The sequence below is a fragment of the Flavobacterium sp. UBA7680 genome (genome assembly GCF_002482975.1).
Taxonomy (GTDB): domain Bacteria; phylum Bacteroidota; class Bacteroidia; order Flavobacteriales; family Flavobacteriaceae; genus Flavobacterium.
Window position 1 is genome coordinate 418065 of record NZ_DLHA01000019.1, and the last position, 115343, is coordinate 533407.

The window sequence follows — 115343 nt, forward strand, 5'->3', positions numbered from 1 at the left end:
CTTTATCGTGCGAATGATTTTCTTCTGATGAAAACTGGGCTGTTTTATGCATAGCACTATTCACTTCCATATCTGCACAAGGCATATTTGAAAGTGCCATCAAATAAATTGACATTACAATTGCTATCCATTTCATGACTGTAAAAATAATATATTATTCTGTTTGCTATTCAATTTGTCTTCAAAAAACCAGTAACATATTGATTTTTAAGCATTTTTATTAAGAAATAGTGTTTTTTAAAATAAATTTTAGTTAACTTTAACACTAATTAACCCATATTATTACTTATTATTCCCTTCAACACCTTTATTTTATACACCTCTAAAAACAAAAGATAAGCCGAAATTCCCCTAAGAATACATTAGTACATATTTATTTAAGCAGTTTTATTTTAATCAACTAACACTCTAATCAATGAAATGTAAAAAACTAATATCAGCCCTTTTTTTATTATTTAGTGTTTCATTTTTCGGTCAGGTTTATACCGATAAAATCGTAGGAGAAAAAAACCAGGAATTAAAAGACAGTCTTAAAGTAGAAAAATATCCATACGCTCTGCCCATTTGGGGAGAAAAAGTGGCTCAAAAAGGATATAATTTACCGTATTCAGCGGGATTATCTATAAACTACTTTTGGCAGGATTCTGAGATTGTGATAAGCAATTTAGAAGTTGGTTTTAATAACGGCCCGCTTTACAATCTTGATGAAATAGTACACTTCGATAAATCTTCTGTCGAGGCCGGCGCATTGACCATACGACCAGATATTTGGTTACTTCCCTTTTTAAATATTTATGGGATTTTTGGCAAAGCCAATACAACAACAAAAATAAATGCCGGAATCTGGATTCCTGATGCTGACAATAATTGGTCTGAAGTGGCATCGTTTGGAACGTCTGCCAATTTTGACGCTACAACTTTTGGTTTTGGTATGACACCAACCATTGGTATTGGCGGCGGCTGGCTGGCATTAGATATGAATATGGCCTGGACGGATATAAGTGCGCTGGATAAACCTGCGTTTTCTTATGTTTTTGGACCTCGATTGGGTAAAACTTTTAAGCTTAATAAACCAGAACGAAATATTGCAGTTTGGGTTGGAGGTTTCAGGGTTCATATTAATGGCGGTACCAATGGAAATCTTGTTTTATCGGATATTTTCGATTTGAGTACGGCACAGGGAAAAGTAGATAATGGTTTGGCAAAAGTATCTGAAAACCAAACAAAAGTCGATACTTGGTGGGATGGTTTAACTCCTGCACAACAGGCAAGTCCGGCTAATATTGCCAAGCATAATACTGCCAATCGTGCTCTTGAAAGAGCGGGCACGTTTTTAACGACTTTAGACGGGGCTTTGAGTACTGCAGATCAATCTACGATTCAGTATTCGCTGCAAAAAAGACCAAAAGATATGTGGAATTTTATTGTGGGAACGCAGTTTCAATACAATAAGCATATCATGTTTAGACTTGAAGCAGGTTTCCTTGCAAGTCGTACGCAGGCTTTGGCTGGTATTCAATATCGTTTTGGATTATAACCTATTTTTATGAAAAAAAGTTTATTATTACTCGTCACTTTTTTTTGTATGAATCAGGCGGAATCTCAGGTTTTGATTTCTTTGATTTTTGGTGATAAACTAAATTCTCCTTTTTTAGAGTTTGGTTTAGAAGGCGGTATCAATCTTTCAGATATTTCTAATCTTGACAGTTCTGGATTGAATCCCGGTTTTAATCTTGGTTTTTATTTTGATATAAAATCAAAGCAAAATCCGGCCTGGATGATTAATACGGGCGTGATTGTAAAATCACCTATGGGCGCGCGGCAAATTCCTGTTTATTCTTTAGAAGATGAAAATCTGGATAATACTTTTGCGGGCGGAACTGTGGATCGTGAGATTCGATATTTTAATGTGCCTATTTTGATTAAGTATCAGTTTAAAAATCGAATTTATCTTAAAACAGGGCCTCAGTTTGGGCTTTTGGCTTCGGCTTTTGATCAGTTTAAAAATGAGATTAATGATAATGATGTGATTTATAAGAAAAAAATTAGAGATCAAATCAGGGTTATTGATGCGGGAATTGCTTTTGGCACAGGATATCACATGAATGTGGGCAACGGTCTAAATATCACCATTCAATATTATTATGGTTTGGTTCCTGTTATGAAAGGTGACGGACCAAATGTTTATAACAGATCCTTGTATTTTACTGCCGGAATACCTATTGGGAAAGGAAAAGCGGCACAAAAACGTGCCGAAAAAGAAGCGGAACTGAACAAAGTTATTCTTCCGGAAGACGAAGCGCCTAAAAAATAATCAACTGTTTATGGAGTTGAGTAATGCTAATATTTCTTCATTATTTAAAACATAATCTGGTGTTGTAAATAGTATGGCATTATTGGGCATAAATGGCATATCTGCCGATAGTGGATTTTGTACTACAATTTTTCCGCCGGCTTCCTGAATGGCTTGTAATCCTAAGGTTCCATCTGTATTGGAGCCTGAAAATAGAATTCCAACTAGAGAATTTCCGTAGATTTCTGCCGCCGATTCAAAAGAAACGTCGATACTTGGACGGCTGTAATTGATTTTTTCTGAAGTATCTAGTGCCAGCGTATCGTCTTTTTCGAATAATAAATGATAATTAGACGGTGCTATGTATACAAAACCGGGTATTAGAATGGTTTTGTCTTCTATTGGTTTTACGGGAACACTTGATTTTAAAGTGATTAATTCTTCCAGAGTCTGATCGTCTGTGCTTTTGCGATGTACGACAATTACAATCGCATAATTACGAAGTGCATTTAATTCGGGTAAAATTTGCATTAAAGCATTTAAACTCCCTGCCGATCCTCCTATTATGACTAATCTGCAGTTTGATATTATTTTATTTTCCTCCATATTTTCTCTTTTTCAAATTGTTTGTATTTTCCGGGAGAAATAGAATATTTTATTGTTTCTTTTGTGCCTAAGGCCAGAAAACCTAAAACGGCTAAACTTTCATCAAATAAATTAATGACTCTTTTTTGAAGGTCATTATCAAAATAAATTAAAACATTGCGGCACAATATAATATCAAACTCATTAAATGAAGTGTCTGAAACCAAATTGTGTTGTGAATATACCATTTTTTGAGACAGCTCTTCGTTGAATTTTGCAATGCCGTAATTAGCGGTATAATAACTCGAAAAATCTTCCTGTCCGCCTGCATCACGATAGTTTTGTGAATATTCTTTCATCATTCTGAGCGGGAAAATTCCTTTTTTGGCTGTTTCTAAAACCGTGGCATTGATGTCTGTAGCATAAATAAGGGATTTATGCAGTAAACCTGCTTCTTTAAGCATTATGGCCATCGAATAGACTTCTTCGCCTGTAGAACAGCCTGCATGCCATAACCTGATAAAAGGTTTTGTGCCTAATAAGGGTAAAATTTCGTTTCTTAAAATGCCATAAAATGCCGGATCACGAAACATTTCTGTAACATTGACCGTGATTTCGTCGACCATTTTTTTGTAATACTCAGGATCAGAACGAACTTTTGAGAGAAATTCGTGAAAATGGTCAAATCCGCCTAATTGATATACTCGGTATACACGCCTTTTTAAGGATGCTCTGGAATAACTTCCAAAATCAAAGCCGTAGTATTCATAAACTTCGTTGATAAGTGTTTCTAATTCGATATCTTCAATCATAATCTACTTAATTCAAATTTTGCTTAAAACAAGCAATAACTTATCAACATCTACCGGTTTTGAGATGTAGTCATCTGCTCCGGCCTCTAAACATTTTTCTTTGTCTCCTGTCATGGCCTGTGCTGTAACGGCAATTACGAAAGTCGATTTTCTTGACGGAATAGCTTTTATTAACGGAATGGCTTCATAACCGTCCATTTCGGGCATCATCATATCCAGCAAAACACCATCAATCTTTTCATCAGATTTCAATAAATTTATTGCATCTTCGGCACTTGCACAAGACAAACAATCGTATGACTTAACACGTAAGGTATGTGTTAATGCTAAAATGTTTCTAGGATCATCATCAACAATTAAAAGTCGTTTTTTACTCATAAACTTTTATATTTTTTTTGCCACAGATTAAAAGGATTAAAAAGATTTTTATAATCTGTGGCTAAATATTTTTTATTTTTTTGCCACAGATTTCACAGATTAAAGAGATTTTTTTAATCGCAATATTATCTCAATTTTTAATCTGTGAAATCTGTGAAATCTGTGGCATAAACTTTTATCTATTAAACTTTATCATACAGCCAAACTCGTAATAACGATAGTAACTGGTCAACATCTACTGGTTTTGTAATATAATCTGATGCTCCGGCTTTTATGCATTTTTCCCTGTCGCCTGTCATTGCTTTTGCGGTTACGGCAATTACAGGTAAATTTAAGAACTTCGGATTGGCACGTATTTTTTCGGCTGTTTCGTAACCGTCCATATGCGGCATCATCATATCTAATAAAACGACATCTGTATCTGGATTTTCGCTTAGAACTTTAATGGCATCATTTCCGTCAAAAGCCGTTATGATCGTCATTTTAAATACTTCTAATGCTTTTGTAAGCGAATAAATATTACGAACATCATCGTCAACAATCAGCACTTTTTTATCGTGCAGAATGTTATTTAGTAAATTTAGCTTTTTATGTCCATCTTTACTGCCTTTTCCTTCTTTTTTATCTTCAACTAAATGAAGGAAAAGCGAAACCTCATCTAACATTCTTTGATACGAATGAGCCGTTTTTACAATAATAGAATCAGCGTATTTCTTGATTTTTACTTCTTCTTTTAGTGATAAACTTTTTCCTGTAAAAACAATTACCGGAAGTTTCTCTAAGCCCGGATTTTTCTTAATACCATCCAGAATTTGATACGCTTGTTTGTCCGGAATTCCCATATCCAGAATTACGCAGTCAACTTCTGTTTTGCTTAAAGCTTGGATTCCATCAGAAACTTCGCTTTTTATCTCAGAGTTAATATTATATGTTTCTAAGAAATAAGACAATGCTTTGGCATGTTTTGGATTATCTTCAATAATTAAAACCTTTTGCGCTTCTTTATTAATGATGTGCTCGATTCTTAAAAACACATCCGGAATTTTATCAAATGCTACCGGTTTATCTAAAAAGTCTACAGCGCCTTTTAATAAACTTTCCTGTTTCAGTTTATGCGATGACATAATATGAACGGGAATATGTTTGGTTTCGGCATGATTTTTTAATTCTTCCAAAACTTCCCAGCCGCTTTTTACCGGAAGTTCAATATCTAACAATACACCAACAGGTTTATATAATAGCGTAAAGTTTAAGGCATGATCGCCTCTTACGGCTACAATTCCTTTATAACCTTTGTTTCGTGAAAAGGCCAGAAGTGATTTTGCAAAATTGATATCGTCTTCAACTATTAAAATTACCTTATCTCCTTCTATTATTGCGTTTCGATCGTCCTCTATTTCATCTGGAATAGTGGAACTGATATATTTTTTTGCAGGCGTTCCTTCTTCTTTTTCAGGTTCTAATTCTACAAAATCTGTTGGAGGAATTTTGTCGACATTTACTTTATTAAGGGCAGATCCAAAAACCGGCAGACATAACGTAAAGCTGCTTCCTTCATTAACTCTACTGTGAAGGATAATTTCTCCTTTAAGTAATTTTGCCAATTCCCTGCTGATGGATAATCCTAAACCAGTTCCGCCGTATTTGCGTTTGGTTGAACCATCGGCTTGCTGGAAGGCTTCAAAAACAAGCGGCTGTTTTTCTAACGGAATTCCAATTCCGGTATCTTTTACAATAAAGCAGATAATTTTGTCATCGTCTGTATTGATTTTGATTTCGAGTGTAACTTTTCCTTTTTCTGTAAATTTAATAGCATTCGAAATCAGGTTTTTTAGAATTTGTTCTAAACGCATTTTGTCTGTTTTAATGACAATTGGCGCTTCTTTCGAAAGAATTTCAAACTCAATTCCTTTTTCTTTGGCTACAAGATTAAAGAGATTCCAAAGTGTGTCTGTGATTTCTTTAGTCGAAATATCTAAAAATTCTAATTCCATTTTACCGGCTTCGATTTTAGATAAATCCAGAATTTCATCAATTAAGCCTAATAAACTGTTTCCTGAACTCTGAATAACTTTGGCAAACTCAATTTCTTCATTGTTCATGCTTTTGTTATTATTCTCTGATAATAAACGGCTTAAAAGCAAAATTGAATTAAGAGGTGTTCTTAATTCGTGTGACATATTCGCCAAAAACTCTGATTTGTAACGTGTTGTTAATTCTAAAGCTTCTGATTTCTTTTGAATTTCATTGTTTTTTTCTTCCAATAAAACACTTCTTTCCGAAAGTTCTTCATTCGTTTGTTCCAATTCTTCCTGTTGTACACGCAATTCTTCTTCAGAAGCCTGTAGTTTTTCGGTCTGCGCTTCTAATTCGGCATTAATCGCTTCCAGTTCGCTGTGCTGCGTTTGAAGCTCTTCTGACTGCGATTTTGTTTCTTCCAGCAGTTCTAATACTCTTTTTCTGTTTTGAGTTGATTTTAAGGCAATTCCAATGTTATTGGCAACATTTCGTAAAAATTCTAAATGCAGTTCAGAAAAACCATAAATACTCGCTAATTCAACTGCACCTTCAATTTTGTTATCCTGCAGCGGAACTGCCACAATATGCGTAGGTTTTACTTGTCCTAAAGCATAATTTATTTGAATGTCATCTGCAGATAATGTTTTTAATTCTAATATTTTTCCAGATGAAATGGCCTGACCAATTAAACCTTCGCCTTTTCGAATGCGTTCGCGGTTTTTGCTCGGTATATAGCTATATCCTCCAGAAGATACTAATTCGTTTTCTTCAATAATATATAAAACTCCCGCGCTGCTGTTTGTATATTGGCATAAAAACTCAATAACATCTTTAGAGAGTTTTTGCATTGATTTTTCGCCCAGCATGGCGTTATTTAATTCTGCAATTCCCGTTTGAAGCCATTCTTTTTGAGAAAGAAGCTCAAATGAACTTTTAAGAGAAACTCCCATTGTATTCAAAGATTCTCCTACACTTCCGAGTGCATCGGCTTTTGTATCGTCTACACGAATGTCATAGTTTCCTTTTGAAATGTTGGTCGCAATGTTGCTGATTGCTTCAATTCGCTGCGCTGTTTCAATATCTTTTTTCTCCAGTTCTTTTTGTAATGCAGAACGTTCGTTGTAATCTTTTAGAATTCTGATTAAAAAAACAATCGAAATAATAAAAGCGATGAAAAAGGCGACTATAATTAAAATCAAACTATAATTTCCGTAACGTTCAGAATTTGAATTACGCTCTTCCAGCAGTTTTTGTTCTGTGTTTTCTATCTTTTTGATAACCGCTCGAATATCGCTCATCATTATCCTTCCTTCATTTAAGTCGAAGGTTAGTGTTTCCTTGTTTAAACGCTTTTTTACGATTTGATTATTCAGGTATTTAAAGAACCCTGAACGTTTAGAAGCTAAATCGGTTAATAGTTTTTGCTGCGGAGGATTGTCTGCCGTAAGCTCTTCCAGCTTTTCAAAATAAGTATTTGATTTGGCTTCAGATTCATTAAATCGGTCAACAAACTGTTCGTCTCCGGTTAATAAATAACCGCGCATACTCGTTTGGGCTTCCGTAATAATAGCCGAACCTTCGTTTAAGTTGTAAATAACATCCTGAGTATGGTTTACCCAAAAATTACTATTTAACAAACTTTTGATGCTGATAAACGAAGCAACAGAACTAATAGTAAGCACTAATAATGAAACTAATGAACTGATTAGCAGATTTCTTTTAAAGTTACCATTCATGGTTTTCGATTGTATTTATTCGTATTTTAGGGGAAGAACAATAATAAAGCTGGCGCCTTTGCCTACTTCACTTCTTGCCGTGATTAATCCGTTGTGTTTTTCTATGATTTTTTTTGCAATTGCAAGACCAATTCCGGTTCCTTCATAAGTCTGTCGGTCATTTAAACTCTGGAAAATAATGAAAATTCGGTCCAGATAAATTTCATCAAAACCAATTCCGTTGTCTTTTACCACAATTCTACAATACTTTCCTTCCGGCGCGGTTGGACTGTCAAACGATTTATCGGCAATTAATTCGGCCGTAATTTCAATTAATGGAGGTTCATTACCGCCTGAGAATTTAAGGGCATTTCCAATTAAATTCTGAAATACCTGCCTTAACTGACTCGGAATACTGTCTATTGTGGGGAGTTCTGTAGCTTTTACTGTGGCATTTTTTCTTTCGATTAAATAATCAAAATCAGAAAGGACTTCCTGTAAAACCACGTTAAGATCTGTAATTTCTGGTTTTACCTGCGCTGATAATCTGGAATATGCGAGAAGATCTGTAATAAGAGTCTGCATTCTTTCGGCAGATTTTATGGTTCTGTCGACATAATCAATTCCCTTTTCATCTTCTTTTAAATAAAGTTCTTTGATTATTTTAATGAAGATCTGGATTTTCCTTATAGGTTCATTTAAATCATGCGATACAACCCAGGCAAACTGCTGCAATTCGTGGTTTTTCATCTCTAATTCTTCGTTTTTCAAAACCAGTTCTTTGGTTCTTTCTGCGATTTTGATTTCGAGATTGTCCTGCGCTTCTTTTCTAATTTTGATTTCTTTAGAAAGAAGGTCTTTTATACCTTTAAGCTCATTTTGCTGTTCATAGATTTTGATAAAGGTTTTTACCTTTAGTATCAACAAATCAGTATCAACAGGTTTTGTAATGTATTCTACTGCACCACTTTCATAGCCTTTAAAGATATATTTCTTTTCGATGTTTAATGCCGAAAGAAAAATTACAGGAATGTCTTTGGTTCGTTTATTTCCAGAAAGAATTTTTACTACTTCGAAGCCGTCAAGTCCTGGCATCTGAACGTCCATAATAATAAGACAGTAGTTTGTTTTTAAAATTTTCTTCAGGGCTTCTTCACCAGATTCGGCAGTATCTACGTCGATATTGTGGAGTTCTAATGTTTTCTTTAAGGCAATAATATTGGCCTTGATATCATCAACAATTAATACCATGCTGTTATGGGGAATAAAGCGTTACTAGTTAAAAAAAATTGAATCATGGGTTTGAAAAGGTTCTTATTTAAAATATCTGATCCTATTTTAAATATAGTTGGTCAAACTTTCAAATTTAGAAAAAAAAGGAGCATTCACTTTTACATCGGTATTTAATTCGTTACATAATTCCCATGTTTTATTCCGCGCTTAAATTGAATTTATGAAACTCAGCTTATTAAAAGTTCAATTCTTTCAGGAAAACTTAAAATAATCATAGCTTTTTTCTTTCTTTTTAATTTATAGAGGCAATCAAAAAATTGTTACAGCCCCTTTTTCATTGGTCATTCCGCTAACTTTAATAGTCAATTTGTTGATTAAAATTACATGTTATGAAAAAGCCTAAAACCTTCCCGGAGCAAAAACAAGAACTTCCGGGAAACGAACATAAAATGAATCCCGAACCGGAAATTATAAGAGAAAACTACACTGGAAGCGGAAAACTTCTTGGCAAAACTGCTTTTATAACCGGCGGTGACAGCGGAATTGGCAGAAGCGCTGCCGTACATTTTGCGCGAGAAGGCGCCAATATTGCGATTGTTTATTTAAAAGAAGATAAAGATGCCAAGGAAACCAAGGCAATGATTGAAAAAGAAGGTCAGCAATGTCTGCTTATAAGCGGCGATTTGAAGGATGAAAAATTCTGTAAAGAAGCCATTAAAAAGTGCATTACAACTTTTAAAACCATAAATGTTTTGGTGAATAATGCTGCGATTCAATTTCCGCAAAACGAACTGGAAAAGATTACTGCAGCGCAATTGCATAAAACATTTGAAACTAATATTTATCCGTATTTCTATATTACAAAAGCAACGCTTCCGTATTTGAAAGAAGGCGATACGATTATCAATACAAGTTCTGTAACTGCGTATCGCGGCAGCGAACATTTAGTTGATTATTCGAGTACAAAAGGTGCTATTGTAAGTTTTACAAGATCATTGTCGACCATGCTTGCCAAAAGAAAAATCAGGGTAAACGGCGTTGCGCCAGGCCCAATATGGACACCTTTGATCGTAGCAAGTTTCGACAAGCTTTCTGATTTCGGAAAAGATAATCCGATGGAAAGAGCCGGACAGCCTTCTGAAGTTGGACCTGCATATGTTTTCCTGGCCTGCGAAGACAGCAGTTACATCACCGGCCAGTTTATTCATATTAACGGCGGAGAATTAGTTGGCGGATGATAAGATTGCCCACAGATTTTACGGATTGAACAGGTTTACGCTGGTTATTTGTCATTTCGAGGAACGAGAAATCACACGCGAAAGCCCGCAAAGTAAGGGTCTTCATCATTACTTCGCCAGTACAATAAAAAAGAAATCCGCGTAAACCCGTTTAATCCGCAAAATCCGTGGGCAAAAAACCTCAGAACCTTAGCCTCTCAGCACCTTAGAACCTTAAAAAAAATGAACTACATAGACATCATAGGATTATTTGCGGGAGCTTGCATTACACTCTCCACAATTCCGCAGATTTTAAAGGTTTGGAAAACCAAGAAAGTAAAAGACATTTCGCTTAAAACTTTCAGCATCCTGACTTTCGGAATCGCTGTTTGGATTATTTACGGAATTCTAAAAGAAGATCTTCCCATAATAATTACAAATAGTGTTTCCTTATGCCTGAATCTCCTTATGGTTTATTTTATTATTTATTATGAGAAAGAATAGTTTTTGAGATGCTGTGTTTTTTGCCCACGGGTTTTTACTGATTTAAACGGGTTTGCGCTAGTTTAATTTAAGATGGTTTACGCTGAGTTTTAATCTCGCAAAGTCGCAGAGACGCAAAGTTTTTTAAATTAATAGCGTCCAGCTTTAGCTGGATGGAAAAAATAATTAACGCATAAAGGGCTTTAGCCAAACCGCAATAGTTTGGCTAAAGCCTTTTTCAAGTTCTATTCTAAAACCTCCAGCTGAAACTGGAGGCAATTCAAAAAAATCTTTTTAATCTTTTTAATCTGTGGCAAAAAAACTTAGAACCTTCAAATAAAAAAAACAGCTTCTTTAGGAAAAGCTGTTTTTTTTGTAATAGTAGTAGTTAATATGTGATGCTTGTTAGCTAGCTAATTTTTGATTGTATGGTTTAAGTGAAAAATGATATTTTGCTCTAAAATGTCTTGCTGCGGCAAGTATTTCAGAAAAATTCATGGTTGAAATTCGTTTGATTTCATTAATCGGTTTCATAGCCAGATTAACAACAGGATCAAATGTGCTTAGGTAATTAAAACTGTGCTGCTCTACCTCTATTTCAACAATATTTTTTAGAATACTCTTTCTAAGCAAAGTTCCAACAAGTCCTTTTTGCGGAACTGTTTCGTATTCTTTTATTCTTTTTGAGATTCTTGAATTCTCTTTTCCTATGTAAATATAATTTCCAGAATCGTTTGTAAAATGTTGTTTTACCTGAGTAACCAATTCCGTGTTTTTGTTTTCAATAGTCGGCATTCCAAGTAGTGTAAACTGAATACGTTTGTGGCTTTCAAAATACAAAACACTATTGATAACCGAAGAATTGCTTAAAACAGCCGATTGTTTTTTGCTTAAAACTTTCTTTTCTCCATTTGCACCAAAACTATGGCTTACATTTCCATTTTCGCAATAAACAAAAAAGACAGGCGCAGTTTTAAAAGATTCGATACTTAAACTAACTTCCTCATTAAATTCAAGATCAAAATGCATGAATAAGACTTTATCATCAAATCGGTTTCCTTTAATGGAGCCTTTTGTCCATTTTGATTTAATTTCTAAATTATATTCATTGTTTTCAGCCTTTAGTTCACCGTTAAAACTATCTTTTAAGTCGTTAAAAACGGTATCAAATCCTCCAGTATTTATGTAAAGTTTTTTCATTTGCTTTGGTTTTAAAAAAAGTTGTTTTTATACTTATTTCTGTAATCAAACAACTTATGGTTCTTTCCTCATTTTCTATAAACCAAATTTCGTACTTATTGCAAATCAAATCCTTATACAATTTCAATCAGAAATTTCATAATTTTTATGCAAAGGTTCTAAGTTTCTGAGATTCTAAGTTGCTAAGGTTTATACTGTCAGATTAAAAAACTTAGCATCTTAGAACCTTAGCAACTTAGTATCTTAAAAATAAAAAACAGCTGCTCCAGAATAAATCTGGAACAACTGCTCCTCAGCAAAATAAAAATACTTATCTATTTTATTTTATGTAAGTTCACTTATGTCTGCGTTTTTTGAATAATTTTTCTTTGGGATATCTTTAAAAAATTCGGCTTCTTCTAAATCTGCTGTTGGGCCGTATCCTAATAAATGAGTTCCTTTTTCCTGATCTTTTGTTTCAATAACATATAAAATGGACATATCATCCGGATCGCTCATTCCTTCATAACGATGATGCGCTACAATATAAATTTCATCTGGTTTATAAGCATATTTAGTTTCTGAATCAATCAAACAGCCATTATCAAATAAATAATTCTTTGTATAGCCTTCATCCTGATATTTCTGTATATAGTCGGTTTCGTGTTTTTGTTCTCTTTTCATGATTTCATTAGTTTAAGATTAATTAATAACCTTTGTTAATTCAAATTTCATCATTAAAATCAATGAAAATTAACTCTATTAATTTTAATGTTACCTCATTCAAAAAACACAAAACAAATCAAATTTTATTTTTATAATTTTAGGTTTTCATCTGAAAAACTTTAGAAAACGCTATATTTATTACACAAAATTTATTGTTTCAATCAAAACAAAAACAAATTTTTAATGAACAATACCAACCAAGATTTCCTGGCAAAAGGAGGCGAAATGGGCGCGTTAACCCGTGCCAAAGACTGGAGCAAAACTCCTGTTGGGGCTGTCGACACATGGCCGCAGAGTCTTCGTACTACTTTAGGGATTCTTTTAAACTCAAAATTCCCCATGTTTTTGTTTTGGGGACCAGAACATATTTGTTTTTATAATGATGCTTATCGTCCAAGTCTTGGAAACGATGGAAAGCATCCCGCTATATTAGGTCAAAAAGGTGCTGAATACTGGCCGGAAATCTGGGACTTTATCGGTCCGCTGATTGATCAGGTTTTAACGGAAGGCGAAGCAACATGGCACGAAGACTTATTACTGCCTATTTACCGAAACGGAAAAATGGAAGATGTTTACTGGACTTTCAGTTATAGTCCGGTTACAAATGATGATGGAAAAATTGACGGCGTTTTGGTGATCTGCAATGAAACTACCGATAAGGTAAACATTCGCAAAAATTTAGAAGAAAGCAATAAACGTTACAGAAACAATATCCTGCAGACACCAAATGCGATGTGCATTTTAAGTGGAAAGGATTTTGTGGTAGAAATTGCAAATGAACTTATGCTTGAAATTTGGGAACGGAAAGAGCATGAAGTTCTTAACAAACCTATTTTTAAGTCTCTGCCCGAAGCCGCAGGTCAGGGTTTAGAAGAGATTTTACTGAATGTTTTCCTGACCGGAGAAAGATTTACGGCAAATGAACTTCCCGTAAAACTTACCCGAAATGGTAAAGTCGTTGACACTTTTATCAATGTTGTTTACGAAGCTTTAAAAGAACCTGACGGAACGATTTCTGGAATTGTTGCAATTGCAAATGATGTGACAATTCAGGTTACAGCGCGCAATGCGATTGAAGAAAGTGAAAAACGTTTTAAGAATATTGTGAGACAAGTTCCGCTTGGAATTGCCATTCTTAAAGGCAAAGATTTAATGGTCGAAATGGCTAATGAAACCTACTTGCAAATTGTAGATAAAACGGAAGAACAAACGCTAAATAAATCAGTTTTTGAATATTTGCCGGAAGCTAAAGAAACGGTTCATCCACTTCTTTTACAGGTTTATGAAGATGGAATTCCTTATTTTTCAAACGAATTACTGGTTACTTTAAACCGATATGGAAAACAGGAAGATTGTTATTTCAATTTGGTTTTTCATCCTTTACGAGAAGAAAATGATGTTGTAACAGGCGTGATTGTAGTAGGTTATGAAGTTACAGAATCTGTAAAAGCTAGACATTATCTGGCCGAAAGTGAAAAAGCGTTTCGAAACCTTGTGATGCAGTCGCCCATTGCCATGACTATTTTTAAGGGAAAAGATCATATTATAGAATTGGCCAATACCACGATGCATGATGACATTTGGCAGAAAAACCCAAGCGAAACCATTGGCAAACCTGTTTTAGAGGTATTTCCTGAGCTCTTAGAACAAAAATATCCTCAATTACTTAAAGAAGTATTCTATAACGGAAAAACGATCCGCGAAAACGAATCTGTTGCGTTTATTGATATTAAAGGAAAATTAGAAAAGTTTTATCTGGATTATCAATACACTCCTTTGTATGAGAAAAACGGGGAAATATCATCGATTATGATTACGGTAAACGATGTTTCGGAGAAAGTGGAAGCCAGAAAAAAAGTGGAAGATGCCGAAGAAAGAGCCCGTTTAGCATCTGAAATTGCCGAAATTGTAACCTGGGATTTAAATATTCCAACTCAGGAATTGATTTATTCTGATAATCTGCCGGAGTTGTTTGGTCTTCCAAAAAATATAAAAATTTCCCGTCCGCAGGTTTTATCACGCATTGTTGCCGAAGATTTTGATTTAATTCAAAAGGCTTATGAAATTGCTTTGCAAACTAATATTTACAAATACGAAGCACGAGTTTTAAAGCCCGATGACAGTATTGCCTGGATTCGTGTACACGGCAAGATATTTTTTGATGAATTAAAGAATCCTACCAAAATGCTGGGCACTGTAATGGACATTACAGACGAAAAGAACCGACAGGAAATTTTAATGAAAAGTGAAAAAAAGTTCCGTGTTCTTGCTGATTCTATGCCTCAGTTTGTATGGACAAGCGATGCCATGGGAAATCTGGATTATTTTAATCAGTCGCTTTATGATTTTTGTGGCATCACAAAAGCCGATGTTGATCAAAACGGATGGCTGCAAGTGATACATCCGGATGATCGTGAAGAAAATATCAACATCTGGATGCAGGCTATAAAAACGGGTGAAGAATTTTTGTTTGAACATCGTTTTCGCCGTCATGATGGTATATACCGCTGGCAGTTTAGCCGCGCCATTCCGCAAAGAGATCCTGAAGGAAAAATTCAAATGTGGGTTGGTACAAGTTCTGATATTCAGGATCAAAAGGATTTTACCAATCAGCTTGAAAAGCAGGTTCATGACCGAACGGAAGAACTGGAACTTAAAAACCGTGATTTGATTAATATGAATATCGAACTGCAGTCTTTTGCTTATATCTCCAGTCATGATTTACAGGAACCGCTTCGAAAAATTCAGACTTTTGCGAGTCGTTTATCAGAGTTGGATGATCAGAATATTTCGGCGAAAGCCAAAGCTTATTTAGAGCGAATTGAAGTTTCGGCTAAAAGAATGCAGACATTGATTCAAGATCTTCTCACCTATTCCAGAACCAATTCTGCCGAAAGGATTTTTGTAAAAACCAGTTTAGATGAAATTATTGAAGAAGTAATAATCGATTTTTCGGAACGTATTGAAGAGAAAAACGCTGTAATCGATATTCATCCTTTGGGAGAAGCGACTATTATGCCGTTTCAGTTTCGACAATTACTGCATAATTTAATTGGAAATGCTTTAAAATTCTCCCGCAAAGATATTCCGCCTCGTATTGAAATTAAAGCCCGAAGAGTTCTTGGAAGTAAACTCAATTTTAAGGTTGATTATCCTGAAAAAAATTATTTCTGTCTGCAAATTGCAGATAACGGAATTGGTTTTGATGATGAATACAAAGAACGAATTTTTGAAGTTTTCCAGAGATTAAATACCGAAAGTGAATTCTCCGGAACCGGAATTGGACTGGCCATTGTAAAAAAAATTGTCGAAAACCACAAAGGAATTATAAAAGCAAAAAGCGAAAAAGGCCAGGGTGCTACTTTTAAAATCTTCCTGCCTGAGCTATAAAAAAAACGCCAAACTCATTTTTAGCAATAAGTTTGGCGTTTTATATGTTTTAAATTTAATTACAATTTATACACAAAAGTTTTTCTGTCTGGAACAAATTCTTTCCAGTTTATCGTCAGCGAATGTTCAATCGATTTTATGATATCTTTCATTAAAACCGGCTTTGTAATGAAGTAATTCGCACCCAGATTTAGACATTTATCAATAATACTGGGTTCGTTTGATGTTGAAAAGATGATTACCGGAATATCGCTTTTTTCTTTAGACCCCTTCAGCTCGTTTAAAACGTCAAAACCATTTTTTCCCGGCATATTTAAATCTAAAAAAATGACACTGGGAGTTGGCGGCGGATTATAAACGGCATTTAAAAGCTTTTCTCCACCTGAGTAAGTCTGGAGGTTAATATCTTGCGATAATGACTCTACAGCGTCTGTAAATATACTTAAATCGTCTTCATCATCATCTGTGTAGAATATTGTCCAATCTTTCATATGTTTTTTTGGGTAAATCTGTTCGTTCAAAGATAGCTTAAAATTAGCAAATAAAACAATCTGTTTAGAAATTCTCACAAAAACAGTTAATTGAAATATAATAATTTAAAAATATAATTCTGTAAGCCATTCAATCTCAAAAATCTCAATTTTGTTATACAGCGTTTTAAACGCTTTTAAATCAAAATATTAAATATAAAAATTATAAAGCCATGGGAGATCATAAAGACCTTACAGAAAATTTAGCTGCTGATAAAATCAAAGAATTAGCAGAAAGCATAAAAACGTGCATGTTTTGTACTTACGACAGCTACAGGCTGCAATCACGACCAATGTCGGTTCAAAAAGTAGATGATTTGGGACGTCTTTGGTTTTTATCTGACCGAAACAGTACCCACAATGCAGAGATTACACTGAATCCGCAAGTTGAGTTATTTTTCTCTGAACCACACGATAAATTCCTGACTATTCATGGAACTGCGACAATTTCGTACGACAGAGAAACGATTAAAGAATTATACGACCCAATTGTAAAAGTCTGGATGCCGGGCGGCGAAGATGATCCGAATTTAAGTGTGATTACCGTAACGCCGGAAGATGGTTATTACTGGAACAACAAAAACGGTAAAATTGTGGCTATTGCAAAAATGACCGCAGCTTTTGTGACTGGTAAAGTTATGGATGATGGTATTGAAGGGAATTTGAAGTTGTAGTTTTTTTTAACCGCAAAGTCCGCAAAGGTTTACGCAAGGTTCGCTAAGATTAATTTCTTTGCGTGCTTTGCGTTTTTTCTTTGCGGACTTTGCGGTTAAACTTTTGCAATTAATCCATAATCCTCAATCCTCTTCATCTCCAAAGCATTCAAAATCCCTGCTTCGCTTGCTGTATTATTAAAATATATAAATCCTGATTTTAAATAAGTTGCATTTTTTATTTGAAGTAATTTTTCAAGTGAATAACTCGAATAAAACATATTCGGAATTCCGTGTAAACGAATATAAACAAGCGGAAATTCTTTGAAGATTGTTTGCGGTAATTGCGGATGACTTACGCTGCAAAACGTGATATTATTTTCCATAAAAGCATCCCAAACCTCTTGATTCCACCAGGATTTATGGCGAAATTCAATTACATTTTTGAATTTTAAATCTAAATTCCTGATAATTTGTTCCAGCCTTTCTAAAGTAAAATAATAACTCGGCGGAAACTGAAAAAGGACACAGGCGAGCTTTTCTTTTAAACCATTTTCGCAGACATTATAAAATTCTGAAAGGCGGTTTTCACAGTCTAAAAATTGTTTGATATGAGTAATTTCTTTGGGCGCTTTTACCGAAAAAAGAAAATTTTCAGGAGCTTTATTGTACCAATTATTGAAAACTTTAAGCGTTGGAAACCTATAAAAGCTTCCGTTGAACTCATACGTGTTAAAGTACTGGTAATAAAACTTAAACATATCCTAAGCTGTCACATTGTCAGGGTAGAAAATTCCCTTCCAATACCGATTATTGTAGCTCGAACATCCTATTAAAATTTCATTTTTCATTTGTGAAGCTGTTGGCAGTTATTGCAGTAAAAACTTCGACGGTTTTTCTTCCCTGTCGGTTTTTTTATGATGGGCAAATTGCATCTTTTGCATTCTTTTTGCGAATATGCTAGCCAATGTTTTTTGAGTTCATTTTTCTTTTTCCAATACAAAAATTCAAAACTGTAAATCGAACATTCGGCTATAAGTTCGTCGATTTTTTCGGGTGGGATTTTTCCAACTAAAGATTCCGGATGAATAAAACATCGGTACAAAACTTCATTTTTGATAATATTCCCTACTCCTGAAAATATATTTTGATCTAAAACAGCATCGCAAATCATTTCATTTGGGATTTTATCCAGACTTCGTTTTGCTTTTTTTGGGTCCCAATTTTCATTTAAAACATCTTCGCTCCAATCGTAATATTGACTTATTGGCCCTTCCAGAATCTTTACAGTACAGGTATAAAAGTTGATTTCTCCGCTTGAAAACCCTAAATGCAACCTTGGTGCAGTATCTTTTTTTTCGTTGATTCTGTAGGTTCCAAACATCATTAAATGGATTTTTACGGTAAAATCTTCAAAACAAATCAGGAAATGCTTTCCCCAGGTTTTAAATGATAAAATGGTTTTATTCCTTAAACGCTCTAAATCGACACTGGAGTTTCCATAAACTTCTATCACTCTTTTTCCTGTAAACTGCTGTGCTTCTTCTCTTAAAATCAATATTGACGGACCTTCGGGCATATACTTTAGTTTTAAATTTTTAATGAAAAAAAAGCGCAGTTTTGACAACTGCACTTTTAATATGATATTTTTAAATCCTATTCTGCTTCTGCAGCTTCAAGATTTACAGCATTTACAGCAACTTCTGTAAGCAGTTTATCTGCACCTTTTTCTTCATCAAGCGTTAGCTCTAATAGTGCTGCGGCTTCTTCATAACCCAGCGTTTCAGCAAACTGTCTTAAAGTTCCGTAAGTGGCAATTTCGTAATGTTCGATTTTTTGGCTTGCGGCGATAATACCGGCATCTCGAACCACTCCAATTTCTGTTTCTTCCAGAATTCCTTTTCCTTCTTCGATTAAACCTTCCATAGCATCGCATTTTTTAGCGGTTGCTTTTTTTCCAATTACATCAAAAACCTTTTCTAAACGTGTTACGTGCTCTTCAGTTTCAATTAAATGGTTATTAATAGCATCGATCAATTCTTCAGATGTTGCGTTTTTAGCCATTGTTGGCAGTGCTTTGGTTAAAGCTTTCTCTGCCCAGTAAATATCTTTCAGACTGTCTTCAAATAATTCTGCTAAACCCGCCGCTGCGTTTGATTTTGGTTTTGTAACTCCTCTTTTTACTGTTTCCTTTGTTGTAGTTTCTTTTTTCTGATCTGTAGTTTTCATGGTATAATTTTTTAATGATTAATTATTTGTAAAATTACCGTCTTGATTATCAGCAAGGTTATACGATTCTTCGATTAAATTTCATTCTAAACATCTGTTAATTATACAATTACATTTCGTAATTCTATAAGAAAATCTTTCGGTTTCGGGATTAGATTTGTATATGTAAAATATTTAAAATAAGACATCATGAACACTACAGATAAAAGAAATGGTGCTTTTCCGAAAGATCCGGGAAGTCCATCTTCAGACAGAAATACGGTTATGAATGAGGAACTTTATGATTTAAATACGAAAGAAACTCAAAACAACCTCGCAGAAGACGCAGAACGCGGTTATACGGTTCGAAATGGTCATAACCCTAACAAACCTAATCCCGATGAGAGATCGGGCGTTTACGACGATGATTTGGATGATTTAGATGATGACTTTCATAAAGACAGAGATCTGGAAGACAATAACGACGATATTTATGAGGTTGTTTTAGAAGATAATGACCTTGATGACGAAGATGAAGATGAATATATCGAGGAAGATCTGAATGAAGAAGAACTTGATGAAGTCGAAAACGACGAATTTGATAATCCTGCCGATACTTTTGAAAACGATTTTAATGAAACCGAAGATGATTTAGAAGATATCGACGACGACGACGATAAGGAAGAAGACAGCGAATATGTCGAAGATGATGTTCAGGAAGAAGACGATGATTATACAGAAGAAGATAAAAGAAGATTGTAATTTTTGGAAGATTGAAAAGAAAAAACCGTTAAGGATTATACTTAACGGTTTTTTTATGATTTAGATTTTTATTTCGAATTCAATAATTTCTCTAAATAAGATATTTTTTCTCTTTCAGATTCTAATAAACGCTCATATAAAGTTTTATTTTGTTCTACTGATTCCATTAATTTATCAAGCGGATTAAAATTGCATATATTATAATTCCCAACAGTTCCTTGGCTATTATCATAAAAAGTATTAAAGTAAGTGAAAACCGCTTCCTCAGAGAAATTTTTAATTGCTTCTACGCTCAAGCCCAAAACTTTTGCAATTTCAATCAATTTTTCTTCATCAACTGTTTCACTATTTTCAATTGCAGAAATCGTTTGCTGGCTCGTCCCTAAAGCTTGTGCAAGCGCTTCTTGCTTCATGTCTTTTAATTCACGAAGACGGCTTATTTTTCGCCCTATATGGTTTGATCTTGTTTGTGTGCTCATAATTCAAAGATAATAATTTGAAGTAAAAAAATAAAAAATATGTATGATACAAGATTTTTCAAGTATGATACTGATAAAAATGCCCCGTTTCCAGAATTGTTCAAATTTACATTATGGACAAAAATACAATTTTTCAGACAAATTATTATAAATAAAAAAGCCGTTAAGATCGAAACTTAACGGCTTTTTTATGCGATTTAAAACCTTAATCGCCTATTTTTTCTAAAACTGGAATATCATCCATTTTTTGTAAACGTTCAATTAAACCTGTTTTGGCTTCGGTTAATTCTTGTTCGGCTTTGCCTAATTCTTTGTACCAATCTTCTTTTCCGGTTTTTGAGCTTTCAATTTTACGCATAATCTCGTAAATTTCGCCTTCGGCTTCCATCACCTTTAAGCGTTTATAGTACGTGAGGCTTTCGGTCATGTGTGCCAATGCAATCATCGCAGTTAAAAACGGATGATTGTTGGTTACATTCACATCTTTAATTTTTCCGTGTTCAAGTTCGACTTTTAAGGCAAAAGCAAATTCTTCCATATTAAAATCGGCATGTTTGCTTTTTGGATTCAAATAAGCTTTTATCGCTTCAACATTGTTCATTGTCGAAAGATCAACATCGGTTTGTTTTCCGTCTAATAAATCTTTGTAAACTACATTTGCCACGGCTCTTGCTTCGGCAATTGTTGGGTCATTTGCAGGATTTTCGAAATCACGTGTCGACCAATCCCAGTTTTTAGGATGTACAGGTTTGATGTATTTTTCGCAAAAATCTGTTACATCGTTTTTTAAACTTACCATTTCGTCTTGCCTTTTTATGTACACGTCTTGGTAAGCTCCGCTTTTAGTTCCCATAATTTGATATTTTTAAAAGATAAACGACACATTTACCGAGATATATGTGCCGTTTTTAATTTCGTTCTTATTTTACTGAATCCAAGTATTAAACACTTCTTCTTCCGCTTATCAGCGAAATAATAAACAATACTAAGAATATGAAAAATAAAATTTTTGCTATACTAGCGGCTCCAGCGGCGATACCACCAAAACCAAATATCCCTGCAATAATTGCCAGAATAATAAATATGACTGTCCAACGTAACATAATAATTGATTTTTAGTTAATACTGATTTTGTTTGTTTTTCAAACTTTATGCTTTTGAAAGAGGTGCATTAACTCTTAGATTTTTACTGCAAATTGACTTGATAATTCTCGATCAATTCTGCAAAGGCGCTTTCGCTTTTTGAAAAGTACTTTTTTGTGCTTCGGCTCTTTTTTACTTTATCAAAATACGACTGAATCGATCCATCTTCATAAGTTGTGACCAACAAAGGATGAACGTAATAATTCTTGCAGACATTTCTGGTATTTCCGAGTGCTTCTGCTGTGGCATCATAAGCCAGAACAATATTTTTTTTGATTTCTTTTTCGTCTGATGTAACACCTAATTCCATCAAACTTTCAAAGAATATAATCGAGGCTGCCCAGGTTCTAAAGTCTTTGGCACTAAAATATTCGCCCGAAATATTGTGCAGATATTCATTGACCATGTGACTGTCTAAAACCTTTCTTTCGCCGTTTTTGTCGTAATATTTAAAAACTTCCCAACCCGGAATTTCTTCGCAACGGCTAACAAGTTTGATCAATTGTTTGTTTCTTGTGGTAATCGTATGCTGTTTTCCTTTTTTTCCGATGAATTCAAAACGGAGGGAATTTTTATTGATGTTGATGTGTCTTTTACGTAAAGTCGAAAGTCCGTATGATTTATTGTCTTTGGCGTATTTTTCATTTCCAATTCGGATATGGGTTTCTTCCATTAACCGAATCACCAGGGCAATTACTTTTTCTTTCGACCATTCTTTTTGTTCTAAATCGATATCAACTTGTTTTCGTATAGCGGGAAGCTTTTGTCCGAATTCTGCGATTTTGTAAAACTTGGTTTGATTGCGGATTAAATTCCATTTTGGATGATACCGATATTGTTTTCTGTTTTTAACATCTAAACCCACCGCCTGTAAATGCCCGTTTGATAAATCCGAGATTTTTACATTTACCCACGCCGGTGGTAAAACCAGGCTGTTAAAACGCTTTATTTCACTTTTTTGCTTAATGCAGCGTCCGTTTTTTTTATAAACAAAACCATCATCTCCCTCACATCTTTCAATTGGCAAATTTTGATTGTTTACATAAACTAATTCTAATTTTTCCAGCACTAAATGCGGGGTTTTAATTAGCTGTGTCATTAGTTTTTGGGTTCTGGCGGTATTCATGGTCGTTTTATTTTTTTTTACCTCAGATGTCACAGATTCAAAAGATTTTTCTAACTACTTAATACTCTTTCCGCATAATCTGCGAGAATCTGTGACATCTGAGGCATTTATATCTTAATTTGTTCGCAGTGATTTAATCAGGCTTTTTTTATTCATATAAGAACGTCCTGAAACACCTACTTTTCTTGCTTGTTGATAAAGTTCATCTTTTGTCCATTCTTCATAAGGCTTTGCTCTTCCGCCTTTTTCTCCTGCATCTGGCGTATTGGCAATACGCGCCGACTTCTCTTTACTGTAACCCTTCTTCACTAGAGCTTCGTATTGTGCCTCGTTTTTAATTCTTGGATCTGGCATGACGTAAAAATTTAGATTAGTAATAGTTGTATGGTTATATCAAAGTTCCCAAAAAGAAAGATTTTTTCTGTTATACAATTTTGGTTATTACTTTCATAATTAAGATTGTAGACTTTAGATTATTTTAGATTGCAGATTTTAGATTTTAGATTATGCGTAATCTTGTCATTTCGAGGAACAAGAAATCGCTTGTGTATTTAAAAACAAAAAATCCCATTCATTATCTGAATGGGATTTTTTGTTTTTAATATTCTTCTTAATTATATATCTTTCTCAACTATATATTTTTTCTTATTGCTTTTTGGATCCATGTAAGAAATACCAAAACCTTCTTTATCTGCGTTTAAAGTTAATTTTGAGAGGATTTCTTTTTTAATCTTCTTTCCTTTAATATTGATATCAGTTGTAAAACTTCCTTTAAAGACAATTTCTAAGTTTGTCTTATCAATTTTGTATTCAATATCTGATATTAAAAACTCTGCTTTGAGATCTTTTGAAGAGGTCTTTTTTTGAAAATCAAATACTTTTACATCCATTTCACTAAATAATATAGAAAGTCCTTTATTGTATAAATCGATTCTTCCGTTTCCGCTTTCTTTATCTTCATTTACAAATTCATTGAAAATAACATCAAATGATGGATATTTTTCTTTAACATTTACATTGAATTTTAAAAATACTCCACTATTTAAAAAATCATACTGCAAATCAGATCTCGGGATAACTTGAAAACTATAAAATGCGGCAGATCTCGAAGAAGATGTTTGCAAATCTTTAATAAATAACAATTTACTTGTTACTTTTAATCCATCTCTAAAATAATTGAGTTCTGGACTAAAAAGTGATTCATCAGTATTATTGCCCAAAAACAAATTATCAAAACCTGGGAAATATGCTTGCGCGGAAACACTGATATTTACAAGGAATAATATGGAAACTAGGAGTTTTTTCATTTTGTTCTAAGGTGATTTTTAATAAGATTACAATAACGTTGATTCATTATTGTGCCACTTCTTCATAAGAAATTTGAATTGAATCATCCTTTTTTGCTGCATCCCAATAAACAAATGGTTCTGCTTTTTTAATTCCGGCAAGATCTTTTTCAAAATTATTTTGATACTTAATAATTTCTTTAATGTCTTTAACATCATTTTTCAAAGCAACTTCATCAAATTGAATATTCCCAATATACAAAATCTCTCCTTTGGCTACTTTAAAAGGAATTGAAAAACCATTGATATTACCGTTTCTCTGAAGAACTGCAAAACCACTATTTGTAAAGAGTCGAATATTTGTAATTACATACTCCCCTTCTGGTTTTTCAACTGCAAAAAGATATGTCAATCCGCCATCTAAATCTCCTTTGTGCCTCATTCTTGTAATTTGTGCAGGAATAAAATGTACTTCTTTTGAATATTTCCTAGATAACTTGGGATCAGTCGACTTATAACTTATTAACATAAAATATCCATTGAATTTTGCTTTTTCAGCAGGAAAAGTAAGGGAACCGAAAATTAAGCCATTGTCTGTTTTCCTTGGATTAAAAGTCAAATTTTGTGCCGTTGAAGTTGATACAGCACAACAAAAAATAAAAGTGGATAAGAATAAAATACGAGCTAAAGATGTAATAGATTTAGTTTTCATTTAGTTATTAATTTAAAAATGTTTGTTTTTGATGGTGCCAAAATATAAAATATTTTCATACAAGTATTAATTCATTTTCACTATAAAATGTCTATTCAAAAATTATACAAGCCTTGCATTCACAATCAAAATACTTAAGTAAACGGTAAAAAAATCCCATTCGTTTCAAGAATGGGATTTTAATTAAGTCTTAACTTACTTTTACTCTTTAATTTCCTTTGGATATAAATCTTCTTTACCAAATATCTTCAATTTCATCAAATAAATTCCCTTCAGTTTTATTTTGTTCTTCTTTAATCGAATCCACTAAATAAAGGGTATGCTTCGCTCTTGTTAATGCAACATATTTTAAGTTAATTTCCTGTTTAACTTCCCAAGGTTGTTGATTATCATTTTTTATGGGTAATTTATTAAAATCTAAAATAAAAACTCTTTCGTTCTCCAATCCTTTCGCTTTATGTATTGTTGAAAGTTTTATCGCATCCTTATTATCAGTAACTAAATATTCAATTCGTTTTATCAAATCATTTAAATTAATAACATTTTGTTGAACAGATATTTGTCTTTGCAAAAAATTCAATCTTCTTTCAATATACTTAGTTTCTGAATTAATAAATTCTTCCTTATTTTCTGAGTTTGAAAGTTTTTTTACTTTTTGATTTAAAAAATGCAAATTCCTATCCTTTACCTTCTCAAAAAAATCATAATTATTTTTTAAAATATTGATTTCATTTAATTCTTCATTAGTAAATAAGAATTTTAATTCATTAAACAAATCTTTAACGTCATCTTGATGAATATCGACACGTTTATTATTTTCAATTAATATAAACAATAATATTGTTAAAGGAGCTTTAGTTCTACTTATTATTAAATCACTGTTTTGAACAACATTAATTACTTTTTCGAACTCTATCTTTTCAATTATACCATTTTTATCTTTAAATGGTTTTATATCTCGACGAAAATTCTGAGCAAATTCTATAACATTATTTGGACATCTAAAACAAAATGACAACGTTAGTTTAATATTATTTTTTAGTATCTGACCGAATCTTTCAAATGAATCAATATCTGCACCAGTAAACCCATATATTGATTGGAAAGGGTCTCCAACAGCAATAACTCTTCCTGTTTTTTTCACGTATTTTAGAGCTACTGCTAATTGTGATTTCGATAAGTCTTGGCATTCATCTATAAATAAAATATCATAACTATAATTAGGATAATACTCGAAAACACGAGGTAAATATAACATATCACTTAAATCAATAATATTTAATTTCTTTGCTAATGTGTTTCCTTCTTCAATTATAAGCTGACTTGCTTCAAATAATACATTAACAATTTTATCAATATTTTTTTCTGGAGTTTTTTTTATGTCAATTATATTATAATGGAATAACATTTGTTTAAAGTCATCAAAATTATCTTTAGTTAATGTTAATCTAAATTTATTGACAATATCTAAAAGTTTGTTTTTAAATATTGCAACATGCGTTTTAAGAATATTTTCTTCAAAGCTATTTTTTTTGGGGTTAACATCTACATAATATAACTCTAGATATTTTATGATATTTCTTTCATTATAAGTTGATAAAGATTTATTAATTAAATCATTGTATTTTCTATCTAGAACTTTATAAGGCAATTCTGAATTGGATTTTAGAATATCAAATCCAAGCTGATGTAAATTCTTTACAACGATATTATTCTTTTTCTTGTTTAAAATTCTTTCCTGAATTTCGTCTCGTATACTTTTATTAAATGCACAAAAAAGTAAGGTTTTATCATTTTGAACAAAATCAATACTATTTATAATTGTAGTAGTCTTTCCAGACCCTGCAACCGCATCAATTATACCATGATTTGAATCAAATTTGATAAAATTAAAAATTTTTTCTTGCTCACTTGTTGGTATCATTTTAAGAAGAATTTCGATTAAGCCTCTATTAAAACAATAGAGGGAAAATAAAATTTATGTTGATACACAAGTATACTAAGAATTTAAATTCAAAACAATGCGTATTTATACTCATTTAATTTCTATATCCAAATCATATAACAATCTCTCAGAATCCTATAAGACATTTCTGTAACTTCTGAATAATTTTACATGATAACATATAAACTATAAATCATGAAAAAGATACTATTAGCCAGTAAAGTAATTTTAGGAGCGGGACTTATTATTATATTCCTGAATTCGTGTAAAAATGAAACCAAACAAGAAGATCCAAAAGAAGTTGCAGAAGATGCTAATGAAGCCAAATTTGACTCTATTGACAATGTAGAAGATGATTCTGAATTTTTAGTAGATCAGGCTGAAATTAACCTGGCTGAAATCGAAATAGGAAAATTGGCACAACAAAAAAGCACCAATACCGAAGTGAAAAAATTTGGTAAAATGCTTGTTGATGAGCATACTAAATCGGCATCTGAAGTAAGTGCTTTAGCAAAAGCTAAAAACTTTACTCTGCCAAGTTCACTTACTGAAGAAGGACAAGAAGAATACAACAAACTAAACGAAAAATCAGGTCTTGATTTTGATAAAAAATTCGCCGATATGATGATCGACGGTCACCAAAAAGCAATTGACAAACTTCAAAAAGCAGCTAAAGATGCACACGACGAAGATGTTAAGCTTTGGGCAACGAACAATATCGCAGGATTGACTTCGCATTTAGAACATGCTAAATTGCTGAAACAAAATCTGGACAAAAAGTAAAATAAATTTAATTGGTTATTATTTATTTTTAAGAAGCTAAGGTTCTGAGTTTCTAAGATTCTAAGTGATATGCTTTTGAGCAGCTTAAAATCTAAGAACCCCAAATCTTTGCAAAAAGAACCCCTCAAGAGTTGAATTGCTTGAGGGGTTTGTTTTTTTTTAGATTCTAAGATGCTAAGGTTCTGAGTTACTAAGAAAAAACTTAGTATCTTAGTATCTCAGAACCTTAGTAACTTATTTTAAAGACGCCATATCAATCACAAAACGATATTTGATATCACCTTTTAGTAATCTTTCATAAGCATTGTTAACTTCATTTACACCAATTACCTCAATATCAGCAGTAATATTGTGTTCTGCACAGAAGTCCAGCATTTCCTGAGTTTCAGCAATTCCGCCAATTGCAGAACCTGCGAAACTTCTTCTTCCTAATATAAGACTGAATGACGTTACAGGAAGCGGATCCATTGGAGCACCAACTAAAGTCAATGTTCCGTCTACTTTTAATAAATTTAGATATGAATCGATACTGTGTTCAGCAGAAACGCAGTCTAAGATAAAATTCAGACTTTTTGCATGTTTAGCCATTTGTTCAGGATCTGTTGATAAAACAACCTCATCTGCACCTAGACGTTTTGCATCTTCTGTTTTAGATAAATTAGTTGTAAATACAACAACATGAGCGCCCATAGCTTTTGCTAATTTGATTCCCATGTGGCCTAAACCACCAATTCCAACAATTCCAACTTTTTGACCAGGACCAACATTCCAATGTTTTAATGGAGAATAAGTTGTAATTCCGGCACATAATAAAGGTGCAACTCCGGCAAGGTCTAATTTATCTGAAATGTGCAATACAAAGCTTTCATCAACCACAATACTTTGAGAATAACCTCCAAAAGTCTGGATCCCGCCTAAATGTTTATCTGGAGAATTGAATGTCAAAATACTTCCTTCATCACAATATTGCTCTAAATCGTTTTTGCAGTTGTCACATTCTCTGCATGAATCAACCATACAGCCCACTCCGGCAAATTCTCCAACTTTGAAATTTTTAACATGCTCACCTACTTTTACAATTCGGCCTACGATTTCATGTCCCGGAACAATTGGATAAATAGTTCCGTGCCATTCGTTTCTTGCTGAGTGTAAATCAGAGTGACAGATTCCGCAATACAAAATTTCAATTTCAACATCATGTGCCTGCACTGCACGGCGCTGAATATCTAAGGTTTTTAATGGCGCTTCAGCAGCTTCTGTACCAAAGGCTTTTATGTTTTTTGTTTCCATATAGTTTGTTTTTTTGTTTCAGGTTTTGGTTTGTTTCAAGTTTTTGTTTCAGGTTTCAGGTTTCAAGTTTTAGAAAACTTAGTCCTTTAGCATCTTAGAAACTTAGTGACTCAAAACGAAATACTCTCCATCGGTTACTTTTTCTAACCAGGTTCCGTGGCCTTTATCAATTTCTGTGATAATGGCGACATACGAGAACTTGTCAAATGGAGTTGCTCCATACCAATGTTCTACTCCCGGCAGAATCGTCACTACTTCATCTTTAAGAAGTATACGGACTGCGCTTCCTCTTTCCTGATAATAACCTATTCCTTCTTTTGCAATAATCATGTGCAGACTTGCATTAATATGCCAGTTGCTTCTTGCACAAGGTTCAAAAGTAACTTCCTTAATAACAGTATTTTCAGGATGAATATCACTGCTTTGCTTCTTGTATGAAACGTCGCCCGTCATATATGCACTAGGGACTTTTCCTTCTTCGATAACGGCTGAATAATTTGTTGACATAAATTTAGTTATTTTTTTGAGATTGACTTTATTTAAAACTACTTATATTATTCATTATCAGAATTATAAACTAAATTTAGAAAGCTAGGATCCGCTTTATGAAGTATTTATTTAGTTTGCTGAAAACTGATAACTTATTTAGTATCGTAATTTCAAAGGCAAAATTAGGAAAGGAATGCTTTCCGGAAATAACAATATTCAAACAAAAAATTATGAAATTGAAACAATTTACATTCTTAACGATTTTGGAATCGTTCCTGTAAGTCTTTTAAAATAATTATTAAAATAACTCGGATATTCAAATCCAAGCGAATAACCAATATCTGAAATACTCCAGTCAGTATGCTGTAACAAAGCTTTTGCTTCATTGATAACTCTTTCTGTAATATGCGCCGTTGTTGGTTTTCCCGTAACTTCTTTTACAGAACGATTTAAGTGGTTTACATGTACAGCAAGACTCTGTGCATAATCCTGCGGCGTTTTTAAAGCCAAAGGTTCGTTTTTAGTTTCGATTGGAAATTGTCTTTCTAATAATTCTAAAAATAAAGAGGTAATTCTCGCAGATGCATTTCTATGTTTAAAGAAATTATCTGACGGCTGCATTTTCATCGATTCATGAATAATCAAGTTGACATAACTGCGCATTAAATCGTCTTTAAAAACATAATCAGTTTCATATTCTTCGATCATTTTTTGAAACAATGAATCTATAAATACCTTTTGTTCAGCATTTAAAGAAAAAATTGGCGTTCCTCCTATTTTAAACAAAGGTGATTCGTGAAGTGTTTCTGAACGGTCTTTTGCTCTCAGAAATTCTTCGGTAAAAACACAGGCGTAACCTTCATAACCTTCAGAAACGGTTTCCCAAGAATATGGAATAATCGGATTACCGAAAAACAGAATCGTTCCGTCGGTTTCTATTCCGCGGTCAGCATATTGTATAATACTTTTACTCGTATTGATGCAGATTTTATAAAAATCCCTGCGGCTGTAAACGGGAATTTTACTTAAATCTCCATTTATCTGATATACTTTAAATCCCTTCAGCTTTAAATCTGAAGTAAAATCGCAATTCTGAGTTTCTGTTTGATTATTCATTTTGCAAAGTTATGAAAATCAAATATAAAAATAAAAACAAGTTCCAATATTTCAAATTCCAAATTCCAATTTTCAGGCTTGATTATCTTTATCTGCGTATAAAAATTTCACAAAGGTTTATAACTTCATGCATTGAATTTATTTTTTGAGGTTTGGAATTTGGAATTTGAAATATTGGAACTTGTTTTTATTTTTATCTTTGTTTGCATGAAGGATTTACTGCCCGTTATAGATTATATTTCAAGATATGTTGATTTAACAGATGACGAAAAAAAGCATCTGGCTTCTTTTTTGAAAATTACCAAAGTAAAGAAAAGGCAGTTTATTGTACAGCCGGGTTTTGTATGCAAACACAAAAGTTATGTTGTAAAAGGCGCTTTTAGAGGTTATTTAGTCGATAACGAAGGAAAAGAACACACTTTATCATTTGCTATTGAAGATTGGTGGATTTCTGATTACAGCAGTTTAATTTATCAGGAACCTGCTACTTTGTTTGTGGAAGCACTGGAAGATTCGGTTCTCATTCAGATTGAATATGAAGACGAGCAGAAATTTCTACGCGAGATTCCGAAACTTGAAAAATTCGAGCGTATTATAACACAGCGTTCGCTTGCTTTTCAGCAAAAAAGACTTTTATCCAATTTTACCAAAACTGCCGAAGAACGTTATGACGAATTCATAAGCAAATATGCCGAAATTGCTAAACGTGTTCCACAATATGCTTTGGCTTCTTATCTTGGTTTTAGCACGGAGTATTTAAGCAAAATACGCAATCGGAAAACCTCAAAAAGTTAAACTAGTTTAACCGAATTTCCTAAACCAGTTCATTTTTATTTTTCTTGTTCTGTCCCAGATTTGCATTGTCAATATGGACAAATAATTTCAATTCAATAAAAATGAAAAATACTATTTTAATTACCGCTTTTTCGCTTCTTTTTGCTGCTTGCGACAGCGAAAAAAAGTCGGCTTCAATTCCTGTTTCTCTTCAAAGTAAATATACTGTAACAGATATTGGTCTTTATCCTGAAGGAATTGATTACGATTCTAAAAACGAAAAATTCTTATTTAGCTCTTTGTATAAAGGTGCTGTTTATGCAATGAACCCAAAAGGAGAAACTACCGTTTTTGCTACAAGCAGTAAATTGGTTCTGCCAACAGGAATTTATACGGATGAAACCAGAAACCGATTAATTGTGGCTAACGCCGATTTGGGAATTTCACAAAAAAGTACTTCCACAAGTGCCGGAACGATTGCCACAGTAAGTATTTTCAATCTTACTTCGGGTGCTTTAATTAAAGAAATCGATTTGAAAAATTTCACTCCAAATGCCGGATCGTGCTTAAACGACATTGCAGTAGATACTGACGGAAATATTTATATCACCGATTCATTTTCTCCAAATATTTATAAAATTGATACCAGTTTTACGGCTTCTTTATTTGTTACGAATGCATTATTTCAGCCTGCGCCTAATCAGTTTGGTTTAAACGGAATTGTTTTTCATCCTGATGGTTATTTGCTGGCGGTAAAAACAGATGATTCTAAATTGTTTAAAATCTCGATTTCTAATCCTTCCATTATTACTGAAGTTACAGGAGCAACTTTCAGCGCACCTGATGGAATTGAATTAGACAAAAACAATAATCTAGTTGTGGTTGAAAATGGATTAGCTTTAGGAAAAACTTATACTTTTTCAAGTAATAACAATTGGAAAAGTGCTTCAAAAATAAGCGAAACCAATATTGGTAAAGATGATTTTCCAACAACTGCAGCTTTGGCTTCAGATGGAAATGTTTATGTGATTAGTTCTAAATTGGGAAAATTGTTAGGCGGAGATAAAACGCAGTCTTCGTATGATATTCAGAGGATAAAATAATTTTGATGATGCTGAATAAACCCGACAGGTTTTAAAAACCTGTCGGGTTTGAAATACGTAAACTGAAACTATTTTAAATTCAAACTCCCAGCTCGTAATCCTTTCTCGGAAGCGGACAAAATAACTTCTTTAGCGTTTTCCTCTTTTTGGATTATGATTTGAGCATAGCCGTTAAAAAGTTTTCTTTTCCAAGGTTCTGCTGGTGTTATTACCTGAATAATTCCGGGATCAGTATTCATTACGTCCCAGTCTTTTATTTTTTGAAGTGGAGTTGCGACGATATGAATTGTATTTTTACCTTCTTTCAAAATTGCCGAATCTAGAATATACTTTTGAGAATCTTCGGCACTTGCATTTACTTTATTTCCATTGATAAAAACCACAGTTTCAACTCCAATTTTCTTGTAAAAGAAACTCACAATATTGGAAGACAAATTGTTTTTTAACTCAAATTCACCTTTATAAATATAAGACGGTGCTTGGTTTTTATAATCCCGATCTTTAAAAGCTGTTTTCCAATCGTTTTCGGGATAATTTTGTAATTCCTGAGGCAAATTAGCCGTAACTCCTTTTTGTTCCTGAAAATTCGTTATTTGAACTAATGAAATAGCATCAAGAAACTGATCTTTTTCTAAAGAAGTTGGATCTCCATTTGCTAATCCTAAAATCTTTCCGCCTTTTATAGAAAACGTAATTTCATCATTTGCTGTTGGAACATGAAGATTATTTTTATCTGTAACCTCAACCGTTACAACCATAACTTTTGAATTTGGAACATTTTCTTTATCTACCGAAAGTTTAATATTTTCTGCTTTTCCAGTTGTTTTCTGAATTTCTGAAAGTACTTTTTTCCCGTTTTTGTATCCAATGGCTTCCAGAGTTCCCGGCGCATAATTTACTTTCCATTCTAAATGGCTGTTTTGCTGCATTTTCTTTTTGCCGAGACTTTTCTTGTTTAGAAAAAGTTCTACCTCATCACAATTAGAATGTACCCAGACATCAATTTCTTTGCCTTCCATCCCACTCCAGTTCCAATGTGGCATAATATGCAGAACAGGTTCAGTTCCCCACCATGATTTTAGATAAAATACATTGTCTTTCGGGAAACCGCAAACATCCATCATCCCGAAATACGAAGTTACCGACGGCCAGCCATAAGGCGTTGGTTCTCCGCGATAATCAAAACCTGTCCAAATGAACATTCCGGCTAAATAAGGTCTTTCGGCATAAAACTTCCAGCCTTCTTCAATACTATAAAAACTTGGGCGCGGTTTTTTGTCATAAGCACTTTGATAATGTTTAGCATCGTCTGTAAAATAAATTCCTCGTGTTGCAAAAGTCGAACCTTCTTCCGTTCCCATTCCGGGTTGGCTTTTAAATTGATTTCGGTGTGCATCGATATCGCCGTTTCCAAGATAATTATAGCCCATAATTTCAACAACAGATGAAATCCCGCTTTTAAATCCGCTGCTAATTCCAACCGTTACAGGTCTTGTTGGGTCAATGGTTTTTGCAAAATTTTGCATCACATTCGTAATGCGTTCGCCCACAATATTGCCTTCAATATTCCACTCTTCATTTCCTACCGACCAGCAAAAAATACTTGGATGATTACGGTCGCGTTCCATCATTCGCTTTAAATCATTCAAATGATAATCGTTAATTCCCATTAAACGCGTTTCATCAATTACAAGCATTCCCAACTCGTCACAAGCTTTCAGCAATTCGGGTGTTGGCGGATGATGCGAGCAACGATAAGCATTCGATCCCATTTCTTTTAGTTTTTTAATTCGGAAATATTGAATTTCATCTGGAAGTGCCGTTCCAATTCCCGCATGATCCTGATGATTATTTGTTCCTTTTAATTTTAAAGGTTTTCCGTTAAGGAAAAAACCATTTTCTGGATCAAACTCAATTGTTCGAATTCCAAAAGTGGTTTCATAATTATCAATTGTTTTTCCGTTTTGCTTAATCTGCGTTACTAAGCGATATAAATTTGGCGAATCGATACTCCATAAAAGTGGATGTTCAACATATAATTTTGAATTATGATTTATTGTTTGGTAAAATTCAGGAGCTAATATATTTTCAGAAAAATTGGCAGCTTGTTTATTTTGAGGATCAAAAACAGTCTGAACAACTTCAATCGATCCTTTATAATTTCCTTTATTTTCAATTGTAACATCGGCAATAACATCAGCTCCGTTATTTTTAAATTCAGAAGTAACATAAGTTCCCTTTGCCGTAACATGAACCGGATTTGTTTTCTGTAAATAAACATGTCTGTAAATCCCTGCGCCTTCATAAAACCAGCCTTCTTCCATTGATGCATCGGCACGAACAACGATTGTATTTTCTCCGCCATAATTGACGTACGCCGTTACATCATATTCAAATCCGTTATAACCGCTTTGTTCTGTTCCCAGATAATAGCCGTTAAAAAATACTTTTGAATTTCTAAAAACACCGTCAAATTTTAGACTGATAATTTTGCCATTATCGGTTTCAGGAATGTTAATTTTTTTTCGATACCAGCCAATGCTTTTTTCCGGAAAACCTTTTCCTGCCGTTTTAAATCCGTGGCTGAAACTTCCTTTTTCACTAAACTCTTGTTCAACTGCCCAATCGTGTGGCAAATCTAACTTTCTCCAGGCGCGGTCATCAAAATCTTTTGCCGCCGGGCCATCGCCAAATCCGGTTTTGGTTAAGTATGAAAAATAACCTTCTGCGTGTCCAAAATCCTTTTGTGTATCGTATAAATGACCAAACGAAAAACGCCAGTCTTTATCCATTAAAATCAATTCTCTTTCTGATTTATTTTGGGCGAAAGTCAAACAGGAAAGCAAAAAACTGACAGACAGAAAAATTCTTTTAAAGGAAACAATTTTCATAAAACGTGGTTAGGTAAAGTTAGAACGATAAAATTATAGCATAAAAAGGACTTAATTTAATAGTATTTTATCAAAAGATATGCAATAAACTCTAATTAATCTGTTTGAAAATGGTGATTAAAAAATTTAGAATCATTCTATTGGCTATACTTTTTTAAATGACTTTGATTTGACGTAATTTTATATAAAAATTTAAAAAACAGAGATAATTATGAGTGTTATTAAAGATGAAAAAAAGCTTCTTAGCACCATTAAACGTATCGATGAAAAAATCGATAAGAATAATGATCAAAAGATACTGGCCTTTTTTGAATCTCTTGGATTAACTGAAAGAGAGGATGTTCCCCAAAATTTTCTGGATTGGGATACGATTCTTATTGTCGTACCCGACCGTCACATTTCGCATGAATTAAAATATTATAAGTATTCTATATCAAGACTTTTCTTTGTAACAAATCCGCATGCCGAGCAAATTCATATTTATGATTTTGACCAATGGAAAAGTGTAACTAGAAATAAAACCCAATTCCAGATTAGAGAATTAATGAAAACAAGTTTTGGAGGTGTAAAGAAAACTCCAAATGAGAATGATGATTTTATTAAACTTGCTAAATGAAATGGATTACCCGCGAAAGACCTAAAATTGACAGAATCGCCTGCCCTTGGCTGATCAAAAATTTTGTTGATACTGATGCGGAATTTATTTATGTCCCTTTTACAGAAGTTTTAGAGAAAGCAAAAGAATTAGATGCGATTCCGTTTGATATTCCAGAAGTTGAATTTACGCATTATAATGAAGAATGTACGTTTGATTACATTATAAAAAAATATCAAATTGCTGATCCAGCTGTTTTAATTATGGCAAAAATTGTTCGCGGCGCCGATACCGACCGTCACGATCTTGCTAAAGAAGCCGCCGGACTCTGGGCAATTTCTGCAGGACTTTCGCATAATATTACAAACGATGCCGAATTATTAGAAACGGGTTTAAAACTCTACGATGCATTGTACAGCTGGGCAAAACATTTGTACAAGCAAAATCATCTGCAAAATAGTCCATTCGAAAGTTTACTTCACGAAGTTTACAATAAGTTTTTAATTGAGAAAAAAAGCAGTCAAAAAACGCCTTTATGGGTTAAAGAATTAAAGAATATAATTCAGGATCAAATTGATGCGCAGTTTACTTTTGATTTAAAGAAAATCTCGAATGATTTAGAATTAAATCCATCTTATTTATCAAGGGAGTTTTCTAAATATTTTGAAGATTTAAATTTTGGTGAATATGTTCGAAAGCTACGTATTGAAAAAGCGATAAACTTAATTCAAAATTCAACTTATACTTTAACCGAAATTGCCTACATGACAGGGTTTTCAGACCAAAGTCATTTTACGAGAATATTCAAACTGCAAACGGGTAAAAATCCTTCTTCTTATAGAAAAAATGCCTTGAAAAGTAATTCAGATACAAAAGGTAAATAGCATTCTATTTCTAAATTCACATTGTCGATAGTTTTGTTTCTTAATTAACAAAACTATCATGATTTTATTTAGACACCTTTTTCTAATCGCTTTATTCTCTTTCAGTTTCAATTCATTTTCTCAAACAGTTTATCCAAAAATTACAGGATATTTTGGAATCATGCATCCTATTGCAACTTTTAGCAGCGAACAAACTACTGTAAATTTTAGAGATTATTATGCTGTTGGTTTTCCTACCGGAATCAATATTTGGAAGAGTCAAAAGATAGGTTTTTCTTTTGAAGTTGTTCCCAACATTAGAGTGCAGGGAGACAGTGATAAAGTAACCAATTTATTATTTCATCCCGGTGTTTTAGTGGCGCTTGGAAACGGTTATACTTTTGCCGGAAGGGCAGCTTTTGAAAGCAGCGGCAGATACGGTATAACTCCTGTACTTAATAAAACGGTTATAAAAAGTGATAATTGCAGTTATTTTGTGGCTGTACCGCTGCCTGTTCGTTTTGGTAATGATCATCCAGCCTCTTTTACGGTTGGCTTTCAATTTGGAATTGCTTTTTAAATATCACGAATTCAACTTTTAAGATAGCGAAATACAATAAATTAACTTCCAGAATACATTTTAAATCCTTAAATTTCATCGACTTAAAATAAGGCACATAGATTGTTTAAAGTTTTAAGTCTAATGTACTTTTAACTATTTAAAAAAATCAATTATGGAAACAAAATTTGATATCGTTGTTATTGGTTCTGGTCCCGGCGGTTATGCATCAGCAATTCGTTGTTCACAGCTTGGATATAAAACTGCCCTTGTAGAAAAATATAAAGCTTTGGGTGGTACGTGTACAAATGTGGGCTGCATCCCTACAAAAGCATTACTAGACAGTACAGAACATTATCATACAGCAGAAACCAAATTTGCAACACACGGAATCCTAACCGGAAAATTGAGTTTAGATTTCAAACAATTAATCAAAAGAAAAGGCGAAGTTGTAGAACAGAATATTGCCGGACTTAATTTTTTAATGAAGAAAAACAAAATCGAGGTTTTTGAAGGAATTGGTTCTTTTGTGAATAATTCTGAAATCAATGTAAAACACAACGATGGCAATTCAACTAAAATTACTTCGACTTATTTCATTATTGCAACAGGTTCAAAACCAGCTACAATTCCCGGAGTTGAAATCGATAAAGAACGAATTATAACTTCAACAGAAGCACTTTCATTACCAGAAAAACCAAAAAGCATTGTCATTATTGGCGGAGGCGTAATTGGTGTAGAAATGGCTTCTATTTATGCCAGAATTGGCGTTGAGATTACGATAATAGAATATTTCGACAGCCTGATCCCTACAATGGATAAAGATCTTGGAAAAGAACTTAAAAAGATTTTTACCAAACAGAATATCAAGATTTTATTAAGTCATAAAGTACAATCGGCTAAAAATAACGGCAAGAATGCAACGGTTAGTTTTTTGGATGCTTCCAATAATCCACAGGAAATTACTGCCGATTATTGTTTAGTTGCCGTTGGAAGAAAACCGTATACAGAAGGTTTAGGTTTGGAAAACACCAATATCGAAGTCGACTCAAAAGGCCGAATCGTTACAAACGAAAAACTGCAAACCAAATCCGAAAATATTTATGCGATTGGCGATGTTGTTGCCGGAGCAATGCTCGCACATAAAGCCGAAGAAGAAGGAATTTTTGTTGCCGAAACTATAAACGGTCAAAAGCCGCATATCAATTACAAATTAATTCCGGGTGTTGTTTATACTTGGCCAGAAGTGGCTTCCGTTGGTTATACCGAAGAAGAACTGAAGGAAAAAGGTATCGAATATCGTGTTGGAAAATTTCCATTCTCAGCCAGCGCACGAGCGAGAGCTGCAATGGAAAAAGATGGTTTTTCTAAAATTCTGTCTGATCCAAAATACGGTGAACTTTTAGGAATGCACGTCATTGGCCCACGAGCCGCAGATTTAATTGCTCAAGGTGTCATTGGAATGGAATATGAAGTTACAGACGAAGATATGTTCAGAATTTCATACGCTCACCCAACCTATTCTGAAACTTTAAAAGAAGCGTATATGATTGCTTCCGGGCAGGGAGCTATTAATATTTAAGTTTTTGTTTCAGGTTTTTCTTGTTTCAGGTTTCAAGTTTTTACAGCCTTAATCTTTGTCAAAGTTTGGAACTTTGACAAAGATCTGTATTCTATTTTTTTATCTCATTTAATTTCAAAAATCCTGATAAACTTTTGTTCTAGTTTTTTCCTCTTTCTTTCTTCTTTCCATCTTGAATAGAAAATGATAATAAGAAGAAACAAACTCACAATTGTAGTAGCTCGCCTAAGACCTCTTCCAAAGAAAAGAAAAAATACATTAATGAATATTAGAAAAACTACTGGAGAGAATTTCGTCCAAAGTAACTGAAATTTGCTGTTTTCTTCAACGACGTAATTCACATTAACCCTATTATTAATATTCTTGTAATTTCCTCTGACAATAAAAATTGTGGGAGATGTCGCTGAATTTATTGTTAACCGAAAACTTTTGTCATCAAAAAGTCCATAAAAAGGTTTTGCTCCTCCAAATAAAGGAAATAGTCTAAAGTGACTTAAGTTCACTTTTAAAGAACCTATTTCGATATTATTTTGCAATCTTGTACGGAAATCTGATAAGGAAAGATTTGATTCCATTTAAACTAAAAATTGAAATTAAATTCTTTTGATAAGTTCCTTTACTCTTCCGAAGACAAATTTTGCTTTTTCATCAAACACAATCATTGTAAAATCGCTGCTTCCTTCTCTAAAATTGCCTTCTTTTTTAGTATCTGAATATATTTTTTCAAAGAATTCATTGCGCTTTTTTAACCACTCTTGCTGTTCTTTTTTTAGTTTAGATTGTTCTCTAGAACTTATATTGGTTTTCAATTTTTTATAAACAACATTTAGCAGACTGTCCGATTTATTGTAATAGTCAATCGCGCAACCTTGCATGTCATCGCCTTTATCTAAACAACTTTGATAAGATGATTTTATTTTATAAACCGTTTCAAGTGTTTGTGAATTACAATGTAATGAAACCAGGATGAACAATACTAAAATTGATTTTTGCATTATAATCTAATTTAAATTTTACTACTTCCTATATATGTTTAATCGCGGAGTAAAGCATGGAGCTTGAGATCTGAAACAAAGAAGGTTATTTTTATAACTTCTTTATTAATTGAAAAAATGCTGAATTAAATCAATTATTTTATTTGTAAAAAAACAACAAACTACTAACAATAATAATTTTACCATTCCTTTTAAATCTCTTATAAACTCAACGGGATTATTTTTATAATCTTTATAGTAAGCAAATATAAATGGGGTTAAAAAAACGATAAGAATTAATGCAAGTACAATGTAATCTTTCATCTTTTACAAATTATTTATTACTGAGCTGTCAACAAACTATTAACCATATCTTCTAAAGCTTTTCCGTGAATATTTTTTGCTATGATAATTCCATTTTTATCAATTAAAAAATTCAATGGAACAGACTGCAGCATATAATCTCCAATAACAGGAGATTTCCAGTATTTTAAATCACTTACTTGTATCCAAGGCAGTTTTCCTTTTGCAATTGCTCCTAACCATAATGGCTTTTTAGTATCCATTGAAACGCTGTAAATTGAAAATTTATCAGGATAAGTATTGTATAATTTTAATAAAGTCGGTTGTTCTTTAATGCATGGTCCACACCAAGATGCCCAAAAGTCAACCAATGTCAGCGAACCTCTTAAAGACGAAAGTACTACATTGTTTCCTTTTCTATCTGGAAGATCAATTTCTGGCGCTATATCGCCAATATCAGTACCTACAACCTGTGCTTTTGAACTGGTTATTACACAACATAAGAATCCTAAAATAAGTAGAGTTTTTTTCATAATTGATTAAGTTTATTTGTTTTGGGGAACGTTTTTTAATCTCGCAAAGGTGCAGAGGTGCAAAGTTTTTTAAAGTCTTTTCTATGAATTGCCTCCAGCTTTAGCTAGAGGTTTATAAAAATTAGCTTGAAAGGCTTTAGCCAAAAATATAAAGTTTGGCTAAAGCCCTTTTCTTACCTTTCTTACTATCTCCAGCTAAAGCTGGAGGCAATTGAAAAAAAACTTTGCGACTCTGCGTCTTTGCGAGATTAATACGTTAGCAAATATAATTTTTCTTTCCTAAATTCTTCATCATTTCGTCTCCTCCATCATAAAATTTTCCTAAAAAATTTTCTTTAAATAGATATATCGGGAAAAGTCGATATATTTGCATCATGGAAAATATAGAACTTTTTAAGGCACTCTCTAACAAGTCCAGATTACAAATGCTGGAATGGCTTAAGGAACCCGAAATAAACTTTCCCAGTCAGCTGGAACATGGCGGATTTGAACACGGCGTTTGCGTGGGACAAATTCAGGCCAAAGCCGGTTTGACACAATCTACAGTATCAGAATACCTGTCTATTTTGCAGCGCGCGGGTTTCATCGAAGCCAAACGTGTTGGACAATGGACTTACTATAAACGCAACGAAGGTGCCTTTGAAGCACTCAGTAAATTAATTCAATCTAATTTGTAAATTACTTATGAGTACAAACAACCTGTTTTCGCCGTTTAACTTAAAATCGTTAAACCTTAAAAACCGAATCGTAATGGCGCCAATGACGCGCTCTTTTTCTCCAAACGGAGTTCCAACTGATGATGTGGCTGCTTACTACCAAAAAAGAGCTGAAGGCGAAGTTGGTTTAATATTATCTGAAGGAACTGTTATTAACAGACCTTCATCATCAAATGATGCTAATGTGCCACATTTTCACGGTGAAGCTTCTTTAAACGGATGGAAAAAAGTTATTGATGAAGTTCATGCTGCAGGCGGAAAAATGGGCCCGCAGATCTGGCATATGGGAATTATGGATAACCACCATTCAGGATGGGTTCCGCCAGTTCCTTTTGAAGGTCCTTCTGGATTAAACCGTCCTGATTTTAGAAATGGTGTCACTATGACCGAAAAAGATATCGAAGATACAATTCTTGCTTTTGGTCAAGCTGCGGCTGATGCTAAAAGATTAGGTTTTGATACTGTTGAAATTCACGGTGCGCACGGTTATTTAATTGACCAGTTCTTTAGAGCCGAAACGAATTTACGTGAAGACATTTACGGTGGAAAAACTTTACCGGAACGTAATCGTTTTGCAATTGAAGTGATTAAAGAAGTTAGAAAACAAGTTGGTAACGATTTTGCCGTGATTATGCGTTTTTCTCAATTTAAACCTTCTGATTACAATTATAAACTGGCTAAAAATCCGCAGGAATTAGAAGCTTGGCTTACGCCTCTTGTTGATGCCGGAGTTGATATTATACACGCTTCGCAACGTCGTTTCTGGGAACCAGAGTTTGAAGGTTCTGATTTGAACTTTGCTGGCTGGGCTAAAAAAGTTACAGGAGCTTCAACTATTACAGTTGGTTCTGTTGGCCTTTCGGGAGATTTCTTTGGTGCTTTTGCTGGTGAAAGTTCTCAGCCAACTTCTTTAGAAGAATTAAACAGACGTTTCGACAGAGGCGATTTTGATTTGGTTGCTGTTGGAAGACCTTTATTATCTGATCCAAATTGGACTGCTAAAATTAAAGCCGGAAAAACAGATCAATTAAAAGGTTTTAGCAAAGAAGCTTTAGGAGCATTAGTGTTAGAATAAATCTTAAAGATAGCCCACTGGTTTAACGAATTTTACTGATTGACGCTGGTGTTAATTGTTTTAATCTTTAAATCTGTGACAAAAAATAATACAACAGGGATGAGACTATTAAGTTTCATCCCTGTTTTTTTCACGAAATGTATATCCGTAGAGACGCACAGCAGTGCGTCTACGCAACGTTATGTAATCAAATATAATTACAAAATAGAAAGGGATGAAACTATAAAATTTATTCCTTTTTATTTTTATAGATCATCATCGTTATCAGAATTAAAATAATCGTTTGGATTAAACGGAATATCATCATCCGGATCTTTATCATGCGCATTTACACCCGGTGGATTAAATAGTCCCCAGCTGTCTTTTATGTAATTCCAAACATCAAAACTCGCAACCCAATCAATAAATAGCAAACGAAATTCTTCAATGGTATTTCTTAATAAAGAAATATAATCCAGATCTTTTATCCCTTCTTCATATCGTAAACTCCCAGCCTGAACATATAATTCTCGAGCAGCTTTTCTAATAATCGCTGCATTTTCCATACGAAGATCATATAAATCTCCTCCTTCTGCTCCTGCAATTTTTACTGGAATAAGCATAGCATTTTCTAACATAAAACGAACTACTGTTTCCTGTAAATATTCATTATCCGCAGGAACAATATAGACTAATCCTTGTGTTAATTTAAAAATTTGTTCTGCCTTTTGGTATATTGGCATTTTCTCGGTTTCATCTGGCTCAAACATTTCTCAGGTAATTTTTATATACTTTAAACAGATACTTTTATATTTACAAATATATTACAATAAAATCTTACAATATAATTTTATAACATCTGTATATAATACAAGATAAAATCATTTTAATCCTTTTAATCTGTGGCAAAAAAAAAGACGCATTGCTATGCGTCTCTACATAAAAATAAAGGGATGAAAACATGAAATTTCATCCCTTTTTTGAATATCTATAACTAACAAAATTAGAAATTCAAGATTTTATATACGTTGCGTAGATGCACTGCAGTGCATCTCTACCTTGTACATTTTACGCTATTTTACGTTTTTGAAACTTATTCTGAAGCCAGTTACGAACTGGTTCATCGTATAATTTTAAGCATACAAAAGCTAAAACAATACTTGCTACCAAAAGTGCAATTCCAGGGATGAATCCGTCTTCAAGGGAAACTTTATTATCGACAACCCAAGCCGTATACCAATAAATTAACGGGTAATGTGTAATATAAATTGGATATGAAATATCGCCTAAAAGCTTGCATATTTTTGCCGAGAAAGCACTTTTAATTTGTCCGCCTGCCCCTATTGCAACAATGATCGGGAAGATTAAAATGATAACGAAAGATTCGTATAAACCATTCATCCATAACGTATTTTCGTCTCCAAATCTTGGCAATGCCAAAACAATTGTGATCAAAATACTGCAAACCCAAAATGCGCCTTTTATGTGGATTAATTTTCCTAAACGGGAAAGTAAAATTCCGGCAAAAAACGGATACAATAATCTGGTGAAACCAACATTCATTTGCTCCAGATTTAATGACCAGCCGCCAATCACGTCTCCTTTTGGACCAAAAACAGTATAGTTAATTAACAGTCCGGCAAATATCAGTACGAAAACTGACAGTACTTTATTCGAAAATCTGCGAAAAATTAGGGCGTACAAGATGTTTGCGATGTATTCGAAAAAAAGTGACCATGCCGGACCATCTAAAGGATGCATTTCACCCCAGCCTCTAATTTCCATTGAAGGCGGAATTGGCAAAAGAGTGAAACCAATAAACATTGTTAAAATTAATTTCCACACCGGCATTCCTGCAATTTGTGGAAACAATATATCTGAGGCCTGAAAATAATAGAATATAGCCCCAATGATCATTCCCATAATCACCATAGGCTGTAAGCGAATTAATCGGCGTTTGTAGAATTCCCATTGCGTCATTTTCCCCCAGCGATCGTCATACGCATAAGCGACAACAAATCCTGATAAAAGAAAAAAGAAATCAACGGCCAAATAACCGTGATTGATAATTTGTATAAAACGATTTCCGCCGCTAAAGGTTTCAAAAATGTGAAAAATAACAACTAAAATAGCCGCAACTCCACGCAAACCATCCAGAATCTCATAATGTTTTTTTGGTGTAATATCATTCATAATAATGGTTAATTATTAATTGTTAATGGTTAATGGTTAGCAGTGAATTCATAATTTATAATTCACAATTAACAATTATTATTGATGGTTTTTCAGCCACTCTAATCTTCTTTGATCCGCTAAATGTTTTACAGAGAAGTTTTCGAATTTAGCTTCAAAACCTTTTCCGTCTGGTGAAGCAGCCATTAATCCAACCATTACAGGCGTATTGTCTTGCAAAGGTGCATTTCTGGTCATGATATAATTTTTATCATCAAAAGAATAAAATACCTCGACAGCATCTAATCTTCTAACCGCTTTAATCCAGATAAACGGCGGTGCTTTTTCAAGAGTGGTTACGCTCCAGTCGCTTTTATCATGTGTTACAACGGTGCTGATATTGAATTTTCCATCAACAAATTCTACTCCGGTTTTAATGTAGTTTTTTTCGTCAACGCGAATCATTAATCCCATTTGGTCAAAACGGGCAATGTAATTTCCGGTGATTTTTACTTTCGCTTCAAATTCACCGCCGTAAGTTGCGTAGTAAAAAGGCGCATCATCAACCGTGAATCCGTAGTGTGAAATTCTCCAGTAATCGCTGTTTGCCGTTACGTTCATGATTAAAGCATTGTTTTTAATTTCCCATTTTTCAGGTTCATTAAACCATTGCATTTTCTCCAGGCTTTGCGCCGAAAGATTTTGGAATAAAATAAAAGCTGTGGCAAATAGTAGTATTTGTTTCATTTTATGATTTTATAAGATTAAAAAACGTCTTACTTCTAACTAAAAATATAAAGCAAAGCTGCAACTTTTTACAACTGCAGCTTTACAACCAACCAATTTAGAAATAATGAAATTATTGAAGTGAGAAGCCCACTTTAGATTTTATATCAGTTGAAGATGCTCCTACGATTGCTTCAAAAGCTCCCGGTTCAGCAACCCAGTCGTGTTTTTTATCGTCGAAGAAGCTTAAAGCTGTTTTATCGATAGTAAACGTAACTGTTTTTTCTTCTCCCGCTTTTAGCGAAACTTTCTCAAATCCTTTTAATTCTTTAATCGGACGAGGTAATGAAGATTTTAAATCGCTGATATAAAGCTGTATTACTTCAGATCCTTCTCTGCTTCCTGTATTTTTTACTGTAACAGAAAACGTAATTTTATCGCTGCTTGAAATTTGTTTTTTATCAGCTGTTACTTTTCCGTATGCAAAAGTCGTGTAGCTTAATCCGTGTCCGAAAGAGAATAATGGCTTTATTTTTTGTTTGTCTGCCCAACGGTATCCAACAAAAATTCCTTCGTTGTATTTTACTTCATCTTTACCTGGAAATTCTCCTAAAGCGTGTGCTCCGTTATCCGCTAATTTTACTGGGAAAGTGAAAGATAATTTTCCAGAAGGGTTAACATCTCCAACTAAAACCGAAGCCAAAGCATTTCCAGCTTCAGTTCCTAAAAACCATCCCTGAACAATTCCCGGAACTTCTTTTACCCACGGCATTGCAACTGCATTTCCAGAAATATTTATGTAAACAATATTCTTATTTACTTTCGCTAATTCACTGATTAATTTATCTTGTCCATAAGAAAGTTCTAATCCTTTACGATCATGACCTTCATCATCCTGATTTGGGGCTTTATTCAAACCTCCAATAAACAATACAATATCAGCATCTTTAGCCACTTTTAAAGCCTCAGCAGTTAATTCAGCTGGAGAACGTTTTTCTTCTAAACTTACTTTTGCAACAACTCCGTTATAATTACTTGTTGGATCTCCTACGTAACCACGAGCATAAACGATTTCAGCCTGATTACCAATTCTTTTCTTTAAACCTTCAAGAGGTGTAATTTCGTAACGTGCTTTTAGAGAAGAACTTCCTCCTCCTACAGTCATCATTTTAATAGCATTTTCACCAATTACAGCAATCTTTTTAGTTTTAGAAAGATCGATTGGTAAAATGTTGTTATTGTTTTGTAATAAAACAATTCCTTCCTGAGCAATTTTTAAACCTGCTTTAGCATGTTCTTCTGTTCCAAAAGATCCAAAAGGGCGATTTCTATCCATTGTAGTTAAGAAAGCCAAACGTAAAACACGACGTACTTTTTCGTCTAATTCTTTCGTTCCAATTTCCCCTTTTCTGATCATTTCAGAATATGGTTTTGCTAAGTAATAGTTATCATAAGCATTACTTGTTCCCCAAGAAAGTCCGTTTGTCCAAGAACCAAATTCCATGTCCAAACCATTATGAATCGCTTGTTTCGTATCGTTTACACCACCCCAGTCAGAAACTACAACACCTTTGAAACCCCATTCTCCGCGAAGAATATCGTTTAATAAATATTCGTTGTGGCAGCATTGCTGTCCTTTATATTTGTTATAAGACCCCATAATTGCCCATACTTCACCATCTTGCACAGCCGCTTTAAAAGCCGGAAGATAAATTTCGTACAACGCACGGTCATCCACCACTACGTTTACAGAGTTACGGTTTGTTTCCTGATTGTTTAAGGCAAAGTGTTTTACGCAGGCAGCAACTCCATTAGACTGAACTCCTTTAATATAAGGAACCACCATTTTTGAAGTTAAGAAGGGATCTTCTCCCATATATTCGAAGTTACGGCCGTTTAACGGGCTTCTGTAAATGTTAACTCCAGGTCCTAATAGTACGTTTTTGTTTCGGTAACGTGCTTCTTCACCAATTGATTTTCCGTATAAAGAAGCTAATTCTTTATTCCAGGTTGAAGAAAGTGCGGTTAAAGCCGGAAATGCAATACAAGAATCATTTGTCCAACCTGCCTGATCCCATTCGTCCCATTTTACTTCAGTACGAATTCCGTGCGGTCCGTCGGTCATCCAGTTTTCCGGAATTCCAAGGCGTTTTACACCAGGTGAACTAAATTTTGACTGCGCATGGATTATGGCAATTTTCTCTTCGGTTGTCATTCTTGAAAGCGCATCTTCTACACGCTCGCTAATTGGCTTTTTATCATCAAGATAAACCGGAACCTTATTTTGTGCATTCAATCCGAATGAACTCAACAAAACTAAAACAAGGATTGTTTTAACGTTTTTAAACATAACTAGTAATTTATTTAAGCATTCAATTTTTGGTATAGATACAAGTGGTCAATTGTACCTTTTAATAATATTGTAAAGCTAAAACGTTATAGTTCGTTTTGAATTTTTAAACGAAAAAAAGTAGTGAATTAAAAAATTAAAATATTGATTATCAATTTTTTAACAAAAAATAAGACGCAAAAAAAGTAGTGATTTTAAAATAAATCTTTACATTTTCAATGTAATTAAACCTATTTTCATGACCATTTCTTCAAAATCATTTCTCGAAACTGCCGCTTTATTTCGGGCTCTTGTTCGATAATTGTAAATTGTACTTAAAGAGTAACGAAGAAAGGCCGCAATTTTTACACTGTCGTTAATTCCTAAACGAATCAAAGCAAAAATTCGAAGCTCGGTATTCAGCAATTCTCCTTGTTTTAAAACAATTTGTTCTTCTTTAATTAAAAGCGTATTAAAGTCTTTTACAAAAGTAGGATATAGATTCAGGAAAATGATATCGAAGTTTTTATACAATTCTTCTAATTCTGTATCAACCAAAGTCGTTGACTTTAGCATTTTGTAGATTTCGTCGAATTGTTTTGCCGTTGCCTTTTTATTTAAAATGATGCGGTAATTCTCCAGTTTATTAATGTAAGTCGAGCAAAGGCTGAAAAAATGCGCAATATATTCTTCCTTGATATGATTCGATTCAGATAATTGTGCGTTACGTTCCTGCAGCTGATTATTGGTTTCGGTAATATCCTGATTTAATTCGGCTAATTTTTGACTGGTTTCATAGAGTTCTCCTCTAATTCTCGAAACCTTTTTCATTTGTTTATAAACGTAAATAACCGCAATAATTAAAAATACAGAAAGCAAACTGATACAGATTAAATAAAGTTGTAATTCTGTTTTTCGTTTGGCTTCTTTTTCTAAATAAACGGTATTAATAATCGAATATACTTCAGACATTAAAAGCGTTCGAAACTGTACATTACAATAAAGCGCGTCTTCAATTGCCGATTGTGTGAGTTTATACGCCATATCGACATCTTCAATTTCATAAAAAACCAAAGCTAATTCCTGCAGCGAAGCATTGTCTTTATTGGCATTTTTAATATCGGCAGTTGCAGAAAGTGCATAATATTTTTTTCGCAATTCCAACTGATGTGTATGCTCATAAATGTTCCCAAGCAAATACGTAATCATGGCATATTGCGGATCATCTTCGCTGGTATTTTTAAGCAGATTCATTAATTGCTTTTGGGCACTAACAAGCTTTTTGTGATATACATCGTGCTGAATTTTATTGATTTGATAGTTGATAGATTTTGGATCTAAAACCATCAATAATGAATCACGGTATTTTTGAATTTGCTGCAAATATTCTTTGCTATAACTGTTTGCCGCGTAATGCTCAAAAAATTCGCGATACGAAACAAAATAGTTGGGAAGCAGGGATTTTGACAATTTACTTTTGTCAATACTTTTTAAAATGGCTTCAGATTCTCGGTATTTTCCTGAAGAGGAATAAAGTGTAACTAATTGCAGATTGGCTAAATCTGCCAAATCTTTATCATGAAGATGATCGGCAATTTTTAAATTCTTTTTTACGTATAAAATAGCCGAATCTGAATTGAATTTCTGGTATTCTGTATATAAGGTTTTATTGTAATTGTATTCTTGTTCTTTCGTTAAATCATCCGATTTAATTTTCTTGAAGTTAAGAATTCGTTCTTCTTTTAACCGAACATAATGTTCTTTATTTTTTAGCGCCAGATTTAATTTTGCGATAATGTCATCTGTACTTTCCGAAGCCAAAACCGGAAAGCTCATCAAGATGATAAAAAGTAACAAAAGTGGATTTTTCAAACTGAGTAAAAAATAAATATAACGTACAAATATAATAAAGTGTGAACAGAAAAATGAATTATTTATATATCTCGCAAAATAACCTAAAACTAATAATGTTTTTATAATTTTGATTGTATTGAATTTCTAACTTAAACTACTATCAAATGCCAAATTTTATTATCGAATGTTCTGAAAATGTATTAAGATTAAAATCTGCAGATGACATCATGCAGGAAGTTTTTAATTCAGCTTTATCAACAGATCTTTTTACCGCACCAGAAATTAAAGTTCGCATAAATCCTTTCTCACATTATAATAATGGCAATACTTTGAGTGATTTTATTCATGTTTTTGGTTATATAATGGAAGGCCGAAATGAGGAACAAAAAAACAATTTATCAAAAGCAATCGTAACGAAATTAAATACTATTTTGCCTGAAGTGAAGTCGATTTCTATGAATATAGACGATTTTCAAAAGGCTGGTTATTTTAATAGTAAAATGATTTGATTTATTCTTTTTGATATAAATAAATTTATTACATTATTAAATTGATATTACAAAAAATCAATTACACATAATCTTGTCATTCTGAGGAACGAAGAATCTTCGTTAGTAATTCCGCAAACAAAATCGACAATCTTTGTCGAGTCACTTACGAAGATTCTTCGTTCCTCAGAATGACAAACCTTGTGTTAAAAAATCAAACTTTGTCAAAGTTTAAAACTTAGACAAAGTTCCTCTAAAAACTTAAAAACCTTATATCACTTATATGGTTTAAAAAATATTTAAAAACTACACCACAATAGGCGCTGCCAAACAACTCTCCGGAATATCAAAAGCGTTTACCAACGCAACAGCATCCGGGCGAATATCCCAGCAAAGCTGATTGACTATTTTACGGACTGCTTTTGTTTTCACCGCTTCCATATATCCATCTTCAAGATACCACGCTTTGTTTTTTTCTATCTGCGAAAGCGCATATAATTGATATAATTTTGTCAATATTTGTTTTGAGTTTTGATCTTCAATTGCTTTGATTGCTTCCTGAAATTGTTCTAAAACAATACGTTCCAAATAAGCCTGAGCAACATCTATCATTTGATGCTGCACAACATTAAAAGCATCATAAGCTTCTAATCCGCCGTCGACTAATTTCTTGATACGTCTTGCTGCCGAAGCGAGAATTGTTTTTTCTCTATGCACAAAAGCCTGCAGATGAAATTCGCCGTCAAGTAAATGTTCGTCGTCTGATCTTCTTGTTGCGATTGGATTTTTTTCAGTTATCGCTGTTTTGGCATTTTCGTACACATAATTGATGATTCCTAAAGAACCCATTTCTCCGAAAGATTTTCTGAATTCAGACAAACGGTTTTTAGCAACCAATTGCATTAAAACGGTATTATCACCTTCAAAAGTGGTGTAAATTTCAGTGTCATTTTTTAAAGCGTCAATTCTGTTTTCAGATAAATAACCTTTTCCACCGCACGCTTCACGACATTCCTGTAAAATATCTCTTGTACTCCAGGTTGAATAGGATTTCATTCCGGCTGCAAGTGCTTCGATTTCCTGCATTTCGCTTTCTGTTCTGTTCAAAAATCTGTTTGTTAGATATTGAAGTGCAAAATGAACAGCATACGTTTTAGCCAAATGCGGTAACAATCTGCGTTGGTGCATTCTGTAATTTAAAATCGGAACTTCTGACCCGCCTTCTGGGCCAAATTGTCGGCGTTGGTCGCTGTAGCGAATGGCAATGGTCAATCCAGATTTGGCTGCAGCCAAAGCCGAACGCGGAATTCCGATTCTTCCTCCAACTAAAGTTCCTAACATGGTAAAAAACCTTCTGTTATCACTCGGAATCGGACTTTCAAATTCGCCTTTATCATTTACAGAAGCAAAACGATCGAGCATATCTTCTTTCGGAATCACGACATTATCAAAACTAATTGTTCCGTTGTCTACTCCATTTAATCCCATTTTATGTCCGCAGTCACCAATTGTAACGCCTTTTAGAGTATTTCCGTTTGTATCTCTTAACGGAACTACAAAAGCGTTTACGCCATAATCGTTATCGTCTATAATTAGTTTAGCAAAAACAGTTGCCATTTGTCCATGAACTGCTGCATTCCCAATATATTCTTTTTGAGCATTTTTATTTGGCGTATGAATTGTAAAAGTCTGATCGCTATGATTATATGTTGCTGTAGTTTCTAAACCTTTTACGTTTGATCCGTGATGTGTTTCGGTCATGGCAAAACATCCCGGAAGCTTTAGTGAACCAATATCTTTTAGATATTTTGCATAATGTTTCTCGGTTCCAAGAGACTGTACGCTCATTCCCCAAAGTCCAAACTGAACGCCAAATTTTATCACCAAACTTAAATCGTGATAACTCAGCGTTTCCATAATCGCAAAATAATCTTCTACGTTTCCTCCTCCGCCGTATTCCTTCGGATAGGCCATATTTCCTAGGTTTTCATCAGCTAAAATTTTACACCAGTTGTAAACCGTTTGGCGGAAAACATTAATATCTGTCGAAGTTTCGTAAGCAAATTCAGGTCTTGAAATAATTGATTTTACTTTTTTTATGATGTGAGCTTCTTTTCCGTCCAGAAATTCGGTTATTTTTTGGATGTCAAAATTGCTTGTTGTTTGTGAATTTGCGGTAAAAGAATCGGCTTTTGTTTTGAAGTTTTGAAGTGCTTCTTCGCCTAAAATTCCAAGATCATTTTCGAGTTTTATAAAATCTGATTCTAAGGATGAAATATCCAAATCTTTATCAGAAAGTGCAACAGCAATATCAAAAATAGATTTGATAGAAGTTTTATCCTGAATGCTTTTTTCAATATCTGATTTCCATTTTGAAAGTTCATTTCGCGAAGGCGGATTTGAAATATCAACTTTAGACAGAAGATATTCCTGTTCTTCGGCAGAAAGGGCTTTTTGAGATTTTATAAATTCTTTTAATGTGGCAAATTCCTTCTGAGTCAAAAGATCATCAGACCACACTAAATAAAACAATGGAGTAAAAGCTTGAAGTTTTGCTGGTTTCATATAATAGAGATTCGGTTTTTATTTTTTTTTGCCACAGATTATACAGATTAAGAGGATTTTCTTTTGCCACGAATTACACGAATTTTCACGAATTTATTTTTTTTATACTGATTCTTTAAATCAAATTGAATTCGTGAAAATTCGTGTAATTCGTGGCCAACTTTCTACGCAAAGAAAATAATCCTTTTAATCTGTATAATCTGTGGCCTATATTTCATTTTACTGCATAAAAAAACAGGAATGAAAAATACTTATTCCTGTTTTAAAACCCTGTTAAGATTCTCGTAATTTTACATTTTTTAAACCAATAAAAAAGAAGAGTTATTTTACTGAGAATCTTTAGACGACAGGATATATTTCTGTTTTATGGCAAAAATATGATGTGAATTAAAAACTAACACTGCAGTAAAAATAATGCCGTATGCTATAATTTGTACAATCCCAAATGGTTCTTTATAGAAAAACATGGCCAGTAAAAAAGCAATCATTGGATTGATGTTTAAAAGCATACCAACGGTTGAAGAGTTTATTCCTGAAAGTGCATATAAATTAAGGAACAACGGGAAAATGGTAAATAAAATGGCAATAGTTTCGATACAGAAATAAAACCTAAATTCTGTTGGGATTGGTCCGCTGTAAGCTGGAAAAAAAGGCACTAAAAATAAAGCAGCCAAAGTAATATGAAACGTAAGGACTATAAATTTATCAAAACCTTTATTGACGCGCTGACTTACTAAATATGCCGCATAGGTAAAACCTATTATGATGCTGAAAAACATATCCATAATATTGGCATAAGACAAAAGAAGACAGCCTGAAATACTTAATCCAACTGCAATCCATTGTGTTTTACTTAGTTTTTCATGCAAAATAAAATAAGCCAGTAATGTGGTTAAAATTGGGCACACCAAATACGCCAAAGATGTGGCTTTTACGCTGACATGATTCATAACATAAATGAATGTGAACCAATTGGCCATTAGAAAAACGCTTCCTCCAATATTCAATAAAGCCGATTTTCTCTTTTCTGCTTTTGGCATTGCTTTAAAAGTTGCTATCGCTTCTTTGACTTTTTTTCGTCTAAATGTAACAGAAATCAGGAGCATTAAAATGCTGCAGCTGAAAACACGGTAGAATAAAATATCTAATGAAGGGTAATCATGTATTGGCTTTAAAACCAAACTGAAAAATCCCCAGATTACAAAACAGGTAATGGCAGCAATATAATATCTTGTTGTTTTCACGGTGGTTTCTTTTTTTATTTTTTTGATTAAACAAATTTCTGAAAAATAATACAGCAATACAGATACAGTTTTTGTAAATTGCAGCATAACAGTTTATTTTTATGAAAAGTTCCAATTACTTGTATTTACAGTTTGCCGATGTTATTGAGAAACAAATAAAAACCGGCCTTTTAAATGTTGGAGACAAACTGCCTTCGATTAGAGAAGTCTGTTCTGAAACGGGCTACAGCATGAGCACAGTCAGCAAAGCGTATTACGAAGTCGAAAGCCGTTCGCTGATTGAATCGCGCCCGCAGTCTGGTTATTATGTAACCAATATTTCGACCAGAACTATTCCTGCACCTTCGCCAAGCAGTCCTATATTAAAATGTCAAAACATTGACAGAGAGGATTTAATTGATCAGGTTTACGGTAATATGACCGATAAAAATATTACGATGCTGTCTTTGGGTTTTCCATCAAATGAACTTCTTCCTATTGCAAAATTAAATAAAGGAATGGTTCAGGCGATGCGACAACTGCCTAATAGCGGGACCAGTTATGAAGAAGTACAAGGGAATCTTAATTTAAGAAAAGAAATTGCAAGATGGTCTTTTAGCTGGGGAGGTTCTTTAACAGAAAGAGATATTATTACAACTCCCGGATGTACAAGTGCGATATCGCATTGTTTGATGACTTTGACTAAGCCGGGAGATACTATTATTACAGAAAGTCCTGCTTATTTTGGAATTCTGCAATTGGCTAAATCTTTGGGTTTATATATTATGGAATTACCAACCAATATGACAACGGGAATAGAATTAGAGGCTTTGAAAAAAGCGCTTTCTTCTAAAAAAGTTACGCTTTGTTTACTGATGAGTAATTTTAGTAATCCATCAGGAAGTATGATGCCTGCTGAACATAAAAAAGAGGTTGTAAAATTGATGGAGTTTTACAATATTCCGCTTATTGAAGATGATATTCACGGCGATTTGTATTTTGGTTCCAGTCGTCCAACCAATTGTAAAACGTATGACGAAAGTGGCATTGTACTTTGCTGCAGTTCGGTTTCTAAAACTCTGGCGCCGGGTTATCGTGCAGGCTGGGTTTCTCCGGGGAAATTTAAAAAAGAAATTCTCAGAAATAAAATTTATCATACGCTCTCCTCTCCTACTATTACACATGAAGTTGTGGGCGATTTTTTGAAAAACGGACGTTATGAAAATCATCTTCGTAAAATTCGTCAGATCTTAAATCATAATTGCAATAATTATATCAATACCGTTTTAGAATCTTTTCCGCCGGGAACAAAAGTTAGCCAGCCTCAAGGCGGTTTTTTTCTCTGGATTGAATTGGATAAAAAAATTGATACGGCTGCTTTATATCAGGAAGCTATGAAACAAAAAATCAGTTTTGCGCCCGGAAGGATTTTTTCTTTTCAGGATCAATTTTCGAATTGTATGCGTTTGAGTTTTGGACTTCCGTGGAGTAATGAATTGAGGGAATCTATTCGAACTTTAGGGAGATTGGCTACGAAATAGTTGTAAAGTCATTGCGAATAGTTTGTCATTTCGAGGGACGAGAAATCGCACTCGTAAATCGACAAAGATTGGCGAATATTTGTGTGGAGTTTCTAGTGCGATTTCTCCTTTCAGTCGAAATGACAAAACTGTGTGCTTTTAAAAATAAAAAAACTCAAATTGCGCTCCAGTGGTTGAAACCACTGGCTATGTTTAAGATGTTTGTGTTTATATTTTTTGTCGATTTGTTAGTGAGATTGCTTCGTTCCTCGCAATGACAAAAACTCAGAACCTTAGCAACTTAGAATCTTAGCAACTCCAAAAAAAAAGCTGGACAGCGCTAACCAATACACTGTCCAGCCAACAATTAAAAGAAGACCAAAATTAAAATCTTATAACACGAAATAAGCGTCTTTTTCGACATTCTTAGGTTCGTCGTCTAAATGAAATTCTTTCAGAATATCAAATTCGCTTTGATATTCGTTCAGCATTTGTTTTATATTTTTTTCGATTGTGTTTGCAATTGTGGTAACCGGCGTATCGGTTGGTCTGTTTTCAAACGGATCTTGCAAGTGAATTGCCATTCTTTCGATCAAAAAGAAAGCGGCCGCAATTGCAGTAATCAACGGAATCGCAAACCAACTCAATACACTTGTCAGCCCAAAAGGCAGTAACAAAATAAATAAACACAAGGTTAATCTAATGTACATACTGTAGGTTGTTGGAAAAATCGTGTTCTTGATTCTCTCGCATTTACCCATTTCATCGCATAATCGCGATAATGTATTATCGATTTCAACTTGTTGGTACATGTTGATTTTCTTCTCGTTTTTAGCATTTTTAAGATCACGTGCATGAAGCATTAAAATTGCGTTAGGAACGTTTTGATGGTTCTTGATGTATCTAATTTCATCTTCACTCATTAACCCTTTTAAGGGTTTTACAGCATCTTTATTTCGAAGTGCCTGACCTAAACTGTAACACCATGCAATCTGTCTTTTGGCAAAATTTTCTTTGAATTCGCTTGCTTCTACAGAAAAATCAGGATCCTTATAAAATGTCAAAACCTGACGGATTAAGGTTCTCGAATCGTTTACAACAGCTCCCCAAACAATTCGCGCTTCCCACCAGCGATCGTAAGCCTGATTCGATTTAAAGGCTAATAATAAAGAGATTATGGTTCCAATCATGGTTGGAATCGCAATTGGAATATCTACAGGAAGGGTGACAAAATAGTGATGAAAAATTTCGAACAATACGGTATAAGCAATCACTAAAGCCATTTCTACTTTAATTTTCCCGAGAACGTACTTCATTGGTATTCTTTTCTTTAATAACATATTTTCGGTTTTAATTAAATTAATATTTGTTTAGAAGAAATCGGGTTTTAAACAGTTTCTTCATATAATGAAAGTACTGGAAGCCCCAGTTTTTCATTAATGTTTTGTTTTTTTACTTTTTTAAATTTGATTTTTTCGCCTTTTCGGGTTTCTACCAAAAGGTCAATTTCATATTTTGAAATAGCTTCGGTTAAATAAGGCGCCGCTGCTTCGTAATTGTCATCAACTCTTGAAGTCTGGCTTACAATTTCATAAGAGAAATTTTCATTTAAAAAGTGCTGTACATCTTTTACATGAACATTTGCTGCGCTGTTTTCTATATAAAGCGCTTTTGTAAAATCTTCTTTAAAATCGTTTCCTAAATGCAGAATCGGGCATTTTTGATTTGCCGCCAATTGTACCAAATATTGATGAATGCGTTTTGTTTCCTGCTTATAAGAGTGTGTTAAAACGACTAATTTTACAGCAAAATGCTCGATGATTCCTCTAAAAATTGGAGACGAAAGTCCGTATTGATTGTGAATTTTAATTTTGCAGTTTTTAGTATGATCAATCATATATCTGCAGGTTTCGAGAACTTCTTCCTGACTTTTAGTAAGTCCGGTTCTCATTTCACGTAAAAAATTAGAAGATGAAAAAGCATCTGGAGTATCAGCAACCATCATTAAAACAATTTCACAGTCTGATTCTTTTGCCTGACTAATAGCTGATTTTACAGCAGAAATTGTATCATCTTTTAAAGTAGTAGGTATTAGGAAATTTTTCATATGTATAATCTTTTAGTTTATACATACAAAATAAGGGGCTGAAAATTAGAAGGGTATTAATCTTAAATTAGAATTTTCTAAGATTCAACATTAGATTTTTTAATGTTAGCCTTTTTAGGATTTATCTTTTTAAAGGTGATTGTTACGATTGTTCCTTTATTTTGCTCTGACTGCACTTGTATTTCGCCATCGTGCATACGAATGATTTTTGATGCCAGCGGCAATCCTAAACCGTAACCAATATATTTAGCCGCAATTTTTCCTCTAAAAAAAGGTTCATACAAATGCGGAATATCTTCTGGCGGAATACCAATTCCGATATCGTTAATCGAAATTTTAATCGCATCCTGATTCGCAGAAAGCGTTACAAATACTTCATTATTATCGGAATACTTTACACCATTTGTAATAATGTTATTGATCGCCAGTTCTAAAAGCGGTTTATTACACGGAATTAAAAGCAGATTAGAATCTTTTGGTGCAAAATTCATTTTAATGCTGACACGGTTATCAGGATAAATTTTATCTAAATCTGATTTTACGTCTAACAACAATTCATCAATTCGGGCAATATCTAAAACTTGTTTGTTTCCGTCGTAACCCGTTTGTGTCAATTTTAATAAACTTTCGGTTAGGTTTCCTAATCTCGAAGCCTGACTGTAAATATTTTGTAATGATTCGACATATTCTCCAACTTCACGTTCTTTCAACAGCATAATTTCCGACTCTGCAATTATGGTTGTAATTGGCGTTTTTAATTCGTGTGAAGCATTATTAATAAAGTTGGCCTGAATTTCAAATGACGTTTCAAGTCTATCTAACATATCGTTAAACGTTTCGGTCAAATCTGAAATTTCATCCGAGTTTTTCACTTCCGGAAGTCGGTTATGCAAATTTGAGGCACTAATTCGGTTTACTTCTTTGGTAATTCTTGCAACGGGATTAATGACTCTTTTTGCCAAAAAACGACCTAAAAAGAAAGCCAGAAGTATAAAACCTATGCCTCCAAAAAGTAATATTTTTATAATATATATTGACGTTGTTTTTCCGCGTCGGTCGCGCGCGCCAACAATTACAATGTATTTTTGATGGCTTTCGGTAAAAACCTGTCCAAGATAATATTTGCTGTTAACTTCAAAATAGTCTTTTCCTGTTGACAGAATATTAGAATAAAACTTATTTGGAAGATTTAGATTTGTGTTGTAATCAAAACTATTGGCACTGTTGATTTTAAGAACATATTCTTCTTCTTCAATAAGTTCTTCCAGTCCGTTTTTCTTTAAATTACTATAATATTTGCTTTTTTCAGGATCGTGCTGAAAGTGAATTGATGCTACAATTTTGGCACGGTCTTCTAACCTTTTCAAAAAATGGTAACGGTTATTTTCTCTAAATAAAACAAATACTATTATACTCAATAGCAATGTACTAAAGGTAGAAAGTGCTACATAAGTAAAAGTAATTTTTTTTCTGATATCCATTCTATGGCTTTATAACATAACCTAAACCTTTCATGGTATGAATAAGTTTGGTTTTAAAAGGTTTATCTACTTTTTTTCTTAAATACGTAATATATACATCGACAACATTGGTATTCATATCAAAATTAATATCCCAAACGTTATCTAAAATCTGATCGCGGGAAACAATTCTTCCGGAATTTTTCCCCAAATAATACAGTAATTTAAACTCTTTTGCCGTTAAAATTATCGATTCTCCTTCTCTTTTAACCGTTTTTGCACGTCCGTTTATTTCTAAATCGCCAATCGTAATTACGTCGATTTTATCCGTTTCCTGATGCGCTCTTCGGTGTAAAGCATTTACTCTTGCATCAAGTTCTCCAAATTTAAAAGGCTTAACCAAATAATCATCGGCACCAGAATTAAGTCCGGTAACAATGTTTTCTGAAGTTCCCAGCGCTGTTAAAAGTAAAATGGGAACAAAATTTTTGCTGGCACGGAGTCTGCGGCAAATCTCGATTCCGTTAATATCCGGTAACATAACGTCTAAAACGACAACATCAAAGTTATAATTGTGAATCATTTCAAGGGCAGTTTTGCCATCCATAGCCACACTTACTTCGTTGTTATTTTCGGCAAATCCTTTCCGTAAAATCGATAAAAGATTTGGTTCGTCTTCGACTATTAGTAACTTCATATTAATTTGTATATACAACAAAAATAAGGATTGAGTTCAAAAATATTATTCATAATAGTTGTAAATTATGATTTAATTATGAACAACGACTTTAAAAAGCACAAAAAAAGCACCCGCTTTTACGAATGCTTTCTTATTCTTTTTAAATAAAATTTGGAAATTCTTTTCTAATTTTTAAAATTAAAACTCAATACTGCTCCAAGCCCAAATTGGAATGTCGAAACATAATCCTGAACCGCAACCGGGCCATAATAAGTCCAATAATAACTGTCTCCGACAGCTGCTGACATTGACTGTAAATAAGCATTAATATTTACAGAAACGGTTGAAGCTGTTTTAATCTTTACTCCTCCTTTTACATCCCAGGCAAAATAAGTTCCGCTTCCGCCTTGAGGTGTTTCTAAAATACTAACTCCTGCTCCTGCTCCTAAATAAGGCAAAAGATTTGTTCCTGTATCAAAATAATGAGTAAAATCTGCGAGAATAAAATTGAAGGCACCTTTATCGTTTCCAGCGTTAATCTGGTCTCCTATCGGATCATAAAAAGGTATTTTCACATCTGATCTTAAATACTTTAACTCAACTGAGTTATTTGTTGAAAAGAAATATTCAAATCCTGCTCCATATTGAAATCCATCTTCAATTGTTGCAGAAAAACCGTCGTAATCCAGCTCATCTGAAAAATTATAACCGCCATACAAATTAAGCGAAAAAGACCTTGCATCCTGAGCCTGCATTCCTATCGCCGACAGGAATACTGCTAATAATAAACTGTACTGTTTCATAAATTATGTGTTTGAAAGTTAAATGGTTAGCCAAATTTAATATTTTTTATTGTAATTTCTTACATTTTAAAACATAAAATTCACCATATCAAACACTTAACAAAATTAAACATTAAAAAGTTTCTCCTGCATTTAGATAAAAACCTTTAGAATTATTTCCCCACGCATTATCGACAATCAAGTTGGTGCGTGTTTTTTTATCGATTAATATTCTAAGGCCAATACCAATCGTGGGCTGAATAGCATGAAAAAGTGAAACATCATTGTCTTTATTGCTAGCGGTTACAAAATTGGTAAAAGCTACACCGCTAAGCATTTGGTTACATGTAATAGGAAACCTGAATTCTGTTGAAAGATACACAAGTCCGTTTCCTCTAAATAATCCCTGTGTGTAGCCTTCTCCGCTTCTGCTGCGCTGATCCCAGCCAATTGCGGGCAGATTTAAATACGGAACATCACCTCTTGTTACAAACTGTCCGTAAGCCCAGATTCCGAGAATGTAACGCGTATTTTTCTGCGAAAGCGGAATAAAATTTCGATATTCGGCATACAAAACATTACTATATTTTTGATTATCAAAAAATACGGGATTAAAACGATAATTGATATTCGCAAACCAGCCTCTGGAAGAATTCACCTGATTGTCTCTCGAATCGTAAACCATATTAAAACTTACTCCGGTTAGAAAATATTCTAAATTATCAAAACCGTGTTCCTGATTATAATTATAATGATACGTTAGATTTCCGTTTTCAACATCTAATTCTTTGTCTTTTATATTGGTGTACCAATCGATATTGATTCCTGCGCCTACATAAAAATTCTTTCTTACTTCGAAAGAAGCGGTTTGATGAAATTTGAAATAATTATAATCCATTTCCTGTGCCAAAGAATCAATGCTAAAACCAGGTTCCTGATCCCGGTGCGGCGGAATTATATCTGTTCCGAGTCCGTAGTTGGGTTGTGAAAATATGTAAAGCCTGTAATCGCCGCTTAAAAAGATTCGGTTGTTTTTTAGCAGAATATTGTTTTTGACATTAATCAGCCATTGCTTTTTTACGGTATATGTTATGCCCAGATTTGCAACTGAATATTTATCTGATTCTTGTTTTCCTTTGAAAGTATACTGTGCAACGGCACCAAAAAAGAATCCCGTTGCGGGCTGTGAACCAATTGCCGGAATTACGAGGAAAAAATTGTTTTTTGTGGGTTTTACAACTAAAGTAGAATCGGGTTTTTTAAAGATTTCTAAAATAGTTTTGGGAGGACATACTTCTTTGTTTTGAGAATCTGTTTCGGTTTGAGCGATTAGAAATAACGGAAATAGAAAAAGCAGCACTGCGATTTTAATTTTATGCTGAAAACTTATTTTTCTTAAGAATTTCATTCGGCAAAAATTTTAATTTCTATTTAAAAAATCAAACCTCTTGTAAATATAACTCTTATTTTCAACATTTTACAGATCAAAACAGTAGGAAATACCTTTTTCAATAAAATCTTATTCTACAATTTTTTAAACTTTTACAATCAAAACTACTTTACGGTTGAAATTAATTTTGCAAAATGTTTTAAGAGACATAAAACTTTCATTTAAAAACATTTGCAAACAAAATAAATACCATAATGAAAAATACTTTTGAATTTAAACTTCCCCATTTTCCAACTGATCATTTTGAATTTGAAAATAATATCTTCTCAGGAAAATCAACCTTAAAACAAAATGGAGTTATTGTAGAACAAAGTAACGAAAGAGGAAAACCATTTTTAATAAAAAGAGTTAATGATGAAATTGTAGAAGCTTTTCCTAAAATGAACATTCCAGATATTTCTGCTCAAGTTTTAAGCATAGACGGAAAAAGATGTGTTATGGCTGCCCAATTAAAATGGTATGAATATGTAATTGGTGCGCTCTCTTTTCTTTCCTTTTTTAGCGTAGGTGCAATTGGCATTATTGTGGGAAGCACCGCAACAATTATTAATTATAATTTTTTCAGAGAAAATACTTCCCCAAAACTTAAATATCTTAAAGTTTTTGGAGTAAACGTAATTTGTCTGGCTTTATATTTAATAGCAATAAGCTTGAAAATGAATCAATAAATAATTAAGAAATTTTTAAAAAAAGCCGTCAGTAAATTGACGGCTTGTTATTATATTTTTTATAGCAATTTTACTTTGTGATAAATTTTGGATGGATTAAATTTTCTAAAGAATAGATTTCATCCCACTTTTCCTGTGTAATCAGCTTTCTTTCTAAAACCGCAATTTGATGTACGCTTTTGTTTGTTTTTAAAGCTTCACCCGCAATACTCGCACTTTCTTCGTAACCAATAATTGGGTTTAACTGCGTCACAATTCCTATGCTGTTCATGACCATATTATAACAATGATCCACATTTGCCGTGATTCCGTTAATACATTTATCTATTAAAGTTTGAATCGCATTTGAAAGATAATCTAAAGACGTAAACATCGCAAAAGCAATTACAGGTTCCATAACATTCAATTGTAATTGTCCAGCTTCTGCCGCCATTGTAACGGTTAAATCCTGACCAATTACATAAAAACAAGTTTGGTTTACGACTTCTGGAATTACCGGATTTACTTTGCCCGGCATAATGGATGAACCTGGCTGACGTGCCGGTAAATTGATTTCGTTTAAACCTGTTCTTGGCCCTGAACTCAACAATCGTAAATCGTTACAGATTTTAGATATTTTAACTGCCGAACGTTTTAAAGTTCCCATAATCTGCACATACGCTCCGGTATCGACCGTTGCTTCGATTAAATCTGGCGAAAGCGTTAACGGAATTCCAACTTCTTTAGCTAAATAAGCGACACAAATTTCAGGATAACCTTCCGGGGCGTTTACTTTAGTTCCAATGGCTGTCGCGCCCATATTGATTTCCAGCAATAATTCCTGAGCGTTTTTTAAGCGTTGAATATCTTCGCCAATTGTGGTTGCGTAAGCTTTAAATTCTTGTCCTAAAGTCATAGGAACAGCATCTTGCAATTGTGTTCTTCCCATTTTTAGAACTTCTTTAAACTCCTCTCCTTTTTTGGCAAAAGCAACTTCTAAGCCTGCAAGTGTTTTAATAAAACTATCCATTTTTAAATACAACGCAATTCTAAATGCCGATGGATAAGCATCGTTTGTAGATTGTGAACAGTTTACATGATTATTTGGGTGAAGAAAGTTGTATTCGCCTTTTTTGTGTCCCAAATATTCAAGTCCAATATTTGCAATTACTTCATTAGCATTCATGTTTACAGATGTTCCTGCGCCGCCCTGAATTAAATCGCTTACAAATTCGTCATTAAATTTTCCGGCAATAACCTGATCACTTCCGTAGCAAATGGCTTCAGCAATTTTTGGATCGATTGCTTTGCAGTCTTTATTCGCAAGAGCTGCGGCTTTTTTCACATAACCTAAAGCTTTAATAAACAAAGGTTCTTTTGAAATGGGAATTCCGGTAATATTGAAGTTTTCTACCGCTCTAAAAGTTTGGATTCCGTAGTACAGATGATTCGGAATTTCTAATTCTCCTAAAAAATCATGCTCCTTTCTTGTTGGTTCCATATAATTAGAATTGATGTTTTTTTAACTTAAAAAATTAGCGTAAAGCTACATCAAATTCTAAATTTTGTTCACAACTTTTACTTAATATTTTGGCTTAAATTAGTACCTTTTCAGCCTCAAAAATTTAAAAATAAACTTGAAAAAAGAAAGCGAATATTTTCTTGATATAGAATATAATACGATTATTTATGCCAAAGACGATCTTAATTTTAAAGATTTCGAATGCTGCGTTTTTAATAATTGTAATTTTTCTGCCTGCACTTTTTTAGCGGTTACTTTTATCGACTGCATTTTTAATAACTGCATTTTTACCGAAGCAAAGATTAATTATGTGGCTTTTAGAACTGTTACTTTTAATGGCTGTGAAATTAAAGAGGTAAATTTTGCCATGTGCGATAAACTGATTTTTGAGGTTCGTTTTAATGACTGCATTCTGGACTTTTCTAAGTTTTATACTTTAAAAATAAAAGGGACTCCATTTACCAATTGCAGCTTAATTGCGGTAGATTTTATGGCCGCAGATCTCACAGGTGTTCTCTTTGATAATTGCGATTTATACCGCTCAGAATTCGACAAAGCCATCGCCAATAAAACCGATTTTAAAACGAGTTATAATTATACAATTGATCCTTCTAAAACTAAACTTAAAAAGGCTGTTTTTTCTTTGAAAGAGCTGAAAGGGTTATTGTTTAAACATGATGTGATTGTGAGTTAAATTAAATTTTATAAAAACATAACAATTAAAACAAATACTCTAACATATGAGTTCAATTACCAAATACCTGTTTATTAATTTAGTGTTGTTTACTTTTGCTGTAAATGCTCAAAATAATCAAAAAAAATACAGCGGTCTTTTGCCTGAAGTAAACAATCGATACGCAAAGTATGGAGGTAAAAACTTAAAAGATTCCGTAAAAGCGGTGTATTTAAAATTTAATGGAAATACGAAAATTTTATCTGATAATACGTTCTCAAATTATTTTTTCGATCATGATTTTCAATTATATAAATACATAAGTATTGACGAGTATGGCAGCATTAAAGCGATACAAAAAGGCTTCAGCGAAAATAATTATATATCGAATATCGATTATAAAGCAACTATTGATTATAAATATGATCCAAAAGACAGAGCAAAAAAAAGCAAATATAAAACGGATTTAAAACCATATTATCCAGTAGCAAGCGCAAATTTATTTTTAAAGTCAGATCAAGAGTTTGTTTTAAAAGGCGATTTTTGGGGAAATGTTGATGATAGTTATGAAGCAGAAGTATTTGTATACAAATATGATAATCTGGGAAAAATAACAACAGAAAAAAGATATATCGTATCTATATTAGATAAAAGTTTTAAAGGTACACTACCAGATGACAGCAGAGATTTATATGCTGTTAAAACATTTAGTTATAACACAAAAGGACAAGTAATTAATCAAAAAATAGCAAAAGGTTCGTTTACATTTCAAAAAAAATATGCTGATATGGGAACCGAGATTGATTTTTATGATGATTTAGAATTACAGTATCAATACGATTTACAAGGGCGAATAGTGCAAATTATCATGTATGGCAACAAAAAAATACTCGCTCAGGAAGATTATATTTATAATGCTACAAAAGACTATGTAGAAAAAGTCAAATATTATGTTACTGGAAAAGGTGAATATTTCAATGGTACAAAAAACCTAATAAAAACTTTTAATGAACACGGTGACGTTATCGAAAAAGAATTTCTTCCTGTTTTTCGTGTTGAAAATTCAATAGCAAAACATTTTTTTTACTCTTATGATTATGATAGTCATAACAATTGGATAAAATGCAATCTATTTCTTGAAGGCAAAAAAGAAGGAAAACCAACGCTTGTTGCCGAGAGAAAAATTGAATATTACAACTAAATTCATTTAAAATAAATTAAAGCTAGCACAATGATATTTTCTTAATATCTTTTAATAAATAATTTAAATATATTTCACGGTTTTAACTTCATTTAATATATTTTTGCCACGACTAAACCACATTTAACAGTAAAAATGGCAGAACTAGAAGTAATTAAACATACCAAAAAAATGCACGAAATAGCAACAGACAAAAAACATACTCTTGTAGAAAAAATAAAAGAGATTGGTTTAGAAATTTTTATTATTGTTTTTGCGGTTTCTTTATCTATCTGGCTTCACGGATGGAGCGAACACAGACACGAACAAGAACAGGTTAAAAAGTTTTTACTTGGATTAAAATCTGATATTCAAAGTGATGTTGATGACAGCAAAACGATCATTAAACAATATCAAGACTTTGGAAAAGTATACACTTCACTTAGTAATTTAGATAAAAACAAACCTTACGATCAGGAAGTTTTAAAAAAGCAACTGGCATATATTAATACAAATGTTTATTTAAGACCTAAAATTTACCGATTTAATGGTTTTGTTTCCTCTGGCCGAATTGGAAATATTGAAAATGATTCTCTTTCTTTAAATATCCTGAAATTTTATCAGGAAACGCTTTCTGAAGTTAATTCATCTGAATCTGGATGGCTTTCAAATCAAAAAAAATTACAAACTTATTTAGATGAAAACCTGGTTGATCCTGAAAGTACAGCGGATAATTTTAGAGTTTTAACAACTCCTAAAGGTAAAAAGCTGGCAAAAAATCTTGTTCCGTGGAATCAGATTTACGAACGATATAATAATTTGATTAAATCTGGAGAAGTTATTATTAAACAGATTGATGAAGAAAGAGTATGATTTGAAATAAAATTATAATAATTGAATAAAAAAATGCCAGTTTTCGACTGGCATTTTTTTATTTTATCTACAGTTTGTCATTTCGACGAAGGAGAAATCGCACTAGAAATTCCGCACAGATAATCTCCAATCTTTGTCGATTTACGAGTGCGATTTCTCCTTTCAGTCGAAATGACAAAATGCTGAAAATTACTTTGATATCTGTTTCCCCATCACATAATCCTCCATTAAATAACCATTCCCTATTTCAATATCAACTGTTTCCTTGATTTCAAAACCTAGTTTTTTATAGAAATTTAATGCCGTATTAAAACGGTTCACATTTAATAAAAGAGCTTTCGAATTGCTTTCTAAGGCTAATTTTTCAATCGATTCAAAAACTATTTTCCCGTAACCTTTTCCTTGTGTTTCTGGCAGAAGATAAATTTTATGAATTTTGGTTATAGCTTCATTTTTATAATTATGCTCAATTCCGATAAATCCAATTGTAGATTGGGAATCAGAAATTAGATAAAATAATTGTTCTTTATTCTCGATTTGCTTTGATAAAGCCTCCTCAGAATAAAATAAACCTAACATATAATCTAATTGCGTTTGAGATAAAATTTCGCCGTAAGTAATTGGCCAAGTAATATTTGTGATTTCCTGAATTATTTTAATATCACTTAAACCTGCTTCTGAAATGGTAATCATATTATATTCTAAAAGTATTTTTAATTTGTAAAAACCTGATTTTCTTGTTCGCTTACGCGGATGAAAGTTGTTCGTTTCGTAAGTTCTTTCAATTTTGACGCACCAACATACGTACAAGTGCTTCGTAATCCGCCTAAAATGTCTAAAACTGTAGCAATAACATTTCCTTTAAACGGAACTTTTACTGTTTTTCCTTCGCTTGCTCTGTATTCTGCAACGCCTCCAACATGTTTTTCCATTGCCGTTGCTGAACTCATTCCGTAGAATTGTTTGAATTTTTCGCCGTTTATTTCGATCAGTTCTCCTCCGCTTTCAGTATGTCCTGCAAGCATTCCGCCTAACATTACAAAATCAGAACCTGCTCCAAAAGCTTTTGCAACGTCACCCGGAGTTGAACAGCCGCCATCACTTATAATATGACCGCCTAAACCGTGCGCTGCGTCGGCACATTCGATAATGGCAGAAAGCTGCGGATAACCTACGCCTGTTTTTACACGTGTTGTGCAGACAGAACCCGGTCCAATTCCGACTTTTACGATATCGGCACCAGCTAAAAGTAATTCTTCGACCATTTCGCCCGTTACGACGTTTCCGGCAATAATTACTTTATCTGGATATTGTTTTCGGGTTTGTTTTAAAAACTGAACAAAGTGTTCTGAATAGCCGTTGGCAACATCAATACAAATAAATCGCAACAACGGATTTGCTGTAATAACTTTACCGATTTTATCAAAATCTTCTTTTCCGGTTCCGGTACTTATAGCGATATAATCATAGAAATCAGGCGTTACATTTTTCAAAAAGTTATTCCATTCTTCTAAAGTGTAATGTTTGTGAATGGCGGTAAAAAGTTTTTCTTTTGCCAAAACCTGAGCCATTTCAAAAGTACCGACGGTATCCATATTGGCCGCCATTATCGGGATTCCTGTCCAATCTGAAGTGCTGTGTAAAAACTTAAAATTTCGTTCTAATGAAACTTCAGATCTACTTTTGAGCGTTGATCTTTTTGGGCGAATCATTACGTCTTTAAATCCTAATTTCAGATCGGTTTCTATTCTCATGGCTTTGAATTTTGGGTTACTTTCAAAGATAAAGATTTTAGAGTTTAGATTGTTGATTTTAGATTGCTAAACTTTGCGCTTAATTGGCACACGGATGATACGGATTCGCTTTCGCGAAAGCGCGGATTTTACACGGATTTTTTTATTTTTGTTATGTTTTGTTTCAAGTTTCACGTTTGTCACGTTGAGCGAAGTCGAAACGCGCTCCAATGAGAAACCTGAAACTTGAAACAAAACTAAAACTATCCGTGAATAGTCTCGTTTTTCCCGTAATTTTTAATAATCGATTCTTCAAACTCCAGCCATTCTCTCCAGCGTTTTTCGACGTCGATTCCGGTTCCGTATTTTCTTGCGTAGGTGATGAATGTGGTGTAATGTCCGGCTTCGCTTTCCATTAATTCTCTGTAAAAAACAGCTAATTCTTCATCTTGAATATTTTCAGATAAGACTTTGAAACGTTCGCAGCTTCTGGCTTCGATCATGGCAGAAAATAATAATCTTTCTACAAGACCAGAAACACGGCTTCCGTCTCCGCTTTTTTTCATGTATTGGTACAGTTCGTTTACGTATTCGTCTTTACGTTCACGACCTAGTTTTAATCCTCTTTTAATAATGATATTGTGAACTTGTTCAAAATGATCGATTTCTTCTTTGGCTAAAGCCAATAAATCTTTTACCAAATCTTGATGCTCAGAGTTATTGGTAATAATTGTAATCGCGTTTGTTGCTGCTTTTTGCTCGCACCAAGCGTGATCTGTTAAGATTTCTTCTATGTTTTTCTCAACGATATTTACCCATCTTGGGTCGGTTGGCAATTGTAATCTTAATACGCCCATTGTCTTTTTGTTTTTTTTTGTTTGCTTCGCCAATTCGGCTAAAGCCTCGTGTCAGGTTTCATGTTTCAGGTTCTTTTAGGAACGAAAAAAGTTTAAAGTCTTAAACTGTCTTTTGAACAGCATAAAACTTTAAACTTGAAACTTTAAACTTGAAACTATTTCTTAATATGCAAAAATTGGTCTTTCGCTCATTAATTCGTTTACTTGTTCAGCAACTTCTTCGATAACGTCCTCATTTGTATGATCAGTAAGAACTTTATCGATTAAAGCTACGATAGTTTCCATATCTTTTTCAACTAAACCACGAGTTGTGATTGCAGCTGTTCCAACACGAATTCCTGATGTGATAAATGGTGATTTATCGTCAAATGGAACCATGTTTTTGTTTACTGTAATTTCAGCTTTTACTAATGCGTTTTCAGCTTCTTTTCCAGAAATATTTTTATTTCTTAAGTCGATAAGCATCATGTGGTTATCAGTTCCGCCAGAGATAATATTGTAACCTCTTTTTACGAAAGCATCAGCCATTGCGTTTGCATTTTTTTGTAATTGCATTGCATATGTAAAGAATTCATCTTTTAATGCTTCACCAAAAGCTACAGCTTTAGCAGCGATAATGTGCATTAAAGGTCCACCTTGGTTTCCTGGGAAAACAGCTAAGTCTAATAATGAAGACATCATTCTGATTTCTCCTTTTGGAGTTTTTAATCCTTGTGGGTTTTCGAAATCTTTCCCCATTAAAATCAAACCTCCACGAGGTCCGCGTAATGTTTTGTGAGTCGTTGTAGAAACGATATGACAATGTGGAATTGGATCGTTTAATAATCCTTTTGCAATAAGACCTGCAGGATGAGAAATATCAGCAAATAAGATTGCTCCTACGCTGTCTGCAATTTTTCTGAAACGCTCAAAATCCATATCGCGAGAATAAGCCGAAGCACCTGCGATGATTAATTTTGGCTGTTCTTTAGTTGCAATTTCCTGAATTTTATCATAATCTAAACGACCAGTTTCAGCATCTACACCGTAAAAAACCGGACGGTATAAACGTCCTGAAAAGTTTACAGGAGAACCGTGCGTTAAGTGTCCACCGTGAGATAAATCGAAACCTAAAATAGTATCTCCAGGATTTAAACATGCGTGGTAAACAGCAGTATTTGCCTGAGAACCTGAGTGAGGTTGTACGTTTGCGTATTCAGCACCAAATAATTCTTTAGCTCTGTCAATAGCAATTTGCTCGATAACGTCAACTACTTCGCAACCGCCGTAGTATCTTTTGCCAGGATACCCCTCAGCATATTTGTTAGTTAAAACAGACCCTGCTGCTTCCATTACCTGATCACTTACAAAATTTTCTGAAGCAATTAGTTCTAATCCGTGAATTTGTCTATCTTTTTCTTCTAGAATAAGATCAAAAATTTGTTCGTCGCGTTGCATTTCTTCGTTTTTCGTTAATTTCCTGCAAAAATACAAAAAAACGTTTGTGATACTGTTAGATTATGATATATTTGACATGTAATTTTTCAACAAATAATTAACATCTAACATGCCAATAACCGCCAACGATACTAAAAGAAAATCATGGTTAGAAGTACCAGAAAATAGCGACTTCCCTATTCAAAATATCCCTTTCGGTGTATTTCTTACCAAAGAAAATGTCGTTACTGTAGGAACTAGAATTGGCGATTACGCTATAGATTTAGGGGCTTTACAACAATTAAACTATTTTGAAGGAATAGATTTAACCGATGATATGTTTATGCAGGACACGCTTAATGATTTTATTTCTGATGGAAAAAAAACATGGCGTTTGGTTCGAAATCGTATCGCTGATATTTTCGACGAAACCAATCCTCAGCTAAGAGATTCAACAAAAGACCGCGATATTGTTATTTTTAATATCGACGATGTCGAGATGCAATTGCCTGTTTTAATTGGTGATTATACTGATTTCTATTCAAGTAAAGAACACGCTACAAACGTAGGTAAAATGTTCCGCGACCCAGAGAATGCGTTACTTCCAAACTGGTTACATATTCCGGTTGGATATCACGGAAGAAGTTCTACAATTGTTCCGTCTGGAATTCCGGTTCACAGACCAATGGGACAAACGATGCCTGCTGGTGGAGACTATCCTGTTTTTGGACCGTCTCGTTTAGTAGATTTTGAACTTGAAACTGCATTTATTACTACTGATGTGAATATTATGGGGGAAAATATCCCAACGTATGAAGCAGAAGATTATATTTTCGGGATGGTTTTATTGAATGACTGGAGCGCACGCGATATCCAAAAATGGGAATATGTGCCTCTTGGACCATTCTTAGCAAAAAACTTTGCAACGTCAATTTCTCCGTGGATTGTAACTATGGATGCTTTGGAACCTTTTAGAACTAAAGGCCCTAAACAAGATCCGTCACCGCTTCCGTATTTACAAACAAAAGGAAAAAAAGCTTTTGATATTCATTTAGAAGTTTCAATTAAACCTGAAGAGGCTGAAGAAACTGTAGTTTCAAAATCTAATTTTAAATACTTATACTGGTCAATGAGTCAGCAATTAGCGCATCATACTTCAAACGGATGCCGCGTAAATTCTGGTGATATGATGGGATCTGGAACTATTTCGGGGCCAACTCCTGATAGTTTTGGTTCGATGTTAGAATTGACTTGGGGCGGAAAAAATCCGCTTACCTTAAAAGATGGAACTGAACGTAAGTTTATTGAAGATAATGATACTGTAATTATTAGAGGTTTCTGTGAAAATACTGAAGTAAGAATTGGTTTTGGAGAAGTTTCTAGTCAATTGTTACCTCCCTTTATTAAACAATGAAGAGCAGATAAATTATCTGAAGAGATATAGAAATAAAAAACCTTGGCTCTCACCAAGGTTTTTTTATGTTTTTTTGCCACAGATTAAAAGCATTAGAAATGATTTTTTTTACAGTTTATCTCATTTCACTTTTAAGTTTGGCTTATTTTGAATGTTCTGAATCTCGCAAAGTCGCTAAGACGCAAAGTTTTTTTTAGTTACCTCCAGTTTTAACTGGAGGTGTTTATATTATACAAGAAAAAAGGCTTTAGCCAAAAAACGATTTTGGCTAAAGCCCTTAATGGTTACTTTATTTTTCCTCCAGTTAAAACTGGAGGCTATTTAACAAATCTAAACTTAAAACTTTGCGGGCTTCGACTTCGCTCAGCCTGGCAAACGTATAAAAAACTTTGCGCCTTCGCGACTTTGCGAGATTAAATCTGCATATGATACTTTGACGAAAATCTTTGCGGGGCTTCGACTTCGCTCAGCCTGACAAAATAAAACTCAGTGCCTTTGAGCCTTTGTGGCAAAAAAATTATGCCGGAATCTGCTGGCTTAAGCAATGTAATGTTCCGAATCCCCAGATAAAATCAATACAGCTAATTCCGATTACTTCTCTGTCAGGGAAACATTCTGAAAGTATATTTAAAGCTACGCGATCGTTGCTGTCATTAAATGTTGGAACTAAAACGCAATTATTTAAAATTAAGAAATTAGCATAACTTGCCGGTAATCTTAAATCTTCAAAATCGACACGTTTTGGCATTGGTAACGCTACAATAACCGGAGATTTTCCGTTTTCTAGTTTTGCGTTTTGCAAACGTTTCAAATTATCCTGTAAAGGTTTATAGTTTGAATCGTTTTTATCTGTTTCTACAATGGTTACGATTGTGTCTTCATTTACAAATCGGCATAAATCGTCGATGTGTCCGTGTGTATCATCACCTTCTATTCCGTCTCCAAGCCAGATAACATTGGTAACTCCCAGATATTCTTTAAAAACAGCTTCGTAATCTTCTTTGGTAAAGCCTTGATTTCTAACTTGAATTGTTGGATGCATTAAACATTCTTCAGAAGTCAATAAAGTTCCTTTTCCGTTTACATCAATTGCGCCGCCTTCCACAATTACTGGTTTTCCTTTGTATGTAACCTGAGTTAACGGAACGGCAATAAAATCGGCAACTTTACCCGGAACAAATTTATCTAATTGATAGTTTTTATATTTTGCCCAACCGTTAAAGTTGAAATTCAAAGCTTCTCTTTTTGAACCATTTTTTACAATAATCGGCCCAGAATCACGCATCCAGCTTCTGTTGGTTTTATGAATTATATAGGAAACGTTTTTAAGGTTAACACGAGCTCTTTCAAGCATTTCGGCTACTTTTTCTTTTAGCTTTTCATCGGCTACGACCAAAAAAACGGTTTCAAAAGCGGCTACTTTTTTAATAAATTCTACAAAAGCCCATTGAACTGCTTCATATTTTCCCGGCCAGTCGTTACCGTTATGCGGAAAACATAATACAATTCCTTGTTGTTTTTCCCACTCTGCTGGAAATCTTCTATTATTTGCTGCCATAAAAGGTTCTAATTTTTAAAAGTGTACAAAGATAAGCATTCGTTAGGATTTTAAAACATCTGAATAAAAATCATCTGTTATTTCACAAATAATATCTTCCAAAATTTAAGTTAAAGATTAAATAATGAAGGCTTAATATTCGACCGGGATTGGCTAATTACTTTTGGCAAAAACTAAAACACTAACAAATGAAAAAAATTAGTATCACATTATTATCAGCTTTATTTTTAATGACAAGCTGTAATAACGATGAAAACTCTAACAACGAAGAACCAGAAGTTGTTGTAAATGAAAATCCTGCCACTTTTAAAGAAATTGGTTCGATTAAAATTGGAGATGCTGCTGCCGCTGAAATCTCTGCTTACTGCGAAAAAACAAAAAGACTTTTTACTGTAAATAACAGTGGAACTAATCAAATTGATGTTATTGATATATCTGACCCTTCAAAGCCTTTAAAAATTGGGAAAATTGATTTAGCTGCTTATGAGGGTGCATCAAACAGTGTTTCTGTTTATGATGGAAAATTGGCTGTTGCTTTAGAATCAACGACAAACAAACAAGGAAACGGAAAAGTTGTTATTTTTAACACAAGCGATTATAGCTTAATAAAACAGGTTACAGTTGGTGCATTGCCAGATATGATTACATTTTCTGCTGACGGGAAATATATTATGACGGCTAACGAAGGTGAACCAAATACTGATTATTCTCAAGATCCAAACGGAACTATTTCTATTATCGAAACTAGCAATTATACTGTTACAACTCTTGATTTTGCTTCTTTCAGCAGTCAGGCAGCGGTATTGGCTAAAGACGGATTCAGAATTTCTAAGTATGCTAAGAGTTTTGCTCAGGATATTGAACCAGAATACATTACAATTTCTGATGATTCAAAAACGGCTTGGGTAACTTTACAGGAAAATAATGGTGTTGCAAAAGTGGATTTGGCTTCAAAAACTATTACTGCAATTTACCCTTTGGGATTAAAAGATTACAATACGGCAGAAAATGCTATTGATGTAAGTGATAGTGATGATAAAATTGCATTTGGCCCATGGAAAGTAAAAGGATTGTATATGCCGGATGCGATCAGTCATTTTTCTGCTAATAATGTTCCTTATTTTGTTACCGCTAATGAAGGTGATGCGAGAGAGTACGATGCTTATACTGACATTAAACGTATGAAAAGCATGAAACTTGATGCAACAGTTTTTCCTGATGCAGCTACTTTAAAGTTAGATGCTAATTTAGGAAGATTGAATCTTATTACTGATATGGGAGATACTGATGGTGATGGTGATTTAGACGAAATGGTAAGTTTTGGTGCAAGATCATTCTCTATCTGGAATGGAAATACTGGAAAAATTGTTTATGACAGTAAAAATGATGTTGACAAAAAAACAAACGAATTAGGAACTTACGATGACAAACGAAGCGATGATAAAGGTTCTGAGCCAGAAGCTGTATTTGTTACAAAAATGGGAAATCAAAATATTTTGTTTGTTGGTCTTGAAAGATCTGATGCTTTTATGACTTATGATGTTACGAATCCTGCTTCGCCTCAATATTTACAAACAGTAAAAACGGGAGATGCTCCAGAAGGTCTTCTTTATATTCCTGCTTCAAAAAGTCCAACTAAAAGAAGTTTAGTTGTGGTGAGCAGCGAAGGCGACGGAACTATAAAAATTTACCAGCCAGATTTAAAATAACCAGTATTTTAAATAATTAAAAAGGCGGTTTCAAATTATTGAAACCGCCTTTTATTTTATAATCAAGATAAATTTATTTTTTATCAATTGCTCTTTTTGTAATATCTCCAAAAGCATCGATTCTTCTATCTCTGAAGAATGGCCAGTTTTGACGTACATTTTCCTGTAAATCTAAGTCAACCTCAGCAATTAAGATTTCCTCTTTATCATGAGATGCCTGCGCTAAAATTTCACCTTGCGGACCAGCGATAAATGAAGATCCCCAAAATTGAATTCCTTCTGTTCCTTCAAGATATTTTTCAAGACCAATTCGGTTTGCAGCTGCAACGAAAACACCATTTGCAACGGCGTGACCTTTCATTACGTTCATCCAGGCTCCGTATTGGTTTTCTCCGTATTGTTCTTTTTCTTTTGGATGCCATCCAATTGCTGTTGGATAAAATAAAACCTCAGCACCTTTTAAGGCTGTAATACGAGCTGCTTCCGGATACCATTGATCCCAGCAGATTAATGTCCCTACAGTTCCTTTTTTTGTTTCAATTGCCTGAAAACCTAAATCTCCTGGAGTAAAATAGAATTTTTCGTAGAAATGCGGATCGTCCGGAATGTGCATTTTACGGTATAAACCGGCTTCTGTACCATCTGTATCGATGATATAAGCACTGTTATGGTAAATTCCTGCCATTCTTTTTTCGAAGAAAGGAACAATAATCACTACTCCTAATTCTTTTGCCAATTCGCTGAAAGCTATAAATGAAGTACTGTAAAGCGGTTCTGCTAATGCAAAATTGTCTACATCTTCGCTTTGGCAGAAATAATGACTGCTATATAATTCCGGAAGTAAGATAACTTCTGCGCCTTGACTTGCCGCATCTCTTACCCAGCTGATACATTTTTTCAAATTATTTTCGGCTACATCATTCAGGTTTAACTGAATTACCGATATTTTATATTTTCTTTTCGACATGACATAAAATTTAGAGTGCAAAAATAGTAAATTTTAGAGGAATGGCAAAAGTATATAAACAACAAGACCAACAACATTAATAAATTATTATTAACAAAAATAATACTATTATATGATAAAATTTTCATTAATTCACATACATTTGTTCAGCATTTTAAGGTTAATTTTAACAAATAAAAAAAAAGTCCCATTTATGACCAAAAACTACTTTTTGACATTTTTATTGATAATAAGCATCGTTACATCCAGTAAGGCACAATGCCCAAATGGTATAACATTTCAAAACCAGGGTCAGGTTGATTATTTTGCAACCAAATACCCAAATTGCACCACAATTAATGGAGACTTAATTTTAGATCCAAGTGCCAGCGGCCCCATTAGCAATTTAAAAGCATTAAGTAAAATTACCAAAATCACCGGGAGTCTTATTGTAACTCAGCATAATGTAACCATGGGCAGCTTTTCTGGACTGGAAAATTTAACTTATATAGGCGGAAGAATTTATATTAATGATACATGGATCAGCGATATTACACCTTTAAAAAATCTTACTTATGTTGGCGGAGATATTGATATTTCATCGAACAGCATTCGTGATTTCTCACCATTGAACAATATTACTTATATGGGCGGCAGCTTACTACTAAGTAATGACAGTAATTACTGCACGACAGGACTAAAATTAAAAATAGAAAATATTCCTGGCAATTTATCTTATTTTTTAGAATGCCCATCAGATGTCAACTTAAATGCCATTTCTTCCATCAAATCAATTGGAGGAGATTTTTCTCTTTCTGGTACTAAAATTACTAGTTTAGAAGGATTAAACAACTTGCAATCTATAGGCGGCTCTCTAAGTATTAGAACTTGTTATTATTTGCAAACTCTTGCAGGACTTAATGCTATAACAAAGTTAGGAGGCTTGAGCCTTTCTGGTAATCCAGAATTAACAGATATAAGTGCTTTAAATAAAATTACAAGCTTAAAAAATGGATTATTTATCTCTGAGAACACAACATTGTCTTCATTTGCTGGATTAAACAACATAAAAACTATTGAAAACCAATTATATATTACGAGTAATGATAATTTAAATTCAATTAACGATTTAAAGAATGCTGATATAATAGGAATAAAAAATTTAGTCATAAGAGGAAATCGTTCACTTTCTTTATGTCAGGAACTTAATATTTGTAATTATATATTTTCTGGAGGAGAGAATGATATTTACGCAAATTCTGGAGGATGTTTTGATTATGACAAACTCGTAGAATCTTGCAACATTGCGTGGAAAAACACAATCACAGGCACAATAAAATTTGACCGTGACGGAAATGGCTGCGATGCTAATGATCAATCAATGGCCGATAAAAAGATTAAAGCTTCTAATAATACAGATACCTATACCACTTTTACAGACTTAAATGGCAATTACACTTTATATGTACCGAACGGAAATTATTCGGTTTCGACAGAATCAAAGGTTGATTTTTTTGACGCAGCATCAAAGACTGTAATATTTCCAGGAGTTGGCAATAAAGAAATTGTTGATTTTTGTGTTACTCCTAAAAATACTGTAAATGATGTCAAAGTAACCGTTTTGTCCAGTCAAAGAGCGAGACCAGGATTTGAAACTAATTATACTATCATTTATAAGAATAATGGAAATACGGTTATGAATGGTACATTAGATTTTTCTTTCGATAACAAAAAAATTAATCTTTTAGAATCATCAATACCTGCAAATATTAATGATGGCAGTAAAATTTCGTGGAATTATGAAAATCTTCTGCCTTTTGAGACCAGAAAAATTTATTTAAAGTTTAAAGTTTTTCCACCGCCAACAGTAAATGATAAGGATATCATTAAAATGAAAGCGGTTATATACCCATTAGAAAAAGAATATTATGTATTTGACAATACGTTTTTAATAAATGAAATTGTCGTTAACTCTTTTGATCCAAACGATAAAATTGCATTGGGAGGCGATACGTACAGTAAAGGCAGCTCAACACCTATAAATTATATCATACGATTTCAAAATACAGGATCAGCATCTGCTATTAATGTAAAAATTGAAGATATACTTGACAAACAATTTAAAGGTTCCGAATTGCAAATACTAGATATGAGCCATCCGGGAAGGGTACAAATTAAAAACAATACTGTAGAGTTTATTTTTGACAATATAAATCTACCGGATAGCAAAACCGATGAAAAAAACAGTCACGGTTATATTTCTTTTAGTGTATATCCAGATTACTACGTACCTCTTAATTATAAAATAGACAATAAAGCCTCTATTTATTTTGATTATAATACACCAATTGTTACCAACACTTTTTCAATTTTGGTTGCAAAAGACACAGACATGGATGGTATTATAGACGAAAGAGACAACTGCATTTTAAAAGTAAATCCCGATCAGTCTGATGTTGACGGAGATGGTGTTGGAGATGTATGTGATGATAATTTTGAAGTTTATCCGCCTTATTCAATGGGTTTTGATGCTGATGTTTTAGATTCTTTCTGGAAAATTTACAAGCAGCATCCTACTAAAACTTCTATTAGTGTGTTAAATTCGTATGATGTTGATGGTAAAGGAAATACAATTCAAATTTATTCAGAATATAGCAGTCTGCAAAAAGCTATATTAATTAGTCCCCGATTGTTTAAATTAAGCGCAACCAGTCAAATTTCATTTTGGCGAAAAACAGGTTACGGGGGAGAGAATGTTTATGCAAATGTTTCCTATGGTTTTATGACTGATCCAACTGATCCGAAAACCTATACAAAAATGGGAAGTTTTGAAAAACCAAAAGATGAAATGACGTTTTGTAAAGTGGATATGAGTACGTACAAACCTTCTTATGGGCAGTATTTTGCTATTTTGGCAAATGGCGGAATTATTACTGTAGATGATTTTAAATATGAAGATCCAACATTATCAATTCCTGAATACAAAATTAATACATTTAAAGTTTATCCAAATCCTGCAAAGCATGTCTTGAATATTGAAAACCAGGAAAACAACATTAATCTTATAAAAATATACAGTCTGGATGGCAAAGAAATTAAAAACATTACACCACCAAAATTCCAAACTTCGCTTCAAATTCCAATTACTGATTTAAGTACAGGTGTATATCTACTTGAAATACGTTCCGGAGAAAAAAAGGAAATTCAAAAATTCGTAAAGGAATAGTTTTATAACTATTACTAATAAAAAAAATAAAGACCATTTTGCTTCAAGTCTAAAACTTCGCAAAATGGTCTTTTTTTAATACCTAAATTAATCAACTAATAAATGTTAGTCTATAACAATACTTTTAGTTAAGAATTCTGTTTCTGATTTTTTGAATTTGATGTCAACAGTTCCTTTTGCACTTGCTTTAAATTTATAAACTGTCTTTTTAGGTTCTGGAACTTGTTGCGTGCAAACTCCTGTTGGGTATTTCGCTATAACTTGTAATCCATTTACGGCTCCAATTTTTACTTCAGAAATTTTATCAAATTCTCCACAAGCATTATCAACAACGTAAGTTACTTCATAGCTTAATTCGTCATTCACTTTTCCTGTAGCTGGTCCACTAATTCCGGTAACCAATGCTGCTTTTAAAACTGGATTGTCTGCTGGTTTCTCATCCTCGTCATTATTGCATGAAACAAATGAAATTGACAAGAATAAAACTACTAAAACTGATTTTAATTTAAAACTTTTCATATAAAATAATAATTTAATGTTATAATATGAAGATGCTGAATAAATAAAATGGTTGCTTTGATGAAATGTTAATTTGAACAATGAAATGACTAAACTTTTGTAATTGAGAAACTTATTCGATAAAAATATTTTTAAAAAGAAGCATAATTTCTTATGAAAATAAAAAAATCTCGTTTAGCCCCGATAGAAACGATATCCTTTTGTTCCGCTTCTTTAGCGGGCAAAAGATATAGTGGATAGCGGGACAGATGGTATTTGTAGAATTTGATTTCTATGCTTCAAAAAAATAAACTCTTATATATGGCACAAAAAAAACCGCTTTACATTTGTAAAACGGTTTTAATATTTTAAAGAGATAAAATTAGTCAGTTATAACAACTTTTGTAACTATAAATTCAGTCTCAGACTTAGCAATTCTTAAATAATAAGTTCCTGCTGTATTTGTTTTTATTTTATAATTTGTTTTTTTTATTTCAGGATCTGGTAAAGAACAAGTTGTAGCTGGATACTTTGCTTCAACTTGATACCCAAACTCTTTATTAAACTCAACATCGGTCATTTTGTTAAATTCCCCGCAACCATTTTCAACCTGAAAAGATATATTATATATAAGTTCCTGACCTACTTTTCCTGTTGTTGGTCCTAGAACGGTGGTTGCATAAGCACTTTTATAAATGTATCCATCTCCTTGAGGACTGTCATTATCACTACTACATGAGGTCAATACAGTCATAATAAATAATACAAAGGCTAGAGATTCTAATTTAATTTGTTTCATAAAAATAATATTTGTTATTATATATAGATATTAATTGGTTATATAGGTTGCTTTGCAAAATGTTAAAGTTTAAAATAAAAAACGATATATTAATACTTTTATTTTTTATTCACTTTTTAATTACAACAATAACTTTGCCACTTATCTTTTAAAAATCTTTTTGAAGACATTCACAAATCCTAAAACAACAAGTCCTAAAGCCAATCCAATGATAAATTCTTTTATAATGGATGGAATATTAATTTCTTCGTCTAAATGATGGAAATACGGAATGTAATGCAAAAAAATACCTCCGGCAACTAATATCAAAGCGATTGTACCAATTACGGTTAAACTTTTAATAACTAATGGAAGTGCTTTAACCAAAATGTTCCCGATGAATTTTGATATGCTTTTTTCTCTTTTACTAAATTTGATAAGCTTATAACCTGCTTCATCCATTCTAACAATAAGGGCTACAATACCATAAACTCCAATAGTTGCGATTACTGCAATTATTGAAGTTACAATAATTTGCTGTGTAAGAGGTTCACCAATAACAGTTCCCAAAGCTATAATTACGATTTCGACAGATAAGATAAAATCGGTTACGATTGCTGATTTTATTTTGCCTTTTTCGGCTTCTAAAATTTGTTCTTCTGTTAGAACTTCTTCGGTAATTCCTTCTGATTCTTCGTGATCATGAGGGAAAATAAATTCGTAAATTTTTTCAGCTCCTTCATAAGCCAGGAAAAGTCCGCCAAGAACCAAAATTACAATAATAGCGATAGGAAAAAAGGCACTTAATAGAAAAGCGACAGGTAAAATAATGATTTTGTTAAGTAAAGATCCCTTGCTTATTGCCCATAATACCGGAAGTTCTCTTGATGAAGCAAATCCAGAAGCTTTCTCGGCATTAACTGCTAAGTCATCACCCAGAATACCTGCTGTTTTTTTTGCTGCAACTTTACTCATTACTGCAACATCGTCCATAATTGCTGCGATATCGTCTAATAGTACGAAAAAACCTGATGCCATTATATTTTGTCTTTGTTTAAATTTAGTTGTGCGAATTTAAGACTTTTTATGCTGATGTTTTTAATGATTTCATGGATTTAATTTTTAACTGCACTGACCTAATAAAAGCCAGATAATTACAAATACCAGTATAGTTCCAAAACATCCTCCGCCTAATTTTTTCGCTCCGTATCCCGCGATTAATCCTCTAAATATATTGTTCATGATAATTAGTTTTATGTTACAGTAAATTTGAGAATTAAATCAGAATTCTTGTTTATAGGACTTTTGAAAAAAGTTTCATTATTTACGGATATAAAAAAACACCAGCCTTTCGACTGGTGTTTCTTCCTCAAAAATAATTAACCAAATAAATTATACTACAGGTTGTGTTTGATTTCTAAAAACCAAATTACCATCAAAGGCATCTAGCAAGATGATGCTGTCTGTTGTTATATGTCCTGCCAAAATTTCTTTTGACAATTGATTCAGTACTTCTCTCTGAACTACACGTTTTACAGGTCTTGCACCAAAATGCGGATCATATCCTTTGTCTGACAAGTAAGCAATTGCTTCTGGAGTTGCATCCATTGTAATTCCTTGCAGTGCCAGCATTTTTGTAACACTTTTTAATTGCAGGCTTACAATTTTTGAAATATTCTCAACTGTAAGTGGCGTAAACATTACAATTTCGTCAATACGATTTATAAATTCAGGACGAACGGTTTGTTTTAATAATCCCAAAACTTCATTTTTCGCAGCTTCTGTAGCTGCTTCAACACTTCCTTTTAGATTTTCAAATTTTTCCTGAATAATATGACTTCCCATATTTGAGGTCATAATAATAATCGTGTTTTTAAAATCGGCAAGACGGCCTTTGTTATCTGTTAATCTACCTTCATCTAAAACCTGCAATAAAATATTGAAAGTGTCCGGATGCGCTTTTTCGATCTCATCTAACAAAATAACTGAATACGGTTTTCTACGAACAGCTTCTGTCAATTGTCCTCCTTCATCATAACCTACATATCCCGGAGGCGCACCAACTAAACGGCTCACGCTGTGACGTTCCTGATATTCACTCATATCAATACGTGTCATAGCATTTTCATCATCAAAAAGATATTCTGCCAATGCTTTTGCCAACTCTGTTTTACCAACCCCGGTTGTTCCTAAAAATAAGAATGTTCCAACTGGTTTTTTCATATCCTGTAAACCGGCACGGCTTCTGCGAACGGCATCACTCACGGCTTCAATCGCTTCTTCCTGACCAACAACACGTCTGTGTAATTCATCTTCAAGATGCAATAGTTTTTCTCTTTCTGTCTGAAGCATTTTCATCACTGGAACTCCAGTCCATTTTGCTACAACTTCTGCAATATCTTCTCTGGTAACTTCTTCTTTAATTAAAGAATTACCCGATTGAAATTCCAATAATTGTTTTTGCAACGCTTCCTGACGTTCTTGTGCTTCTTTTATTTTTCCGTAACGAATTTCGGCTACTTTACCGTAATCTCCGTCACGTTCTGCACGTTCTGCTTCGTATTTAAAATCTTCGATTTCTAATTTTACAGCCTGAATTCCGTCCACAATATCTTTTTCAGATTTCCATCTGGCGTAGATTTCGTTGCGTTCTTCTTTCAGGTTTGCTAAATCCATGCGAAGGATTTTCAGTTTGCTTTCTTCTTTCTCACGTTTTATGGCTTCGATCTCGATTTCTAACTGCATGATTTTACGATCCAAAACATCCAGTTCTTCAGGTTTTGAATTGATTTCCATACGCAGTTTAGAAGCCGCTTCGTCCATTAAGTCAATCGCTTTATCTGGTAAAAAACGGTTTGTAATATAACGCTGCGAAAGTTCTACTGCTGCAATAATTGCTTCGTCTTTAATCTGCACTTTATGGTGCGTTTCGTATTTCTCCTTGATTCCACGTAAAATTGAAATCGCACTTTCAGTATCCGGTTCGTCAATTAAAACTTTTTGGAAACGTCTTTCAAGCGCTTTATCTTTTTCAAAATATTTTTGATATTCATCTAAAGTTGTGGCACCAATTGCTCTCAATTCTCCACGAGCCAAAGCTGGTTTCAGGATATTAGCCGCGTCCATTGCGCCTTCTCCCCCACCCGCGCCTACAAGCGTGTGAATTTCGTCAATAAACAAAACGATATCTCCTTCGGCAGAAGTTACTTCTTTTACAACCGATTTTAAACGTTCTTCAAATTCTCCTTTGAATTTTGCTCCGGCGATCAAAGCTCCCATATCTAATGAGAAAACGATTTTATCTTTTAAGTTTTCTGGAACGTCTCCGTCAACAATTCTGTGCGCTAAACCTTCTGCAATTGCGGTTTTACCAACTCCTGGTTCACCAATAAGCATTGGGTTATTTTTTGTTCTACGAGTCAAAATCTGCAATACACGACGAATTTCTTCATCACGGCCAATAACCGGATCCAGTTTTCCTGTACGCGCTAATTCATTTAAATTTTTAGCGTATTTATTTAATGAATTATAAGTTTCTTCGGCTGAAGCAGAAGTTACTCTTTCGCCTTTACGTAATTCTTCAATTGCGGCTTTTAAACCTTTTCCAGTAACGCCCTGATCTTTTAAAATTTGAGATACTTTGCTTTTTGAATCAAAAATTGCCAAGATTAAATGTTCGATCGAAACGTATTCGTCGTTCATTTTTTGTGCAATAATTTCAGCTTCATTCAAAGCTTTATTTGCGTCTCTTGAAAGCAGAATATCGCCTCCTGAAACTTTTGGAAAACTCTGAATTGTACTGTCTAAAATTTGTAAAAACAAAGGCACATTTACGTTTAATTTTTTCAAAATAAATGGTGCAACGTTTTCATCAACTTCAAAAATAGCTTTGAAAATGTGCTCATTTTCAATTTGCTGCTGGCCATTTCGCTGTGCTAATTGCTGCGACAACTGAATGGCTTCCTGCGATTTAATAGTAAATTTATTTATGTTCATATTGTTAAGATTTGATTGATTTTTTGTTTTAAATATTCGATTACATTAAAGTTAAGACTTATTGAGATATTTTTTTAACTCAAAAGATTTAACTTTGCTTTCGAATATTCAAATTATATTCCACAGTAAAAACAAAGACAAAATGACGTAGAAACTCTGATTTTAATCAGTTTTAGATGTCAAAAAGTCACAAAACAAGCCAAATATGAGTTTTTTAAATTCAATCTTCGGAAGTTCTGAGAACTCAGATGCTCCAAAAAGCAAAGTTAACTGGACAGAATTGACCGATATTCATCAGTTAATGGAAATCGAAGCCATATCTAACGAAAAACCTGTTGTAATTTTTAAACACAGTACAAGATGCAGTATCAGCCGTATGGCGCTGAAACAATTTGAAAGGGATTTTGATCTTGAAGAAGTTGTTGATGCTTATTTTCTTGATCTAATTGCGCATAGAGATATTTCTAATGAAATTGCAAGCAAATTTGGTGTTTATCATGAATCGCCACAATTAATTTTAATCAAAAACGGAAAAGCAGTTTACAATGTTTCGCATAGTGATATTGATGCTGAAGCTTTGAAAAGTAAAGTTTAATAATTCTAAAGTTGATTAAATGGATGTTCAGACGGGTTATCAAAAAGCAATAATTTTTGCAACAATTAAACATTTAGAAAACAATCAGACTATTACTGATTCTAATCTTCCTTATGTTATTCATTTGAGCAATGTTGCAATGGAAATTTTAATTGCATCGAATAATACTGAAAATTTTGATTTAAATTTTGCAACACAAGTTGCTTTATTACATGATACTTTAGAAGATACCAATACTACTTTTGAAGAACTGGAACTTGAGTTTGGATTAGATATTGCCGAAGGAGTTTCTGCTTTAACAAAAAACAGCGATTTACCTAAAGAGGAAAAAATGCTAGACAGTTTAAACAGAATTTCAAAACTTAAAAAAGAAGTCTGGGCTGTAAAATTAGCGGATAGAATTACGCATTTGCAAAACCTCCCAAAAGCTGGGACAATCTTAAAAGAAGAAATTATAAAGCAGAAGCAACGATTATTTTAGAAAAATTAAAAGGCAGCAATGCCTATTTAGAAAATCGTTTACGCTCTAAAATTGAAGAATACGAAGAATATCTTGATTAAGATTCTTCATTAAAATAAATTAAAAAGGCTGAACTTAAAAATTCAGCCTTTTTAATTTATTATATTTTTTACATCTTACATTAATTCACAATTAACCATTCACAATTAATAATTAATTAAAAGCTTTCTCCAGATCCACCGCCGCTAAATCCTCCTCCCCCAAAATCCATTGGCGATTCTGTTTTAACTTCTGGTTTCATACCAAAAGTTGAAGCAACAATTAAAGTCTGAGCATTTAAAATTGCAGTTGAATGATTGATTCTATCAGGTTTAAAAGTTAATCCGGATTCTTTATTTTTTAATTTTTGGATGGAGAAAAATGCAATGGCAAACATCACTAATCCGCCAATAGTCAATGCTGCTTCAATTGGCAAAACAGAATAATAAAATCGGATGGTAAAAACAGTAAAAGCTATTGCTGCAAAACTAATCCAAAGCATGATTCTGTCTTTTGTTTTTAAAGCCTGAACCAAATACACAACGGGAACTATAAATGTAAATGCGTAAAAGAAATAAGCAAACGGAATATCCTGCCCAGGCTGCACATCAATTCCTAAAAGTTCTGCGGAAAGTTCTCTTACTACCAAATAATTGCAGGAAAGATAAAACAGAATCAAACAGAAACTATTGGCTAATAAAAGTCCGTTGTAATAGTAAACTTCTTTTAAATTCTTAATTCTTTGCTTCGTGAAAAAATAAAATCCTGCTGAAGCTAACATTGCCACAAAAGGCAAAATTGTTTTTCCAATATCTCCAATTTCAAACAGACCAAAAAACAAGACTGCTGAACTTGCTAAACAAAAAACAAGTATAGAAAGCAGATGCAGGTATCTTTTATAAGTTAAAAAAGAAGCAATGGCAACAAAAATAGCAGGAGTGAATCCAGTTTCAAAATCTTCTGTAAGTATAAAAACTGCTCCTCCAACATTTAAAAGTATTCCTAAAATAAAAGCATCATCTAAGCCGTGTCTGTAATATTTGCTATTCGCCAAAAATTCAGCGCCTGCAATACCAACGCCTGCAAAAAGAAAACAGCAAATTTTAAAAAAAGATTCTGCGCCTGATAATGCAATTAAAGAAATAAAACTGCAAATCGATGAATATAAAAATGATCCCAGCAGAAAAAATCCTAAACGAACTAAAATGTTATTTTGGATTTTGAAAGATGGTAATTGATTTCTAATTATTTTCTTTTGTTCTTTGCTGATAAACCCTCCACTTTCTAGAGAATCTGCTTCTTCAGTTAAAAATAAATTATTTAGTAAATTTTTATCGTGTACTATCATTCGGCTATTTCTTTATTGAAGTTTTTAATCAGTTTTATAAACAATACTATCGAGCCAATGAAATAAGCTGGTAATATCATGATAAATAACACCCATATATCGCCAAAATCAACGTGCTCAAAAATTCTAAATATGAAGATATTAATGCCAATGTAGGCGTAAACAATCATAAAAATGTACAATGAAATTGCTTTGAGCTGATGACTTATTTTATAAAAGTAAACAGATGAACCTGCTAAAATCAAGGAGAAAAGAAGCCAGATAATATCTTCACTAACCATATTACTTATCGATGCAATACTTATAATATGCAAGGCAAATGTGAGATAGACGAGCGCAAAATGTGTTTTTAAATTAATTCTGAAACTATAAATTGTCCATAGAATAAGCAAAACACCAAGCATAATGGCGGAATAACTTAAACTCTGGCTGGCATAAAAATTATTATTACTGTTAAAAATATCCTGAGGCGTTACTGAAAGTCCAACATACGCTGCCAAACCTGTAACGGCAATCGTTAAAACGCTTTTGTTATCAAAATAATAGGCACAAAAGAAACTGACAATTGTGGGAACTAAAGTCGCTAAACCATAATGTGTTCCAAATACTTCATATTGAACCTGAAGATAACCTATAAAAATGCAGGTGAGAACATTGGCTGTTAAAACTATATATTCCAAAAAATGACTTTCTGTAGTAGTTTCTGTTTTCTGAAAACCTTTTGAATTTTTAAAACAGTAATAAAAGCAACCGCAAATAAGAACAAACAAAATAGCCAGAAGTGCGATGTGTCCCACACTATCAATATTGTCATAAATAAGAATCCCAATTCCTGATGTGAACATTAAAACCGAAATAGAAAGTAATAGTTTTAATTCGACATTGAGCGAGAAAATATTGAGACTTCGATATTCTTTTATTTCCTGAAACTGATTTTCGGTAATTAAGTTTTTCTCAAAAAGACCTTGAGATGCCTGTTCGTCAAATTGCGTCATATTTTTGATTTAAAAAGAATAGATTCTCAAATTTAGAGAATTAGGTCGAAATTTCTTAACATTCAAAAATATATTTGAAGAAATAAAAAAACCGATCTGCATTAGCCGCACATCGGTTTCATATTATTTAGGAGATAAGCTTTTATAAAGCTGCTTTCATTTTATCTTTAATGGCATCAAGGCATAAGTTATTAATACTTCCTTCGTGCGTATGTTTTGTTTGTTTTGGAGATTTGTATGTTCCAGCTTCCAATTGTTCTGCAACAGCTTTGTAAGCATCTCTAAACGGCATTCCTGCAACAACCATTTCGTTTAAGGTATCAACCGTAAACAAATAATCGTATTTTTTATCTTCTAAAATATGATCTTTAACTGTAATATCTTTTATTGAAAAAATCGCAATATCCAGACAAGATTTTAAAGTTTGAATTGCCGGAAACAAACCTTCTTTCAAAAGCTGTAAATCTCTGTGATATCCGCTTGGAAGATTATTTGTGATTAAAGTGATTTCGTATGGAAGCGCCTGAATTTTATTGCATTTCCCTCTGATTAGTTCAAAAACATCCGGATTCTTTTTGTGAGGCATAATACTTGAACCCGTTGTAAGATGCGCCGGAAGACCAATAAAATCAAAGTTTTGGCTCATATACAAACAAACGTCCATTGCAAATTTTGATAATGTTCCTGCTACGCTTGTCATAGCAAAAGCAACTGTTTTCTCTGCTTTTCCACGGCTCATCTGCGCTGCAACGGCGTTATATTTTAGAGTTTCAAAACCTAATTCCTGTGTTGTAAACGTTCTGTTGATAGGAAATGAACTTCCGTAACCTGCTGCAGAACCTAACGGATTCTGATCTACAATTTTTGAAGCTGCATTTAACATCGTAATATCATCAATAAGACTTTCGGCATAAGCGGAAAACCACATTCCGAATGATGATGGCATTGCAATTTGTAAATGTGTATAACCTGGCAATAATACATTTTGATGTTTCTCTGCCGATTCCATAAACAAGTCGAACAATGTTTTTACTTGCTCTTTTATCGCTTTTAATTCGTCTTTTAAATACAAATGAACGTCTACTAAAACCTGATCGTTACGAGAACGTGCGGTATGGATTTTTTTTCCTGCATCGCCCAATTTTACGGTTAGAAGATATTCTATTTTAGAATGTACGTCTTCAAAACTGTCTTCGATTTCGAAATTTCCAACTACAATATCAGCGATGATTTCGTTTAATGCATCAACTAAAGATGTTGTTTCTTCCTGAGTTAACAAACCAATTTGTCCTAACATTTTAGCGTGAGCGATTGAACCTAAAGCATCGTATTTTGCTAAAACTAAATCCAATTCACGATCGTTTCCAACTGTGAATTGTTCGATTTGTTTATCTGTTGGTATTCCTTTTTCCCAAAGTTTCATAGGTACTATTTTTAGAAACCCGACAGGTTTTAAAAACCTGTCGGGTTTAATTTCGTTTCGATTATAATTTAAAGAAATCGGTTAGTATTTTGATGTACAAATCGACTCCTTCTTCAATTTCATTTACAAAAATAAATTCGTCTGCTGAATGCGAACGTAACGTTTCTCCAGGTCCTAATTTTAAAGACTGACAGCTTAAAACAGATTGATCTGAAAGTGTTGGTGAACCATATGTTGTTCTTCCTAAAGCAATTCCAGCCTGAACCAAACCGTGCGAAACCGGAATAGACGAAGCGTTTAAATGCATTGATCTTGGCGTTACTTCGGCATTTACATTTGCTTTTACAACTTCAAGAATTTCAGCATTGGTATAACGATCCGTTACACGAATATCTACAACTAAATCACATTCTGAAGGCACAACGTTGTGCTGTTTTCCTGCACTGATTTGCGTTACGGTCATTTTTACAGGACCTAAAACGTCTGAGATTTTGTCGAATTTATAGTTTTTAAACCATTCCATTACGGGAATTGATTTGTATATTGAATTATCATCATTTTGGTGCGCAGCGTGGCTTGCGGTTCCTTTTACTTTTACGTCAAGAACCAATAAACCTTTTTCTGCAACTGCTAATTGCATTAAAGTTGGTTCTCCAACAATCGCACAATCTAATTCTGGTAAATGTTTTAAAACGCTGTTTAAACCATTTTTTCCGCTGCTTTCTTCTTCGGCGGAAGCCACAATAACAATATTATGTGAAAGGTTTTGATTTTCGTAAAAATGTACAAAAGTTGCTAATAATGAAACTAGACATCCACCTGCGTCATTACTTCCTAATCCGAATAATTTACCGTCTTTTTCAATCGCTTTAAACGGATCGTTTGTATAAGCCTGATTGGGTCTTACTGTATCGTGATGTGAATTTAGTAATAGTGTTGGTTTATTTTCGTCGAAATACTTGTTGAAAGCCCACACATTGTTATTTTCTCTTTTGAAAGGAATCTCGTTTTGATTGAACCAATTTTCAATTAACAAAGCCGTTTGATCTTCTTCACTTGAAAATGAAGGGGTTTCGATTAAGCTTTTTAATAAACTAATTGCTTCCTGGGTAAGCGTTGCAATATTTTTCATAGGTTTGGTTTCTTTGCCACTAAGGCTCGAAGTCACAAAGTTTTTAATAAAATCGTGACATTTTTAATTTGCGCAAATTTCTTAAATTAAATTTTAAAAAGGCTTGCGTTATGCTATTTTTTTGCCACAGATTAAAGGGATTAAAAAGATTAAAAAATCTGTGAAAATCCTTTTAATCTGTGGCTATAACTTTTATAACGTAATCGTTGTATGCAGAACATCTGGATTTTGAAGCATTTTATGATGTCCGATTTTGATTTTCTGTACACCTCTTGATAAACTGTTAAAGCAATTGTCCAGTTTCGGAATCATTCCGGAATGGATTACTTTTTCATCTTTCAGCTTATTGTATAATGTTTCGTTTATTTCTGTTATTACAGATGAATCGTCTTCTGAATCTTGCAAAACGCCTTGTTTTTCAAAACAATATGTCAATGTTACATCAAAAACTTCAGATAATGCAATTGATAACTCGCTTGCAATTGTATCGGCATTTGTGTTTAATAATTGTCCGTTTTTATCGTGTGTAATCGCGCAGAAAACAGGAACAACTCCAGCTTCTAATAAAGTTGCCAATAATTTGGTATTGATTTGTTTTACATCGCCTACAAATCCGTAATCGATTGTTGGGTGATTTCTTTTTACTGACTGAATTAAATTTCCATCTGCTCCAGAAAAACCAATCGCGTTATTGTTTTTCGCTTGCAATTGTGCTACAATATGTTTGTTGATTTGTCCTGCATAAATCATTACTACAACATCCAGCATTGGAGCATCTGTAATTCGGCGTCCATCAATCATTTGCGGTACTAAACCAATACTTTGCGCCATTTTTGTAGCCGATTTTCCACCGCCGTGAACTAAAACTTTATAGCCTTCAATTTTAGAAAAATCGGTTAGGAATTGTTCTAATTCTGCTGGATTGTCGATGATGTTTCCACCTATTTTTATTACGGTAACTTTCATAAGATTCTAAGGTTCTGAGATTCTAAGATACTAAGTTTTTTTCTACGCAAAGTTTCTTAGCATCTTAGTAGCTTAGAATCTTAGCAACTTTAAAAAAATTATATTTTTTTAAGAATCTTTTGTAAAACTAATTGTGCCGAATACGTTCTGTTATTTGCCTGTTCGATTACGATTGAATTTTCTCCGTCTAAAACTTCGTCGCTTACAATTACGTTACGACGAACTGGAAGACAGTGCATGAATTTTCCGTTGTTGGTTAAAGCCATTTTTTCGGCTGTAACGGTCCAGTTTGGATCGCTGTTGGTTACTTTTCCGTAATCGTTGAAGTTGCTCCAGTTTTTTACGTAAACGAAATCAGCATTTTCGAAAGCTTTGTTTTGATCGTATTCGATTTTGCTGTCTTTTGTGATTTCCGGGCTTAGTTCGTAACCTTCTGGGTGTGTGATTACAAAATCCATGTCTTTTTGCATCTGCATCATTTCTACGAATGAATTGGCAACTGCCTGCGGTAAAGCTTTTGGATGCGGTGCCCACGAAAGTACCACTTTTGGTTTATGTTTCGTTTTATGTTCTTCCATTGTAATCGCATCTGCCAATGATTGCATTGGATGACGCACAGCACTTTCCATGTTTACAATTGGCACTGTTGCATATTTCAAAAATCCTGAGATTACAGTTTCTTGATAATCTTTTTCTTTGTCTACTAAACCAGCAAAAGCACGGATTGCAATGATATCACAATATTGCGAAACTACTTCTGCAGCTTCTTTAATATGTTCTGAAGCTCCGGAATTCATTACTGCTCCGTCTTCAAATTCTAATGTCCAGCCTTCGTTAGTAAAATTCATTACCATAACATTCATTCCTAAGTTTAAAGCCGCTTTTTGAGTACTCAAACGCGTTCTTAAACTCGGGTTGAAGAATAGCATTCCTAAGGTTTTATTTTTTCCTAATTTTTTGTTTTTAAGCGGATCTTTTTTGATCTTGATCGCGTTTTTTACCCATTTTGATAATGAGTCGATATCTTTTATTGAAATATAATTCATCTTTTTGCTTTTTGTTTTTCTTATTGGTTTCTAAAAAATTAGACGCGGATTATACGGATTCGCTTCGCGAAGACGCAGATTGACGCGGATTTTTTATATTCTTATTTTTCTACTATTTTCAAATACTTTTCGTTTAAATTCTGGTTTTGTTCCAAAATTTAGAAGTAAACCTACTTCACAATTTGTGCCTTTTAAATAATTCAAAATTTGATTTTCAAACTCGATTACAATACAATTAGCCGCTTTTAGTTCTAAAATAATTAAATCTTCAACTACTAAATCTGCATAATATTCTCCAACTTCAATACCTTTATAATAAACTTTAATTTTCTTCTGAGCTTCAACATACAAACCTTTGTTTTTCAATTCCAAATACAAGGAATTTTGATAAACTCTCTCCAAAAACCCATACCCTAATTCATTATAAACTTCATAAAAAGTTTTGATAATAACCTCGGTCAACTCTCGATGCAATAATTCCATAAAATATTTTTGAATGAAATATACTACATAAAAATTAAAATCAAATATAAAATCCGTTTAAATCAGCGTCTTCGCGATAGCGAATTCGTGTCATCCGCGTTCATATCACACAATCTTGGTAAAAGAAATCTCATCCTTTAATGCCTTCAAAATAAAATTATCATTTAATCCATTTACAATCCAAGTTTCGATATTAGCTGCTTTTGCAATTCCAGCTGCTTCTATTTTTGATTGCATTCCTCCTGTTCCGTGTGATGATTTTGATTCGCCGATTTCTTTTTCGAGTGTTTTTAAATCATTTACCAACTTGATTGTTTCTGGAATTTCATCGTGAATTGAATCTTTCGTATAAATCCCGTTTGTATTGGTTGCAATTATCAGAATATCAACATTTAAAAGAACTGCTGTCAACGCCGCTAATTTGTCATTATCTCCAAACCGAATCTCATCTGTAGCAACGGTATCATTTTCATTGATAATGGGAATGTAATTGTTTTTAACCAATACATTAATCGTATTTACAATGTTCTTTTTGGTCTGCTCTTTTTCGAAATCAGAATAGGAAAGTAAACACTGCGAAGTATTTAATCCTAAATCCTTAAAATTTTCATTGTAAATCCGCATTAAATGAGGCTGCCCGATAGAAGCCAAAGCCTGTTTCACGAAAACATCTTTATCCTGATTGTCCAGCTTCACAAACTGCTTTGCCGCCGCAATTGCTCCAGAACTTACTATAATAAATTCATATTCGTCGTTTAAAGCCGCAATCTGTATTCCGAGGTCTTCAATCTTTCCCCGCGAAATGTGATTGGTTTCTTTGGTTAAAGTATTACTTCCTATTTTTAATAAAATCCGTTTTTTTGCCATGTCTTTTGTTTTTGCCACGAAGGCGCTAAGGCACTAAGTTTTTTTTTTTAACGCAAAGGGCGCAAGGTTTTTTTATATTGTTTGTGTTTGCAAACGGTAAGTTCGCAAAGCTTTGTCTATATTAAATTCCAATAATCTGAAATCAAAAATCGTTAATCATCAATCTAAAATCTGAACTCTAAAATCTAAAATCTAAAATTATCGTATCTGTCCTTCTCCGTAAACGTACCATTTGTTCGTTACCAAATGTTGTAAACCAATTGGTCCTCTTTGATGTAATTTATCGGTGCTTATTGCTAATTCTCCGCCTAAACCAAATTGTCCGCCATCTGTAAAACGGGTTGATGCATTTTGGTAAACTGCTGCGGCATCTATGGCTTCCATAAATTGCTGTGCGGCTTCGTTATCTCTTGAAATGATTGCTGCAGAATGTCCGCCGCAATATTTATTAATCATATCAATTGCATGATCCTGAGAATCAATTGTTCCAATGACAATTTTATAATCTAAAAATTCTTCGTACCAAATATCTTCGTTTTGAAGTGTTTTGGTGTTTTCGAAATTTTCTAATGATTTATCTACAATAACTTCCACTTTTGCTTCTATTAAAGCTTCAATAAGCATTGCAGCAAAACCTTCAAAGTTTGGCAGTTTAGAATCTATTAAAACTTTATCTAAAGCATTACAGGCTGAAATTTTAGCTGTTTTAGCATTTAAAATTACTTTTAAAGCCAAATCTGTATCTGCTTTTTCATGAACGTAAACAAAATTATTTCCGCGTCCGCTTACTATAACTGGGCAGGTTGCATGCGCTTTTACAAATTCAATTAACTTTTCTCCGCCTCTTGGAACTATTAAATCAACTTTTTGAGTTGGTTTTTCTAAAAATGCCTGAGTTTCTGTTCTGTTATAATTCAGATATTCAACCCAGTCTTTTGAAACGCCGTTTTCTTCTAGAGCTTTATGCCAAAGACTTACGATTTTTAAATTTGATTTTAAAGATTCTTTTCCTCCTTTTAATAAAATCTTATTTCCAGATTTAAAGGCAATTCCTCCCGCTTCGATTGTAACATCTGGACGAGATTCGTAAATAATTAAAATCGTTCCGAAAGCAGCCGTTTTATTTATGACTTTTATTCCATTATCATGCGTAAAATGAAAACGCTCAACGCCAACGGGGTCTTCTTGAGAAGCTAGTTGGTTTAATGATAAAATCATTTCGTCGACTTTTTTATCATCTACTTTTAAGCGTTCTTCCATTGCTAAATCTGAGCCATCGTAATCAGCAAGATCCTCCTGATTTGTTAGGATTATCTGACTCCGCTCCTGCTCGACCAGCTTTGCCATAGACCGCAAAACGAGATTGCGTTTTTCAATTGATAATGGATTCATAATTTGTAGTTGGTTGGTTGTTTTTTGGTTTAGTTTCTTTTTAGAAACTTATATTTTAAACCTGACGGGTTTTAAAAACCCGTCAGGTAAAACTTCATGGTAATTTAGTTTTTAAGTTCTTCTAAACTTTCTTTTAAAGCTACAATAAACGTATCAATATCAGCTTTTTTTACTGTTAATGGTGGTAAAATTCTAAGCAGGTTTTTATTATTGGCGCTTCCTGTAAAAATATGTTTTTCGATGATTAATTTCTTTCTTAAAGCGGCAACATCAAAATCAAATTCAACTCCAAGCATTAAGCCTTTTCCTTTTACTTGTTTGATTCCCTCAACTTCTTTGATTTTTTCTAAGAAATATTCATAAACTTCGTTTACATTTTTTTGTAAATCTAGTTTTTCGATTACATCTAAAACTGCAATTCCTGCTGCACAAGATAAATGACTTCCGCCGAAAGTAGTTCCTAATAATCCAAAACTTGCTTCAAATTTTGGAGAAATCAAAATAGCTCCAACCGGAAATCCGTTCCCCATTCCTTTTGCAACCGAAATAATATCAGCATTGATTCCGTGGTGTTGGAACGCGAAGAATTTCCCGCTTCTTCCGTATCCTGACTGCACTTCATCTAAAATCAAAACAACATCGTATTTTTTACATGTTTTTTCTAAAGCCTGAAAAAACTCAGTTGTTCCTTGATCTAAACCTCCAACTCCTTGAATTCCTTCAATAATTACAGCCGTAACATCACCTTTAGCCAATTCTGCTTCAACCAATTCGATTTGGTTTAATGGTAAAAAAGTAACTTCTTGCTGTGCATTTAATGGTGCAACAATCTTTTTGTTGTCTGTAACGGCAACGGCTGCAGAAGTTCTTCCGTGGAAAGAGTTATCAAAAGCTACAACTCTTGATTTTCCGTTATGAAAAGAGGCTAATTTTAAAGCATTTTCATTGGCTTCGGCACCAGAACTGCATAAAAACAATTCGTAATCTTCTAAACCAGAAAGTTTTCCTAATTTCTGAGCCAATTCAACCTGCAAAGGATTCTGAATCGCATTCGAATAAAACCCTAAATGGTCTAATTGATTCTTCAATTTTGCTACATAATCCGGCTGTGTATGTCCGATAGAAATCACACCATGTCCGCTGTATAAATCTAAGTATTCTACTCCTTTATCATCTATAATTGTACAATCGATTGCTTTTACTGGAGTTATGTCGTATAATGGGTAAACGTTGAATAAGTTCATTTTTGTTTTTGTTTATTTTGTTTCAGGTTTCAAGTTTCAGGTTACGTACAGAACGTGAAACCTGAAACTTAAAACTTGAAACTATTATTAAAATCCGCTTGGTCTCAAATTTAAACCTGTGGTTTCTTCTAAACCGAACATTAAATTCATGTTTTGAATTGCTTGTCCCGAAGCACCTTTGGTTAAGTTATCTATAATTGATGTTATGAGAACCCGGTTTCCTTTTTTCAATAAACTAATGATACATTTATTCGTTTGCACCACTTGTTTCATGTTGATGTTTGTTGTGGTAACGGTTACGAAAGGTTCGTTTTTATAGAAATCTTCGTATTTCTCCACTAATTGCTCCAAACTATCATCACATACTGTATATAAAGTTGCAAAAATTCCTCTTGGAAAATCTCCTCTATTCGGAATAAAAAGCAATTCGCTATCAAAATCATCTTGCAATTGAACTAAACTTTCTCCGATTTCCCCTAAATGCTGATGTTCAAAAGCTTTATAATGCGACATATTATTGTTTCTCCAGCTAAAATGAGAAGTTTCGGCAAGACCTACACCTGCACCTGTACTTCCGGTTGTAGCATTAATATGAACATCATTATTTAGCAGATTATTTTTAGCTAAAGGCAATAAAGCCAATTGTATAGCTGTTGCAAAACAACCTGGATTTGCTATATAATTTGCTTTTTTGATTTTTGCTTTATTCAATTCAGGCAAACCGTAAACAAAATCTTTTCCTTGAAAATGTGCATCTTTATTCAATCTGAAATCATTTCCTAAATCGATGATTTTAGTATGGCTTGCAAATGCGTTTTCCTGTAAAAATGAAATTGATTTTCCGTGACCCAAACATAAAAACACCACATTTACGTTAGGATTTATTATATCTGTAAAATTCATTTCGATGTCACCCATCAAATCGTGGTGTGCCACAGAAAGTGGTTTTCCGGCATTTGTTGTACTGTAAACAAAATCGATGTTTACTTTTGGGTGATACATTAAAATTCTGATGAGTTCTCCGGCTGTATAACCCGAACCACCAATTATTCCGACATTAATCATGATCTAATTGATTTACAGATGAAAATATGTTTTGTGCATTTCCAAGAATTTTGATAAATCCTTTTGCATCATCAGATGTCCATGCGTTGTTCATTTCTCCGTATTGACCAAAACCTGTGTTCATCAAATCATTTTTAGATTCGATTCCGTCAAGTGAGAAATGATATGGTTTTAATGAAACCGTTACAGTTCCGTTTACTGTTTTTTGAGTGTCTTGCAAGAAAGTTTCAATGTTTCTCATAACTGGGTCTAAGAACTGACCTTCGTGAAATAACATTCCGTACCAGTTTCCTAATTGTTCTTTCCAGTATTGCTGCCATTTTCCAAGCGTATGTTTCTCCAATAAATGATGTGCTTTGATAATAATTAAAGGTGCTGCGGCTTCAAAACCAACTCTTCCTTTAATTCCGATAATAGTATCTCCAACGTGAATATCTCTACCAATTGCGTAAGCATTTGCCAGTTTTTCAAGAGCTACGATATTGTTAGATGGTTTATCTGTTTTTCCGTTTATTCCAACTAATTCTCCTTTCTCAAAATGTAACGTTACTTTTTCTTCTCCTTCTTTTTTTAATTGAGATGGATAAGCTTCGCTTGGTAACGGCTGTCCTGAAGTTAAAGTTTCTTTTCCTCCAACACTTGTTCCCCAAAGTCCTTTATTGATAGAATATTGTGCTTTTTCCCAAGAGTAGTGAACTCCATTTTGAGCCAAATAATCTACTTCTTCTTGTCTTGAAAGTTTTAAATCTCTAATTGGTGTAATAATTTCAATTTCCGGAGCAATGGTTTGGAAAATTAAATCAAAACGAATTTGATCATTTCCTGCACCTGTACTTCCGTGTGCGATCGCGCTTGCTCCAACTTTTTTAGCATATTTTATAGCTTCAATTGCCTGAAAAACACGTTCTGCACTTACTGATAATGGATAAGTATTGTTTTTTAATACGTTTCCGAAAATCAAATATTTTATAGCTTTATCATAATATTTGTCTACGATTGTAAGGTTTGCGTGTTGTGCACTTCCTAATTCGTAAGCTCTTTTTTCAATGGCTGATAATTCTTCTGCGTCAAATCCTCCTGTATCTACAAGTACAGTGTGAACTTCGTATCCTTTTTCATTTTTTAAATATTTCAAACAATACGAGGTATCTAATCCTCCGCTATAAGCTAATACTACTTTTTTCATTTTTTATAATTTTGGCCAATACTTTCGTATTTAGCAGTTTGAGATTTCTTTTTGGTTAAATTTTAAATAAAAAAACAAATGACAATATTTTGTTTAAGAATAAAGCCTGTTTAATTTTTTTAAGTCTGCTTAAAACAGCCTCGTTAAAAGGATGTCTTGGCGGCGTTTTTTGTTTTTCTTTTGGGTCGTATAACATTCCGGTACAAAGACACATTTTGTTTTCTTTGCTTTGTAGGATTTGGTAATTAGTACAAGTTTTACAACCTGACCAAAAACTAGGATCTGTCGTTAATTCTGAGAATGGAACGGGTTTGTAACCTAATTCAGAGTTGATTTTCATAACTGCTAAGCCAGTTGTAATTCCGAATATTTTAGCATCAGGATATCTCTTCAAAGAATAATCAAAAACTTTAGATTTTATCTTTTTTGCCAAACCTAAACTTCTGTAGTCAGGGTGCACAATTAATCCAGAATGTGCCACAAATTTTCCGTGCTGCCAGCTTTCGATGTAACAAAAACCTGCAAATTTCCCATCTGCCAGAGCAATCATTGCATCACCATTCGACATTTTTTTCTGAATATACTCAGGAGTTCTTTTAGCAATCCCCGTACCTCTTAACAAGGCAGATGATTCTATCGTATCGCAAATTTCTTGTGCGAATTTGAAGTGTTCTTCCTGAGTAACAACAATAGAGATCTTCATTTCAATAATTGAAGTTAGAGTTAAAAATTAAAGCATATTGTTTAGTTTGAAATCCAGAATTGAATCCAATAAAATTAAGCAAAATAGAAGTAACATATTCAAAATCAAAAAGTTGATCAAGAAAATTTACAAAATAATAAATACTTTTAGGATATGTTTGTCCAATGGACAAATTATGTGATTTCAAAATGAAAAATGGATATGAATAAATATACGGCTATAAAACTCAGTGAATACTATAGAGATAGTATCCGTACTTCGGGAGAAGTACTAGGTGAGTTTGTCCGTGACAAAGAAGTTGTATGTAAACTTATTTTATTCATCGGTGCAAAAGTACATTATTTTTTTATTCACAAAACAAAAAATCAAAATTCTAACATTTTTTTAATGAAAAGTTATTTTTTGGAAGATGCTAAGATTCTAAGCTGCTAAGGTTCTAAGGTTCTAAGATTTTAAATTCGAGCACGCAAACTTGAAACTTAAAAACAAAAGAAAACCCGATAGTCATTATAACTATCGGGTTTTTAAATATTTCAATTTTTGAATTATTACTTTTTCGTAAATGGAATTACTTGTCCATTATCTATAAGTGTCATATCGAAACCTGTTTTGGCTTCATTAAATTTAAATTTCAATCCTGCTCTTTTTGATTCAAATGTATCTTTTTCACCTGCTACAGGAGTTAAAGTAAATTTTGGATAGTTTGGAAGTTCTGCGTTTAAAACACTGTTTTTCTCAGTCAATTCAATTGTTAAAGGTGATTTTGCAGTAACATAATTCCCTACGAAACCATCTAGAATGATATCCTGTTCAACTTTTCCCTTTCCCGCTGTCCAAACATTATTACTGTCGTTATAATCTGGGAAAGCATGATCTGGATCTAGTGTAATACTTTCTATTTCTTCTGTTGAATTGTGTTTGAAAGACCATTCGTTATTACGCTGCCAAATTTCTACCGGAAGTTTAACTCTCGTTACTTTTCCGCTTTTTGTTTTTACGTCTAAAACAATTGGCATTGGCATTTTGTCGAAGTTCTCAACATTGATTACAACACCTTTTGATGGATCATTTTTCACGTATTTAATCCAATTGATTCCTTGATCAAATCTCCAGTTGTTTACGAACCAGCTTCTCCAGAACCAGCTTAAATCTTCTCCGGCAACATTTTCAATTGTTCTAAAGAAATCGTCCGGAGTTGGGTGTTTGTAAGCCCAACGCTCTACATAAGTGCGTAATGCTTTATCAAAACGCTCTTGTCCTAAAACCTGCTCTCTTAAAATAACTAATCCTGCACTTGGTTTTGCATAACATAAAACGCCAATATTAGCTTCCTTCATATTATCAGGAGAACTCATAATCGTTTCTAATTTTGGGCTTGTGAAATATTCTGCCTCTTCATGTAAATTAGATGCAGGCTGTTTGTATTCGCCATTATTAAAATCGTAAGAACTTACAGAGTTAATAAAGGTGTTGAAACCTTCGTCCATCCAAGCAAAATAACGCTCGTTTGAACCTACAATCATTGGGAACCAAATATGTCCAAATTCGTGATCTGTAACTCCCCATAAATCATCTCCTTTAGATTTCCATCCGCAGAAAACAATTCCAGGATATTCCATTCCACCTTCATTTCCTGCTACGTTTGTAGCTGCAGGATAAGGATATTCAAACCATCTTTTAGAATAATTTTCGATTGATGTTTTAGTATATTCTGTAGAACGTCCCCAAGCATCATTTCCTGAACTTTCAACAGGATATGCAGATAATGCTAAAGATTTTTTTCCGCTTGGTAAGTTTATTTTTGCTCCATCTAAAATAAAAGCCGGAGATGATGCCCAAGAAAAATCACGTGCATTTTTAATTTTATAATGCCAAGTTTTTTGTGCCGAAGCATTGCTATTTGCCGTTGCAGCAACTTCATCTGCAGAGCGAATTATAACAGTTTTATCACTTTGAGAAGCATCTTTATATCTTTTCAATTGTTCTGCAGAAAAAACTTCTGCTCCGTTTACTAATTCTCCAGAACCTACAACATAGTGGTTTGCAGGAACAGTCAATTTTACATCAAAATCTCCATATTCTAAATAAAACTCAGAAGCTCCTAAATACGGTGCCGTATTCCAGCCTCGTACGTCATCATAAACACACATACGCGGATACCATTGTGCGATTGTGAATATTTTTCCGTTTTTAGTTTCTAAAACTCCCATTCTGTCTGAACCTTCAAATGGTGCAATGAATGAGAATTCTATTTTAATTTTTACAGAAGCTCCTTTTGCTGCTAATTCCTGTGGAAGGAAAATCTGCATTCTGGTGTCTGTAACGATATATTTTGCCTCAACTTCTGTTTTGGTTTTTCCACCAGAAATTACTTTTACAGATTTTATTTTATTACCTCCGTCAAAAACCTGACCTTGAGCTCCATTACGGCTTCCGGTTAAAGGCACAACAGCATTTCCTCTAGAATCTTCTTTGAATAGATTTTGATCTAAATTCAGCCAAAGAAATCCAAGTTTATCAGGACTATTATTTGTATATGTAATTTCATCTGTACCTACAATCTCATTTGTAGTTCCGTTTAGCTTCGCCGTTATTTGATAATCAGCTCTGTTTTGCCAGTATTCAACTCCCGGCTGACCGCTCGCTGTACGCGTTGAAGTACCGTTTTTAGTATAAAAATGTGGTGCAAATGCATCATGATAATTATAATTGTTTGCTGGATTTGCTGTCGTCGCCGGCGGAGTCTGCTGCGCCCAAACAGAAGAAATCCCAACAAGTAAAGCCATGGTTAAAAAGGCTCTTGAAGATTGTTTTTTCATATTTTTTAGCTGTTTATGTAGCAAATTAATGAAAAAAAAAGCTATTTACAGAGAAAATGAAAAGGATAAATTTAATTTTAGCAAAAATTTATTAAAAAAATAATTCTAAGCTTTTTCCTAAAAAATAAAATTTATAAAATATATTTACATCAAGATTTAAGACTAATTCTTTTCAATACACAACATTTTGAGCACAACTATATCAAATTCAACACTTAAGGCTTCGATTAAAAATGCCGGAGCAGAATTGTTCTCTTTAAAAGACAATCAAAATAAAGAATATATATGGGAAGGAAATCCTGATTTTTGGGGTAAACACTCTCCTATTCTTTTCCCTATTGTTGGTACATTAAAAAACAATACTTACTCTATTGATAAAAAAGAATATCAATTGCCAAGACATGGTTTTGCAAGAGATATGGAATTCGAACTTATTGAAAAAAGTGGCAATAGCGCTGTTTTTTCTTTAGAATCAAATGCCGAAACTCTAAAAAAATATCCTTTTGAATTTGAACTGCAGCTTATTTATACGTTAGAAAATACTACGTTAAACATAGAATATGTAGTCATCAATAAAAGTGAATCAAAAATGCCTTTCTCGATTGGTGCGCATCCGGCAATTGCACTTCCTGAAAAGTTTGAAAACTATGCTTTTAAGTTTGAAAAAGCAGAACCTTTGAAATATAATCTTCTTGAAAATGATTTGATTTCGAATAAAACCGAAACTTTAAAAACTACCGAAAATGTAGTTCCGTTAAACTATAAACTTTTCGAAAATGATGCTTTGGTTTTTAAAACTTTAGAATCTAATTCATTGACTATTCTTGAAAATTCAAAACCTTATGTACAAGTTGAATTTGAAGATTTTCCGAGTTTAGGAATCTGGACAAAAGATCAGGCTCCTTTTGTTTGTATTGAGCCTTGGTTCGGATATTCGGATACAGCAGATAATTCAGGAGATTTGTTTAAAAAAGAAGGGATTTTGATTTTAGAAGTTGATCAGTCATTTCATTCAAAATTCAGTATTAAAATAGTATAATTTAAGATGTTAGAATTTAACTTTCACCCATTTCCGGTAATTGAAACGGAGCGTTTACTTTTAAGAAGAATTACGAATGATGATGTAAATGAAATTTTTGAATTGCGTTCGAATCCTGAAACTATGAAATATATTCCGAGGCCATTAGTTAAAAATAATGAAGATGCTTTGGAACATATTGCTATGATTGAGGAAAAAATAGAAACCAATGTTGGAATTAATTGGGGAATTACCCTAAAAGATAATCCTAAACTTCTGGGAATTATTGGTTATTACAGAATGCAACCCGAAAATCATCGTGCAGAAATTGGCTATATGTTATCTCCTGACTACCACGGAAAAGGAATTATTCCTGAAGCTGTAAACCGATTAATACAATATGGTTTTGAAGATTTAAAACTGCATTCGATCGAAGCGGTAATTGATCCGGAAAACTATGCATCTGAAAAAGTATTACAAAAATGCGGCTTTGTAAAGGAAGCTCATTTAAAAGAAGCAGAACTTTATGAAGGCAAATTTCTGGATAAAGTAATTTATTCTTTGCTTCAGAATTAAGTATTTTACTATTCCTGACAAAAAACATTTCTTGTTAAAATCATCTATTCCTGCAATAGTAAATGCGCTATTGCGTTATATTTGTGGCCGAAAACAGATTACGTCCGCGATCACAAAAAAATACCATGAAAAAATTATTCGCCTTTATTGTTCTTTTTTTATCCATACAATTACAAAGTCAAACCTTTATAAAATTTAACGGAGCTACAGCTTTAGTTGGGATTCCAAACGTTGGTATCGAGACAAGTATTGGCGAAAAAACTACCTTTAGCTTTGATGTAATGGCTTCTTTCTGGAAATCGTTTAACGGAAATAATCCAATGGAGTTTTACACTTTTACTCCAGAAGTTCGTTATCATTTTAAAGAAAAATACAACGGATTTTATGTTGGTGCTCACGCTGGTCCTGATTTCTATCAATTACAAAAATGGAATTACTGGGATACTAATAAATATGAGCATGGTTTTGGCTACCGTTTAGGAGTTACAGTAGGTTATAATATCAAATTAAACGATAAATTTTTACTGGATATTTTTGCCGGAGGCGGATGGCACCAAGGTTTTTACCACGGATATTATAATGACGGAACGCCAGGCAGATATGAAAAAGCTCCAAACTGGAACAAAAGCGGAGAATGGCTTCCGTATCGCGGCGGTGTAATGCTTTCGTATAAACTGAACTAAAATCAGCTGAATTTAGGAAGCGTTTTTACATATAATTCTTCTACTTTTTTTCGAGCCCAATCGGTTTTTCTTAAAAAAGTAAGACTTGATTTTACACTTGGATTGGATATAAAACACTTTATAGGAATTAATTCTCCTAAAGTATCAAAACCATAATGGTCAACTAAGGCTTCTACAATCTTTTGAAGTGTGATTCCGTGTAGCGGATCTTTAGATTTACTTTCCATTTTATATAATTTAAATAATACAAAAGACCGTCCTCAAAAAGAACGGTCTTTTTTGCAAAATTAACGAATTCGCCTAATACAATTCGCTAAATTAGAATATGAATTTAAATCCAAAAGAAAACAGCGCTAAAGCTGATTAAAATAATAAATTAAAAAAAAATCTTTAATTATATTTGATCACATTAAGTTTTACAATTTTCCTTACTTTTGTACACATGTTAAAATCAGTCAATATACTTAATAAGAGAGCTCGTTTTGATTACGAGATAATCGACACTTATACTGCCGGAATTGTTTTGGCGGGAACCGAAATCAAATCAATACGTTTAGGGAAAGCAAATATTACAGAAAGCTTTTGCGAATTTAGCGGTTTGGAACTTTTTGCCATCAATACTTACATAGAGGAATATTCTTTTGGAAATCAATTTAATCATAAATCACGCAGTGAGCGAAAATTGCTTTTAAACAAAAAAGAATTAAAAACACTTCATAAAAACGTGCAGGCAAAAGGTCTTACTATCGTTCCGCTTAAATTGTTTACCAATGAAAAAGGTCTTGCTAAACTGCAGATTGGTCTTTGTAAAGGAAAGAAAAACTACGACAAACGTGAATCTCTAAAAGAACAAGATACAAAACGCGACTTAGACAGAATTAAAAAAGCGTACAACTAAAGCTCAATTTATTTTAGCTAAACCTGTGTTTATCAAAATTTTATAGTTATTTTTACTACAAACAATATAACTGTAAAATATGAAAAAGTACTTAATTCTACTCCTTGTAATTCTGTCACTTTCAGGTTGTGGCAGTAACACTACTATTGTAAATAGCTGGAGAGATCCAAAAATAACAGTTGCTCAGGAACACTTTAAAAAAGTCTTAGTTGTCGCCTTAGTTAAAGATGAAGCTTCGAGAAGAATTACCGAAAATCGAATTGCATCAAGTAATCCGATTTTTAAAACTTCTTACCAATACTTAAACGAAACTACCAAAGAGCTTACGAAAGAACAAAAGCTAAAAATTCTTCAGGACGAAAATTTTGACGGAGTTGTAACAATGCGTTTAGTAAGCACGGAAAAAGAAACTACTTACGTTCCCGGATCTTATACCGGAATGTATTATGGCGGTTTTGACGGCTTATATTCCGGAGTTTACGGTTATGGTTTCGGAAACTGGTACGGAATGTATTCTCCTGCTTATTATGATCCCGGGTATTATCAGGAAACAACTTATTATATGGTTGAAACCAATATTTTTTCTTTAAAAGAAAATAAACTAATCTGGACCGGAACTACAAAATCAGATTATGTTACAGACTTAGGCCAAACTGTAGATGCTATTATGCAAGCTGTGGTTAAAGAAATGAGAAAAGACGGTTCTTTACCTCCAAAGTAAATTCAAAAGAAAGCAATATTTGAATTATTGCTTTTTTTATAATTCAAAAAATGACTAAATTTGTCAAGACTTAAATTTTCATCAAAAATGAAATCACTTTTAAAAAATGCAAGAGAACAAAAGGGCTTAAAAACGCGTGAACTAGCGCAGCTTGCCGGAATTGATCAGGCATTAATAAGCAAATTTGAATCGGGAACACGAAAACCTACCAAAGATCAAATTATAAAACTCGCCCAGCTTTTAGAAATTGATTACGAAACTTTGATGATTGCGTGGCTTAAAGAAAAAATTCTTTATGAAATTGGTGATGAAGAATTTGCTTTGAAAGCTTTAAAAATGGCAGAAGATGAAATCAAATACAACAAAACTGTATCAAATCTTAAACTATCAACTTCTTTAGAAAAAATCTTAAAAGAAATTGATCTTCTAAAAGAAAAATTAGACTCTTACAAGCAATTTGATAGTTTTAAAATCAGGGAAGCTTTAGAACTTGAATATACCTTTGAAAGCAATAGAATTGAAGGAAATACAATGACTTTACGTGAAACAGATATGGTTATCAATGAAGGATTGACCATTTCAGGGAAAAGTATGCGGGAGCATCTTGAAGCCATAAATCATCAGGAAGCTATTGGTTTTATTAAAGATTTAATGCAGAGAAATACTTCCTTAAACGAACGTGAATTGTTATCGATTCATAATCTAATTCTTAGAGGAATTATTCCTGAAGATGCCGGACGTTACAGAAAAGTACAGGTCATGATAAAAGGCAGTAGTCATATGCCGCCACAACCTTATATGGTTGCTAAAGAAATGGAAGATTATTTTATTTGGTATGAAACTAATAAAAATAAACTTCACCCTGTTGTTTTGGCTGCCGAAATGCACGAAAGATTAGTTACTATTCATCCTTTTATTGATGGAAACGGAAGAACTTCGCGTTTGGTCATGAATTTAATTTTGCTTCAAAAAGGATACATTATTGCAAATATTAAAGGCGATTATGATTGTCGTATGCAATATTACCAAACTTTGGAAACAGCACAAACTAAAGATAGTAAGGAAGATTTCCTGCTATTCATTGCTAAAATAGAAAAAGAAAATCTGGAACGATATATTGGTATTATCGCTCAATAAAAAAAGCCCAGCTAAAACTGGGCTTTCTTTTTAATTTTTATCTTCTAATAAAGGAACAAATCTAAATTCTCCAAACTCATGTTTTTCAAATTGAGTTTCGTTCTTTCTAATTAATAAAGTCATAATTTGAACATCTTCTCCAAGCGGAATAACCAGCCTTCCTCCTATTTTTAATTGTGCCATTAATGGCTGTGGAATAAATGGCGCACCTGCCGTTACAATAATACTGTCAAACGGAGCATAATGCGGCAAACCTTTATAACCATCACCAAAAGAAACATGTTTCGGTCGAATATTTAACTTCGGAAATAAAATTGAAGTCTGTTTAAACAATTCATTTTGTCTTTCTACAGTATATACTTTTGCACCCAAAGCAAATAAAACTGCCGTTTGGTAGCCTGAGCCAGTTCCAATTTCCAGAATTTTGTGATCTTTTTTTACTTCTAGTAGCTGCGATTGAAACGCCACAGTGTACGGCTGCGAAATAGTCTGCCCCGCGCCAATAGGAAAAGCCTTATCCTGATAGGCAAAATCTTCAAAACTTGAATTCAAAAAAAGGTGTCTTGGGATTTTTTTTATCGCATCCAGAACCGTTCTATCAGTAATCCCTTTTTGTTCTAAAGTGCTTACTAATTGATTACGAAGTCCTTGATGTTTGGCAGTGTCTTTCAAAATGGGTAGGTTTTATTCTCGCAAAAGTAAAGAAACTAAAAAGGAAATCAAATATTGATTTTTAATTATTAAATCGCTAAATCTTTACTGCATTCATTTTCACGTTCGACAAATAAATTATATTTTTGTTTAAAATACATTCTCATGTTAAAAGTAGGAGTTTTAGGTGCTGGTCATCTTGGTAAAATACATTTACGCTTATTACAACAATCTGACAAATACGAATTAGTTGGATTTTACGACGAAAATCAAGAAAATGCCGAAAGAATCTCAAAAGAATTTGGCTATAAAAATTTCAGCACAATTGCAAAACTTATACACGCTGTCGATGTAATCGACATTGTTACTCCAACACTTTCTCACTATAAATGTGCAAAAGTGGCAATTAAATCAGGAAAACATATCTTTATTGAAAAACCAATTGCCAATACCGTTGAAGAAGCCGAAGAAATTATCGCTTTAGCAAAAGAATACAACGTAAAAGGACAAGTTGGTCATGTTGAACGTTTTAATCCAGCCTTTATCGCTACAAAAAACATGATCGAAAATCCGATGTTTATAGAAACGCATCGTTTGGCCGAATTTAATCCGCGTGGTACAGATGTTCCTGTAGTTCTGGATTTAATGATTCATGACATTGATGCAATTTTAAGTGTTGTAAAATCAAAAGTAAAAAATATTAATGCAAGCGGTGTTTCGGTTATTAGTGAAACTCCGGATATTGCCAATGCCCGAATCGAGTTTGAAGATGGCTGTGTTGCCAATTTAACTGCCAGTAGAATTTCTTTAAAGAATATGCGTAAATCACGTTTCTTTCAAAAAGACGCTTACATTTCAGTTGACTTTTTAGAGAAAAAATGTGAAGTAGTTCGTATGAAAGATGCACCGGAAGTTCCGGGAGATTTTGACATGATCCTGCAAAATGCCGAAGGTGTAAAAAAACAAATCTATTTTACAAATCCTGATGTGGAGCAAAACAACGCAATTCTTGACGAATTAGAATCTTTTGCACACGCAATCAATACCAATACAACTCCGGTTGTAACGCTTGAACAAGCAACAGATGCATTGCGTGTTGCTTATCAAATTATTGATTGTTTCGATAAATAATATAAAAATATAACTCATTATTTTTAAGGTTTAAAGCTGGCAAAAAAGCCACTTTAAACCTTAACTTTTAAAATTTAAATACCAAAAACAAAATGAAAACTATAGCTGTAATTGGTGCAGGAACAATGGGTAACGGGATTGCTCATACATTTGCACAAAGCGGATTTACTGTAAAACTAATCGACGTTTCTGAAAAATCATTAGATAAAGGAATGGCAACTATTGCGGCCAATTTAGACCGTATGCTTTCAAAAGGAACAATTACGCAGGAAGATGTTGCTAAAACAATCACCAATATTATTACTTATACTGATATTAAAGACGGCGTTGTTGGCGCTGATTTAGTTGTTGAAGCTGCAACCGAAAATGTAGAATTAAAACTAAACATTTTCAAGCAGTTAAACGAAGCTTGTTCTCACAATACCATTTTAGCAACCAATACATCTTCAATTTCAATTACTCAAATTGGTTCTGTTGTTGCACATCCTGAACGTGTTATCGGAATGCACTTTATGAATCCGGTGCCAATTATGAAATTGGTTGAAATCATTCGCGGTTACAATACCAGCGATGAAGTAACAAAAATCATCATGGATTTATCTGAGAAATTAGGTAAAGTTCCTGTTGAAGTAAACGATTATCCAGGTTTCGTAGCAAACAGAATTTTAATGCCAATGCTAAACGAAGCAATCGAAACGTTATATAATAAAGTTGCGGGAGTTTACGAAATTGACACCGTAATGAAATTAGGAATGGGACATCCAATGGGACCACTTCAATTAGCTGATTTTATTGGTCTTGACGTCTGTCTTGCTATTTTAAACGTAATGTACGAAGGTTTCAAAAATCCAAAATATGCTCCTTGCCCATTATTAGTTAATATGGTTAGAGCCGGAAAACTGGGTGTTAAATCTGGAGAAGGTTTTTACGATTACAGCGAAAGTAAAAAAGCAGAGAAAATTTCGAAGCAGTTTATTTAGAAAATAATCTAAACAATTATGAGGAATCTGTTTTTAATTTTTGTGTATTTTACAGCAACAATTTGTATATCTCAAAACACAGATCCAAATTCTGATAAACAATTTACAATTCATGAAATTGACAGCATCTCTGAAAAAAATGGCAGATATATAATTTCTGAAGGAAAAACAGAAGCGACTCTCGAAATTAAAGCTAAGAGGCAAAAGACAAAAATTCTAAACGGAAGCGGAGGTTTCTCATACAATCTTTATCAGTATCATTTTAATGAAGAGAAATACAATGCATTATCACAAATAGAACAAAGAAAATATAATTTTGATAAATACACTAATTTAATAAAAGGAGAATACCATCAGGCAATTCACTATGAAAATGCATATACTGAAAATATTTATGGTGAGTTTTATTATTTTAAAACGTCGCTTTTTTATGTAAAAATTAGAATTATTAAATCAGAAAATAATAAAGAAGATATTTCAGAAACAATCAGCTTAAGTCTTGCAGAATTAGACGATCCAAAAGAAATAAAAAGTTCTTTCATTAATGTAAAAAGCTGGGTAAGCGAACAAAATAATGAAATATTAAAGATTTACAATCGAAAATGAGTGCAATAAAGCAAAATCTGATTCAAATAAAATCAACAATTCCTGAACACGTAACTCTTGTTGCCGTTTCAAAAACAAAACCTGTTTCAGATTTGGTACAGGCTTATGAAGCTGGCCAGCGCATTTTTGGAGAAAACAAAATTCAGGAAATGACCGAGAAATGGGAACAAATGCCAAAAGACATTCAATGGCATATGATTGGTCATGTTCAGTCAAATAAAGTCAAATTTATGGCACCATTTGTGAGTTTGATTCACGGTGTTGACAGTTTGAAATTATTACAAGAAATAAACAAGCAAGCTTTAAAAAATAACAGAACAATAGATTGTCTTCTTCAAATATATATTGCCGAAGAAGAATCTAAATTTGGTTTAGACGAAAACGAACTAAATGAACTTTTAACTTCTGTGGAGTTTAAAGAGTTAAAAAATATTCGTATCTTAGGTTTAATGGGAATGGCAACCTTTACAGAAGATCAAAATCAAATAAAAAAAGAATTTACCCATTTAAAATCGATTTTTGATTCATTAAAAAATATTGATGGATATGGTAAAGACGCACTTCAGTGCGTATCTACAATTTCTATGGGAATGTCCGGAGATTATCAACTCGCAATAGAATGCGGCAGTACAATGGTTCGCATTGGAAGCAGCATTTTTGGAGGAAGATAATTTTTCAAAAGCCACAATCGTAAGACGCACTGCGGTGCGCCTCTACAAAAAACTGAATACTAAAAACTGAGACTGAACACTTAATTTGTACGCAATACTTGACATAGAAACTACTGGAGGACAGTTTAATGAAGAAGGAATTACTGAAATTGCCATCTATAAATTTGATGGACATGAAGTAATAGACCAGTTCATAAGCCTTGTCAATCCTGAAATTCCCATTCAGCCTTTCGTAGTAAAACTGACCGGAATCAACAATGCTATGTTACGTTCTGCTCCAAAGTTTTACGAAGTTGCCAAACGCATTATCGAAATTACTACCGACTGCGTTATTGTCGCACACAACGCATCTTTTGACTACCGAATTTTAAGAACAGAATTCAGACGTTTAGGCTACGATTTTGAAGCCAGAACACTTTGTACAGTAGAATTAGCCAAAAAACTAATTCCAGAACAGCCATCGTACAGTTTAGGAAAACTAGTGCGTGCACTCGGAATTCCAATGGCCGACAGACATCGCGCCAGCGGAGATGCAATGGCAACCACAAAGCTTTTCAAAATGCTTCTTGAAAAAGATGTCGAAAAAACAATCGTAAAAGACTTTATAAAACTTGAAATCGAAAAAGGAATTGCACCAAAATTCCTTGATCTTTTAAGTCAAATGCCTACTAAAACCGGCGTTTATTATATTTATAATGAAAGCGGAACTCTAATATATATTGGCAAAAGCCAAAATATCAAAAAGAGAATCAATCAGCATTTTACCGGAATCACAACCAAAAGTAAAAAAATACAAACCGAAGTTTTTACCATAACCTATGATGAAACCGGAAGCGAATTAATCGCACTTTTAAAAGAAAGTCAGGAAGTAAAAATAAACCGTCCGAGATACAATCGTTCGCAAAAAAAATCATTTTTCCCATTTGCCTTATATGCTGAAAAAGATGCTAATGGTTATTTGAACTTAAAACTCGAAAAAGCCGACGGACGTAAAAAAGAAATTACATCTTATGCTTCTTTACAGGAAGGCAAAAATGCACTTTTTAAATTCACTTCAAAATATCATTTGTGTCAAAAATTAACTGGCTTATATCAAAGTAAAAAAGAGTGTTTTCAATATAAAATAAAGGAATGCGACGGCGCTTGTATTGGCGAAGTTACTCCAGAAATATATAATTTAAGAGTACAGCAGTTTATCTCTGAAAACAGTTTCGAAAACAAAAGCATGATTTTAATAGACAGAGGTCGAAATGTAAACGAAAGAAGCGCTATTTTAATTGAAAACGGAACCTATCAAGGTTATGCTTATTACGATCTTAACTATCAGATTAACAATATAGATATCCTAAAGAATATTCTAATACCAATGCAACACAACCGCGATGTAAAAAACATTATACAAAACTACATTCGCAAGAGTAAATCTCTTAAAATCCTCAATTTTTAACAAAACAAAACTTTCATTATCTTCGCAGATATGAAAAACAGAAAATCAAAATACGAAATCTTTAGAGAAAAAATCAAAATTATCCTTTATGGCACAAACACCATTTTAGGGCGAATGTTCGATTTAGTTCTTTTAGGGTTGATTTTATTAAGCGTTCTTTTGATTATGATGGAAACCGTTCAGGGAATCAATCAAAAATACCATCAACAACTTATTATCTGCGAATGGATTATAACTATATTCTTCACAATCGAATATATCTTAAGGATTATATCCATTCAAAAACCCATTAAATACATTTTCAGCTTTTACGGAATCATCGATTTACTCGCCGTATTGCCCATGTATTTATCAATATTCTTCCCCGGCGCAAGCGTCTTATCTGTTATTAGAGCATTACGTTTTTTCAGATTATTCAAAATATTACATATTCCGCAAATCTCCCATCAATCGGCACAGCTTCGGGATGCGATTGAAGCCAGTAAAGAAAAGATTTTAGTATTCATCTATTTTGTACTCATCAGCACCGTAATCATTGGTACAATTATGTACTTAGTCGAAGGCAAAGAATCAGGATTTACCAGTATCCCAATGGGAATTTATTGGACAATAGTAACCTTAACAACAGTTGGTTATGGCGACATTTCACCTCAATCACCTTTAGGACAGTTTATTGCAGCATTAGTAATGATTTTAGGTTACGGAATCATTGCAGTTCCAACCGGAATTGTAACAGCAGAATTTGCAAAAAGCAGCCTAAAAAATAATACTATAAATAGCAAAAAAACATGCAAAAAGTGTCAATCGCAAGTACATTTTGACAATGCCAAATACTGCTACGAATGCGGAACCCAATTGCCAAATAATTAATTTATGGAGCTAATCCAGCTGTACATTGCAACTCCTCCTTATCTTTGTTGTTTTTTTAAGGCATAAAAGGAGCTTCCGCTGGTCGCTCTTTTACACCAAAAAAAACGAACAAATATAAGTCCGGGGTTTCCATTTCCATCTGGGCTAAAAAATATGAAATACCTAATCACCATTGTCGGACCAACAGCTATAGGCAAAACAGCCTTAAGTATTGCTTTGGCACAACATTTTAAATGTGAAATCGTTTCTTGCGACAGTCGTCAGTTTTTTAAAGAAATGACCATCGGAACCGCAGTTCCCAATCAAGAAGAATTAAATTCAGCCAAACATCATTTCATTCAAAATAAATCCATCTTCGAAAATTACACAGTTGGAGATTACGAAAAAGAAGCTTTAACTAAAATTGAAGAACTATTTCAAAACAATGATTTTGTAATCCTTATTGGCGGATCTGGCTTATACGTTGATGCAATTTTAAAAGGCTTCGATGAATTTCCGGAAATTGATCCAGAAGTTCGTTCTCAAGTAAATTCAAATTACGAAAAACTCGGAATTGAATATCTTCAGGAACAATTAAAAATTTTAGATCCAGAATATTATCAAAAAATAACTTTAGAAAACCCACAAACACTGCAAAATCCACAGCGAATAATGCGTTTTGTAGAAGTATGCATTGGTTCTCAAAAACCCTATTCTTCCTTTTTAAATCAAAAGAAAAACAACAGAGACTTCACTCCTATTTTAATAGGTTTAGACGCTGACAGAGAAATCATTTACAACCGAATCAACCAGCGTGTTGACATTATGATGAACGAAGGTTTACTGGAAGAAGCCAAAGCATTGTATCCTAATAAAGCGTTAAATGCACTTCAAACCGTGGGTTATAGAGAATTATTTAGTTATTTTGACGAAGAATTCACCTTGCCATTTGCCATTGAAGAAATCAAAAAAAATACCCGAAGATTCTCCAAAAGGCAATTAACGTGGTTCAAACGAAATGAAAACACAAAATGGTTTGATTATGCGACAGATAGAAAAGAAATTTTAAGTTATATAGAAACTGTAATAAAATGAAATTTTTAAAACTCATAGGAGATATTTTCTTTGTTTTCTGCACAGTTGTTTTAACTACAGCATTCTATACAACACTTAAGGAAAAAATTGAAAAACCAAATTTTAAAAATTTAGATACTACAGGATTTATAATTTTTGGAATAATCGTATTAGGTCTTATTTTTATAAGCTTTAAAATAGTATCAGCATATTTCAAAAAATCCAAAATTTAAAATCTATTCTCTTTCATCTTTCTTC

Annotated in this window: 109 protein-coding genes and 1 pseudogene (1 of these 110 only partly in view); 42 read left to right on the forward strand and 68 right to left on the reverse strand. The window is 33.4% G+C overall.

The genetic code is table 11. The features are described 5' to 3' along the window. Nucleotides 1–136, reverse strand: the beginning of a protein-coding gene (locus B3C18_RS06735; RefSeq protein WP_291144322.1) for a DUF6660 family protein. Its footprint begins 188 nt before the window's first position; only the first 136 of its 324 coding nucleotides appear in the window; the start codon lies at nucleotides 134–136; the stop codon falls past the left edge of the window. A 279-nt stretch (nucleotides 137–415) separates the two neighbouring features. Here B3C18_RS06735 and B3C18_RS06740 point away from each other — a divergent pair, with 279 nt between their 5' ends. Both B3C18_RS06740 and B3C18_RS06745 read left to right on the forward strand, forming a co-directional pair. Next, nucleotides 416–1537, forward strand: a complete 1122-nt coding sequence (locus B3C18_RS06740) for a hypothetical protein (protein ID WP_291144325.1) — start codon at nucleotides 416–418, stop codon at nucleotides 1535–1537. Between the two features lie 9 nt (nucleotides 1538–1546). Then, nucleotides 1547–2314, forward strand: coding sequence for a porin family protein (locus B3C18_RS06745; protein ID WP_291144328.1), 768 nt, complete (start codon nucleotides 1547–1549; stop codon nucleotides 2312–2314). Here B3C18_RS06745 and B3C18_RS06750 read toward each other — a convergent pair whose 3' ends face one another. The 5 genes from B3C18_RS06750 to B3C18_RS06770 all read right to left on the reverse strand — a co-directional run bounded on the left by B3C18_RS06750 (nucleotide 2315) and on the right by B3C18_RS06770 (nucleotide 9053). Continuing rightward, nucleotides 2315–2899, reverse strand: coding sequence for a chemotaxis protein CheB (locus B3C18_RS06750; RefSeq protein ID WP_291144330.1), 585 nt, complete (start codon nucleotides 2897–2899; stop codon nucleotides 2315–2317). After that, a complete protein-coding gene (locus B3C18_RS06755; protein WP_291144333.1) occupies nucleotides 2881–3690 on the reverse strand; it encodes a CheR family methyltransferase in 810 nt (269 codons plus the stop codon). The genes B3C18_RS06750 and B3C18_RS06755 overlap by 19 nt, the downstream gene beginning before the upstream one ends. Nucleotides 3691–3702: 12 nt before the next feature. After that, nucleotides 3703–4068: a response regulator gene (locus B3C18_RS06760; protein WP_291144336.1), complete on the reverse strand. Its 366-nt coding sequence runs from the start codon at nucleotides 4066–4068 to the stop codon at nucleotides 3703–3705. 182 nt (nucleotides 4069–4250) lie between these two features. Continuing rightward, entirely contained in the window at nucleotides 4251–7823 is a 3573-nt protein-coding gene (locus B3C18_RS06765) for a response regulator (RefSeq protein WP_291144339.1), read from the reverse strand. 15 nt (nucleotides 7824–7838) lie between these two features. After that, nucleotides 7839–9053 carry a hybrid sensor histidine kinase/response regulator gene (locus B3C18_RS06770; RefSeq protein ID WP_291144342.1) on the reverse strand — a complete coding sequence of 405 codons (1215 nt, stop codon included), beginning with the start codon at nucleotides 9051–9053 and terminating at the stop codon, nucleotides 7839–7841. 371 nt (nucleotides 9054–9424) lie between these two features. Between B3C18_RS06770 and B3C18_RS06775 the strand changes: the two genes are divergently transcribed. Together B3C18_RS06775 and B3C18_RS06780 are read left to right on the forward strand one after the other, a co-directional pair. Beyond that, on the forward strand, nucleotides 9425–10273 hold the full coding sequence (locus B3C18_RS06775; protein WP_291144346.1) for an SDR family oxidoreductase: 849 nt from the start codon (nucleotides 9425–9427) through the stop codon (nucleotides 10271–10273). Between the two features lie 222 nt (nucleotides 10274–10495). Next, nucleotides 10496–10756, forward strand: a complete 261-nt coding sequence (locus B3C18_RS06780) for a SemiSWEET family sugar transporter (protein WP_291144348.1) — start codon at nucleotides 10496–10498, stop codon at nucleotides 10754–10756. Nucleotides 10757–11140: 384 nt separating this feature from the next. Here B3C18_RS06780 and B3C18_RS06785 read toward each other — a convergent pair whose 3' ends face one another. Beyond that, nucleotides 11141–11935 (reverse strand): hypothetical protein, encoded by a 795-nt coding sequence (locus B3C18_RS06785; RefSeq protein ID WP_291144350.1) that lies wholly within the window; start codon nucleotides 11933–11935, stop codon nucleotides 11141–11143. A 324-nt stretch (nucleotides 11936–12259) separates the two neighbouring features. Next, entirely contained in the window at nucleotides 12260–12598 is a 339-nt protein-coding gene (locus tag B3C18_RS06790) for a hypothetical protein (protein ID WP_291144353.1), read from the reverse strand. Between the two features lie 225 nt (nucleotides 12599–12823). Between B3C18_RS06790 and B3C18_RS06795 the strand changes: the two genes are divergently transcribed. Beyond that, nucleotides 12824–16030, forward strand: a complete 3207-nt coding sequence (locus B3C18_RS06795) for a PAS domain-containing protein (protein ID WP_291144356.1) — start codon at nucleotides 12824–12826, stop codon at nucleotides 16028–16030. A 59-nt stretch (nucleotides 16031–16089) separates the two neighbouring features. On the opposite strand, the gene B3C18_RS06800 is transcribed toward B3C18_RS06795, so the two are convergent. Then, a complete protein-coding gene (locus B3C18_RS06800; RefSeq protein WP_291144359.1) occupies nucleotides 16090–16521 on the reverse strand; it encodes a response regulator in 432 nt (143 codons plus the stop codon). A 212-nt stretch (nucleotides 16522–16733) separates the two neighbouring features. Between B3C18_RS06800 and B3C18_RS06805 the strand changes: the two genes are divergently transcribed. After that, nucleotides 16734–17234 carry a pyridoxamine 5'-phosphate oxidase family protein gene (locus tag B3C18_RS06805; protein WP_291144361.1) on the forward strand — a complete coding sequence of 167 codons (501 nt, stop codon included), beginning with the start codon at nucleotides 16734–16736 and terminating at the stop codon, nucleotides 17232–17234. A gap of 95 nt (nucleotides 17235–17329) precedes the next feature. On the opposite strand, the gene B3C18_RS06810 is transcribed toward B3C18_RS06805, so the two are convergent. From B3C18_RS06810 to B3C18_RS06820, 3 genes are all read right to left on the reverse strand, one after another. Further along, nucleotides 17330–17974 (reverse strand): DUF72 domain-containing protein, encoded by a 645-nt coding sequence (locus B3C18_RS06810; protein WP_291144363.1) that lies wholly within the window; start codon nucleotides 17972–17974, stop codon nucleotides 17330–17332. A gap of 86 nt (nucleotides 17975–18060) precedes the next feature. Beyond that, on the reverse strand, nucleotides 18061–18792 hold the full coding sequence (locus B3C18_RS06815) for a DNA-formamidopyrimidine glycosylase family protein (RefSeq protein WP_291144366.1): 732 nt from the start codon (nucleotides 18790–18792) through the stop codon (nucleotides 18061–18063). Nucleotides 18793–18869: 77 nt separating this feature from the next. Then, nucleotides 18870–19442, reverse strand: coding sequence for a ferritin-like domain-containing protein (locus B3C18_RS06820; RefSeq protein ID WP_291144368.1), 573 nt, complete (start codon nucleotides 19440–19442; stop codon nucleotides 18870–18872). A 189-nt stretch (nucleotides 19443–19631) separates the two neighbouring features. Here B3C18_RS06820 and B3C18_RS06825 point away from each other — a divergent pair, with 189 nt between their 5' ends. After that, complete coding sequence (locus B3C18_RS06825) at nucleotides 19632–20183, forward strand: hypothetical protein (RefSeq protein ID WP_291144371.1); 552 nt, start codon at nucleotides 19632–19634, stop codon at nucleotides 20181–20183. A gap of 68 nt (nucleotides 20184–20251) precedes the next feature. Here B3C18_RS06825 and B3C18_RS06830 read toward each other — a convergent pair whose 3' ends face one another. The 8 genes from B3C18_RS06830 to B3C18_RS06865 form a co-directional block, all read right to left on the reverse strand. Continuing rightward, complete coding sequence (locus tag B3C18_RS06830; protein WP_291144374.1) at nucleotides 20252–20662, reverse strand: helix-turn-helix transcriptional regulator; 411 nt, start codon at nucleotides 20660–20662, stop codon at nucleotides 20252–20254. A 205-nt stretch (nucleotides 20663–20867) separates the two neighbouring features. Further along, on the reverse strand, nucleotides 20868–21515 hold the full coding sequence (locus B3C18_RS06835; RefSeq protein WP_291144377.1) for a DUF5661 family protein: 648 nt from the start codon (nucleotides 21513–21515) through the stop codon (nucleotides 20868–20870). A gap of 88 nt (nucleotides 21516–21603) precedes the next feature. After that, nucleotides 21604–21765: a DUF1328 family protein gene (locus tag B3C18_RS06840; RefSeq protein WP_035644678.1), complete on the reverse strand. Its 162-nt coding sequence runs from the start codon at nucleotides 21763–21765 to the stop codon at nucleotides 21604–21606. An 83-nt stretch (nucleotides 21766–21848) separates the two neighbouring features. Beyond that, entirely contained in the window at nucleotides 21849–22931 is a 1083-nt protein-coding gene (locus tag B3C18_RS06845) for a DNA topoisomerase IB (protein WP_291144382.1), read from the reverse strand. 114 nt (nucleotides 22932–23045) lie between these two features. Further along, nucleotides 23046–23285: a DUF7218 family protein gene (locus tag B3C18_RS06850; RefSeq protein WP_291144385.1), complete on the reverse strand. Its 240-nt coding sequence runs from the start codon at nucleotides 23283–23285 to the stop codon at nucleotides 23046–23048. Nucleotides 23286–23545: 260 nt separating this feature from the next. Further along, complete coding sequence (locus B3C18_RS06855; protein WP_291144387.1) at nucleotides 23546–24238, reverse strand: hypothetical protein; 693 nt, start codon at nucleotides 24236–24238, stop codon at nucleotides 23546–23548. A 46-nt stretch (nucleotides 24239–24284) separates the two neighbouring features. Then, on the reverse strand, nucleotides 24285–24929 hold the full coding sequence (locus B3C18_RS06860; RefSeq protein ID WP_291144390.1) for a hypothetical protein: 645 nt from the start codon (nucleotides 24927–24929) through the stop codon (nucleotides 24285–24287). Between the two features lie 235 nt (nucleotides 24930–25164). Next, entirely contained in the window at nucleotides 25165–26853 is a 1689-nt protein-coding gene (locus B3C18_RS06865; protein ID WP_291144392.1) for an ATP-dependent helicase, read from the reverse strand. Between the two features lie 216 nt (nucleotides 26854–27069). Between B3C18_RS06865 and B3C18_RS06870 the strand changes: the two genes are divergently transcribed. Beyond that, a complete protein-coding gene (locus B3C18_RS06870) occupies nucleotides 27070–27657 on the forward strand; it encodes a DUF4142 domain-containing protein (protein WP_291144395.1) in 588 nt (195 codons plus the stop codon). A 234-nt stretch (nucleotides 27658–27891) separates the two neighbouring features. Here the strand turns inward: B3C18_RS06870 and B3C18_RS06875 are convergent, their stop codons facing one another. The 3 genes from B3C18_RS06875 to B3C18_RS06885 all read right to left on the reverse strand — a co-directional run bounded on the left by B3C18_RS06875 (nucleotide 27892) and on the right by B3C18_RS06885 (nucleotide 30552). Then, nucleotides 27892–28947 (reverse strand): NAD(P)-dependent alcohol dehydrogenase, encoded by a 1056-nt coding sequence (locus B3C18_RS06875; RefSeq protein ID WP_291144398.1) that lies wholly within the window; start codon nucleotides 28945–28947, stop codon nucleotides 27892–27894. A 102-nt stretch (nucleotides 28948–29049) separates the two neighbouring features. Next, complete coding sequence (locus tag B3C18_RS06880) at nucleotides 29050–29454, reverse strand: cupin domain-containing protein (RefSeq protein ID WP_291144401.1); 405 nt, start codon at nucleotides 29452–29454, stop codon at nucleotides 29050–29052. A 228-nt stretch (nucleotides 29455–29682) separates the two neighbouring features. Continuing rightward, nucleotides 29683–30552 (reverse strand): helix-turn-helix domain-containing protein, encoded by an 870-nt coding sequence (locus tag B3C18_RS06885; RefSeq protein ID WP_291144404.1) that lies wholly within the window; start codon nucleotides 30550–30552, stop codon nucleotides 29683–29685. 207 nt (nucleotides 30553–30759) lie between these two features. On the opposite strand from B3C18_RS06885, the gene B3C18_RS06890 reads away from it, so the two are divergent. Together B3C18_RS06890 and B3C18_RS06895 are read left to right on the forward strand one after the other, a co-directional pair. Next, nucleotides 30760–31347 carry a Crp/Fnr family transcriptional regulator gene (locus B3C18_RS06890; RefSeq protein ID WP_291144407.1) on the forward strand — a complete coding sequence of 196 codons (588 nt, stop codon included), beginning with the start codon at nucleotides 30760–30762 and terminating at the stop codon, nucleotides 31345–31347. A gap of 101 nt (nucleotides 31348–31448) precedes the next feature. Continuing rightward, nucleotides 31449–32429, forward strand: a complete 981-nt coding sequence (locus tag B3C18_RS06895) for an SMP-30/gluconolactonase/LRE family protein (RefSeq protein WP_291144410.1) — start codon at nucleotides 31449–31451, stop codon at nucleotides 32427–32429. A 68-nt stretch (nucleotides 32430–32497) separates the two neighbouring features. Here the strand turns inward: B3C18_RS06895 and galA are convergent, their stop codons facing one another. Further along, complete coding sequence (gene galA, locus B3C18_RS06900; protein ID WP_291144413.1) at nucleotides 32498–35320, reverse strand: beta-galactosidase GalA; 2823 nt, start codon at nucleotides 35318–35320, stop codon at nucleotides 32498–32500. Nucleotides 35321–35531: 211 nt separating this feature from the next. Here galA and B3C18_RS06905 point away from each other — a divergent pair, with 211 nt between their 5' ends. The 4 genes from B3C18_RS06905 (at nucleotide 35532) to lpdA (ending at nucleotide 38919) form a co-directional block, all read left to right on the forward strand. Then, nucleotides 35532–35936 (forward strand): hypothetical protein, encoded by a 405-nt coding sequence (locus B3C18_RS06905; protein ID WP_291144416.1) that lies wholly within the window; start codon nucleotides 35532–35534, stop codon nucleotides 35934–35936. Continuing rightward, the gene (locus B3C18_RS06910) at nucleotides 35933–36799 is read left to right on the forward strand and encodes a chromate resistance protein ChrB domain-containing protein (RefSeq protein WP_291144419.1); all 867 of its coding nucleotides are present in this window, start codon (nucleotides 35933–35935) and stop codon (nucleotides 36797–36799) included. Before B3C18_RS06905 ends, B3C18_RS06910 begins: the two co-directional genes overlap by 4 nt. A 58-nt stretch (nucleotides 36800–36857) precedes the next feature. After that, a complete protein-coding gene (locus B3C18_RS06915) occupies nucleotides 36858–37358 on the forward strand; it encodes a hypothetical protein (RefSeq protein ID WP_291144423.1) in 501 nt (166 codons plus the stop codon). A 154-nt stretch (nucleotides 37359–37512) separates the two neighbouring features. After that, on the forward strand, nucleotides 37513–38919 hold the full coding sequence (gene lpdA / locus B3C18_RS06920) for a dihydrolipoyl dehydrogenase (RefSeq protein WP_291144426.1): 1407 nt from the start codon (nucleotides 37513–37515) through the stop codon (nucleotides 38917–38919). A gap of 104 nt (nucleotides 38920–39023) precedes the next feature. Here the strand turns inward: lpdA and B3C18_RS06925 are convergent, their stop codons facing one another. The 4 genes from B3C18_RS06925 to B3C18_RS06940 all read right to left on the reverse strand — a co-directional run bounded on the left by B3C18_RS06925 (nucleotide 39024) and on the right by B3C18_RS06940 (nucleotide 40729). Beyond that, entirely contained in the window at nucleotides 39024–39494 is a 471-nt protein-coding gene (locus B3C18_RS06925) for a hypothetical protein (RefSeq protein ID WP_291144429.1), read from the reverse strand. Nucleotides 39495–39512: 18 nt separating this feature from the next. Further along, the gene (locus tag B3C18_RS06930) at nucleotides 39513–39914 is read right to left on the reverse strand and encodes a lysozyme inhibitor LprI family protein (protein ID WP_291144431.1); all 402 of its coding nucleotides are present in this window, start codon (nucleotides 39912–39914) and stop codon (nucleotides 39513–39515) included. Between the two features lie 105 nt (nucleotides 39915–40019). Continuing rightward, nucleotides 40020–40217 carry a hypothetical protein gene (locus B3C18_RS06935; protein WP_073481987.1) on the reverse strand — a complete coding sequence of 66 codons (198 nt, stop codon included), beginning with the start codon at nucleotides 40215–40217 and terminating at the stop codon, nucleotides 40020–40022. 17 nt (nucleotides 40218–40234) lie between these two features. Next, complete coding sequence (locus B3C18_RS06940; RefSeq protein ID WP_291144438.1) at nucleotides 40235–40729, reverse strand: TlpA family protein disulfide reductase; 495 nt, start codon at nucleotides 40727–40729, stop codon at nucleotides 40235–40237. 374 nt (nucleotides 40730–41103) lie between these two features. On the opposite strand from B3C18_RS06940, the gene B3C18_RS06945 reads away from it, so the two are divergent. Both B3C18_RS06945 and B3C18_RS06950 read left to right on the forward strand, forming a co-directional pair. Next, nucleotides 41104–41406: an ArsR/SmtB family transcription factor gene (locus tag B3C18_RS06945; RefSeq protein WP_035644774.1), complete on the forward strand. Its 303-nt coding sequence runs from the start codon at nucleotides 41104–41106 to the stop codon at nucleotides 41404–41406. A gap of 7 nt (nucleotides 41407–41413) precedes the next feature. Then, nucleotides 41414–42520, forward strand: a complete 1107-nt coding sequence (locus B3C18_RS06950; protein WP_291144441.1) for an NADH:flavin oxidoreductase — start codon at nucleotides 41414–41416, stop codon at nucleotides 42518–42520. 245 nt (nucleotides 42521–42765) lie between these two features. On the opposite strand, the gene B3C18_RS06955 is transcribed toward B3C18_RS06950, so the two are convergent. The 5 genes from B3C18_RS06955 to B3C18_RS06975 form a co-directional block, all read right to left on the reverse strand. Beyond that, nucleotides 42766–43269 (reverse strand): hypothetical protein, encoded by a 504-nt coding sequence (locus tag B3C18_RS06955; protein ID WP_291144444.1) that lies wholly within the window; start codon nucleotides 43267–43269, stop codon nucleotides 42766–42768. A gap of 298 nt (nucleotides 43270–43567) precedes the next feature. After that, a complete protein-coding gene (locus B3C18_RS06960; RefSeq protein ID WP_291144446.1) occupies nucleotides 43568–44692 on the reverse strand; it encodes an acyltransferase family protein in 1125 nt (374 codons plus the stop codon). 78 nt (nucleotides 44693–44770) lie between these two features. Further along, nucleotides 44771–45418, reverse strand: a complete 648-nt coding sequence (locus tag B3C18_RS06965) for a DUF1349 domain-containing protein (RefSeq protein WP_291144449.1) — start codon at nucleotides 45416–45418, stop codon at nucleotides 44771–44773. A gap of 112 nt (nucleotides 45419–45530) precedes the next feature. Then, on the reverse strand, nucleotides 45531–47747 hold the full coding sequence (locus tag B3C18_RS06970) for a glycoside hydrolase family 3 C-terminal domain-containing protein (protein ID WP_291144452.1): 2217 nt from the start codon (nucleotides 47745–47747) through the stop codon (nucleotides 45531–45533). A 207-nt stretch (nucleotides 47748–47954) separates the two neighbouring features. After that, nucleotides 47955–49583, reverse strand: a complete 1629-nt coding sequence (locus B3C18_RS06975; RefSeq protein WP_291144456.1) for a DUF6377 domain-containing protein — start codon at nucleotides 49581–49583, stop codon at nucleotides 47955–47957. 161 nt (nucleotides 49584–49744) lie between these two features. Here B3C18_RS06975 and B3C18_RS06980 point away from each other — a divergent pair, with 161 nt between their 5' ends. Further along, the gene (locus B3C18_RS06980; RefSeq protein ID WP_256634526.1) at nucleotides 49745–50089 is read left to right on the forward strand and encodes a 5-carboxymethyl-2-hydroxymuconate Delta-isomerase; all 345 of its coding nucleotides are present in this window, start codon (nucleotides 49745–49747) and stop codon (nucleotides 50087–50089) included. 285 nt (nucleotides 50090–50374) lie between these two features. Here B3C18_RS06980 and B3C18_RS06985 read toward each other — a convergent pair whose 3' ends face one another. After that, nucleotides 50375–52633, reverse strand: a complete 2259-nt coding sequence (locus B3C18_RS06985) for an acyl-CoA dehydrogenase (RefSeq protein WP_291144460.1) — start codon at nucleotides 52631–52633, stop codon at nucleotides 50375–50377. Nucleotides 52634–52959: 326 nt separating this feature from the next. After that, entirely contained in the window at nucleotides 52960–53877 is a 918-nt protein-coding gene (locus B3C18_RS06990) for an EamA family transporter (protein WP_291144463.1), read from the reverse strand. A 101-nt stretch (nucleotides 53878–53978) separates the two neighbouring features. On the opposite strand from B3C18_RS06990, the gene B3C18_RS06995 reads away from it, so the two are divergent. Continuing rightward, nucleotides 53979–55397 carry a PLP-dependent aminotransferase family protein gene (locus B3C18_RS06995; RefSeq protein WP_291144466.1) on the forward strand — a complete coding sequence of 473 codons (1419 nt, stop codon included), beginning with the start codon at nucleotides 53979–53981 and terminating at the stop codon, nucleotides 55395–55397. A gap of 371 nt (nucleotides 55398–55768) precedes the next feature. Here B3C18_RS06995 and B3C18_RS07000 read toward each other — a convergent pair whose 3' ends face one another. The 6 genes from B3C18_RS07000 to B3C18_RS07025 all read right to left on the reverse strand — a co-directional run bounded on the left by B3C18_RS07000 (nucleotide 55769) and on the right by B3C18_RS07025 (nucleotide 61812). Beyond that, a complete protein-coding gene (locus B3C18_RS07000) occupies nucleotides 55769–56716 on the reverse strand; it encodes a bestrophin family protein (RefSeq protein WP_349680562.1) in 948 nt (315 codons plus the stop codon). A 47-nt stretch (nucleotides 56717–56763) separates the two neighbouring features. Then, nucleotides 56764–57483, reverse strand: coding sequence for a hypothetical protein (locus B3C18_RS07005; protein ID WP_291144472.1), 720 nt, complete (start codon nucleotides 57481–57483; stop codon nucleotides 56764–56766). 77 nt (nucleotides 57484–57560) lie between these two features. Further along, on the reverse strand, nucleotides 57561–58964 hold the full coding sequence (locus B3C18_RS07010) for a sensor histidine kinase (protein ID WP_291144475.1): 1404 nt from the start codon (nucleotides 58962–58964) through the stop codon (nucleotides 57561–57563). 1 nt (nucleotide 58965) lies between these two features. Continuing rightward, nucleotides 58966–59640, reverse strand: a complete 675-nt coding sequence (locus B3C18_RS07015; protein WP_291144478.1) for a response regulator transcription factor — start codon at nucleotides 59638–59640, stop codon at nucleotides 58966–58968. Nucleotides 59641–59807: 167 nt separating this feature from the next. Next, the gene (locus tag B3C18_RS07020; protein WP_291144481.1) at nucleotides 59808–60425 is read right to left on the reverse strand and encodes an outer membrane beta-barrel protein; all 618 of its coding nucleotides are present in this window, start codon (nucleotides 60423–60425) and stop codon (nucleotides 59808–59810) included. 112 nt (nucleotides 60426–60537) lie between these two features. Continuing rightward, nucleotides 60538–61812 carry a BamA/TamA family outer membrane protein gene (locus tag B3C18_RS07025; protein ID WP_291144484.1) on the reverse strand — a complete coding sequence of 425 codons (1275 nt, stop codon included), beginning with the start codon at nucleotides 61810–61812 and terminating at the stop codon, nucleotides 60538–60540. A gap of 236 nt (nucleotides 61813–62048) precedes the next feature. Between B3C18_RS07025 and B3C18_RS07030 the strand changes: the two genes are divergently transcribed. Next, on the forward strand, nucleotides 62049–62522 hold the full coding sequence (locus B3C18_RS07030) for a hypothetical protein (RefSeq protein ID WP_291144487.1): 474 nt from the start codon (nucleotides 62049–62051) through the stop codon (nucleotides 62520–62522). A gap of 70 nt (nucleotides 62523–62592) precedes the next feature. On the opposite strand, the gene aspA is transcribed toward B3C18_RS07030, so the two are convergent. After that, nucleotides 62593–64002 carry an aspartate ammonia-lyase gene (aspA, locus tag B3C18_RS07035; protein ID WP_291144489.1) on the reverse strand — a complete coding sequence of 470 codons (1410 nt, stop codon included), beginning with the start codon at nucleotides 64000–64002 and terminating at the stop codon, nucleotides 62593–62595. Between the two features lie 136 nt (nucleotides 64003–64138). On the opposite strand from aspA, the gene B3C18_RS07040 reads away from it, so the two are divergent. The 3 genes from B3C18_RS07040 (at nucleotide 64139) to B3C18_RS07050 (ending at nucleotide 66749) form a co-directional block, all read left to right on the forward strand. Further along, the gene (locus B3C18_RS07040) at nucleotides 64139–64717 is read left to right on the forward strand and encodes a pentapeptide repeat-containing protein (RefSeq protein WP_291144491.1); all 579 of its coding nucleotides are present in this window, start codon (nucleotides 64139–64141) and stop codon (nucleotides 64715–64717) included. 46 nt (nucleotides 64718–64763) lie between these two features. After that, complete coding sequence (locus B3C18_RS07045; RefSeq protein ID WP_291144494.1) at nucleotides 64764–65897, forward strand: hypothetical protein; 1134 nt, start codon at nucleotides 64764–64766, stop codon at nucleotides 65895–65897. Between the two features lie 135 nt (nucleotides 65898–66032). After that, nucleotides 66033–66749 carry a DUF6090 family protein gene (locus tag B3C18_RS07050; RefSeq protein ID WP_291144497.1) on the forward strand — a complete coding sequence of 239 codons (717 nt, stop codon included), beginning with the start codon at nucleotides 66033–66035 and terminating at the stop codon, nucleotides 66747–66749. Nucleotides 66750–66938: 189 nt separating this feature from the next. Here the strand turns inward: B3C18_RS07050 and B3C18_RS07055 are convergent, their stop codons facing one another. The 4 genes from B3C18_RS07055 to glyA form a co-directional block, all read right to left on the reverse strand. Next, the gene (locus tag B3C18_RS07055) at nucleotides 66939–67442 is read right to left on the reverse strand and encodes a GNAT family N-acetyltransferase (protein ID WP_291144500.1); all 504 of its coding nucleotides are present in this window, start codon (nucleotides 67440–67442) and stop codon (nucleotides 66939–66941) included. Between the two features lie 20 nt (nucleotides 67443–67462). Further along, a complete protein-coding gene (locus B3C18_RS07060) occupies nucleotides 67463–68503 on the reverse strand; it encodes a GMP reductase (protein ID WP_291144503.1) in 1041 nt (346 codons plus the stop codon). Nucleotides 68504–68745: 242 nt separating this feature from the next. Continuing rightward, nucleotides 68746–69339 carry a tRNA-(ms[2]io[6]A)-hydroxylase gene (locus B3C18_RS07065; protein WP_053472194.1) on the reverse strand — a complete coding sequence of 198 codons (594 nt, stop codon included), beginning with the start codon at nucleotides 69337–69339 and terminating at the stop codon, nucleotides 68746–68748. Nucleotides 69340–69501: 162 nt separating this feature from the next. Then, nucleotides 69502–70776 carry a serine hydroxymethyltransferase gene (gene glyA, locus B3C18_RS07070; RefSeq protein WP_291144510.1) on the reverse strand — a complete coding sequence of 425 codons (1275 nt, stop codon included), beginning with the start codon at nucleotides 70774–70776 and terminating at the stop codon, nucleotides 69502–69504. A gap of 109 nt (nucleotides 70777–70885) precedes the next feature. Between glyA and fahA the strand changes: the two genes are divergently transcribed. Further along, entirely contained in the window at nucleotides 70886–72169 is a 1284-nt protein-coding gene (gene fahA, locus B3C18_RS07075) for a fumarylacetoacetase (RefSeq protein WP_291144512.1), read from the forward strand. A 517-nt stretch (nucleotides 72170–72686) separates the two neighbouring features. Here the strand turns inward: fahA and B3C18_RS07080 are convergent. Further along, a complete protein-coding gene (locus tag B3C18_RS07080) occupies nucleotides 72687–73727 on the reverse strand; it encodes an agmatine deiminase family protein (RefSeq protein ID WP_291144515.1) in 1041 nt (346 codons plus the stop codon). A gap of 188 nt (nucleotides 73728–73915) precedes the next feature. On the opposite strand from B3C18_RS07080, the gene B3C18_RS07085 reads away from it, so the two are divergent. Further along, on the forward strand, nucleotides 73916–75436 hold the full coding sequence (locus tag B3C18_RS07085; RefSeq protein WP_291144518.1) for a choice-of-anchor I family protein: 1521 nt from the start codon (nucleotides 73916–73918) through the stop codon (nucleotides 75434–75436). Nucleotides 75437–75509: 73 nt separating this feature from the next. Here the strand turns inward: B3C18_RS07085 and B3C18_RS07090 are convergent, their stop codons facing one another. Beyond that, a complete protein-coding gene (locus B3C18_RS07090) occupies nucleotides 75510–76403 on the reverse strand; it encodes a carbon-nitrogen hydrolase (protein WP_291144521.1) in 894 nt (297 codons plus the stop codon). A 193-nt stretch (nucleotides 76404–76596) separates the two neighbouring features. On the opposite strand from B3C18_RS07090, the gene B3C18_RS07095 reads away from it, so the two are divergent. Further along, complete coding sequence (locus B3C18_RS07095; protein WP_291144524.1) at nucleotides 76597–79608, forward strand: DUF7619 domain-containing protein; 3012 nt, start codon at nucleotides 76597–76599, stop codon at nucleotides 79606–79608. A gap of 105 nt (nucleotides 79609–79713) precedes the next feature. Here the strand turns inward: B3C18_RS07095 and B3C18_RS07100 are convergent, their stop codons facing one another. From B3C18_RS07100 to clpB, 4 genes are all read right to left on the reverse strand, one after another. After that, on the reverse strand, nucleotides 79714–80127 hold the full coding sequence (locus B3C18_RS07100) for a hypothetical protein (protein ID WP_291144527.1): 414 nt from the start codon (nucleotides 80125–80127) through the stop codon (nucleotides 79714–79716). A gap of 361 nt (nucleotides 80128–80488) precedes the next feature. Next, a complete protein-coding gene (locus tag B3C18_RS07105; protein WP_291144530.1) occupies nucleotides 80489–80905 on the reverse strand; it encodes a hypothetical protein in 417 nt (138 codons plus the stop codon). 141 nt (nucleotides 80906–81046) lie between these two features. Next, nucleotides 81047–81922 (reverse strand): DUF808 domain-containing protein, encoded by an 876-nt coding sequence (locus B3C18_RS07110; RefSeq protein WP_291144533.1) that lies wholly within the window; start codon nucleotides 81920–81922, stop codon nucleotides 81047–81049. Nucleotides 81923–82276: 354 nt separating this feature from the next. Beyond that, nucleotides 82277–84880: an ATP-dependent chaperone ClpB gene (gene clpB, locus B3C18_RS07115; RefSeq protein ID WP_291144536.1), complete on the reverse strand. Its 2604-nt coding sequence runs from the start codon at nucleotides 84878–84880 to the stop codon at nucleotides 82277–82279. 205 nt (nucleotides 84881–85085) lie between these two features. Here clpB and ytxJ point away from each other — a divergent pair, with 205 nt between their 5' ends. Together ytxJ and B3C18_RS07125 are read left to right on the forward strand one after the other, a co-directional pair. After that, nucleotides 85086–85475 carry a bacillithiol system redox-active protein YtxJ gene (gene ytxJ, locus B3C18_RS07120; protein WP_291144538.1) on the forward strand — a complete coding sequence of 130 codons (390 nt, stop codon included), beginning with the start codon at nucleotides 85086–85088 and terminating at the stop codon, nucleotides 85473–85475. Nucleotides 85476–85494: 19 nt separating this feature from the next. After that, nucleotides 85495–85956: an HD domain-containing protein gene (locus B3C18_RS07125; RefSeq protein WP_291144541.1), complete on the forward strand. Its 462-nt coding sequence runs from the start codon at nucleotides 85495–85497 to the stop codon at nucleotides 85954–85956. 196 nt (nucleotides 85957–86152) lie between these two features. On the opposite strand, the gene B3C18_RS07130 is transcribed toward B3C18_RS07125, so the two are convergent. The 13 genes and pseudogenes from B3C18_RS07130 to B3C18_RS07190 all read right to left on the reverse strand — a co-directional run bounded on the left by B3C18_RS07130 (nucleotide 86153) and on the right by B3C18_RS07190 (nucleotide 99824). After that, nucleotides 86153–87322 carry a hypothetical protein gene (locus B3C18_RS07130; RefSeq protein WP_291144544.1) on the reverse strand — a complete coding sequence of 390 codons (1170 nt, stop codon included), beginning with the start codon at nucleotides 87320–87322 and terminating at the stop codon, nucleotides 86153–86155. Beyond that, on the reverse strand, nucleotides 87319–88317 hold the full coding sequence (locus B3C18_RS07135; protein WP_291144547.1) for a DUF2157 domain-containing protein: 999 nt from the start codon (nucleotides 88315–88317) through the stop codon (nucleotides 87319–87321). The genes B3C18_RS07130 and B3C18_RS07135 overlap by 4 nt, the downstream gene beginning before the upstream one ends. Nucleotides 88318–88459: 142 nt before the next feature. Continuing rightward, nucleotides 88460–89740, reverse strand: coding sequence for an argininosuccinate lyase (gene argH / locus B3C18_RS07140; protein WP_291144550.1), 1281 nt, complete (start codon nucleotides 89738–89740; stop codon nucleotides 88460–88462). Between the two features lie 61 nt (nucleotides 89741–89801). After that, nucleotides 89802–90872, reverse strand: coding sequence for a M20 family metallo-hydrolase (locus B3C18_RS07145; RefSeq protein ID WP_291144552.1), 1071 nt, complete (start codon nucleotides 90870–90872; stop codon nucleotides 89802–89804). Nucleotides 90873–91064: 192 nt separating this feature from the next. Beyond that, nucleotides 91065–91838, reverse strand: coding sequence for an acetylglutamate kinase (gene argB, locus B3C18_RS07150; protein WP_291144555.1), 774 nt, complete (start codon nucleotides 91836–91838; stop codon nucleotides 91065–91067). A gap of 98 nt (nucleotides 91839–91936) precedes the next feature. Further along, the gene (locus tag B3C18_RS07155) at nucleotides 91937–92884 is read right to left on the reverse strand and encodes an N-acetylornithine carbamoyltransferase (RefSeq protein ID WP_291144558.1); all 948 of its coding nucleotides are present in this window, start codon (nucleotides 92882–92884) and stop codon (nucleotides 91937–91939) included. Nucleotides 92885–92977: 93 nt separating this feature from the next. After that, nucleotides 92978–93367 carry a GxxExxY protein gene (locus tag B3C18_RS07160; protein WP_291144560.1) on the reverse strand — a complete coding sequence of 130 codons (390 nt, stop codon included), beginning with the start codon at nucleotides 93365–93367 and terminating at the stop codon, nucleotides 92978–92980. 105 nt (nucleotides 93368–93472) lie between these two features. Next, complete coding sequence (gene proB / locus B3C18_RS07165) at nucleotides 93473–94234, reverse strand: glutamate 5-kinase (RefSeq protein WP_053472258.1); 762 nt, start codon at nucleotides 94232–94234, stop codon at nucleotides 93473–93475. 198 nt (nucleotides 94235–94432) lie between these two features. Further along, nucleotides 94433–95647, reverse strand: a pseudogene (locus B3C18_RS07170) (glutamate-5-semialdehyde dehydrogenase); the annotation flags it as partial. Between the two features lie 83 nt (nucleotides 95648–95730). Beyond that, nucleotides 95731–96870: an aspartate aminotransferase family protein gene (locus tag B3C18_RS07175; protein WP_291144563.1), complete on the reverse strand. Its 1140-nt coding sequence runs from the start codon at nucleotides 96868–96870 to the stop codon at nucleotides 95731–95733. 87 nt (nucleotides 96871–96957) lie between these two features. Then, nucleotides 96958–97935, reverse strand: a complete 978-nt coding sequence (argC, locus tag B3C18_RS07180) for an N-acetyl-gamma-glutamyl-phosphate reductase (protein ID WP_291144566.1) — start codon at nucleotides 97933–97935, stop codon at nucleotides 96958–96960. After that, nucleotides 97928–99121, reverse strand: coding sequence for an argininosuccinate synthase (locus B3C18_RS07185; protein ID WP_291144569.1), 1194 nt, complete (start codon nucleotides 99119–99121; stop codon nucleotides 97928–97930). The genes argC and B3C18_RS07185 overlap by 8 nt, the downstream gene beginning before the upstream one ends. Before the next feature lie 55 nt (nucleotides 99122–99176). Continuing rightward, on the reverse strand, nucleotides 99177–99824 hold the full coding sequence (locus B3C18_RS07190) for a GNAT family N-acetyltransferase (protein WP_180856961.1): 648 nt from the start codon (nucleotides 99822–99824) through the stop codon (nucleotides 99177–99179). A 201-nt stretch (nucleotides 99825–100025) separates the two neighbouring features. Between B3C18_RS07190 and B3C18_RS07195 the strand changes: the two genes are divergently transcribed. After that, nucleotides 100026–100256: a hypothetical protein gene (locus tag B3C18_RS07195; RefSeq protein ID WP_291144573.1), complete on the forward strand. Its 231-nt coding sequence runs from the start codon at nucleotides 100026–100028 to the stop codon at nucleotides 100254–100256. 116 nt (nucleotides 100257–100372) lie between these two features. On the opposite strand, the gene B3C18_RS07200 is transcribed toward B3C18_RS07195, so the two are convergent. After that, on the reverse strand, nucleotides 100373–102643 hold the full coding sequence (locus B3C18_RS07200) for a M1 family metallopeptidase (RefSeq protein WP_291144576.1): 2271 nt from the start codon (nucleotides 102641–102643) through the stop codon (nucleotides 100373–100375). A 187-nt stretch (nucleotides 102644–102830) separates the two neighbouring features. Between B3C18_RS07200 and B3C18_RS07205 the strand changes: the two genes are divergently transcribed. The 3 genes from B3C18_RS07205 to B3C18_RS07215 all read left to right on the forward strand — a co-directional run bounded on the left by B3C18_RS07205 (nucleotide 102831) and on the right by B3C18_RS07215 (nucleotide 104920). After that, nucleotides 102831–103682 (forward strand): aldose 1-epimerase family protein, encoded by an 852-nt coding sequence (locus tag B3C18_RS07205; RefSeq protein ID WP_291144578.1) that lies wholly within the window; start codon nucleotides 102831–102833, stop codon nucleotides 103680–103682. Nucleotides 103683–103688: 6 nt separating this feature from the next. Beyond that, on the forward strand, nucleotides 103689–104237 hold the full coding sequence (locus B3C18_RS07210; protein WP_291144581.1) for a GNAT family N-acetyltransferase: 549 nt from the start codon (nucleotides 103689–103691) through the stop codon (nucleotides 104235–104237). A 125-nt stretch (nucleotides 104238–104362) separates the two neighbouring features. Continuing rightward, the gene (locus B3C18_RS07215; RefSeq protein WP_180856966.1) at nucleotides 104363–104920 is read left to right on the forward strand and encodes a DUF3575 domain-containing protein; all 558 of its coding nucleotides are present in this window, start codon (nucleotides 104363–104365) and stop codon (nucleotides 104918–104920) included. Between the two features lie 2 nt (nucleotides 104921–104922). Here the strand turns inward: B3C18_RS07215 and B3C18_RS07220 are convergent, their stop codons facing one another. Continuing rightward, nucleotides 104923–105147, reverse strand: coding sequence for a VF530 family protein (locus tag B3C18_RS07220; protein ID WP_291144584.1), 225 nt, complete (start codon nucleotides 105145–105147; stop codon nucleotides 104923–104925). Between the two features lie 215 nt (nucleotides 105148–105362). Here B3C18_RS07220 and smpB point away from each other — a divergent pair, with 215 nt between their 5' ends. The 3 genes from smpB to B3C18_RS07235 all read left to right on the forward strand — a co-directional run bounded on the left by smpB (nucleotide 105363) and on the right by B3C18_RS07235 (nucleotide 107676). Beyond that, nucleotides 105363–105818 carry an SsrA-binding protein SmpB gene (gene smpB / locus B3C18_RS07225; protein ID WP_056206540.1) on the forward strand — a complete coding sequence of 152 codons (456 nt, stop codon included), beginning with the start codon at nucleotides 105363–105365 and terminating at the stop codon, nucleotides 105816–105818. A 79-nt stretch (nucleotides 105819–105897) separates the two neighbouring features. Then, nucleotides 105898–106539: a hypothetical protein gene (locus B3C18_RS07230; protein ID WP_291144592.1), complete on the forward strand. Its 642-nt coding sequence runs from the start codon at nucleotides 105898–105900 to the stop codon at nucleotides 106537–106539. An 87-nt stretch (nucleotides 106540–106626) separates the two neighbouring features. Further along, nucleotides 106627–107676 (forward strand): Fic family protein, encoded by a 1050-nt coding sequence (locus B3C18_RS07235; RefSeq protein WP_291144594.1) that lies wholly within the window; start codon nucleotides 106627–106629, stop codon nucleotides 107674–107676. Between the two features lie 30 nt (nucleotides 107677–107706). Here B3C18_RS07235 and B3C18_RS07240 read toward each other — a convergent pair whose 3' ends face one another. Beyond that, the gene (locus B3C18_RS07240; protein ID WP_291144597.1) at nucleotides 107707–108348 is read right to left on the reverse strand and encodes a protein-L-isoaspartate(D-aspartate) O-methyltransferase; all 642 of its coding nucleotides are present in this window, start codon (nucleotides 108346–108348) and stop codon (nucleotides 107707–107709) included. Between the two features lie 144 nt (nucleotides 108349–108492). On the opposite strand from B3C18_RS07240, the gene B3C18_RS07245 reads away from it, so the two are divergent. From B3C18_RS07245 to B3C18_RS07280, 8 genes are all read left to right on the forward strand, one after another. Next, on the forward strand, nucleotides 108493–109458 hold the full coding sequence (locus tag B3C18_RS07245; protein ID WP_291144600.1) for a Gfo/Idh/MocA family protein: 966 nt from the start codon (nucleotides 108493–108495) through the stop codon (nucleotides 109456–109458). A 92-nt stretch (nucleotides 109459–109550) separates the two neighbouring features. Continuing rightward, a complete protein-coding gene (locus tag B3C18_RS07250) occupies nucleotides 109551–110438 on the forward strand; it encodes a 3-hydroxyacyl-CoA dehydrogenase family protein (RefSeq protein ID WP_291144602.1) in 888 nt (295 codons plus the stop codon). A gap of 18 nt (nucleotides 110439–110456) precedes the next feature. Beyond that, nucleotides 110457–111044: a hypothetical protein gene (locus B3C18_RS07255; protein ID WP_291144605.1), complete on the forward strand. Its 588-nt coding sequence runs from the start codon at nucleotides 110457–110459 to the stop codon at nucleotides 111042–111044. Then, nucleotides 111041–111715 carry a YggS family pyridoxal phosphate-dependent enzyme gene (locus tag B3C18_RS07260; RefSeq protein WP_291144610.1) on the forward strand — a complete coding sequence of 225 codons (675 nt, stop codon included), beginning with the start codon at nucleotides 111041–111043 and terminating at the stop codon, nucleotides 111713–111715. Before B3C18_RS07255 ends, B3C18_RS07260 begins: the two co-directional genes overlap by 4 nt. A gap of 85 nt (nucleotides 111716–111800) precedes the next feature. Then, a complete protein-coding gene (locus B3C18_RS07265; protein ID WP_291144614.1) occupies nucleotides 111801–113162 on the forward strand; it encodes an exonuclease domain-containing protein in 1362 nt (453 codons plus the stop codon). A 30-nt stretch (nucleotides 113163–113192) separates the two neighbouring features. After that, the gene (locus B3C18_RS07270; RefSeq protein ID WP_291144617.1) at nucleotides 113193–114032 is read left to right on the forward strand and encodes an ion transporter; all 840 of its coding nucleotides are present in this window, start codon (nucleotides 113193–113195) and stop codon (nucleotides 114030–114032) included. A gap of 153 nt (nucleotides 114033–114185) precedes the next feature. Next, nucleotides 114186–115106 (forward strand): tRNA (adenosine(37)-N6)-dimethylallyltransferase MiaA, encoded by a 921-nt coding sequence (gene miaA / locus B3C18_RS07275; protein ID WP_291144619.1) that lies wholly within the window; start codon nucleotides 114186–114188, stop codon nucleotides 115104–115106. After that, entirely contained in the window at nucleotides 115103–115318 is a 216-nt protein-coding gene (locus B3C18_RS07280) for a hypothetical protein (RefSeq protein WP_291144621.1), read from the forward strand. The genes miaA and B3C18_RS07280 overlap by 4 nt, the downstream gene beginning before the upstream one ends. Nucleotides 115319–115343: the final 25 nt, after the last annotated feature.

Coding starts and splice junctions, on each gene's coding strand:
- B3C18_RS06740 (WP_291144325.1), top strand. CDS start 416: ATGAAATGTAAAAAACTAATATCAGCCCTTTTTTTATTATTTAGTGTT.
- B3C18_RS06745 (WP_291144328.1), top strand. CDS start 1,547: ATGAAAAAAAGTTTATTATTACTCGTCACTTTTTTTTGTATGAATCAG.
- B3C18_RS06750 (WP_291144330.1), bottom strand. CDS start 2,899: ATGGAGGAAAATAAAATAATATCAAACTGCAGATTAGTCATAATAGGA.
- B3C18_RS06755 (WP_291144333.1), bottom strand. CDS start 3,690: ATGATTGAAGATATCGAATTAGAAACACTTATCAACGAAGTTTATGAA.
- B3C18_RS06760 (WP_291144336.1), bottom strand. CDS start 4,068: ATGAGTAAAAAACGACTTTTAATTGTTGATGATGATCCTAGAAACATT.
- B3C18_RS06765 (WP_291144339.1), bottom strand. CDS start 7,823: ATGAATGGTAACTTTAAAAGAAATCTGCTAATCAGTTCATTAGTTTCA.
- B3C18_RS06770 (WP_291144342.1), bottom strand. CDS start 9,053: ATGGTATTAATTGTTGATGATATCAAGGCCAATATTATTGCCTTAAAG.
- B3C18_RS06775 (WP_291144346.1), top strand. CDS start 9,425: ATGAAAAAGCCTAAAACCTTCCCGGAGCAAAAACAAGAACTTCCGGGA.
- B3C18_RS06780 (WP_291144348.1), top strand. CDS start 10,496: ATGAACTACATAGACATCATAGGATTATTTGCGGGAGCTTGCATTACA.
- B3C18_RS06785 (WP_291144350.1), bottom strand. CDS start 11,935: ATGAAAAAACTTTACATAAATACTGGAGGATTTGATACCGTTTTTAAC.
- B3C18_RS06790 (WP_291144353.1), bottom strand. CDS start 12,598: ATGAAAAGAGAACAAAAACACGAAACCGACTATATACAGAAATATCAG.
- B3C18_RS06795 (WP_291144356.1), top strand. CDS start 12,824: ATGAACAATACCAACCAAGATTTCCTGGCAAAAGGAGGCGAAATGGGC.
- B3C18_RS06800 (WP_291144359.1), bottom strand. CDS start 16,521: ATGAAAGATTGGACAATATTCTACACAGATGATGATGAAGACGATTTA.
- B3C18_RS06805 (WP_291144361.1), top strand. CDS start 16,734: ATGGGAGATCATAAAGACCTTACAGAAAATTTAGCTGCTGATAAAATC.
- B3C18_RS06810 (WP_291144363.1), bottom strand. CDS start 17,974: ATGTTTAAGTTTTATTACCAGTACTTTAACACGTATGAGTTCAACGGA.
- B3C18_RS06815 (WP_291144366.1), bottom strand. CDS start 18,792: ATGCCCGAAGGTCCGTCAATATTGATTTTAAGAGAAGAAGCACAGCAG.
- B3C18_RS06820 (WP_291144368.1), bottom strand. CDS start 19,442: ATGAAAACTACAGATCAGAAAAAAGAAACTACAACAAAGGAAACAGTA.
- B3C18_RS06825 (WP_291144371.1), top strand. CDS start 19,632: ATGAACACTACAGATAAAAGAAATGGTGCTTTTCCGAAAGATCCGGGA.
- B3C18_RS06830 (WP_291144374.1), bottom strand. CDS start 20,662: ATGAGCACACAAACAAGATCAAACCATATAGGGCGAAAAATAAGCCGT.
- B3C18_RS06835 (WP_291144377.1), bottom strand. CDS start 21,515: ATGGGAACTAAAAGCGGAGCTTACCAAGACGTGTACATAAAAAGGCAA.
- B3C18_RS06840 (WP_035644678.1), bottom strand. CDS start 21,765: ATGTTACGTTGGACAGTCATATTTATTATTCTGGCAATTATTGCAGGG.
- B3C18_RS06845 (WP_291144382.1), bottom strand. CDS start 22,931: ATGAATACCGCCAGAACCCAAAAACTAATGACACAGCTAATTAAAACC.
- B3C18_RS06850 (WP_291144385.1), bottom strand. CDS start 23,285: ATGCCAGATCCAAGAATTAAAAACGAGGCACAATACGAAGCTCTAGTG.
- B3C18_RS06855 (WP_291144387.1), bottom strand. CDS start 24,238: ATGAAAAAACTCCTAGTTTCCATATTATTCCTTGTAAATATCAGTGTT.
- B3C18_RS06860 (WP_291144390.1), bottom strand. CDS start 24,929: ATGAAAACTAAATCTATTACATCTTTAGCTCGTATTTTATTCTTATCC.
- B3C18_RS06865 (WP_291144392.1), bottom strand. CDS start 26,853: ATGATACCAACAAGTGAGCAAGAAAAAATTTTTAATTTTATCAAATTT.
- B3C18_RS06870 (WP_291144395.1), top strand. CDS start 27,070: ATGAAAAAGATACTATTAGCCAGTAAAGTAATTTTAGGAGCGGGACTT.
- B3C18_RS06875 (WP_291144398.1), bottom strand. CDS start 28,947: ATGGAAACAAAAAACATAAAAGCCTTTGGTACAGAAGCTGCTGAAGCG.
- B3C18_RS06880 (WP_291144401.1), bottom strand. CDS start 29,454: ATGTCAACAAATTATTCAGCCGTTATCGAAGAAGGAAAAGTCCCTAGT.
- B3C18_RS06885 (WP_291144404.1), bottom strand. CDS start 30,552: ATGAATAATCAAACAGAAACTCAGAATTGCGATTTTACTTCAGATTTA.
- B3C18_RS06890 (WP_291144407.1), top strand. CDS start 30,760: ATGAAGGATTTACTGCCCGTTATAGATTATATTTCAAGATATGTTGAT.
- B3C18_RS06895 (WP_291144410.1), top strand. CDS start 31,449: ATGAAAAATACTATTTTAATTACCGCTTTTTCGCTTCTTTTTGCTGCT.
- galA (WP_291144413.1), bottom strand. CDS start 35,320: ATGAAAATTGTTTCCTTTAAAAGAATTTTTCTGTCTGTCAGTTTTTTG.
- B3C18_RS06905 (WP_291144416.1), top strand. CDS start 35,532: ATGAGTGTTATTAAAGATGAAAAAAAGCTTCTTAGCACCATTAAACGT.
- B3C18_RS06910 (WP_291144419.1), top strand. CDS start 35,933: ATGAAATGGATTACCCGCGAAAGACCTAAAATTGACAGAATCGCCTGC.
- B3C18_RS06915 (WP_291144423.1), top strand. CDS start 36,858: ATGATTTTATTTAGACACCTTTTTCTAATCGCTTTATTCTCTTTCAGT.
- lpdA (WP_291144426.1), top strand. CDS start 37,513: ATGGAAACAAAATTTGATATCGTTGTTATTGGTTCTGGTCCCGGCGGT.
- B3C18_RS06925 (WP_291144429.1), bottom strand. CDS start 39,494: ATGGAATCAAATCTTTCCTTATCAGATTTCCGTACAAGATTGCAAAAT.
- B3C18_RS06930 (WP_291144431.1), bottom strand. CDS start 39,914: ATGCAAAAATCAATTTTAGTATTGTTCATCCTGGTTTCATTACATTGT.
- B3C18_RS06935 (WP_073481987.1), bottom strand. CDS start 40,217: ATGAAAGATTACATTGTACTTGCATTAATTCTTATCGTTTTTTTAACC.
- B3C18_RS06940 (WP_291144438.1), bottom strand. CDS start 40,729: ATGAAAAAAACTCTACTTATTTTAGGATTCTTATGTTGTGTAATAACC.
- B3C18_RS06945 (WP_035644774.1), top strand. CDS start 41,104: ATGGAAAATATAGAACTTTTTAAGGCACTCTCTAACAAGTCCAGATTA.
- B3C18_RS06950 (WP_291144441.1), top strand. CDS start 41,414: ATGAGTACAAACAACCTGTTTTCGCCGTTTAACTTAAAATCGTTAAAC.
- B3C18_RS06955 (WP_291144444.1), bottom strand. CDS start 43,269: ATGTTTGAGCCAGATGAAACCGAGAAAATGCCAATATACCAAAAGGCA.
- B3C18_RS06960 (WP_291144446.1), bottom strand. CDS start 44,692: ATGAATGATATTACACCAAAAAAACATTATGAGATTCTGGATGGTTTG.
- B3C18_RS06965 (WP_291144449.1), bottom strand. CDS start 45,418: ATGAAACAAATACTACTATTTGCCACAGCTTTTATTTTATTCCAAAAT.
- B3C18_RS06970 (WP_291144452.1), bottom strand. CDS start 47,747: ATGTTTAAAAACGTTAAAACAATCCTTGTTTTAGTTTTGTTGAGTTCA.
- B3C18_RS06980 (WP_256634526.1), top strand. CDS start 49,745: ATGCCAAATTTTATTATCGAATGTTCTGAAAATGTATTAAGATTAAAA.
- B3C18_RS06985 (WP_291144460.1), bottom strand. CDS start 52,633: ATGAAACCAGCAAAACTTCAAGCTTTTACTCCATTGTTTTATTTAGTG.
- B3C18_RS06995 (WP_291144466.1), top strand. CDS start 53,979: ATGAAAAGTTCCAATTACTTGTATTTACAGTTTGCCGATGTTATTGAG.
- B3C18_RS07000 (WP_349680562.1), bottom strand. CDS start 56,716: ATGTTATTAAAGAAAAGAATACCAATGAAGTACGTTCTCGGGAAAATT.
- B3C18_RS07005 (WP_291144472.1), bottom strand. CDS start 57,483: ATGAAAAATTTCCTAATACCTACTACTTTAAAAGATGATACAATTTCT.
- B3C18_RS07010 (WP_291144475.1), bottom strand. CDS start 58,964: ATGGATATCAGAAAAAAAATTACTTTTACTTATGTAGCACTTTCTACC.
- B3C18_RS07015 (WP_291144478.1), bottom strand. CDS start 59,640: ATGAAGTTACTAATAGTCGAAGACGAACCAAATCTTTTATCGATTTTA.
- B3C18_RS07020 (WP_291144481.1), bottom strand. CDS start 60,425: ATGAAACAGTACAGTTTATTATTAGCAGTATTCCTGTCGGCGATAGGA.
- B3C18_RS07025 (WP_291144484.1), bottom strand. CDS start 61,812: ATGAAATTCTTAAGAAAAATAAGTTTTCAGCATAAAATTAAAATCGCA.
- B3C18_RS07030 (WP_291144487.1), top strand. CDS start 62,049: ATGAAAAATACTTTTGAATTTAAACTTCCCCATTTTCCAACTGATCAT.
- aspA (WP_291144489.1), bottom strand. CDS start 64,002: ATGGAACCAACAAGAAAGGAGCATGATTTTTTAGGAGAATTAGAAATT.
- B3C18_RS07045 (WP_291144494.1), top strand. CDS start 64,764: ATGAGTTCAATTACCAAATACCTGTTTATTAATTTAGTGTTGTTTACT.
- B3C18_RS07050 (WP_291144497.1), top strand. CDS start 66,033: ATGGCAGAACTAGAAGTAATTAAACATACCAAAAAAATGCACGAAATA.
- B3C18_RS07055 (WP_291144500.1), bottom strand. CDS start 67,442: ATGATTACCATTTCAGAAGCAGGTTTAAGTGATATTAAAATAATTCAG.
- B3C18_RS07060 (WP_291144503.1), bottom strand. CDS start 68,503: ATGAGAATAGAAACCGATCTGAAATTAGGATTTAAAGACGTAATGATT.
- B3C18_RS07065 (WP_053472194.1), bottom strand. CDS start 69,339: ATGGGCGTATTAAGATTACAATTGCCAACCGACCCAAGATGGGTAAAT.
- glyA (WP_291144510.1), bottom strand. CDS start 70,776: ATGCAACGCGACGAACAAATTTTTGATCTTATTCTAGAAGAAAAAGAT.
- fahA (WP_291144512.1), top strand. CDS start 70,886: ATGCCAATAACCGCCAACGATACTAAAAGAAAATCATGGTTAGAAGTA.
- B3C18_RS07080 (WP_291144515.1), bottom strand. CDS start 73,727: ATGGCAGCAAATAATAGAAGATTTCCAGCAGAGTGGGAAAAACAACAA.
- B3C18_RS07085 (WP_291144518.1), top strand. CDS start 73,916: ATGAAAAAAATTAGTATCACATTATTATCAGCTTTATTTTTAATGACA.
- B3C18_RS07090 (WP_291144521.1), bottom strand. CDS start 76,403: ATGTCGAAAAGAAAATATAAAATATCGGTAATTCAGTTAAACCTGAAT.
- B3C18_RS07095 (WP_291144524.1), top strand. CDS start 76,597: ATGACCAAAAACTACTTTTTGACATTTTTATTGATAATAAGCATCGTT.
- B3C18_RS07100 (WP_291144527.1), bottom strand. CDS start 80,127: ATGAAAAGTTTTAAATTAAAATCAGTTTTAGTAGTTTTATTCTTGTCA.
- B3C18_RS07105 (WP_291144530.1), bottom strand. CDS start 80,905: ATGAAACAAATTAAATTAGAATCTCTAGCCTTTGTATTATTTATTATG.
- B3C18_RS07110 (WP_291144533.1), bottom strand. CDS start 81,922: ATGGCATCAGGTTTTTTCGTACTATTAGACGATATCGCAGCAATTATG.
- clpB (WP_291144536.1), bottom strand. CDS start 84,880: ATGAACATAAATAAATTTACTATTAAATCGCAGGAAGCCATTCAGTTG.
- ytxJ (WP_291144538.1), top strand. CDS start 85,086: ATGAGTTTTTTAAATTCAATCTTCGGAAGTTCTGAGAACTCAGATGCT.
- B3C18_RS07125 (WP_291144541.1), top strand. CDS start 85,495: ATGGATGTTCAGACGGGTTATCAAAAAGCAATAATTTTTGCAACAATT.
- B3C18_RS07130 (WP_291144544.1), bottom strand. CDS start 87,322: ATGATAGTACACGATAAAAATTTACTAAATAATTTATTTTTAACTGAA.
- B3C18_RS07135 (WP_291144547.1), bottom strand. CDS start 88,317: ATGACGCAATTTGACGAACAGGCATCTCAAGGTCTTTTTGAGAAAAAC.
- argH (WP_291144550.1), bottom strand. CDS start 89,740: ATGAAACTTTGGGAAAAAGGAATACCAACAGATAAACAAATCGAACAA.
- B3C18_RS07145 (WP_291144552.1), bottom strand. CDS start 90,872: ATGAAAAATATTGCAACGCTTACCCAGGAAGCAATTAGTTTATTAAAA.
- argB (WP_291144555.1), bottom strand. CDS start 91,838: ATGAAAGTTACCGTAATAAAAATAGGTGGAAACATCATCGACAATCCA.
- B3C18_RS07155 (WP_291144558.1), bottom strand. CDS start 92,884: ATGAATTATATTTCAATAAAAGATATCGACTCATTATCAAAATGGGTA.
- B3C18_RS07160 (WP_291144560.1), bottom strand. CDS start 93,367: ATGGAATTATTGCATCGAGAGTTGACCGAGGTTATTATCAAAACTTTT.
- proB (WP_053472258.1), bottom strand. CDS start 94,234: ATGGCAAAAAAACGGATTTTATTAAAAATAGGAAGTAATACTTTAACC.
- B3C18_RS07175 (WP_291144563.1), bottom strand. CDS start 96,870: ATGAACTTATTCAACGTTTACCCATTATACGACATAACTCCAGTAAAA.
- argC (WP_291144566.1), bottom strand. CDS start 97,935: ATGATTAATGTCGGAATAATTGGTGGTTCGGGTTATACAGCCGGAGAA.
- B3C18_RS07185 (WP_291144569.1), bottom strand. CDS start 99,121: ATGAAAAAAGTAGTATTAGCTTATAGCGGAGGATTAGATACCTCGTAT.
- B3C18_RS07190 (WP_180856961.1), bottom strand. CDS start 99,824: ATGAAGATCTCTATTGTTGTTACTCAGGAAGAACACTTCAAATTCGCA.
- B3C18_RS07195 (WP_291144573.1), top strand. CDS start 100,026: ATGAATAAATATACGGCTATAAAACTCAGTGAATACTATAGAGATAGT.
- B3C18_RS07200 (WP_291144576.1), bottom strand. CDS start 102,643: ATGAAAAAACAATCTTCAAGAGCCTTTTTAACCATGGCTTTACTTGTT.
- B3C18_RS07210 (WP_291144581.1), top strand. CDS start 103,689: ATGTTAGAATTTAACTTTCACCCATTTCCGGTAATTGAAACGGAGCGT.
- B3C18_RS07215 (WP_180856966.1), top strand. CDS start 104,363: ATGAAAAAATTATTCGCCTTTATTGTTCTTTTTTTATCCATACAATTA.
- B3C18_RS07220 (WP_291144584.1), bottom strand. CDS start 105,147: ATGGAAAGTAAATCTAAAGATCCGCTACACGGAATCACACTTCAAAAG.
- smpB (WP_056206540.1), top strand. CDS start 105,363: ATGTTAAAATCAGTCAATATACTTAATAAGAGAGCTCGTTTTGATTAC.
- B3C18_RS07230 (WP_291144592.1), top strand. CDS start 105,898: ATGAAAAAGTACTTAATTCTACTCCTTGTAATTCTGTCACTTTCAGGT.
- B3C18_RS07235 (WP_291144594.1), top strand. CDS start 106,627: ATGAAATCACTTTTAAAAAATGCAAGAGAACAAAAGGGCTTAAAAACG.
- B3C18_RS07245 (WP_291144600.1), top strand. CDS start 108,493: ATGTTAAAAGTAGGAGTTTTAGGTGCTGGTCATCTTGGTAAAATACAT.
- B3C18_RS07250 (WP_291144602.1), top strand. CDS start 109,551: ATGAAAACTATAGCTGTAATTGGTGCAGGAACAATGGGTAACGGGATT.
- B3C18_RS07255 (WP_291144605.1), top strand. CDS start 110,457: ATGAGGAATCTGTTTTTAATTTTTGTGTATTTTACAGCAACAATTTGT.
- B3C18_RS07260 (WP_291144610.1), top strand. CDS start 111,041: ATGAGTGCAATAAAGCAAAATCTGATTCAAATAAAATCAACAATTCCT.
- B3C18_RS07270 (WP_291144617.1), top strand. CDS start 113,193: ATGAAAAACAGAAAATCAAAATACGAAATCTTTAGAGAAAAAATCAAA.
- miaA (WP_291144619.1), top strand. CDS start 114,186: ATGAAATACCTAATCACCATTGTCGGACCAACAGCTATAGGCAAAACA.
- B3C18_RS07280 (WP_291144621.1), top strand. CDS start 115,103: ATGAAATTTTTAAAACTCATAGGAGATATTTTCTTTGTTTTCTGCACA.